Source organism: Pseudomonas sp. BN414 (assembly GCF_029871275.1).
In the GTDB taxonomy this organism is placed as follows: domain Bacteria; phylum Pseudomonadota; class Gammaproteobacteria; order Pseudomonadales; family Pseudomonadaceae; genus Metapseudomonas; species Metapseudomonas resinovorans_C.
Genome location: NZ_SSOL01000070.1, coordinates 1 through 113,651 on the forward strand (window position 1 = coordinate 1; position 113,651 = coordinate 113,651).

Sequence of the window (113,651 nt, forward strand, 5' to 3'; positions counted from 1 at the left end):
GTCACCACCTTCAAGGACGAAGCCGAAGCCCTGGCGATCGCCAACGACACCGAGTTCGGCCTGGGTGCCGGTCTGTGGACCCGCGACATCAACCGCGCCTACCGCATGGGCCGTGGCATCAAGGCCGGCCGCGTGTGGACCAACTGCTACCACCTGTACCCGGCGCACGCCGCGTTCGGGGGCTACAAGAAGTCCGGCGTCGGCCGCGAAACCCACAAGATGATGCTCGACCACTACCAGCAGACCAAGAACCTGCTGGTGAGCTACGACATCAACCCGCTGGGCTTCTTCTGATCCCCGCCACCTGAATAAAAAACGCGGCCTCGGCCGCGTTTTTTATTCCTGTAGCACGAACCTCTTCCCGTAGGTTGTGGCAGAGCGCAGCGAAGCCCAACGTGCCAGAGTCAACCCCCGATTGTTGGGCTTCGCTGCGCTCTGCCCAACCTACCCGCACATCCTCACCCCCGGGCGCTAAATCTGTAGGGGCGAATTCATTCGCCAAGCAGGCCGAAGGGCTGCCCTTCGAACTCCGAGCAGGTGCATTCACCCTCTCCCCCGGCCCCTCTCCCTGAAGTGGAGAGGGGTGACTCGCGCCTGCTCCACCCTGCCCCACAGAAAGTATCCAGACTTCAGCGCTCATCCCCGCGCCACTGCCGCGGGCTCACGCCAAACCAGCGGCGGAAGGCGCGGGAGAAGGCGCTGGTTTCGGAGTAGCCGAGCAAAGGCGCCAGCTCGGAGATGGGCCGCTGCCGTTGACGCAGGTAATGCAGCGCCAAATCTCGGCGGGTCTGCTCCACCAGTTGACTGAAGCTCAGGCCCTCTTCGCGCAAGCGGCGCTGCAGGGCCGCCGGGGTCAGCTCCAGTCGCTCGGCGATCTGCTCCAGGCAGGGCTCGCCCAACGCCAGGGCCAGGCGAATCTGCGTGCCGGCTTCCTCCAGCAGGTTCGGCCCCGCGCCCTGCTCGCCCAGCCTGCGAATCACATCCTGGAACAGGAACAGCAGATTGGGATCACGCTCGGGCATCAGTCTGCCCTGCACATCTCCTTTGGGCACCAGCAGGAAATTGCAGGGCCGGCCGAACTGCACCGGCGCACCGAATGCCTGGCTATGTTCCTGCCAGCCCTCGGGGCGCTCGTGTTCGAAGGCCACCGCGCGCGGCGCCCAGTCGCGGCCCAGCGCATGACGGACCAGGTTGAGCGCCATGCCCATGGTCAGCTCGGCATCCTGGCGGCGATCGAGGATCGCGCCATGGCGGACCTGGTAATCGAAGCGGTAGCACTCGCCGCAATCCACCAGGCGGATCAGGGTGCTGTGCTGGTGATAGGGGAAGGCCGCGGCGAAGTTCTTCAGCGCCTCTTCCAGGGTGTTCGAGAACAGCCCGACATAGCCCAGCAAGCCGAGGTCGCGGGGTTGGAATTGCTGGCCATAGCGCAAGCCGAAATTGTCGCAGCCGGATTGTCGCGCAGCCTCCTCCAGCACCTGGCAGTAGCTGGTCAGGGCCAGGCTCAGGGTCGGGTGTCGCAGTTGTTCCGGATCGATCCCGGCGCGGCCGAAGATGCGGTCCAGGTCACCGCCGTGGCCGGTGATGAAACGGTCGAGACCGCTGGCGGCAGCCGAGAGCACACCGACGTTGCTCGTGGCGGACGCCTGCAGGCTGGCGCTGGAAAACAGGGACGGATTCATCACGGTCCACCGATTCTTTTTTGAACGGACAAACAAGCAAAACCCATGCCCTCGCCCCGGTCTTCAGCCAGGGCCTCCACAGGCCTTCCAGGACGGCATCTGCGGGCCATTTGCGGGCATTTTCCAAAGATTCGCCCCACGTCGGAGCAGGGCTCGTGGGGCGATGGGTAACAAAGCGACACAACTTGACCGCACAGGCCGCACATGGCCTTCCACGGTCAAGTCCTGCGGAGGGTCGCTGGATAAGATCGAGCCTGGTCATCCACCAACGACGCCCCCAAGGGCGAGGAGTCCTGATGAGCACAACACAACTAAAACCAACGCTCGGCACCTTGCACCTCTGGGGCATCGCCGTCGGCCTGGTGATCTCCGGTGAATACTTCGGCTGGAGCTACGGCTGGGGCACGGCCGGCACCCTCGGCTTCCTGGTTACCGCCCTGCTGGTAGCCACCATGTACACCTGCTTCATCTTCAGCTTCACCGAACTGACCACCGCCATTCCCCACGCGGGCGGGCCCTTCGCCTACAGCCGTCGCGCCTTCGGTGAGAAAGGTGGGCTGATTGCCGGGATCGCCACCCTGATCGAGTTCGTCTTCGCCCCACCAGCCATCGCCATGGCCATCGGTGCCTACCTCAACGTGCAGTACCCGGGGCTGGATCCAAAGCATGCGGCCGTGGGTGCGTACGTCATCTTCATGACCCTGAACATCCTCGGCGTCAGCATCGCCGCCACCTTCGAGCTGGTAGTGACCGTGTTGGCCGTAGCCGAGTTGCTGGTGTTCATGGGCGTAGTGGCGCCGGGCTTCAGCTTCTCCAACTTCGTCCTCAATGGCTGGGCCGGCTCCAATGAATTCAGCGGAGAGGCCATCTCCGGCATCTTCGCCGCCATTCCCTTTGCCATCTGGTTCTTCCTCGCGATCGAGGGCGCAGCCATGGCGGCCGAAGAAGCCAAGGACCCGAAACGCACCATCCCGCGCGCCTACATCGCCGGCATCCTCACCCTGGTATTCCTCGCCATCGGCGTGATGATCATGGCCGGTGGCGTGGGCGACTGGCGCCAGCTGTCGAACATCAATGACCCGCTGCCCCAGGCCATGAAAGCCGTGGTCGGCAACGACTCCACCTGGATGCACATGCTGGTGTGGATCGGTCTGTTTGGCCTGGTGGCCAGCTTCCACGGCATCATCCTCGGCTACTCCCGCCAGTTCTTCGCCCTGGCCCGCGCCGGCTACCTGCCCCGTGGCCTGGCCAAGCTGTCGCGCTTCCAGACTCCGCACCGCGCCATCATCGCCGGCGGCGTGGTGGGCATCGCCGCCATCTACAGCGATGGCCTGGTGAACCTGCAGGGCATGACCCTGACTGCCGCGATGATCACCATGAGCGTGTTCGGCGCCATCGTGATGTACATCATCAGCATGCTCAGCCTGTTCAAGCTGCGCGCCACCGAGCCCAACCTGGAACGCACCTTCCGCGCGCCGGGCTATCCGGTGGTGCCCGCCATCGCCCTGGTACTGGCCGTGGTCTGCCTGCTGGCGATGGCCTGGTTCAACACCTTGATCGGATTCATCTTCCTTGGCTTCATGGCGGCGGGGTATATCTACTTCCAGTTCACCGCCCACCATCGCGCCAGCGCACCGGCCGATGCCCTGCTGAACCGCGCCTGACCCTCTCGCGCCCCAGTGCAAGACGGCTGGGGCGCCTTATCAAGGAGAGCTTCGAGTGAGCAGTTTTTCCCACAGCGTCGGCGGCGAAACCTGGCGCTTCGACAGCCTCAAGGAAGTCATGGCCAAGGCCAGCCCGGCGCGCTCCGGCGACTACCTCGCCGGTGTCGCCGCCACCAGCGATGGCGAGCGGGTTGCCGCGCAGATGGCCCTGGCCGACATTCCCCTGAAGCACTTCCTCGACGAGGCGCTGATTCCCTACGAGGAAGACGAGGTCACGCGGCTGATCATCGACAGCCACGACCGCGCCGCCTTCGACCCGGTCAGCCACCTCACCGTCGGCGGCTTCCGCGACTGGCTGCTCAGCGAGCATGCCGACGAAGCCAGCCTGCGCGCCCTGGCCAAGGGCCTGACGCCGGAGATGGCCGCCGCCGTATCGAAGATCATGCGCGTGCAGGACCTGGTGCTGGTGGCGCAGAAGATCCGCGTCATCACCCGCTTCCGCAACACCATGGGCCTGCGCGGCCGGCTCTCCACCCGCCTGCAGCCCAATCATCCGACCGACGAACCCGCCGGCATCGCAGCGAGCATTCTCGACGGCCTGCTCTATGGCAACGGCGACGCCATGCTCGGCATCAACCCGGCCACCGACAGCATCTCCTCCATCTGCGCGATGCTGGAAATGCTCGATGCGATCATCCAGCGCTACGAGATCCCCACCCAGGCCTGCGTGCTGACCCACGTCACCACCTCCATCGCCGCCATCGAGCGCGGCGTACCGCTGGACCTGGTGTTCCAGTCCATCGCCGGCACCGAGGCGGCCAACGCCAGCTTCGGCATCAGCCTGAAGATTCTCCAGGAAGGCTACGAAGCCGGTCTTTCGCAGAAGCGCGGCACCCTCGGCAACAACCTGATGTACTTCGAGACCGGCCAGGGCAGCGCGCTGTCGGCCAACGCCCACCACGGCGTCGACCAGCAGACCTGCGAGACCCGCGCCTATGCGGTTGCCCGGCACTTCAACCCGTTCCTGGTGAACACCGTGGTCGGCTTCATCGGCCCGGAATACCTCTACAACGGCAAGCAGATCATCCGCGCCGGCCTGGAAGACCACTTCTGCGCCAAGCTGCTCGGCGTGCCTATGGGCTGCGATATCTGCTACACCAACCACGCCGAAGCCGACCAGGACGACATGGACACCCTGCTGACGCTGCTTGGCGTGGCCGGCATCAACTTCATCATGGGCATCCCCGGTTCCGACGACGTGATGCTGAACTACCAGACCACCTCCTTCCATGACGCCCTCTACGCCCGGCAGAGCCTGGGCCTGAAGCCCGCCCCGGAGTTCGAGGCCTGGCTGGAACACATGGGAATCCTGGTGCAGAGCGATGGCCGGGTCATGCTCGGCGACCAGCTTCCGCCGGCCTTCCGTCAGGCCATCGCACGACTGGCATGACCCCGAGGAGAGATGTATGAAAACTCCACGCCCCACCTCCGGCCACACCGCCAACCCTTGGGAAGAGCTGCGCCGCCTCACCCCGGCGCGCATCGCCCTGGGTCGCGCCGGCATCAGCCTGCCCACCCACGCGCAGCTGAATTTCCAGTACGCCCACGCCCAGGCGCGGGACGCGGTACATCTGCCCTTCGACCACGCGGGCCTCAGCGCCTCACTGGCCGAACGCGGCCGTGACACCCTGCTGCTGCACAGCGCCGCAGCGGACCGAGACACCTACCTGCAACGCCCGGACCTCGGCCGGCGCCTGGATTCGGCCTCGCGGGAAAAACTACAGGAGCATGCCCGGGCCAACCCCAACGGTTACGACCTCGCGGTGGTGGTGGCCGACGGTCTTTCCGCCCTCGCCGTTCAACGCCACAGCCTGCCCTTCCTGGAGCGCATGGAAGAACAGGCCACGGCCGAAGGCTGGTCGCTCTCGCCCGTGGTGCTGGTGCAACAAGGGCGCGTGGCGGTGGCCGATGAAATTGGCGAACTGCTCGGCGCAAAGATGGTGGTGATCCTGATCGGCGAACGTCCTGGCCTCAGCTCGCCCGACAGCCTCGGCCTGTACTTCACCTGGGCGCCGAAAGTGGGGCTCACCGATGCCTATCGCAACTGCATTTCCAACGTGCGCCTGGAGGGTCTCAGCTATGGCATGGCCGCCCACCGCCTGCTCTACCTGATGCGTGAGGCCTGTCGCCGTCAGTTGTCCGGGGTCAACCTGAAAGACGAGGCCGAAGTACCCAGCCTGTCCGGGGAGCCGGATCGCGCCCTGGCCGGCAACTTCCTGCTGGCCAGCGACCACCATTGAACCCGCGGCGCAGATGCGCCGCCGGGACAGGTCCACGCCCGCTCAACCACCCTGGGTCGTGGCCTTCAAACCGGTCAGCACCAGCTTCTGGTACAGCTGCTCGCGCAGGCCAGTCGGCGTGAGCAGCCCCATTCGCTCAAGATGTCCGGCAAAGCTGTTCGGGTCGGGCAGGTCGAACAGCGCGGCCCTGCCAAGGTCGATGATCTCCCCGAGATTCAGCTTGCGCTTGAGCCAGCGCAGGGCACGCAGCAGATCCTGTTCCACCGGGGTGAAATCGCAGCCGAGGGGGTATTCGGGAAACAGCTGGGGGAACTCCGCGCGCAACGCCTCCAGCCGCTCGGGCGTGTTCTGCCGCCAGGCCGGTTCCAGAACGAAATCCTCGGGCAGCTTGCCGGCCAGTTGCGCTTCGGCGATCAGCCCGCCCTGGAATCGCGAGTCGGCGATGCGCACCAGGGCGGCAATCACCTCGGCGTCGTTCTTGCCGCTCAGATCGGCGATGCCGTACTCGGTAACCACCATGTCCCGCAGGTGCCGGGGAATCGTGGCGTGACCGTATTCCCAGACGATGTTGGAACTGACCGCGCCGCCCGACTCACGCCAGCTGCGCAGCATCAGGATGGAGCGGGCGCCTTCGAGTTCATGGGCCTGGGCAACGAAATCGTACTGGCCGCCGACGCCGCTGATCACCCGGCCATCTTCCAACTGGTCGGAGGCGCTGGCACCGAGCAGGGTGACGATGAAACAGCTGTTGATGAAGCGCGCATCGCGTCGTTGCAGGCGCTTGAGCGGCTCATCGCCGTAAAGTCGGTTGATCTGGCTGATGGGCCCCATGGAAATGCGCGCACGCCGAGCCTCGCCCAGTTCGCGAAGGCGCTGGTAGAAGACCTGGGGGCCCAGGAAGAAACCGCCGTGCACAAGAATCCCCCCGCTGGCCTTGCCCCAATAGGGCATCAGGTCGGGGTTGTGGATATCGCAGGCACTGCTGCGGCAATTCGGCAGGCGCAGCCGCCCTTCCTCGAAGCGGATGCCTTCGTCGAGCAGGCCATGCTGCTGCAGCCAGGCCAGTCCTTCGGCATCCAGCCCGCGCGGCAATCGCTCGGCCAGGGCGTCGAAATCGACGATCACACCGTTACTGTCCAGCACCCCGGCGTCAGCCAGGCGCTGCAGCTCAATATCTGCGTACACGGGGCGGCGCAGGATGCCTGCCTCCATCAGCACCAGCAGGCCGAACAGGAACATCTCGCTATTGGCGTAAAGACCCCGGGTGAAGGGCGCAAGCCCGCCTTCGCGCTTGATCAGCTCACCCCATCGACCCGGCACATCCATTGCCCCCAGCAGCGCCTGGTAGGCGGCATTGTCGGTATGGCGCGCGAGCAACGCGGCGGTCAGCGCGTCGGCCATCGCGCCGATCCCCGTCTGCAGGGTGCCGCCGTCGCGCACCAGGGCGCTGGCGTGCAGGCCAATGGCGTGGTCCTGGATGCTGACCGGCATGTTCGGCGTGGAGAACAGCCGGCTGCGCTCCACCCGGTCCAGCACCAGGTCGAAGCAGGCCGCGTCCACTTCCGCCGGCCCCGTCATGTAGGGCAGCTCCGCATGTTCCTGGGCGACCATGACGATGGCCTCGCCCCTGGCCCGGCGCTCGCGGAGGCCGGGAAGCAGGTCGAGCGTGACATCGGGATTGCAGCTGAGGCTGAAGCGGCCGGGGCTTTGCGTCCTGGAGGCCACCATCTGGGCGATCAGGTTGACGCCCTTGCGCTGCAGGTCGGCAACCACCTGGCTGTAATTGAGGCTGATGTAGTTCTGCTGGGCCTGCGGATTGTCCAGCTGGCTACCGGGATGCAGGTAGAACTCCTCGATCTGCACATTGGGCGCCAACTCGCCGCAACGGAGGTCGCTGAGGTAGTCGAGTTCGACGTAATCGTCGAAGACACGGCGCAGAAAGGGGCCGCTGAAGCGCTGGTCCAGTTCGCTGGCGGGCTGCGGCTTGGCCAGGGACAAGGCGGTGTAGATGGTCAGCTGCCGCTCCGGCAGCGCCTTGATCCGCTGGTAAAGCGCATTGACGAATCGGTTGGGCTTGCCGAGCCCGAGCGGCAGTCCCAACCGAATGGGGCCATCGATGCGTTCAAGTACCTGCTCAACGGCCTGATCCAGTTCACAACGGAGCATGGCGTCCTCCTTGGCATACAGCGATGAAGGTTGGACCCTGCCAGCGCCGGTATTGCTCACGCCAACCAACCATTCAAACGCTTGCTTGGATTGCGTTTTCCACAATTTCTGGTGCAGCATCAACGACGTTGGCTGGCACAGCATCTGCATCGCCAAAAATGCCCATTCACAGATACCGAGGCCCATCATGCGCATCGTCCAAGCCACCCTGGAGCACCTGGACCTGCTTACGCCGCTGTTCGTGAAGTACCGTGAGTTCTACGGTGAACTGCCATTCCCGGAGTCCTCGAAAAAGTTCCTGGAGAAACGCCTGAGCCGCAAGGAGTCGGTGATCTACCTGGCGTTTCCGGATGACGATGACACTCGTCTCATGGGCTTCTGTCAGCTCTATCCGAGCTTCTCCTCCCTCTCCCTGAAGCGCGTCTGGATTCTCAACGACATCTACGTCGCCGAGGATGCCCGCCGCCAACTCGTCGCCGACCGCCTGTTGCAGACCGCGAAGAAGATGGCGCGGGAAACCAACGCCGTGCGCATGCGCGTTTCCAGCAGCGTCGACAACGAAGTGGCGCACAAGGTGTACGAGTCCATCGGCTTCCGTGAAGACACCGAATTCAAGAACTACATCCTGCCAATCAACAGCGACTGAACCCGCTGCAGGGTCCGGCCAGTGCGCCGGGCCCTTCTCCCCCAGCCAAGCCCTCCAGCAAGAACGCCAGACCAGCCCGAACGCCGACACCCCAGCCTTGCACCAGGTTGGTGCGCGATCTACTCGCATGGGCGTGGACACATCCCGGCCCGGGAAAACAATGGAAACAGTTGCAGCATGCAGGCTGCTCACCATTCGGCAACGGACTCGCCGCTGTCACGGCTCTTGTCCCTATAATGCGCCCAATACCCCGCTCGCCGGCCTCGGTTATCCACAAGGCGCCTCATGGATTTCAACCCGATCGACCTCATCCTCCACCTGGACCAATACCTCAATCTGCTGGTCAGCAACTACGGCACCTGGATCTACGCCATTCTGTTCCTGGTCATCTTCTGCGAGACGGGCCTGGTGGTAACGCCCTTCCTGCCAGGCGACTCCCTGCTGTTCATCGCTGGCGCGGTCAGTGCCGGTGGCGCGATGGACCCGTGGCTGCTGGGCGGCCTGCTGATGGTCGCAGCCATCAGCGGTGACAGCCTCAACTACCTGGTCGGGCGCACGGCGGGCGAACGCCTTTTCAGCAATCCGAATTCGAAGATCTTCCGCCGCGACTACCTGCAGCGCACCCATGACTTCTACGACCGCCATGGCGGCAAGACCGTGACCCTGGCGCGCTTCCTGCCCATCGTACGGACCTTCGCCCCCTTCGTTGCCGGCGTAGGCCGCATGCCCTACCCGCGCTTCCTCGGCTTCAGCGTGCTGGGCACCATCCTCTGGGTCGGCGGTCTGGTGACCCTCGGCTACTTCTTCGGCAACGTGCCCTTCATCAAGCAGAACCTTTCGCTGATGATCGTCGTCATCATCGGCATCTCGCTGCTGCCGATGCTGATCGGCTTCGCCCGCAGCCACTTTCGCCCCGCCAGCAAAGGCGCCGAGCACTCGAGCTGACCGACGCGCCATGTGGTCCTATCGCCGCTGGAGCCGCCAGCGCATCCTCGCCCGCAATCCGGTCCCCCCGCAGCAGTGGGAGGGGGTGCGCCAGCGCCTGCCGATACTCGATGGCCTGGACGAAACCGAAGACCGGCGCCTGCGCGAACGCAGCGTGCTCTTCCTGCATGACAAGCGCATCACCGCCCTGCCCGGCGTCGAGCTCACCCCCGAGGGACGCCTGACGCTGGCCACCCTGGCGCAACTCCCCCTGCTGCACCTGCCGGACCTCGACTGGTACCGAGGCTTCCACGAGCTGGTGCTCTACCCCGACGACTTCGTCAGCCCCCAACGCCACCGCGATGCAGCGGGCGTGGAGCACGAATACGATGACGAGCGCAGCGGCGAGGCCTGGCAATACGGTCCCGTCATCCTCGCCTGGCCGGGCGTGAAATCGAGCGGTGGCTGGGACGGCTACAACCTGGTGATCCACGAACTGGCCCACAAGCTCGACATGCTCAACGGCGCAGCCAACGGCCTGCCCCCGCTGCACCGCGACATGCGCCAATCCGATTGGGCCCTGGCCATGCAGACCGCCTATGACGCGCTGAATGCCCAGCTCGACCGCGACCCCGACGCGGAAACGCCCATCGACCCGTACGCCGCCGAAGACCCGGCAGAATTCTTCGCGGTCGCCAGCGAATACTTCTTCACCGCGCCGGACCTGCTGGACCAGGCCTTCCCCGCCGTCTACCGCCAGCTCCAGGCCTTCTACCGCCAGGACCCGCTGGGGCGACTCAAGCGCCTCCAGGACATCCACCCGGACTATCGCCACGCGACCAATGGATGAGCACAACGGCGTGGCATCGGCCCTGGAATATGCCTATAATCGCGCCCACTTTTTTGGCCCACCCCCTGGGAGTTGACCATGAGCTACAGCAAGATCCCGGCTGGCAAAGACCTGCCGAACGACATCTACGTCGCCATCGAAATCCCGGCCAACCACGCGCCGATCAAATACGAAATCGACAAGGACAGCGACTGCCTGTTCGTCGACCGTTTCATGGCCACCCCGATGTTCTACCCGGCCAACTACGGCTACATCCCCAACACCCTGGCTGACGACGGCGATCCCCTGGACGTACTGGTCGTCACCCCTTACCCGGTCGCTCCGGGTTCCGTCATCCGCGCCCGTCCGGTCGGCGTTCTGCACATGACCGACGAAGCCGGTGGCGACGCCAAACTGCTGGCCGTTCCCCACGACAAACTGAGCGTCCTCTACAAGGACGTGAAGGAATACACCGACCTGCCAGCCCTGCTGCTGGAGCAGATCAAGCACTTCTTCGAGAACTACAAGGACCTCGAAAAAGGCAAGTGGGTGAAAGTAGAAGGCTGGGGCAACGCTGACGCTGCCCGTGCTGAAATCACTAAAGCGGTTGCGGCCTACCAAAAGTAAGCCCCGACCTCTCATGAAAAGCCGGCCACAAGCCGGCTTTTTTATTGCCTCTGGAAAAGCCCTGCGGGCATCCATGCTCCGTAGCCTGGAGTAGGGTGCGCCGTGCGCACCGGCAGCTTGAGCGAGCACCGAAGCTGATCCTGGAGTCGGTGCGCACAGCGCACCCTACCGGTGAGAAATCCGCTCGCGCCGATTTTGTTACCACTGGCGCCTCCGGGCCGTGAGCGCCGCCCCCGAAGTTCGCCCACCCACTACCCTTCTCAATAACGCGTCAGACCCTTTCCGGGTCAACGTGGGAAAGTCGTACAGCCAGGGTCGGCCCCCCATTCATACGAATGTCGGTGACCGACAATGAGCATGATCAAGGCCTGTCTGCTGCTAGGAGCCTTGTGTGCAGGATGCAACGGCGTAGTGAAACCGGAGTTCGCCAGCTCCACGACCAGCAACTACTTTCCCGTTTTCTCGGGTTTCCCCCTGCCCTACTTCTATATGGCGTCCGCAGTGCAGTGGAACGAGGATTACGCCGTCACCACGGCCCACACGCCCCTCATACCCTACGAGAAGTTTCGCTGTAGCACGGGCTGCGACCTGGTCTTCTTCCGCCACAAGGCCAAAACCCGAATCCCTTCCTGGCGGGCCGCACAACCAGGCGAAAGCATCACCAGCACCGGTGCCAGCCCCTACCTGGTCGCCGCCAGCGGGCAGGGCAAGGTTTACCCCGCCCCCTTCATCAACACCGACGAAGACAGCGGAGAGCTCTATGCCATCCACGATGCGCCCATCGCCAAGGGCATGTCGGGCGGTCCCGTGGTCGCCGGTGACGGCAGTGTGGTGGGTATCAACATGGGGATTTACTCGGTCACCCTGAACGATCTCAGCTACCACCCCGGCGTGAAAGACGCAGAGCGCATCAGCGTATTCATTCCCTACGCGGTAATCCTGCGGGAATGGACGTTGCTGCACGCGCGACTGAAGTCCTTGGACAGACGAAGCGCGTCTATCAACGAGTGACCCGGCAAGGGTCGGACGCCACTCACCGAGAACCCGCCTGCGCAGAAAGCGACCAAGTAGTATTGACCCGGCCCCACCTGCCCCCTACAGTGCACCCCCTTCTATCCCCCCTGGAAGTGCGCAACTTTCAGGGATGCCGTACCGGGACGCTGGAATGGAATCCACCTTCCGCCTTCACAGCACACCTGCGGCTCACTACCGATTTCGCAACCTGTGCTGATCCTATGTTCAAGAACATCCTGGTCGTTTGCGTAGGCAACATCTGCCGCAGTCCGACCGCCGAAGCCCTGCTCAAATCGAAACTCGCCCCACGCGGTATCAACGTCGGTTCCGCGGGCATCCATGCCCTGGCCGGCAAACCCATGGACAGCACCGCCCTCGAAGTGCTGCGCGAGCATGGTGGTGATCACCCCGACCACCAGGGGCGCCAGCTGAGCCGCGAAATGCTGCACCAGTACGACCTGGTGCTGACCATGGAGCAAGGGCATATCCAGCGCATCGTGCAGATGGCCCCCGAAGCCCGTGGCAAGACATTCCTCCTCGGCAAATGGCAGGGCAACCAGGATATTCCGGACCCCTATCGCCAGCAGAAACCGGCCTTCGAACATGTCTATCAGCTGATGGCGCAAGGCGTCGAAAGCTGGTCGCAAAAAATCTAAAGAACTTCTGAAGAAGCGCGCCCCATGACGACCCAGAACAACCTGCAGGTGCAGGACACCCGCGACGACGACGACGAAATCGACCTGCTCGGGCTGCTCGGCACCCTGCTGGACAGCAAGTGGATCATTGTCGGCATCACAGCCTTCTTCACCGTAATGGGTGTTGCCTATGCCGTACTGACGCCGCCGGTGTACCAGGCCAACGCACTGGTGCAAGTCGAGGAGAAAAAGGGTGGCATGGCCGCGATGACCGGCATGTCGGAAATGACCGAAATGTTTGGCGGCACTTCCGCTGCGGTCACCGAGATCGAACTGCTGAAATCCCGCGCAGTGCTGGGTCAGGCAGTGGAGAACCTCAAGCTCGACATCATCGTCGAGCCGCACTACTTCCCGCTGTTCGGCCAGTTCCTGGCGCGCCGCTTCCAACCCGCCAGCGAGCACGAAGTGGCAGAGCCCCTCTTCGGCCTCAGCAGCTTCGCCTGGGGTGGTGAGACGCTGGATGTGTTCCAGTTGGATGTACCGGATGCGTACCTAGGCAAGGGCCTAACCCTGCGCGCCGATGGCAATGGCGCCTTCACTCTGCTCAATGACGACGACGTGCTGCTCACCGGACATGTCGGCGAGAAATTGGAACAAGACGGCTTCAAGGTGCAGATCGCCCAGCTGGACGCCAACCCCGGCAGCCTGTTCAGTGTCGCTAAGCAGCGCCGCCTGACCACGATCCTGAACTATCAACAAACCATCGAAGCAAGTGAGCGGGGCAAAGAGTCCGGCATCATCGGCCTCTCGCTGGAAAGCGAGGACCCGGCACACGCCACCCAGGTGCTGGATGAAGTCAGCCGCCTGTATGTGCTGCAGAACGTACAGCGCAACTCCGCCGAAGCTGCCCAGAGTCTGGAGTTCCTCCAGGGCCAGTTGCCGGAAGTGCGCAAGCAACTGGAAAAGGCCGAAGCCCAACTCAACGCCTACCAGACCAGCGCCCGCTCGGTGGACATCACCATCGAGACCAAGGCAGTCCTGGACCAGATCGTCGCCCTGGAAACCCTGATTTCCGAGCAGAAGCTCAAGCGCGCCGAAATGGAACGCCGCTTTACCCGCCAACACCCCAGCTACCAGGCGCTGATTACCCAGATGGGCCAGCTGGAGCAGCAGAAGCGCGACCTGCAGAAAAAGGTTGAAAACCTGCCGGAAACCCAGCAAGAGCTACTACGCCTGACCCGCGATATGCAGGTCACCACCGAGATCTATACCCAGCTGCTGAACAAGTCCCAGGAACTGGACATTCTGCGTGCCGGCACTGTGGGTAACGTGCGCATCATCGACTCGGCCGATGCCAACATCGAAAAACCCGTCAAGCCGAAAAAGCAACTGATCGTACTGATCGCCACCCTGCTCGGCGGCCTGGTCGCCGTGAGCTATGTGCTGGTGCGCAAGGCCCTGAACCGCGGCGTGGAAGACCCGGACGTCATTGAGCAGATGGGCCTGCCGGTGTATGCCTCCATCCCGCACAGCAAGGAACAGGCCGCCCACGAGCTGAGCTTCAAGAGCAAGGGCAAAGGCACTGCCAGCGCCGGCTCCCTGCTGCTGGCGGTGACCAACCCGGCCGATCTCGCCGTGGAATCCCTGCGCAGCCTGCGTACCAGCCTGCACTTCGCCACCCTGGAGGCGAAGAACAACATCCTGATGATCTCCGGCCCCAGCCCCTCGGTAGGTAAATCCTTCGTCTCCAGCAACCTGGCCGCCATCATCGCGCAGGCTGGGCAGAAGGTCCTGCTGGTCGACGCCGACATGCGCAAGGGCTACATCCACAAGATGTTCCAGCAGGAAGCGGAAAACGGCCTGTCGGAGCTGCTGACCGCGCGGATCAACCTCGACCAGGCCGCCTATGCCTCGGAAGTGGAAAACCTGCACGTGATCACCCGTGGCCAGATCCCGCCGAACCCATCGGAACTGCTGATGCATGCCAACTTCACGCAGTTCCTGGAACAGGCGAGCAGCCGTTACGACCTGGTAATCATCGACACCCCTCCCATCCTCGCGGTAACCGATGCTGCCCTGGTGGGCCGCCAGGCCGGCACCAGCCTGATCGTGACCCGCTTCGGCATGAATGCCGCCAAGGAAATCCTGCTCACCAAGCGCCGCTTCGAGCAGAACGGCATCAGCCTCAAGGGCGCGATCTTCAACGCCGTGGAACGCAAGGCTTCGGCCTACGGCTATTACGGCAATTACGCCTACTATCAGTACGAGTACAAATCGGACAACACATAAGCCTCCCTGCACCGCCCTTTCCCACCCGTGGAAAGGGCTTGTAGAGAACGAGTCCGGTCGCCAGGCACAGACCGACAAATGAGGTGCCCCGCATGGCAGGTAAGCCTGCACCACCGCGCTGGTACCTTATCCAGTGCAAGCCAAAGCAGGACGCTAGGGCAGAAGAACACTTGGTACGCCAAGCCTTCCGGTGCTATCGCCCAACCCAATGCGTCACGCGCCTGCGTGGCGGCCAAAAGCGGGAGAGCGTCGAGTCGCTGTTCCCCGGCTACCTGTTCATCCAACTGGACCAGGTCAACGACAACTGGCACCCCATCCGCTCGACTCGTGGCGTCAGCCAACTGGTGTGCTTCGGTGACCAGCCGGTTGCCATCGCCGACGAGTTGATCGAGCAATTGCAGCAACGCCTGGCCTCCCCACAACCGCAAGAGCCATGCCTGAGCCCTGGCGACCGCATCCGCCTGAAAAGCGCCTGCCTGCAGGAGATGGAAGCCATCTTCCTGGCCAGGGATGGAACAGAGCGCGTACTCATCCTCCTGCAACTTCTGCAGCGCGAACACACACTCAGCGTCCCGCGAAACAGCGTCGATAAGCTTTAGTTCTTGCCGCCCGTCGAATTAGCCGCCACGAGCATTCCCCTCCTTCAGAATTTCCGTGCAATTTCCAGTATCTGAAGCATGGCCTCAGAAGCCGCAGCCCAGAGCAGGCTTGCTCCTACCGAGTCATCAGGCTGTTCGGACACATTTCGAAACGACAGGCAAGTCAGAATTCACTTTGCGACGAGCGGTCCAAGGTGATGAGCTTCACAATCCTGCGCGAATACGTAAAATGCGGCGTCGGAAAATATTCCGATTCAGGATAGGCAGGCTGCTAAGAAGCAGCTCAAGCCCTCAGGGACGACACCCTCCTGTAAAAAGCACAAGCCAGCACAGACTCGGCGCACGCGCTTACAACCAAGCCAGACTACTGCCGCTTCGGGCCCCGCCCGAGGCCAGCCATCGCTTACAGCGATCGTTCTCGGGGAATCAACGATTAACCCTGGGGCGGTAGCGTGCCAAAAGCACGATCGGGCAAAACCGACCCCCCGGTAAACAGGGCAGGGGCCACAAGCCCCGAGGAATCCAGACAGCCTCTGGATCATCAAGGAAGACACAGCGGAATCCGCAGGACAGTAGCCCACGGCCCGCCGCAGGAACGCAGGCGAGCTTCCCGACCGTAGCATTACCATCAGGACAGGTTTCAATCGTGCCCAATCACTTTGAGGCAGCCCCTGCAAAGGCCAAGGGCCATGCCACGCATCGCGCCAGCACAGGCGTATTCGAGCGTGCCGCCAAGGTTCACCGTGGCGCCAACAGCGCACGCACCAGCCATATCAACCTGATCGGCAAGCGTGAAAATCCCGTACCGGAAGGCCGTGGCCTGACGTTCTGGGGCCAATGGGCCGCCGCAATGGGCATGCTGACCTTGCTGCTCTGCGCGCTGGCCGTGGGTAAGACGGGGGAGTTCGAAACCCAATACCGCATCCTTGCCCTTTTCACCCTGCTGGGCTCCGTGCCGGCCTATTCGCTGCTGCGGGTGTACCACAAGCATCATGGCTATCTTGTGGGTGCAGGCAGGCTGCTGGCAGGCTGGCTGGTATTGCTTTCCGGCCTGACGGTCATGGCCTTCCTGACCAAGACCAGCGAACTGTTCTCGCGAGAGGTCATCATCATCTGGGCCAGCGCTGGCTACGTCATCCAGGCCTGCCTGTTCCTGCCGCTGCACGCCTTCTCCCGCCGCTATCACAACAAGCTCCAGTCCGCGCGCACAGCACTCATCATCGGCACCGGCGACCTCGCCCAGGAACTGGCCGATAAACTGGTGCGCAAGCGCAGTGAACCCCTGGTGGGCCTGGTGGCCGCCGACGATCACCCCCACCCGGACGATGGCCTGTACCCCCTCATCGGCAATCTCAGTCATCTGCGCGACCTGATTTGCGAACACCGGATCCGCCGGCTCTATATCGCCCTGCCCCTCTCCGCCGCCGAGCAGATCGAAGGCCTCTACATCGACCTGCTCGATGCCAACGTCGACGTGGTGTGGATCCCGGACCTGCAGAGCCTGAAGCTGCTCAATCACTCGGTGTCCGATATCGACGGCCTGGCGGCGATCAATCTCAATGAAAGCCCGCTCACCAGCTACCCCACGGCCGCGCTGACCAAAGCCGCGCTGGACCGGAGCGTCGCCCTGCTGGCCATCCTGCTGCTCAGCCCGCTGCTGCTAGGCACTGTGCTGGCGGTAAAGCTCTCTTCCCCGGGCCCTGCCCTGTTCAAGCAGAAGCGTCATGGCTGGAACGGCAAGGTGATCAAGGTGTGGAAGTTCCGCTCCATGCGCGTGCATGCCGATACCCAGGTCAAGCAAGCCACCCGTGAAGATCCGCGCATTACCCGCGTTGGCCGCTTTATTCGCCGCACCTCCATCGACGAACTGCCGCAGTTGTTCAACGTCCTGCAAGGCCGCATGTCCCTCGTCGGCCCGCGCCCCCATGCCGTCGCCCACAACGACTACTACACCGGCAAGATCGACGCCTACATGGCCCGTCACCGCATCAAGCCCGGCATCACCGGCCTGGCGCAAATCAGCGGCTGCCGTGGTGAGACCGAGACGCTGGACAAGATGGCAAGGCGCGTGGAACTGGACCTGGCCTACATCAACAACTGGTCGATCTGGCTGGATATCAAGATCCTGATCAAAACGCCATTCACCCTGCTCGGCAAAGACATCTACTAAATCAGGCCCGGCGCCCCCGCTCTGTTTTCGTAGGAGCGAGCTTGCTCGCGAAGCTCTTTCTATCGCGTCACGCAACGCCCAGCTCTTTGTAGGATCGAGCTCGCTCGCGAACTCACGAAGCTCTTTCCATGTGGCCGTACGCAACACCCGCTCCAGGACGGAGCGGCTAGCTCGACCTAAAGGACTAATGCCCCATGCGCTACCCAGACATCCATCATCACGGTGCCGTAACCGGCGTAACCGGCTCTTGCCACCAGCTGCTAATGGACGAACAACACAGCCTGCTAGTGGACTGCGGCCTGTTCCAGGGCGCCGAAACCTCTGCCGAAGGCCGGGCAAGCGCAAACAACCTCGACATCGATTTCGACATCAGCACCCTCAAGGCGCTGCTGCTCACCCACGTACACATGGACCATGTCGGTCGGCTGCCTTACCTGCTCGCCGCCGGCTACAAAGGCCCAATCATCTGCAGCCAGCCTTCCGCACAGCTGCTTCCGCTGGTACTGGAGGACGCCTTCCAGTTCACCTTCGGGCGCGACCGACAGCAACTGCAGAACTACCTCAAACTGATACAGCAACGCGTGATGCCGCTTCCCTTCCGCACCTGGCACAGCCTGATCGACACCCCCGACCTGCAAGCGCGTATCCGCCTGCAGCGGGCCGGTCATATCCTGGGTTCGGCCTACATCGAATGCGATGTGCGCTACCCCAAGCGTGGCGAACAGAAGCGCGTTGTATTCTCCGGCGACCTGGGCGCCACCCATACGCCCCTGCTGCCCGCGCCAAAATCACCCTGGAAGGCCGACATCCTGGTGCTTGAAAGCACCTACGGCGACCGCCTCCATGAAGACCGCCGCACACGCAAACAGCGCCTCAAAGCCATCGTCGAACAAGCCCTGGCCGACAACGGCACCGTACTGATCCCCGCCTTCAGCATCGGCCGCACCCAGGAACTGCTCTACGAACTCGAAGACATCATCCACCACGCAACTTTACTCCCCTCTCCCTCCGGGAGAGGGGCCGGGGGTGAGGGAAGCCAGCCTCGCACCGACATCCCGCTTGCGGGAGAGGGGCCGGGGGAGAGGGAAACCAACGCGCGCAGCAGCTCCACCGAGGAGGACGGAATAGGCCCGGCCACCACCCACTGGCCCACCCTCCCCATCATCCTCGACTCTCCACTGGCCACTCGCTTCACTCGCGCCTACCGCGACCTCCAGCATTTCTGGGACGCCGAAGCGCAAAAGCGCATCAAAGTCGGGCGCAAACCACTGGGCTTCGAACAACTGTTGACGGTGGAGAGCCACGACGCCCACCTGCGCATGGTGCGCCACCTCACCAGCACCGCCCGCCCCGCCATAGTGATTGCGGGTAACGGCATGTGCAGCGGAGGCCGCATCGTTAACTACCTGAAGGCCATGCTGGGCGACAAACGTCACAACGTGCTGTTCGTGGGTTACCAGGCAAACGGCACACCCGGCCAACTGATCCAGAAGTACGGGCCCAGAGGCGGATATGTCGACCTCGATGACGAACGCTTAGATATCAATGCCGGCATTCACACCGTCGGCGGCTATTCCGCCCATGCGGATCAGAAAGGGCTAGTGAACTTCGTGACTCGCATGCGGCACTGGCCGAGCGAGATTCGACTCGTGCATGGCGAACATGCAGCCAAGGCCGCCCTCAGAAAACAACTCACCACGCACTACCAGCAACGCAATACCGCTGCTGCTATACGCGCCCCCATTAGCACATCCGAAGAAGCACTCCCCAAGGACGTGCGGAGCAAGAAATGACGATCAAGACCCTTTGTGTTTTTGGCACACGCCCAGAGGCCATCAAAATGGCCCCCCTTGCACTGGCCCTGGCCGCTGATGAAAGCTTCGACGCCAAGGTGTGCGTGACTGGGCAGCATCGGGAGATGCTCGATCAAGTGCTGGGCTTGTTCGATATCAAACCGGACTTCGACCTCAATATCATGAAGCCCGGCCAGGACCTGACAGACGTCACCAGCGCGATCCTGCAAGGCATGAAAGGTGTCTTTGCCACCTTTAAGCCAGACGTGGTTCTCGTCCACGGCGACACGGCCACTACCTTCGCCGCCAGCCTAGCCGCGTACTACCAGCAGATTCCCGTAGCACATGTGGAGGCTGGTCTGCGTACCGGTAATATCTACTCGCCGTGGCCGGAAGAGGCGAATCGAAAGCTGACCGGCGCCTTGGCCACTATGCATTTCGCCCCTACTGTGACCTCCCAGAACAACCTGCTCCGCGAGGGCATTGATCCCAAGGCGGTCATTGTCACTGGCAATACCGTGATCGACGCATTGCTGGATGTGATCGCCCGGCTCGACAGGGATCCACAACTCCAGGCCCAAGCCGCCAAACCGCTCGAACTCCTGAACCTCAACCGCAAGATTGTACTGGTGACAGGCCACCGCAGAGAAAGCTTCGGTGGCGGCTTCGAGCGCATCTGCCAAGCATTGATGGAAGTTGCCCAACAGCATCCCGAGGTGGACATCGTCTATCCGGTCCACCTCAACCCGAATGTCCGGGAGCCAGTGAACCGTCTGCTGACCGGCATCCCCAATATTCACCTAATGGAACCGCTGGACTACCTGCCGTTCGTGTACCTGATGAGCCGCTCGCACATCATTCTTACAGACTCGGGCGGCATCCAGGAGGAAGCGCCGTCCCTGGGTAAGCCAGTGCTGGTTATGCGAGACACGACCGAGCGCCCCGAAGCCGTTGCTGCTGGCACCGTCAAACTTGTGGGCACCGACACGGCGAACATCGTCCGCGAACTCAACGCCTTGTTGAATGACTCCAACGCCTACCGCGCCATGAGCTACGCCCATAACCCCTACGGTGATGGCGAAGCCTGCAAGCGAATCCTGAACGCACTGCGCGCTACCCATTAAGCAGCCGCCCCAAGAACAGTGGGGCGAAGCATTTGCTTTGATCTTTGTTTTATTAAGGAAGAGAAATGCCTTTCCAGACCATCTCCGTAATTGGCCTCGGTTACATCGGCCTGCCAACCGCCGCCGTCTTTGCCTCGCGCAAGAAGAAGGTCATCGGTGTTGATGTGAACCAGCAAGCGGTCGACACCATCAACCGCGGAGAGATCCACATTGTCGAACCTGACCTGGATATGGTCGTCCATGCGGCAGTCGTTGAGGGCTATCTGCGGGCGACGACGGTTGCTGAACCTGCCGACGCCTTCCTGATCGCCGTACCGACGCCGTTCAAAGGTGATCACGAGCCAGACCTCAGCTACATCGAGTCAGCCAGCAAATCGATTGCGCCGGTTCTGAAGAAGGGCGACCTCGTCATTCTCGAATCCACTTCGCCAGTTGGCGCCACCGAGCAGATGGCAGCCTGGCTGGCCGAAGCCCGCCCCGACCTCACCTTCCCGCAGACCCATGGCGAGGCATCCGACATTCGCGTGGCCCACTGCCCCGAACGCGTACTCCCCGGCCATGTGCTCCGTGAACTGGTGCAGAACGATCGCGTAATCGGTGGCATGACGCCCAAGTGCTCCGAGGCAGCCGTGGCGCTTTACAAGGCCTTTGTGGAAGGCGACTGCGTTATCACCAATGCCCGCACCGCCGAGATGTGCAAGCTGACCGAAAACAGCTTCCGCGACGTCAACATCGCCTTTGCCAATGAGCTGTCCATCATCTGCGACAAGCTGGATATCAATGTGTGGGAGCTGATTCGCCTGGCCAACCGTCATCCGCGAGTGAACATCCTCCAGCCAGGTCCAGGCGTGGGTGGCCACTGCATTGCGGTCGACCCCTGGTTCATCGTAAGCAAGACTCCGGAGCAAGCCCAACTCATCCGTACAGCACGGGAGGTCAATGACAGGAAGCCAGAATGGGTATTGGAGAAAGTCAGAATCGCCGTTGGCGAAATACTCCAACAACACCCGGAAAAAACGGCAAGAGATGTCACCATCGCCTGCTTGGGATTGGCCTTTAAGCCAAACATCGACGATCTACGTGAAAGCCCGGCGGCTGGAATTACACTCGAGATTGCCAGTACGCATCCCGGACCTATACTCGCGGTCGAACCTCACATTGAAGAACTGCCCGCTGAGCTAGCAAAAAAAACAAATCTGGCATCTTTAGAGAATGCACTAGCGGAATCAGACCTTATTGTATTGCTTGTAGACCATTCCGAGTTCAAGAACACTCAAATCCATGGAATGACAAAAGCAAGAATTATCGACACCCGCGGAATTATTTCCAAATAACAGCAACCACTGACCTCCATCAAAACCGCGACACACACTGCTGGAACAGGTTGCCATGCATAAAATAAACGAGAAAACTGATGGCAACCCTTACCAAGAAAAACCCTCCCAAACCTTACCCCCAATAACCTAAAGCACATTGCTAGGCACAAGTACCCAACACTAAACAACATAGCCACCCCAAATGACCAGCAGTAGATCAATCATAAGCTTTGTGGCAATCGCATATATCCTGCTATCCTGCTTCATAACGTTTATTCTTGGAATAGATGCAGACAAGCAAATCGGCATATTGATAACCGGAATTTTCGGAGCATTCGTTTTATTCGAGCTTGCCTCCAGAAGATTTAAAAAGAAACTATCTCCCACGGACGTTCCGATCATAGTTGGAGTGGTCTCCATACTAGCCGCATATGCAATCCAATTTGTCGTATACGGAATAATTCAAAATACGGAAGCACTTACTCTTTTGTGCATCCTGGGGACTATATACTTATTGGACAAAATAAAAAAACACATAGACAAAAAGACAATACTTTTAACACTAAGCTTTGCCACCCTACTATTTTCAGCCGTCACAATTAACAACTCAGTAGGGTACACATTCACAACCGGTGCAGGCGGCATTCTATCTGCATTCGTTTTACTCATATCGTTCTTGGCAGCGGACCAAGCAAAATCAAGAATTTCGAACGCAGCCGCCATCGCAAGTGGAATATTAATAGTTGCAATTTCTATCCGAGGAACAATACTCTCGCTCTTGATCTACATGACATTGAAGTCGGGAGCGAGAAAAGCAGCAATCGCACTAGCCGCGGTCGGCTTGATCATTGGCGTATTGTTTCTGGCAATGCCAGAATCCAGAATATTTGGAATGCATACTAGTGGCCGATTAGTTCACTGGGAAATCATCCTATCAAACTTCGACAGCAGTAAAATACTGTATGGCATGGGAGCTCATAGCTCTACAAACATACTACTGGATATGGGGCTTGAAGAAAGCATGGCCGCCCCTCACAACGAATACATCCGCTACATATTTGACTTAGGCATCTTCGGAGCCATTGCGTTAGCTTGCATACTATTATCTCTATACAGAGCGTGCGCGCCTGACAAAAAATTTTTAGTACTCATACTTGCCCTTCAAATGTTCACCGACAACGTCTTCACGTACTACTTTAACTACTTAATATTTTTCATATTGATCTGCATGTGCTCATCAATGGACACCTCCAAAAAAATAAACCATGATTCTTTTAATTGGCGATAGTATCTGCGGCGGCTTTGGCCAGAGAGATAAAAAATCTTTTGTCCACTATGCTGCAGAACATCTGGGCATATCGATATGGGATGAGTCAGCCAGTGGCATGAGCACTGATGACTATCTGAAATATCTCCACACTGGCATACCAATTTGTCCTGAACAAGCTCCTCCTCTTGAAAATCTCGAGAAAGTAGACTTGGTTGTTCTATCTTTGGCAAATGTCGATGGAAAGATGAGCTTCAAACAACGGAACGCCTGGAGCATTCTTATTCCTCGTCGATACAGACTGGAAAAGATTGACCCACGCCCTTATTACTCTCGGCGGCGATGGAAACGTGTGCTCGAGAAGCTAGACAATTTCCTGAGGCATTACTCCCGCTTCGCTGCGTTTGCCACCGGGAATCTCGAGGTAAATGTTAGCCCTCAACAATCGAAACACAATATCGAGAAAATCCTTAACCGCTTCGCAAACAAAAAAGTAGTCCTGATTTCCACCTCTGTCACGAACGCGTTCTATTTCCCAGGAGCACAGAGTCACTACGATGCAACGGACAACTTCCTGAAAGGCCTGATCTCGAAACGCATCAGATTCTTTGACATGAAGACGAATATTGCCCCAGATGAGCTTCTCGACGACAGATTTCATCTGAACGAAAAAGGCCACAAAAGATTGTGCGCGGAATTTATTGACGCAATCAAAGAACACCTGCTGAAATGATTTTTTACAGCCTTTTCGAAGCAGCCAATAAAATATTGGGGATATTTATTTTTGCCCTTTACGCCCGGGTTTTGGGTGTAGAGTTATTTTCCGCCTTTTCATCAACCCTGATAATATTTGGCTACTTTTTTGAGCTTTCTTTTTTTTCCTACCAAAGTAAGCACCTGGTCGACCACGAGCGCGTTGGCGATAAATATCTGACCTCTGATGAGTTCTACTGCAGAACGAAGGTCATCCTGATCACATCGGCAATAGGGGCGACCCTGTTCCATCTGCTTCAGAACTCAGCAAGCCCACTTGATATAGCGCCACTTCTGGGGGTATTTGCCTGTATACCAGCGACATTCGACTTTGTAGCTTTCAACAAGAAGAAATCAAACTACATTGTGGTCGCTCGCTTTCTGTCCCAAGTCGTCGCCGTCCTGATTCTGTTGATCTTCTATACACAACCTATTCCTCGAACCGAAATTTTCACTGTGAATTTCGCACAAACACTAGTGCTCACAGGAATTGTCGGTGGACTATTGATAAGTTCAAGAGATATACGAATAAAAGATGTGTATCGGGGACTGCTCGCGAGCCGAACAAAGCCCTATGAAATATTTAAAGAACTAACTGAGCAGGCTCCAGTATTCCTATCAAAGTCGGCGACTCTTCTGGTTATTACTGTAGAGCTTCCTCTACTCATGTTCTACGAAAATGAGAGCCACAAGGTATTCTCAGTAGCGAACCGGTTAGCCCTTGTCATTCTTCCATTCGTACATTTCTACCTGAACAGGAATGTCAACAAGATCTATCAGGAAAACACTTTCAGATTTTTCTCGATAAACTCGTTAATCGCAATCCCTCTTATATTCGCCTCTCCAGCAATCAACCACTTCATCCTGGGAAGCGAATATACAAACCATACGTTTACATACAATTTTTTTCTTATAAATATTGGCATACAAGCTGTAACCTCATTTACCTTCATGCTCTCCGTGAAGAATGGAAACAGCAATAAATATCTCGCCGGACTGGCTCTTCCTATTGCATTCGCTATCACATCAATATCGATACTGAACCTTCTCGGAAAGCTCGACCTGGAAAGCTTGATAGCTGTCTTCTATATAAAGAATATCTTGATCATATTTTCGACTTCCGGAATGCGACTCTCACAAACAACCGCATCAGCTGCATTAATTCTGGCAGCACCTGTCTTGAATTACTTTCTATTTAAGATTGGATATTTCGGATGGTTTGACAACAATATACCGAAGCTCCAGTCCTTTTTCCTAGGCATCGCCCAAATGCCGCTCAACAAGTTCAATTAAGCAGCAAAATGAAAGTAAACATTCTTGCAAGACCGGATCATTCGGTAAACATGTATCGAGACCTGAGACGTCTCTCTCCATCTGACAAAATAAATCTGTTCACATTCTACGCAACTAGAAAGGGAAGCTTTCTCAATAAGATTCTTCCTTCTCGCAAAAGTGTACCTGAGTCCGTTCATACTTCGGACCTTCTGACTCTGCTGGCTTACACCAGCAATATGCTAGGCAGGAGACTTGGTTACAACTGGCGTGCAATGGAGACGAGACTTTCAGGATTGTTGCTTCCATCCGCGAAGATACTTGATTGTGATGTACTGCATTATTGGCCATTTTACGGCCTGGGCATGGCCAAGAAGGCAATCTCCGCAGGAAATATAATGACGGTAGCAGAGATATATGAAGCAGAGCCCAGCTTCGTTAACTCAATATATTCCACCGAGTACGATAAATTCGGGTTGCAGACCACAAAGAAGATCAATGAAATGATTGATCAGAATGAAGTCTTTGAGTTTGAAACGGATTTCATCGTCGCCTCTGAGTTCACTAAGTCCTCTTACTCCAGGCTATTCCCCCAGAAAAATTACCACGTGTGCAGCTACGGCCCGGCCGGGCATGACCTCGCACCGACGGCACTGCAGAAAATAGAGAAAAATAGTGCACATGGCACGAAAAGAATCATCTTTGTCGGCCAGGTGTGTGTGGAAAAAGGTGTTCATTACCTGATAGAGGCTGCTAGTCAACTGGATGTCACAGTCGACTTAGTCGGCCCAATTAGACCTGGTCAAGAGGAAGTATTCAGAAAGCTTTTAGCCTCCTCACGAAATACCAGAGCCCTTGGTTCAATGCGCCACCAAGAAGTTCTTGAAGCGATGAAAAACTACGATATCTTCGCGCTTCCTTCTCTCTCGGATAATTACTCGCTCGCTGTTTCAGAGGCACTAAGCAATGGACTGCCAGTCATTGTGACCGAGAACTGTGGAAACAAAGACGACGTACAACTCTATAATCTTGGAGAAGTCGTGAAAGCCGGAGACTCCCAAGCGCTGGCTGATGGAATCACCAAATTAGCAGAATGCTTCGACCACGAGAAATTCAGAGACGGTCTAGTTAATTTCTTTTCTCCGACCAATAAAGAAGAGTACGTGAGATCCGTCAGTAGGACGTACTCAAAATTAATGGACAAAAGATCGTGAGTATAGTCTTCGTTACAAACATCCCGGCACCCTACCGAGAAAAAATACACGAAATCGTCAGCCGTAACCTAGACAGACCTTACTCCGTAGTATTCTGCGCCCCAATAGAGCCAAACAGAAAGTGGAGATTCCCCTTCGGGGACTACAACCACATTTTCTTGACGTCCAAAGCAATTCAGATCAAGGGTCGCCAGATATATCTCTGGTCAAATATTCTTAACGTTTTGAAAATGGAAGACCCGTCCACAGTGGTTATTGGCGGATTTTCTATGCCTATGCTGATTGCGTATTGCTGGGCAAAATTTAAAGGTAGGAAAACAATCGCATTCTCAGATGCCCACCTTGAATTCGAAAAACCATTTAGCAAGTTGCACAAGGCCTTGCGAAAGCTCGCCTACCCCAGAATGGATGCCTATGTTGGCGCAAGTTTGAAGACCCTTGACCTCTTCAGACATTATGGTGCAGCGGACGACAAACTATTCCAATCACATCTTTGTGCTGACAATGAAGTCTATTCTCGAAACTACGTGCCCCCGTCACAACGTAACTACGACATAATTCTTTGCGGGCAATTCGTTAAGGGTAAATTATTTGACTTCTCTCTTCGAGTGATTGAGAGAATGATTGAGAAGAAGAAAGACCTTACCGTGAAGTTGGTCGGTGACGGTCCACTACGAAGCGAGATTCTAAGTAAGATCGAGAGCCTGGGTGTAAAGTATACATACCGTGGCTTCATCGAGCCTACAAAGTTATCCCCAGAGTACTCTTCTGCAAGGATACTGTTCTTTCCGACTGTACGAGATGCCTGGGGTGTTGTCGCAAATGAAGCATGCGCGGCAGGGACACCGGTATTAACCTGCGAACATGCAGGTGTTGCTCACGAGCTTATCAAAGACAATATCAATGGTTTTGTTCTGCCATTGGATGAAGACGTTTGGGCAAAAAACGCCTTGGAACTTTTAACATCTACTGATGCTCTCGATAAATTCTCGGATAACGCCTTAGATCAAGTAAAAGCGTACAACTATGATAACGCTGCGAGCGGGATAATTGCCGCGATCAATCGAAGCACCAGGGATTTAAATTGAAAAGCAAAGTACTATTTCTTGTCCAACTCCCCCCGCCGATTCACGGCGCCTCTGTTGTCAACAAAAGCATTCAAGACAGCGTAGCGATCAACAATTCCTTCTCAACGAAATTTGTCAACATTTCACCAGCGAACGATATTTCCGATATCGGCAAAATATCTCCCAGAAAAATATTGGCATTTCTGGCAATCCTATTCCGAGCCATCACAAGCTTTATCAGATTCAAGCCTGACTTGGTATATATAACACTAAGCCCTCACGGATTGGCTTTTTTCAAGGATGGCCTACTGGCAATTCTCCTGAAATTCTTCGGCGGACGTTTAGTCTTTCACCTGCACGGAAAAGGAATTCGAGAAGAGTCAAGGAAGTCCCGAATCAAGCACTTCTTCTATAAGCATGTATTCAAAAAAGCCGAAGTCATTCATCTAGCAGAAAGCCTACTCCCCGACATCGAACCCGTCCGTGACAGGACTATAGAACCAATGGTAGTTGCCAATGGCATTTGGCCTATTAGCGATAGCTACTTCCTCCCTAAGGAAGAGAAATTCACCTTCATCTATCTTTCCAATCTTATTCGGTCAAAAGGCGCTGACATTCTAATTCGCGCTGCCAGTCTAATTCCGGAAGAATTCCAAGATAGCTTCCAAGTAAAAATAATTGGCAAGAAGGGGGATGAGGCCTATTTCAAAGAGGTTATGAAGCTGATCAACCATAACCCCTACGGCAACATCAGTTTGTTAGGTGCGCTTTACGGAAAAGAAAAGTACGAAGCACTATCCGCTTCGCATGTTTTCGTATTGCCAACGCGCTTCAAAAATGAATGCTTCCCACTTTCCATACTGGAAGCGATGGCAGCTGGTCTTGCTGTGATCTCAACAAACGAAGGCGCGATACCTGAAATAATTACCAGCGGAGAAACTGGTGAGGTTCTTGTGGATTGCACACCTGAAGAGCTAGCTAAAGCGATGATCAAGCACATAAAAGATTCCAACTACTCAAATCGCTGCGCTCAAAATAGCTATAGAGAATTCACAGAAAAATACACAGTACAAAATTTTGAATCAAATCTGATCAAGGCCCTGGAGCAGGCTTCCCAGTAAGCCTTGGAGTTTTGAATCGTGAAAGAATATCTCAAAAAAGTAGCCGACAATATTCCATACCCAATAGGAAGGATGCTTGCTGCAACTCCTATGAGTCTCAGATTAGGCCCCCAGTACAGGAAATTCTCGTCTGAGGCTCAGCGCATTGACGACGAAGTCGTTAAACGCCACTTATGCAACATAAGCAAGATATCGAAATTTGCCTATGAAAACATAGAATTCTTTCGAAACTTCTATGACGAGCACAATTTCAAACCAGCTAATCTTCGCTCCCTCGAAGAGATAAGTGAAATACCAATAATAAAGAAATCAGACCTTCAAAAGTATTCATTGGATCGCCGAAGCGCCCCCCAAAACTCACTCAAAAAAAGCAACACCGGAGGCACAACCGGTCAACCATTGGACTTCTACCTGGAAAGATCAGCCTATGCACGAGAGTGGGCTCACATGCATAAGATCTGGTCACTACTCGGGTACCGACACACAGATGAAAAAATAACAATACGTGGAAAGAATATCGGAAGTGTATATTACAAATACAACTTCAATCAGAACGAGTTCTTAATCAACGCATACGCACCATTGCTTGAAAATATAAATTTTTGTCGCAAGCTAATCATTAATCGAAACATAAAGTGGATACATGGATACCCGAGTTCAGTATTCAGCTTTCTTCGTGAGCTTCAAAGCACAGACTCCGCGCTATTTGAAATTCTCATTGGAAAGGTGAAGGGCGTATTTCTAGGCTCCGAGTACCCTGCACCAATGTACCGGGACTTCATTGAAAAAGACTGTGGGCTGAGAACCATTTCCTGGTACGGCCACTCGGAAATGGCAGTATTAGCGCCAGAACTTGAACCGGGTTCAGGAGTCTATTATCCATTTCATAGTTATGGCTTTGCTGAAGCGATACCTGATGGAAACACCCACCGACTGGTCGCAACGTCAACACATAATTTCTCCTCACCGTTCATACGCTATGACACAGGCGATCTAATAGAGCCCACCATCAGGGATGGCCTACTCGAGTCATTCAGAATCAAGGAGGGGCGTAACAGCGACAGTGTAATTGACCTTAAGGGAAGAAGCATTTCCTTAACAGGCCTTATATTTGGCCGCCATCATCAAGCGTTCAACTCTAGCGAGCACATTCAGGTTCGCCAACCTTTGCCAGGAAAACTCGAAATCCTGATTACATCTAAAGAAGCATGCCCCAATTGGGAAAACCGCTTCGATTTTTCGAATAGTCATTTCGATATCTCTTTCAAGCAAATCAGCTCCCCCATTACCACGCCGCTTGGGAAAGTCCAATTGCTATTGAGATAGAAGAAACGGGTTAGAATTTTAGCGATCTACTTTTGTATGTTGAGTTTGTCCTCAGGATAAAACCAGCCCCCCCCAAAGTTACCCGTTGCAACTATCCAATGAAACCTCGACTTTCAGCTGTTGACTGCACGCCAAAACGATAGACACATAATGACTCTCAAATCTAAGCTCTAGCCGCCGCGCAATCTGATGAAAATAGCCGAAATCTTCTATCACAAATACAAGCATCTTGTTCCCGACAGGCTCCTTTATTGTTCGGATTATTTCAAGCTCGAGAAAATACTCAGAACGGGGGATGACAAGCTTGCTGAAGATGGCCGGAGAGAACGATTAAGACATGTTTTACTGGTAGCATCACAGCACGTTCCTGCATACCAGAATATTCGGCTCTCAAGCACAACAGTGCTAAATGAATGCCCTTACGAGCTCCTTTCTCTTTTCCCTTATACGGAAAAAGACGAAATTATGGACAGCCCTCGTAGCTATCTTCACCAGCATGCAAATCTTTTATTTGCCAAATATGCAACAAGTGGCGGAACAACAGGTAGAGGCGTTGGGATTTGGCGTCCCAAAAAATCTGCAGATATAGAACGGCTGTTCTTCAATGTAAGATGGGGTGTAACAGGGTACTCTGGCGCCAAGTCAAAGGTTCTACGTCTGGCAGCAGAAGGTATCAGGCGTCACAATGAGCATCCTGTGTCTAGACGAGGGAACACGACATTAATGTCCCCTTACCACATAAGTCGAAGACACATAGAATCAATTGCAAAGAGCCTTCAGCAAAGTTCTTTTGATTTTATACATGCATATTCTTCAGTCTTTTTCGAATTCACCTATCTTGCTCGAGAAATCATCCCAGAGAACAAATTTAAGATTTCCGGAATATTCTTGGGATCTGAGCCGACTAGCATAGAACAATTACGAATTATCTATGACTATTGGAAATGCCCTATAATCGTTCACTACGGCTTGAATGAGAGAACCAATCTAGGGTTTTATCGATTCTCCCCGCGCGACCAAAGCATAAGCTACACGCTCGAACCTTTATACTCAGTTTCAGAGCTTTACAACGATAGCTCTGAAATTGTCGGAACGGGTCTGTGGAACACTTTGATGCCCATAATCCGCTACCGCACCAAAGATCACGGAATCTTCCGAGACGGCAAAATTGAGCAACTGATAGGCCGAGAAGAGAATTATTTGATCGACATACACGGCGAAAGAATTTCCGGAATGTCAATTGTCATTGATGAAGTAACCTGGGGACAGGTTCGACAATACCAGATCCAGCAGCGAGTTCCTGGAAAAATAGAAATTTGCGTCGTACCACGATTCGAAAAAATTGAGAAAAACTTCTTATCCTACATATTGAAGCAGCAACTTAATCGCTGGGGCGGGTTCTTTGATATAAGCATCCGCGTCTGCAACGAAATACCACTGACTAAATCCGGCAAGATCAGGCACATCGACGTTCAGATTCCGCCCGAATTGCTGGAATCAAAAAATTCAAATTTTGTATACGACAAGCCAGTAGGAACCTTATGAAGCAAGTAACCCAAACGCTTCGCACAGGAGTTATCGAGATCAACGATGTTCCCGTACCAGCGCTAACCGATAAATTTGTGCTGGTTCGCAATAGCGCGTCCGTGATCAGTGCAGGAACCGAAAAGACCAAGATCGACATGGGCAAGAAGAACCTTCTGCAGAAGGCGAAGGCACGCCCAGATCTTGTGAAGCAAGTGCTGAACAAGATCAAGACCGAAGGGTTGAAGAAGACCCTGCAAACTGTCAACTCGCGCCTGGACTCTCCTTCCCCACTGGGCTACAGCTGCGCCGGTACTGTGGTTGCAGCCGGCGGACTTGTAGAAGGTATACAGCCAGGAGATCGTGTGGCCTGTGGCGGAGCGGACTATGCCAACCATGCTGAGTTTGTCGCAATCCCTCGCAATCTTGTCGTAAAGATTCCCGCGAATGTGTCCGATGAAGAGGCAGCCTTTACAACCGTAGGCTCCATTGCCCTCCAAGGCGTTCGTCTTGCAGAGCCCATGATCGGTGAAACCTTCCTTGTAGTCGGCCTTGGACTTCTTGGGCAAATCACCGTGCAATTGCTGAAGGCTAACGGCTGCAATGTGGTCGGTACAGACCTAGATCCGTCGTTGGTAGCCCGAGCAGAAGGCTATGGTGCGATTGGTGTGCCACCTGGTGCGGATGCTGTCGGAATTTGTAATGCCTTGACAGGCGGACACGGCGTCGACGGCGTGCTCGTTTGTGCCGGTAGCTCCAGCAATACCATTATTGAAATGTGCGGCGCAGTCACCCGCGAGAAAGGCCGAGTAGTCGTAGTTGGCGCCGTGAGGATGGACATTCCGCGCGAAGACTATTTCAAGAAAGAGATCAGCGTCGTCATCTCTCGCTCTTACGGGCCCGGGCGCTACGATCCGTTCTACGAAGAGAACGGCAACGACTACCCGTACGCCTATGTGCGCTTCACCGAGCAGCGCAACATGGAGACCTTCCTCAACCTTGTCTCACAAGGCAAGTTGGATATTAAGAGCCTGATTACTCACCGATTCTCGGTGGATGAAGCAGCCAAGGCTTATCAGCTCATTGAAGGGAGCAAAACTGAGCCCTATCTAGGGATTCTGCTGCAGTACAACCCACAACCGTACAGGGCCGACGATTCTTCGCGCATCAAGGTGACCCCCACCCAGGTTGCCAGAGAAAAAGTAAAGCTGTCCTTTTACGGTGCCGGCAACTACGCCACGGCCAGTCTGCTGCCACCTATGCAGGTCAGCAACAAGGTTACTTTCACTGGTCTGGTTACCGCCAGCGGTCGTTCTGCACAAGGCGTCGCCAAGCAGTTCGGCTTCGAATTCTGCGCCAGCAGTTTTGCTGAACTACTCCAAAGCGATACAGATGCCATTGTTGTTACCACGAGACATGACACCCACGGCGTCGCGGTGCGCGACGCGCTGAATGCCGGTAAGCATGTGTACGTGGAGAAACCTCTGGCCATGTCGGTGGCGGAGCTTTCGGAGATCCATCAAGCCTACGCTGGTTGCGGTAAAGCCCAAGTGATGGTTGGATTCAACCGTCGCTTTGCTCCCGCCACACGCCAGGTCATCGAGCACTTCTCCAGCGTGAAGAGCCCGTTGATTGTGAATATCCGCATCAATGCCGGATTCATCCCCGCCAATCATTGGATTCAGGACCCACAAGTAGGTGGTGGACGAATGATTGGTGAGGGTTGCCATTTCATCGACTTGGCCTCGGCTTTGGTGAGCAGCAATGTCAAAACCGTTTATGCCGTAGGTAGCAGCAAAGCAGAAAAATCTGCATTGCTTAACGACAACCTTTGCCTGGCACTGACATTCGAAAATGGCAGTGTGGCAAACATCACTTACACCGCCGACGGCTCCAAGGCCATGGCAAAAGAATACATCGAAGTATTTGGTGGAGGTCGCTCGGCGCAGATCCAGGATTTCAAGGAAGTCTTGCTGTACAGCGGGGACAGTAACGTTGCGCGTAACAAGCTTGGGGTACAGGACAAGGGGCAGAAGCACATGATTGCGGCCTGGCTGGCAGGCCTCCAAAGCGGCAAAGCATGTGTCGATTATGAGTGTCTGATGGCAACCAGCCTGGCCACGGTGATGGCTGTGGAATCTATGGGTATCGGCATGCCGCTGTCTGTAGATAGTGCCGTGCTGGCCGCTGAATAAGCAGGAGAGTCAGGGGGTAGCAATACCCCATTGTTCGCTATGGACAAGCTAATTTCGCTCAACTCAAAGTTACTGGACTCCATTCGCGCTGAGCAATTTGCCGGTTACGACCCTTTCGATTCGCTAAACAGTCGTTTGCTGCAAGCCACACCACTCTATCGCAGCGAGTGGGTGAGACTCGCGTGGCTGCAGTTGGGTAAACGGTCCCCGGTGAACCTTCGCCGCCTGCTATGCGTGCCCAAGAGACGAAATCCGAAGGGTGTCGGTCTGTTCATCTCCGGCTTGTTGCAGGACTACCAGCGTACCGGCGAGGAGCCCTTCCTGCAGGAAGCTCGCGACTTGGCCTCATGGCTACTGGCTCAGCGCAGTGGCTCCCAAGAGTGGAAACACAGTTGTTGGGGATATCACTTCGACTGGCAAGCGCGCGCATTTTATGTACCGGCAGGTAAGCCGAACATCATCACAACCTGCTATGCCGCACGGGCGCTCTTCGAACTTGGCAAGGTTGATGGCAATAACGCGTTGATTGAGACAGCGCTGGATGCCGCGCGCTTCATCACTACCCACCTTTACACCGAGGCTGATGGACGCTGCTTCTACGCCTACATCCCTGGGGAACGAGCATTCGTGCACAACGCCAGCCTCTGGGGTGCGGCCTGGTGTGCATTTGCTGGGAAGCAGTTGGGTGATTCGGCGTTGATTGAGCAAGCAATGCGTGTTGCCCGCCAATCAGTACAGGAACAAGCCGCAGACGGCTCGTGGGTGTATGGTGCCCGCCACCATCATCAGTTCATCGACGGTTTCCATACTGGCTACAACCTTGAGGCCCTCTGCCTCTTGCGTGATGCACTGGGCACGTCCGAGTTCGATGGTTGCATCGCCAAAGGATATCGCTACTACGTCGACACCTTCTTCACAGAGGATGGTACGGCGAAGTACTACAACAACGGCGTGTACCCTATCGACATGCATAGTTTTGCCCAGGCCATTTTCACATTGCTAAAAGTCGGGGGAGCACCCGCTGATATTGCGCTCTGCGACAAAGTGGTGAAGCAAGCGATCAACCTTCTTTACCTACCTCAAAAAGGGCAATTCATTTATCAGAAGACCCGATGGTTAACCAACCGCATCAACTACACCCGCTGGACTCAGGCCTGGGCTTACTACTCCCTGGCGTTCTACAACCGTTACCGCGCCGAGTTGGATCATGCGAAGAATTGAAGTAATGGGCTGCCCGATGGACGAGGCCAGCATGGCAGAGACCGTTCAGGCAATTCGTACCGCAGTCGTTGCCGGTCGCTTCACCCAACACGTTGTGGTCAACGTGGCCAAGTTGGTGAATATGCGCCGAGATGCACAGCTTAGTGAGTCGGTACGCTCCTGCGACATCATCAATATTGATGGTATGGGCGTGGTCGTTGGTGCTCGCTTCCTGGGCCACAAGGTGCGCGAAAGGGTCGCTGGAGTTGACCTTTTCCACGAGCTATTGGCCATGAGCGCACAGGAAGGTCTCTCTGTGTATCTACTAGGCGCGCGGGATGAAGTGGTCACCACAACTGCGTCCAAGGTACAAGCACTCTATCCGGGTCTGAAAATTGCGGGTTACCACAATGGCTATTTCTGGGATGACGAAGCGGCCATGGTGGAGAAGATTCGAGCCTCAGGAGCTCAGCTGCTGTTTGTGGCGATTACCTCTCCCAAGAAGGAGAACTTCATCAATCGGTGGCGTGATCAGTTGGGCGTCACCTTTGTGATGGGAGTAGGGGGTACCTTTGATGTTGTTGCCGGAAAGGTAAAGCGTGCTCCCTTATGGATGCAGAATTGGGGATTAGAGTGGCTGTACCGAGTTATTCAGGAGCCTGGGCGGATGTGGAAACGCTACCTGACAACCAACAGTCAGTTTGCCTGGTTGCTATTCAAAGCAAAGCTCGCCCAAGTAACAGGCAAGAACACAGGACGTTGATTTGTGACTAGTAAAATCCTGGTAACCGGAGGGGCAGGCTACATCGGCTCGCACACAACCCTTGCGCTACTTGCGGATGGCCACGAGGTAGTGGTGCTGGACAACCTTTGCAACAGCTCGGCCGAATCTCTACGGCGGATCAAAGGAATATGCGGCAGATCGCCTCATTTCATACAGGGAGATATCCGCGACCGAGGATTGCTAGATGAGCTATTTGCAAAGCATTGCATCTCTGCGGTAATGCACTTCGCCGGCCTCAAGGCGGTAGGTGAGAGCGTACGCGAACCGCTGGCGTACTACGAGAACAATGTCTCTGGCAGCGTGACACTGTGCCAGGCAATGGTACGCGCCGGGGTGTTCCAGTTGGTGTTCAGTTCGTCCGCCACTGTATACGGTGAGCCGACGCAGATGCCCATTTGCGAGGATTTCCCCACCGGCACGCCGACCAATCCCTACGGCCGCTCTAAGTTGATGGTCGAGGAGTTGCTTCGCGATCTTGCACATTCTGACCCCCGCTGGAGCATTGCCTTGCTCCGCTACTTCAATCCCGTAGGTGCCCATGAGAGCGGGCTGATCGGCGAAGATCCCAACGGCATTCCTAACAACCTGGTGCCCTATATCAGCCAAGTTGCAGTCGGAAAGCTTGAGCAGCTTTCTGTATTCGGCGGCGATTACCCCACGAAAGACGGCACGGGTGTGCGCGACTATATCCATGTAGTCGATCTGGCCGAAGGGCATCTGCGGTCCCTCGATGCAATCAAGACCAAATCTGGAATCAATGTCTGGAATCTTGGGACCGGCAGAGGCTATAGCGTGCTTGAGATGGTTCGCGCTTTTGAAGCAGCGAGTGGGCGCAAAGTTCCGTACAAGATCGTTGCCCGCCGGCCAGGAGATATAGCGGAAAACTGGGCGGACCCAACACGCGCAGAGTTGGAGCTCGACTGGAAGGCCAAGCTTGGGCTACCAGACATGATGGTCGATACCTGGCGTTGGCAGTCCTCGAACCCCAATGGATACAAGTCCGAGCCTGTCGCTGACTCGCAACCAACCTGACATCAGATACCAACTGGTCCGCTTCAACTGACCGATTAGTCAGAAGGGTGGACTTTGACAGCTGGGGTAGATGGTCCGACGCCACGCATGCCGCATCCCACAAGGTTTTCGGCTTGCATTGACAACGGTTTATCCATACCCTTCGACACCAACCGTTCCTTAGGGACATACACGCTCATAAAAGGAGCATGAACGTGAAAAAACTTCTGACTCTCGTTACTGCAGCCGCCTTCAGCACCTCGCTGATGGCCGCTGAGACCGCCTCTCCCGCCAGTGCTGGCAAACCTGCCGCTGGTACTCCTGGCGCCACTTCTGGTCTGACCCTGACCACCCCGATCGCGGGCGGCGTGACCCTGGGTACTGGCCTCGCTGTTGGCGCTGCTGCCATTGCAGCTGGCGTTGCTGCTTCCAACAGCAGCAGCGGCGGTGGTAACGACAGCACCCCGGGCGCTGGTGGCACCACCGGCACCACCGGCACCACTGGCACTACCGGTACCACCAACTAAGCAATACGCTTGGTTGCTGCACCTTGAAACCTCCCAGCATCGCTGGGAGGTTTCGCATTGGGCCCTGTAACTTCCGGCCCCGGTTGATCGTCACAGCTCCCGACTGTTTGCGCACTTGCATGCAGCCTGCCGACATGCCCATGTTGGCCCGGACATCAACGCCGTAACCCACATCCTGGATTCCGAGTCAGGCCCTGCCGCTTTGGCATCGCTTGGCCCCACGCACAAGATCACCCAACATGAATCGCGCACTCCCCCTGGCCATGCTGCTTGGCCTCACCCTGCAAGGCTGTATGTTCTCCCCTGGCCAGTACATGGATTCCGGCAATCTGGTGCGCGAGGGCTCTCCTGAAAGCAGCCGTATCGAGCTGGTGCCCATCACGCCGAAGTTGGTGGCCATCGAGTCCGCCATGAATGGCACCCAGGTAGCCCCTGAATTGCTGAGTTTTCAGCCCGGCGAGTACCGGATTGGCGCCGGCGACCTGATCTACATCACCGTATGGGACCATCCCGAGCTCACCGCGCCCTCTGGCTCTCAACAGCAAATCGAGGCCAACGGCCGTCTGGTGCGCCCTGATGGCACGCTGTTCTATCCCTATGTGGGCAATGTCGAGGCCGCAGGCAAGACCATTGAAGAGCTGCGCTCGATGATTGCCTCGCGCCTCACCAGCGTGGTGACCGAGCCGCAGGTGGACGTCAGCGTGCTGCGCTTTGCCAGCCAGAAGGTCATCCTCTCCGGCGCCTTTGGCAAAACAGGCTCCGTACCGATTACCAATACGCCCCTTAGCCTACTGGATGCAGTTGGCCAAGGCAGCGTGCAAGTCGGCACGGCCGATATTGCCGGCCTGGTGCTCAAGCGCGATGGCCGCGAGTACGTGATCGACCTCGATACGCTGAACCGCAAGGATTCGGTCCTGCACAACATCTACCTGCGGGACGGAGACCAACTCCATCTGCCTTACAACGACAACAAGAAGGTCTATCTGCTAGGCGAGGTACTCAGCGCCCGCCCCCTATTCTTCAAGGGCAGCAACATGAACCTGACGGATGCCCTTGGCAGCGCAGGCGGCCTGAGCCAGGAAACCTCCAGTGGCAAGGAGGTGTATGTGATTCGCGGTGTGGATGACCTGCAACGGGATGTAGCCAAGGTCTACCAGCTCAACCTCAAGTCCCCGTCGGCCTTTATCGTGGCCGAGCACTTCAAGCTGCAGCCGCAGGATGTGGTGTATGTAGGCCCGGCAGATGTCACCCGCTGGAACCGTTTCATCAGCCAGGTGTTCCCATCCGCCAACCTGCTGCGCACCGGCTTCGCCATTCAAGATGACATGAGCGACAACAGCAACTGAGTGGTCATGACGTGAAAATTGCACGCCTGGCCTTGTTGCCGCTTGCCGTAATGCTCCTGAGTGCCTGCAACCCGCTGATGCGGGCGAGCTGGGACACGCTCAAGGCCGCCACCCAGGGGCCGCAGCCCCTGGAGCTGACCCGTGAGCAGGTGGAGGCCGTTCCCTACTACCAGATCACCATTGCCGCCCCCACCGGGGAGGCCGTGATGGCCCTGGTGCGCCTGCAGGAGGGTGTGCAGTTCTGGCTGGCCTCTACCCAGCAGGTGCTGATGATGGAGGATGGCCTGGCCATCCGCTCCGTGGGGTTCAATGACAATCTCGACGGCACCCGTTTTGTCGGCGAATCGCCCTTCCGCACTGGCCTGCATCGCATTGCGGATGGGCTGCGTGCCGAGCGCCAGGTGGATTTCGCTGGGCGTTATCAGATGGGCACTCGGCTGATCAGCCATTTCGAGAAGAAAGGGCTGGAGACGGTGCGCATCCTCGACCGCGACCTGGAGTTGTTGCGCGTCGATGAGCACATCGAGCTGCCCGAACTGGGCTACTCGGCCCGCAATCAGTACTGGGTGGACCCCGCTGACGGTTTCATCCTGGCCAGTGTCCAGCATGTAACCCCCGAGCTGCCCTTGCGAATCCTGCAGGTACGCCCATTGCGGCCGGAACATGGGGCCGAGTGAGCGATGCTCGACCTCTAAATGCATAACCTTGGGCGGCCCGGTGCGGGCGGCGAAAGATCGTTCGCCAGCAAGCTGGCTCCTACAGAAGATTGAACCGATTTCACAATGAGCTTGCGCCCTTCCTGGCTGCTGCTGTGCAGCGCACTTTTCGCCTACGCCGCAAATGCCGCCCCGACTGTGACGGTCGAGGGTGATGCCGCCGCGCCCGGCCAATTTCCCGTGGAGGCCATGACTCGCCTGCACGATGTGCTGCTGCCCGCCCAGGTCAGCCCCAATGCCTATCTGTTGGGCGCGGCCTGGCTGCATCGCCCGCTTCGCCAGGAGCAGACGCGCCTGAAGTTGGGTGTCCTGTTCGACCTGGCCACCCTCGAGCGCAACGCACTGCTGGATAACCGCCCGGCCCTGGCTGAACTGGCCAGGGGTCTCACGTCCAAGGTCCAGGCGATGCCGGTAACCGGCCGCCGCGTGGCGGAGTTGGACCCGGTGAAGGTGGAACTCAACCACGAGTACAACCTTGAACTCAGCGCTGGCGATCGCCTGATCTACCCGACGCGCCCCGCTTATGTGCGAATTGAGGGCGCAGTCCTGGCCGAGTGCCAACTGCCCTTTGTGCCCATGCAAATGGCCAGGGATTACCTGGAAGCCTGCCCCCGGCATGCAGAAGCCGACCTGGATGAACTTTTTGTGGTTCAGCCCGATGGTCGCGTGCAGCGCCAGGGCATTGCGCTGTGGAACCGCACCGATGCACCACCGCCACCCGCGCCTGGCGCACGCATCTATGTACCCGTACGCGGTGCCGGCCTGGGTGACCCAACGCCAGACCTGAATGCCGAGTTCGCCACCTTCATTGGCACTCAGCCGCTGGAGGTGGCCCCGTGAAGCGCCATTTGCTCCCGTGCCTGCTGCTCGGCTGCGCGACCTGCACCCAGGCTGAACCTCGCTATACGCAGAGCGATTTTGGCGGCGTAGGCCTAATGCAAACCCCCACCGCACGCATGGCTGAGGCGGGCGAACTGTCGGTGAACGCCAACCGTACCGCCCCCTACAGCCGCTACAGCGTGTCCTTCCAACCTTTCGACTGGCTGGAGGGTAGCTTCCGCTATACGGCGATCAGTAACCGGAAATACGGTCCGGAAAGCCTCAGCGGTGATCAAAGCGCAAAAGACAAGGCAATCGACGCCAAGGTACGACTCCTCAAAGAGAGCCACTGGCTGCCAGAGTTGGCACTGGGCGGCCGCGACATCGGCGGTACTGGGCTCTTCTCCAGTGAGTACTTCGTGGGTAACAAGCGCTTGGGGGATTTTGACCTGAGCCTCGGTCTGGCGTGGGGCTATATTGGCAACCGAGGGGATATTGATAACCCGTTCGGTTTGCTGGATGACAAGTTCGACGACCGCCCAGGACCTGACGCAGACGTTTCCAATGCTGGTGAATTCAACGGCAATACCTACTTCCGAGGTAGTCCAGCCTTCTTCGGCGGAGTGAACTACCAGACGCCCTGGGAGCCGCTCTCGCTCAAGCTGGAATACGAAGGCAACGACTACCAGAAAGAACCTCTGAACAACAACCAGGTGCAGGACTCCCCCATCAACCTGGGCCTGGTGTTCAAGGCCAGTGACTGGGTAGACCTGCACGCTGCCTGGGAGCGCGGGAACACCGCGATGTTCGGCATTACCCTGCACACCAACTTCGCCACCCGCAAGGCGCCGACCAAGAGTTTCGACCCGCCGGCCGAGAAGGTCCAGGCCAGCATGCCCAAGGTAGCGCCGGAGGATGTGAAGTGGGCCGGCGTGGCCCAGCGCCTGCGCAACAACGCCGGCTACCGGGTCGAGCGTATTACCCAGCGAGACTCCGAGCTGATCGTCTACGGCGAGCAGACCCGTTACTTCCATGCTCCCAAGGCTGTGGGCCGTGCCGCGCGCATTCTCGACAACAGCGTGAACGACGAGATCGACTGGTTCACCGTGGTCGACAGCCGCAATGGCATGGCCGTGCAGGAGATCAGTCTGCCCCGCGAGACCTTCCGCGAAGTGGCGCAACAGGATCGACCGGTGGAAGACCTGCGCCGCGTCACCGAGCAAAACGCGCCCGTGCCCCACCAGGAGAAGGAGCTGTTTGCTCAGGAGCTTTCGCCCTTCACCTACGGCCTGGGCCTTGGCTACAAGCAGAACGTCGGCGGACCTGACGGTTTCGTGCTCTATCAGTTCACGGCCGATCTGAATGCCGAATACCGCTTCCAGCGCGACCTTTGGTGGAACGGCACGCTCAGCGCGAACTTGGTGAACAACTTCGACAAGTTCAAGTACACGGCGCCAAGTAATCTGCCGCGCGTGCGGACGTTCATCCGCGAGTACATGACGACCTCCGACGTGACCATGCCCACCTTCCAGCTGAACAAGGTGCGTCAGCTGGACGAAGACCTCTACGGCATGGCCTACGGTGGCTACCTGGAATCCATGTTCGCGGGTGTGGGCGGCGAGCTGCTCTATCGCCCGATGGGCGAGCGCTGGGCCATTGGCGGCAACTGGAACTGGGTGCAACAACGTGATTTCGAGCAGGATTTCGGCCTGCGTGACTACAACGTGATGACTGGCCATGTGACTGGCTACTACCGCTTGCCCTTCGAGGACATCCTCGCCGCCGTGAGCGTGGGCCGTTACCTGGCCCGTGACTACGGCGTGACCTTCGACCTGTCCCGCGAATTCCGCAACGGGGTGCGCTTCGGCGCCTGGGCAACCTTCACCAACGTCACCAAGGAAGAGTACGGCGAAGGTAGTTTCGGCAAAGGCATCTACTTCTCCATTCCCTTCGACGAGCTGATGACCAGCTCCACCATGCGCCGGGCCAACCTGGTGTGGTCGCCGCTGACCCGTGACGGTGGCGCTTCGCTGGGCCGCAGCTACTCGCTCTATACCCTGACAGAAGGACGCAACATCGACATGTTCCACAGCAACTTCGACAAGGTGGTGGAATGACGGACTCACGGATCACCTGGCTGGCGCGGATTGCCTTCGGCCTTGTGCTGCTGGTGGTCCTGGTGGCCGGGTTGAGCAGCGACCCGGTGCCCGAAGCCTTCGATAACCAGGACAAGCTGCACCACTGGGCGGGGTTTGCCTGCCTGACCCTGAGCGCCTGGCTCGCCTTTCCCCGCATCCGGCTGGTGTGGTTGTTCATTTGGCCCTTGCTGGTTTCAGTGGGCATCGAACTGGGGCAGGAGCTGTTGCCGTTGCGCACGGCCTCCTGGGCCGATATCGCCGCCAACGTGCTGGGCGTGCTGAGCGGGGTCCTGTGCGCACTGCTGCTGCGCAGGTTCAGGCCGATGGATCAGACGGACCACCCCGGCAAGCCTGAGTCTGATGCCTTGTAAGGACGCCCTCCTTGGCATTCGTAGGGTGGAAATCGCTTTTTATTTCCACCATTCGGAATCCCGATCTAGCTCGATGGTGCGCTTCCACAGTCAACCGGGTGAGCCTGGATTGGCATCGATGGTGGATGGAAGAGCGCCATCCACCCTGCAAGGCTTTGCCGAGAGCGCGTGACCCAATTGATCACGCGCTGAAGCTTACTCAGCCATCTTGGTAATCAGTTCCAGCACTTCACTGCGCTTCGTTGCAGGCATCCTGTGAAAGAGCTGCAGAAGCACCGCCATATCGTCATCAGCAGCGTAGAAGTAGGCCTCCGGCAAATCGAGGACCGCAGCAATCTGGCGCACGACGACGATGTTGGGCTCGTGCTTGCCCTTTTCGTACTGGTTCATCCGCGCGCTGGCGGACATGGGGTCAATCTCCGCCAAAATGCCCAAGCGTTCCTGGGACAGGCCTGCAGCCTTGCGCGCTTCTTTCAGCCTCCTGGCGAAAACGGACATTTCCTAGCCCTCAAAAGGCTAAGAGATTCTTAGATTGGGCTTGATCAAACACTAAGACATACTTAGTTTTTAGCTTTCATAGCGATTCAGGAAGCAAACGCGATGACCCACTTCAAGCCCCTCCCCCAACCCTGCAAGGACGTGCTCTTCTTCAACGCCTCCGCGCCAGCGGGTGATCTCTTCGACACCGCAGACCTGCGCATGAGCGCTGCGCTCAATCTATTGCGCCTGTTGGAGTTCAGCGACAGCCAGGACTTTACCCAGCACCAGGTTGCGCGGCTGTCCGCTTCCATGAGCGTGCTGCTTGATGACGCCCGCGTGCTCTACGAGGCGGCGCACCAGCGGTGGATGCGGGCAAGCCAGGGCGGTGAAGTCTGTGAATCGGTAAGAAATCCTGAACCATCGGTTCCCTGACTCTTGAACCCGGAATTCGGCTGGTCAGGCCGACCGCCCCGGCGAGCCTGCCCTTTAACGACTCCAGCTAACTGGTTCATCTAGATCTCGGCCCCTCGGCAGAAAGCCTGAACCAACCTCCCCTCGCGCATCCCTAATCCTTTGAACCCTGCTTTTCCACAAGGAATGGCCTGGCCATTCAAAGGAGAACATCATGCGTTCCGCCCTGCTCTGGCTTATCGGCATCCCCATCCCGATCATCATCCTGATCGCCCTGCTCTGGTAAGGAGCCTTGCACCTGCACCCGGGTGTCACGGCCCGGGTGTGCAGTCTCTTCTTCGTAACGTGAACTTCAACTTCATGCGCCGTCGATGGCCCGAAGCCTTGCGCTCTTCCCGTACGTCCATCACCGCCTCACATCCCTGCTGAACGCGACACACTGGCGAAGTGCCGCCCGCCTGGCCACGCAAACCTGACGGAATGCTCGGGGTAGAATGCCGCCCCCGCTCACTCCCGAACCGCCCCTGCCATGAACCTCGACGCTATCGCCACCCTCGAACAGCAACTGATCGCCGCCCTGGAGAACCTGCCGGACGAAATCCGCCGCATCTTCCATGGCCGTGGACGGCGTTGGGCGGGGTTGGAGCAGGTCACCGTCGACTGGTTGCAGGGCGTGGTGCTGGTGTCGCTGTTCCGCGAAGTCGACGAAGATGAGCTCGCTGCACTGCGAGCCACGCTGCTGCACCTCACCGAGTCACCGGCCTGGCAACGCAGCGGTGCTCGGACATTGCTGCTACAGCACCGCTATCTACTGGAGAGCACGGTCGAACTGCTGTGGGGCGACGCGGTGGATGAGTGCGTGGTCAGCGAGGCGGGCCTGCGCTTCAAGCTGGACCTGGGCAAGAAGCAGAACAACGGCCTGTTCCTCGATATGCGTTATGGCCGCGACTGGGTTCGCGCCAACGCGCAGGGCAAGCGGGTGCTCAATCTGTTCGCCTACACCTGCGGCTTTTCGGTAGCGGCCATCGAAGGTGGCGCGGAGCATGTGGTGAACCTGGATATGGCCAGCTCGGCGTTGAGCCGAGGGCGGGACAACCATCGGCTGAATGGCCATGACCTCAGCCGTGTGAGCTTTCTCGGCCATGAGCTGTTCAAGTCCTGGGGCAAGGTGAAGAAGACCGGGCCATACGACCTGGTGATCATCGATCCGCCCTCCTTCCAGAAAGGCAGCTTCGCCCTGACCCGCGATTACCAGAAGATCCTGCGTCGCCTGCCGGAGCTGCTGACCGAGCACGGTGTGGTGCTGGCATGCGTGAATGATCCTGCCATTGGGCCGGACTTCCTCGTTCAGGGGATGGCGGCGGAGGCTCCGGAATTGCGCTTTGTGGAGCGGCTGGAGAATCCGCCGGAGTTTGCGGATATCGATGAGGATGCGGGGTTGAAGGCGTTGGTGTTTCGGCGGGGCTGAACCGCGCGGGGCTCAACCTCCCTCTCCCCCGGCCCCTCTCCCTGAAGAGGAGAGGGGTGACTCGCGCCGGCGACATCGGAGTCCGCCGGTTGGTATCGCGTTGGGCTTCGCTTCGCTCTGCGCCAACCTACGATCTGGCATGGACGCGACCCAATACCGCGCCGGGGCTTCGCAACCCTCACCCCAACCCCGCTCTGCGCCCCAGCCTGATCGCTTCGCGCTCAGGCGTTCATCGGCACCGGAAGCAGTGCTTCCGAAAGCATGCCTCTTCACCCCAGAGGGAGAGGGGGCAGTTTGTGCCAGCCGGGCCGTCCTCCGCTTTTCCTGTAGGGGCGAATTCATTCGCCAAGCAGGCCGCAGGCCTGCCGTAGGTTGGTCCGAGGAACGAGGCCCAACAATTCAGATTTTCAAATCCCTGCAACCCCCTATCCCCCTCACCCCAACCCCGCTCTGCGCCCCAGCCTGATCGCTTCGCGCTCAGGCGTTCATCGGCACCGGAAGCAGTGCTTCCGAAAGCGTGCCTCTTCACCCCAGAGGGAGAGGGGGCTGTCCGTGCCAACGTACGTTCAACCTGTAGGGGCGAATTCATTCGCCAAGCAGGCCGCAGGCCTGCCCCGACCTAGAACGGCACGGTCAACTTCAGCCAGTAGGCATCGCCTTCCGCGCGGTTGCGCACCTGGGTTTCCTGTTCCCATTTGGCGGTGAGGAACCAGCCGTCCTTGTTGCTGTACATGATCGACGGGCCGATGGAGAAGGCGCGGCCCTTGTTGTCGTCGATGCGGTCGCCGTCCTGGCGGTCGTCGGTGGTCTGGCGGTAGTAGTAGCCGCCCACGCCCAGCACCCAGCCATTTCCGAGGCCCCAGCCGACGGCATAGTCGAAGTGGAATTCCTGGCCGGAGCGGTAGTCGGTGGCGGGGTTTTCCTGGTTGAAGTCGTACATCAGTTTCACGCTGGCGTTGAGGCCGGCGGGGTCGACATAGGAGATCGCCCACACCGGCTCCACGGTCCAGTAATTGCGCCCGATGTTGGCCAGATCGCCACGGTCGTATTCGCCCGAAGGTGCGATGAAGTCCAGGGCGAAGATGCTGTGCAGCTTGTCGCTGTGATGAAAGCCCAGGGCCGGGCCGAAGATGATGTCACCCAGGCCTTTCTTGCTCTGGGACTGGCCGTTCACTTCCACCTTCAGGTCGACGAAGGGAAACAGAGCCGCGAAGGCCAGGTTGCCGCCGAACAGCTGCTGCTCGCTCACCCAGATCAGGCGTGGAGCGATGACGTTGGCGCGCACGCGGAAGTCCACGGGTAGGCTGTCGCCATCGTTGCCGCGCAGGGTGTCGGCCTCGTAGTGAGTGGAGAACACCTGGCCATAGAACCCAGGTGGCGGCATGGCACCGGACATGTAGTTCTCGGCGCCCATCGGGTAGGTGGAACCGCCTCCTTCGGTGGCGTGAGCCACCTGGCCCAGGGCGGCGAGGATGCAGCAGGAAAGGACACGCAATTTGGCGCTCATCAGCAATACCTTCTTGTTTTTATGGGCGTGAGCCGCCGTCCGCGCACAAGGCGCGGAGCGGCGGATAAAGCTGGGTCAGATGCGTTTGAACAGGGCTGAGCGGGTGCTCTCGCCGGCACCATCGGCGGCGGTGAGGAAGCGCTCCATGAAGATGTCGCGCTCGAACAAGCGCCCCTGCATCAGTGCGGTGATCGCGGCGTCGATCATCGGCGGCGGCCCACAGAGATAGGCCTTGTTGCCCGTGAAGCGACCGTCGAAGTGCTTCTTCGCCGCGTCATGCACGTATCCGCGGAAGCCGGTCCACTCGGTATCCTCCGCGGCCTGGCTGAGGGACGGCACGTAGGTGAAGTTCTCGTGCTCTTCGGCCAGGCGCTCGAAGAGTTCGCGGTTGTAGAGTTCGGCACGGGTGCGGGCGCCCTGGAACAGGGTCATGCGTCGCGTGTCCCCCTGCTCCAGCAGGTCGAGGATCATCGACTGCGGGCTGGAAAGGCCCGAGCCTCCGGCGATGAAAATCAGGTCACCAGCCTGCGAGCCACGCACGAAGAACTGGCCATAGGGACCGGAGAGTTCGAGCGCATCGCCCACCTTCAACCCGCCATGGATGAAGCCGGTGGCTTGGCCGCCCTCGACCAGGCGCACGTGCAATTCCACTTCGTCCGCACGGCTCGGCGGGTTGGCCAGTGAGAAAGCGCGAGTACCGTCGATACCCGGAATCTGCAAGTTGATGTACTGCCCGGCCTGGAAATCCATGGGGCGATCCAGTTTCAGGCGCAGGCCCTTGATGGTGGGCGAGAGGTCGTCCAGCGCGATCACCGTTGCGCGGTGGTCCTGCACGGCGTGGCCGGCGAAATCCGGGTCGACATCGATGTCGGCCTCGATCACCAGGTCGCTCTGCGGGATGGCGCAGCACGCCAGAACCTTGCCTTCGTCGCGCTCCATGTCCATCAGGGCGAAGGGCGAGGCGGCGCCGATGTCCACCTCCCCTTCCAGTACCTGCAGCTTGCAGGTGGCGCAGGTGCCGTGGCCGCAGGCGAAAGGCAGCCAGACGCCCTGGCGCAGCGCGGCCTGGAGGATAGTCTGGCCTTCTTCGACTTCGATCTGCTCGCCAGTGGGTTCGATGGTGACCTGGTAACTCATGGCGACCTCCTCAGTTGAAGCTGCCGTTGAGGCCGTCCAGGCCAGGGGTGGAAAGACGCAGCAGGCTCTTGTGGCCGATGCCGTTGGCGGCCAGCCCGGCCTTCAGGTCAGGCTGGAAATCGGCGTCATCGAGGCGCCAGATCGCACGGGAGAAATCCACCTTCGCCGCGTCCGGGTGCGCCGCGATGGACGGCTTGACCACCTGTTCGATGAAGTCGCCAAAGGGCATGTCCGGCGGCAGCGGCAGGGTGAAGGGCGCGCAGAACATCAGGTGGCGTTCCCAGCAGAGGTACACCAGTTGCAGGCCGTTGAAGTTTTCCTGGCGGTCCAGGGATTGCGCCGCATAGGCGCCGATGGCAGTCACGGGCATGACGCTGTCCTTCTTGTAATGGGGGAGTTGGCGGGCGCGTGGCACCCGCCTCGGGGCTCAGCCGGCCTTGGGGAGGTCGGCGGGCTTGTCGCCCTGCCACTCGCGCCAGCGTTGGTGCTCGGGCGAGTCCTGGTAGTCGAAGTTGTCCTGGCCGAAGGCGATGTTGTAGTAGTCGCGCACCACCGCCTCGACATCGGCGCCGCCGCAGTTGCCCTGGAGAATCTGGTGCACCGGCAGCCAGGCCTGGACGTACTTCTCCGGCTCATGCTGGAAGATGTCGCAGCAGCCGTCGGAGCAGAAATGGAAGCGCTCGCCGCCGTGCACCACGCTGCGGTGGCTCAAGGTCGTATCCGCATCCGGCTCGGTGAAGGACAACGGGATCTGGCAGATCTGGCAGAGCATCGGCAGCGTGTTGTTGTAGAAGCGCTCGCCACGTGCCTGCATCTCGCGCCACTGCTCGTAGCGGGGGCGGTAGATGCGGTCGAAGGTGTCCGGGTACTTGGCCGAGAGCCAGTCCAGTTCCTCGTCCGTGGGAATCCAGGTGTGGAAGTTGGTGGCCTGGCTGTACTGGTAGAAAATCGACCAGGCCTGGTGGCTGATGTGTTCCTTGCCGATGGTGGTTTGCTCGACGTACTTCGGCGGGCGAATGCCGTAGCGCTCCAGGTCCTTGAACAGCGCGCCGCCGGCCTGCTCGTAGTACACCTCCCAGGCCTCGGCCCAGGACATGACTTTGTTCGGCAGCATGTAGTCCATCATCATCCCCACCAGCGTCAGCAGGCGGTATCCGCGCCAGAACCACTTGTCGATCCAGCGCTGGATGATCGGCACGTTGTCCTCGTGCTGCTCCAGCAGGAACTTGATCACTTCCAGCCCCAGCGTCATGTGCCGGGCCTCGTCGGACTGCGCCGAGAAGCCGAAGGTGACGGTGGCCATGTCGCCGTTGTAGGCGGCGCCGGACATGAAGGGCACGAACAGCAGGTTGGTCAGCACGTACTCGAACGAGAACGAGATGGCCGTGAGGAACTCGAACGGGCCCGCAGTGCGTGCGTCTTCGAAGAAGGACTTGGGCACGGAGAGGAACCACACCCGGTCGTGCATGTGGGCGAAGTCATGCAGGCCGTTGAAGTGCTTGTTGTAGTGGCTCATGGCGTGGATCTGGGTCTGCACATGGCGCAGTTCGTCGATTGCCTGCATCTGGCAGGCGACCCGCGCCCCGGCACCGCCAAAGTGCCGGCCGACACGGGCGAAGCCCTGGTAGGCCTGGTACTCCAGCGGCGTCACGCCGCAGAGGAACAGCTTCAGCGCGTTGACGTAGCGCGCGTCAGACAGATTGGTATGGCCGTTGTTCTGGGAGAAGGCGTCGAAGATGGCGTAGAGCTTCTTCTCCTTCTCAGCCTGGTATTTCCAGTAGGCATCCATGGTCAGGCGGAAGGGGTCCTCCCACTTGTCCCAATCGGTGATCTTGATGCCCTCGAAGCGCTCGTAGGGGTAGATGTCTTCCTTGGTCTGGTAGCTGGGCTCCCAGGCCAGGTCACGGGTCAGACAGCGGTACTTGTCTTTCTGGTTCAGGCGTTTGGCGGCCATGGTGGCTCTCCCGATTCTTGTCGTTATGCGCGGATTCAGTTCCAGTGCAGGGCGAAGCGGTCTTCGTCTTCCTCGACGTTGCCGCCGAGGGTGATGACGTCGATGAGCATTTCCTGCACGTCCCACTCGCGGCCGAGCTTCTCTTCCACCGTGGTGCGGTTGATCTCCAGGCGGCCTTCGGCCTGGATGCGGATCATGGCCGGCTGATGCTGGATCTCGGCGTGGGGGTTGTCCTGGACGATGGCGTCGACGATGTAGCGGGCGTTGTCGTTGTCCTGGAAGGCGATGTAGACGAGGGAAGTCATTGCGCGGCTCCTGCAAGGCCGAGTTTCTTCAGGCGGGCGGCGAACTCACCGGCCACGGTGTCCAGGGCCGCAGTGCCAAGGCCGACTTCGGCCAGCGGCGCCAGGGCTTCAAGCGCACGGGCCTGCCACTGGGCGATCCAGCCTTCGATCAGATCGCGGTTCTCGATGTTTTCGCTGGCGACGGTTTTCACCAGGGCATCGACCCAGCGCTGGGTCTCGGCGAACCAGAGGCGCATGAACTCGGTGAGCATTCCCACCTGACCGGCACCCTGGGCGCAGAGCTGCTCGTCGAACTTGTGGAACATGAGCGGGTAGAGCAGGCCGTCGCTGACCAGGTTCTGCGCCAGGGTCAGCTCGAACCAGTCACGCACCACCAGCGTGTCTTCCACGTAGCGACGCAGGCCCTGCCAGGCCGGGTCCTGCAGCCACTGCTGCTTGGCCTCGGCGAGCAGGTCGGTGCCGCCGTCGTCGAGCATCAGGCCGATGCGCGACAGGTACTGGGCGATGCCGAGACGGTCCATGGCGTGGAACATATGCAGCTGGGTCAGGCTGGTGCCGAAGCCGTCAGCGGCGATGCCGCTGTTGTTCATGTTGGCGCCGAGTTCGGCGTGGCGCAGGGGCAGCAGCAGACGGGCGATCTGCTCGCGGCTGGCGGCATCGAGGCCGGCAAGCAGGTTGCGCTTCTCGCAGAAGGCGTAATCGTGTTCGGCGTTTTCCTGCATCCTGGCGCGGGTCTGCACATAAGCGCCGTAGTAGAACTGGCGCGGGTCGCTGACGGCGTACCAGTCGGCCATGCGCACCGCGGTGCGGGTGGGGTCGTTGAGCAGCTTGTCTGGCTGCCAGAGCGGGCGGTAGTGGAAGTTGGTGGCCGCCTCGATGTCGAAGCTGGCCTCCTGGTAACGGCTGGCAGGCTTGTCGCCGAAGCGCCGGCGAGTGTGGCTGAAGGTCTGGCGGATCGGCTCGGCCGTTGCCGTCTTGATCTCGATGCTCATGCAGGGCGTCCTGTACTTGTTGTTGTGGGGAGTCGACGCGTCGTGGTCAGGCCATCAGTCGGCCTGATCGCGGCTCTCGCCGTAGCGCCACTTCTCCATGTCGGCGTCGATGGCTTCGGCCATCTCCGCATCCATGTGCTGAACCCGGTTCTGCTCGCAGAAGCTGGTGAAGGCGGCGCGCGGCAGAACCAGCTCGACGAAGAGGTCGGGATAGCCGATGGCGAAGTCGAACTCGACGAAGACGGCGTCGGGCTCGCTGCGCACCCGGACGTAACGCGGCAGTTGATCGAAGCGGGTCTGTTGCTGGCTCATGCAAGGCAACTCCATGGGCGGGTTGCCAGGGCTAGAGCAACGCCTGTGCCAGGGGCTGTAACTCTCCTGAAAAATAGACATAAGCCTTTGTTATTTAGTGTTTTTTGTGGAAAGCAACGAAGACAGCAAGCCTCGACAACACCGGAATCTGGCTGAAGGCTCTTCACCATTTGCTCAATCGCCGGAGTGCACTTGAGCAAATCACCAATCCGCCTTACCCCGCTCGCGACGGCGATTGACATTTCACTGGCTTTCAGGCCGCTTAGAAAAAGAGCGCGGCCCCTCCTTGCGTCCATCGGCCGCCCGGTCGAACCATCCAAACCGCCCGCCTGAGCGGTGGTTCGCCAACTCCCCGTACAAGAACAATCTGGGGTGCAACACGATGAAAGTTGATTACAAGGCGTCGGAGCACAGCCCAACGCTGAAAGACCTGACCGACCGGGTCCATTTCCTCGGCAACGAGGGCAAGATCTGGCTCGACGAGCAGCGCATGCTCCTGCTCCAGTCCGCCGCCATGGGCTCATTCCGCCGCGAGCTGGTGGACATGCTCGGCGAAGAACGCGCCAAGGGATTTTTCCTGCGCCTGGGTTACCAGTCCGGCCTGAAGGACGCCGAACTGGCGCGCAAGCTGCGCCCCGATGCCGACGCGGTGGAGATGTTCCTCACCGGCCCGCAGCTGCATTCGCTCAAGGGCATGGTCAAGGTCAATCCGCTGGAGATGAATATCGACATCGAGAACGGCCAGTTCTACGCCGACCTCGAATGGCAGAACTCCTACGAGGTGGAAAACTGCCGCGCCGAAGGCATGTCATCCGACCAGCCGGTGTGCTGGACCCTGCTCGGCTACGCCATCAGCTACTCGTCGTTCTTCCTCGGTCGCCAGGTGCTCTACAAGGAGGTCAGCTGCCGCGGCTGCGGCGACTCGCGCTGCCGCATCATCGGCAAGCCGGTGGAGGAATGGGAGGACGCCGAGGAGTTCATGCGCTACTTCCAGTGCGACCCCATCATCGAAGAACTCCAGGCCCTGCAGGTGCAGGTCGCCAATATGCGCCAGCGCCTGCAACAGGATGCCGGTCAGTACTACGGCATCGGCAAGGCGCCGCTCTATCGCAAGGCGTGCACGCTGATCGACAAGGCCGCGCCAGGCAAGGCTTCGGTCCTACTGCTGGGCGACACGGGCGTCGGCAAGGAAGTCATGGCGCGTTCGCTGCACCTGCGCAGCGAACGCGCCAGCGGCCCCTTCGTGGCCCTGAACTGCGCCGCCATCCCGCCGGACCTGATCGAGGCCGAGCTGTTCGGTGTCGAGCGCGGTGCCTACACCGGCGCCCAGCAGTCACGCATGGGCCGTTTCGAGCGCGCCAATGGCGGCACCCTGTTCCTCGACGAGGTGGTGGAACTCACGCCTCGCGCCCAGGCCAGCCTGTTGCGGGTATTGCAGGAGGAAGAGCTGGAACGGGTGGGCGACTCGCAGACGCGCAAAGTGGATGTGCGCGTGATCGCCGCCACCCATGAGGACCTGGCCAAAGCCGTGAAGGAAGGCCGTTTCCGCGCCGACCTCTACTACCGGTTGAACGTCTATCCGGTGTTCATTCCCTCGCTGCGCGAGCGCAAGGAAGACATCCCGCTGCTGGTGGAGCACTTCCTCTCACGCCTGCACACCGCGTACGGCAAGATGACCCTGGGGCTTTCCGACCGGGCCCTGGAAGCCTGCATGCGCTACGACTGGCCGGGCAATATCCGCGAACTGGAAAACCTCATCGAGCGTGGCGTGATCATCACCGACGCCAACCAGAGCATCAGCGCGGATGCGCTCTTCCCGCACCTCTCCCACGAGGCCCATAGCATTGGCCTCTCCAGTGACGGGGCGCTGGTGGAAGCGACGCCGAGTGTCGAGCCCGACTGGGTGGAGCGCCTGATCGACAGCGGTGTCAGCCTGGACACGGTCGAAGAGGCGCTGATGCAGGGGGCGATGAAGCGCACCCAGAACAATGTCTCGGAAGCCGCACGCCTGCTCGGCATGACCCGCCCGGCGCTGGCCTACCGTTTGAAGAAGCTGCCGACGGAGGATGCCGCGGGCCAGCGCTGAAGTCCGCACCGGGCTTTTCCATGGCAAAGCCGGAAGCATCCACTAGAGTTCCAGCATTGCTCGATGTTCGCTCCGCCCAAGGAGGGCTCCATGCGTCTGACCTGTGCCGCTGTTTCTCTGTTGCTGCTCGCCGGTTGCTCGTCCTACCGGGCCGAGCCGCAACACATCGCCCCGGTCCCGGCCGACCGTTTGCTGGCATTCCAGCAGCCGGTGGAGGGTGGTGGGCAAATCGTGGTGAACCGCGACATGGGCGGGTTGGGCAGCGGCTGCTACATCGCCGTGCATGTGGATCGCCAGTTGGCGGCGCGCATCGGCATAGGCGAGGTTGCCAGCTTCCAGGTGCCGCCGGGTGACCGCATCGTCGGCATCGGTATCGACGAAACCGACGACACGCTCTGCGCCAAGGGCCGGCTGCGTCGTGAGAAGGCCGCCCACGTGGAGGTCGGACAAAGCGAACATTTCCGTATCGTCAGCGACAACCGCGAAGGTTTCGCCCTGCTGGCGGATGACCCGAAGGCACAATGAAAGAGGCCGGAAGCGGGACGACTGAACCCGATTCCGGCCTGACGCTAACGCGTGGATCTCTGCCTTGTCACCTTCCGCAGTTACTGCCCGGGAAGGCTTGTGGAGTGGGCTTCCTTTCGCTTACCGCCCCCGCCCCATACGAGTTGTTGAAAGCATACTGCTACCGCGAACACGCGCGTCTCCATTTATCAGCGATTCGGCTCACTGGTCGGCGGCCAAACGGGCGGTCGACCGTTCGCCCGTCCTTTGCCACCGTTCACTCCCGGGGGTAACCTGCCGGCTTTTGCGCACGAACATGAGCCTCCACGATTTCTTCCTGCTATTGGTCGCCGGCTTCGCCGCCGGGGGCATGAATGCCCTTGCTGGCGGCGGTACGTTTTTCTCCTTCCCCGCCCTGCTCGCGGCCGGCCTGCCACCGGTCACGGCCAACGCTACCAACGCCGTGGCCCTGTGGCCTGCCAGCCTCGCTGCCAGTTGGGCAGCGCGCGAGCAACTGCGACCCCTGGGGCGTTACGTGGTGCCACTGGTGCTGGTGTCGCTCCTGGGTGGGCTGGGCGGCGGCCTCCTGTTGCTGGCCGGTGGCGATGAGACCTTTCGCCGGCTGATTCCCTGGCTGCTGCTGGCCGCCACCCTGCTGTTCGCTGCCAGCCCCTGGCTGAGCAGGCTGATCAACCGCCAACGCAGCGCGGGTGAGCTGCCGCCCCACGGACTCGCCAGCCACCTGTCCCATAGCCTTGTGGCCATCTACGGCGGCTACTTCGGCGCGGGCATGGGCATCCTGCAACTGGCGGCCTTTTCCATCGAAGGCCATCCGCTGCTGCGCGCCAATGCGTTGAAGAACCTGCTGTCCAGCACGATCTACAGCGTAGCGGTGGTGACCTTCGTGGTGGCTGGCAGGGTGAGCTGGAGCGAGCTGGCGGTACTGCTGGGCGCGGCCAGTTGCGGCGGCTACTGCGGCGGTGCGCTGGCGCGGAAACTACCGACCCGATGGTTGCGCTGGCTGGTGATTGCGGTGGGGACGGGGATGACGGTGTATTACTTCGCCATCACCTGATCCGGACTCCCTTGTAGGGTGGGCTACCTGTGGGGGCGAATTCATTCGCGATGGAACGCGCAGCGTTCCCCTGAGGCGGTCGGGCAACCCTGCGGGCTGCTTAGCGAATGAATTCGCCCCCACAATTGAATCCCGCCCCGGGGAGCAACCATCCGCCCCCTTCATTTGCCCGCAAGGTGCGCCTCTGCTAGTGTCGCGCCCGATTCGACCTCCGCGAGACAGCAACATGGCCCGCAAGAAAGCCGCCCCCGATTTCGAACAGTCCCTCGCCGAACTGCAGACCCTGGTGGAACGCCTGGAAAGCGGCGAGCTTTCGCTGGAGGACTCCCTCAGTGCCTTCGAGCAGGGCATCCGCCTGACACGCGAATGTCAGGCCTCCCTGAACCAGGCTGAGCAGAAGGTGCAGATCCTCCTGGAGCGTGATGGCCAGCTGGAAGAAGCGCCCTTCGACGCGGACGAGCAAGCATGATTTCCGGCTACCAGGCCCGCTGCCAGGAACGCGTGGACGCGGCCCTCGCCGAGCTGTTCATCGCTCCGCTCGCCCCGCTGGAACGTCTCTACCAGGCCATGCGCTACAGCGTGGTGAACGGCGGCAAACGTGTGCGCCCGTTGCTGGTCTACGCGGCCTGCGAAGCGCTAGGTGGCGATGTGGCGCGCGCTGATGCCGCCGCCTGCGCGGTGGAGTTGATCCACGCCTATTCCCTGGTGCATGACGACCTGCCGGCCATGGACGACGACGATCTGCGTCGTGGCCAGCCCACCACCCATATAGCCTTCGATGAAGCGACCGCCATCCTCGCCGGCGACGGCCTGCAGGCGCTGGCCTTCGAAGTGCTGGCCGACGCCCAACGCAATCCGCACGATGCCGAAACCCGCCTGGCGATGATCGCCAGCCTCGGTCAGGCCGCAGGTCCCGCCGGGATGGTGGGTGGCCAGGCGATCGACCTGGGTTCGGTAGGGCTGAAGCTCGATCAGGCTGCACTGGAAACCATGCACAGGCACAAGACCGGCGCGCTGATCGAAGCTAGCGTGCGCCTCGGTGCCCTGGCCAGCGGCCGTGCCGACCCTGCCTCCCTGGCGGCGCTGCGCATCTACGCCCGCGCCATCGGCCTGGCCTTCCAGGTGCAGGACGACATCCTCGACGTGGAGAGCGATACCGCCACCCTGGGCAAGACCCAGGGCAAGGACCAGGCCCACGACAAGCCCACCTACCCTTCCCTGCTCGGCCTCGATAACGCCAAGGCCTATGCGCTGGAACTGCGCGACCAGGCCCTGCGCGCCACCGCCAATCTGGGCGATGCCGCCGAGCCGTTGCGCGCGCTGGCGCGTTACATCGTCGAACGGCGCAGCTGACCGCCCTATCCGGCCTGTGCCGATTTCGTCACGGGCCGAAATGAAATCCCTCAAGCCGCCAAGGCTCCTGCGGCGCCACCCTTGCCAGGAAATTTCCACAGCAGGGGAAGGCGTCCATGAAGAGCATCCGCGTTATCGATTCGCACACCGGCGGTGAACCTACCCGCCTGGTAATCGACGGTTTCCCTGACCTTGGCCGGGGAAACATGGCTGAACGCCGGTGCGTTCTCGCCGAGCGATTCGATGCCTGGCGCGCCGCCGCTGTGCTCGAACCTCGTGGCAGCGACGTGCTGGTGGGTGCCCTGCTCTGCGAACCGCAGGACTCGAGCGCCTGTGCCGGAGTCATCTTTTTCAACAACACCGGCTACCTCGGCATGTGTGGCCACGGGACCATCGGCCTGGTCGCATCGCTGGCCCATCTGGGGCGCATCCAGCCTGGCATTCACCGCATAGAAACACCGGTCGGCACGGTGGAAGCCACGCTGCACGAGGATCGTTCGGTCAGCGTGCGCAACGTGCCGGCCTACCGTTACCGCAAGGACGTCCATCTGGAAGTGCCGGGCATCGGCCAGGTGGTCGGCGACATCGCCTGGGGCGGCAACTGGTTCTTCCTGATCGCCGAGCACGGCCAGCGGGTGGCCAGTGACAACCTCGAAGCCCTCACCGCCTATACCTGCGCCGTGAAGCAGGCCCTGGAGGACCAGGGTATTCGCGGCGAGGACGGTGGCGAAATCGACCACATCGAGCTGTTCGCGGAGGACGCCGATGCCGACAGCCGAAATTTCGTGCTCTGTCCGGGCAAGGCTTACGACCGCTCCCCGTGCGGCACCGGCACCAGCGCCAAGCTGGCTTGCCTCGCGGCCGACGGCAAACTGGCCGCAGGCGACCCCTGGCGCCAGGCGAGCGTCATCGGCAGCCAGTTCGAGGGGCGCTTCGAGTGGCTGGAAGGCGGTCGCATCGTGCCGACCATTCGCGGCCGCGCCCACATGAGTGCCGAAGCCACTCTCCTGCTGGAAGAAGACGATCCGTTTGCCTGGGGCATTCGCCTGTGACAGCCGACGTCATCGTCATCGGCGCCGGCATCGTCGGTAGTGCCTGCGCCTATGAGCTGGCCCAACGCGGCATGAAGGTGCTGGTCCTGGACAGCGGCCAGGGTGGCGCCACCGGCGCCGGAATGGGCCATCTGGTGGCCATGGACGACAGCCCGGCAGAGCTGGCGCTCTGCAGCTACTCGCTGGACCTCTGGAGGCAGTGGACCGCTCGGCTTGATGACACCTGCGCCTATCGCAACTGCGGCACCCTGTGGCTGGCGGCCAATGAGGCGGAGATGCACGAAGCGGAACGCAAGGCCGCCACCCTCGGCGAGCAAGGGATCGCCTGCGAGATGCTCGACGCGAACCGGCTCCAGGCCATGGAGCCCATGCTGCATCCGGGCCTCAAGGGCGCCCTCAGAGTCGGTGGCGACGGCATTCTCTACGCGCCGAACACCGCCCAGTGGCTGCTCCACCTGGGGGGCAACGCCATCACTCGCGAGCGTGCCCGGGTCAGCGCCATCCGAGGTTCTCGTGTGCGCCTGGACAATGGTCGCCAACTCGACGCCGGTGCGGTGATTCTGGCCAACGGCATCCAGGCGCCAGCGCTATGTCCGGGTCTGCCGATTGCGCCGAAGAAGGGTCATCTGCTGATTACCGACCGCTACCCCGGCCAGATCCATCACCAGTTGGTGGAGCTGGGCTATGCCAGCAGCGCCCATGCCAACAGCGGGACATCGGTGGCCTTCAACGCACAACCACGACCTACCGGGCAGATCCTGCTGGGCTCGTCGCGCCAGTTCGACACGCTCGATCCCCGGATCGAAGGTCCGGTCCTCGGCCGCATGCTGGCCAGGACGCTGGAGTACCTGCCGGGCCTTGGCAACCTCAACGCCATTCGCTGCTGGACCGGCTTTCGCGCCGCCACACCGGATGGCCTGCCCATCATCGGCCAGCACCCCGAACAGCCAGGTCTCTGGCTAGCCGTCGGACATGAGGGGCTGGGCGTGACCACGGCACCCGCTACCGCACGGCTGCTGGCGGCCGGGCTGCTCGACGAACGCCCTCCCCTTTCCAGTGCTGCCTACGGCCTGGAGCGTTTTTCCCGCGTGCTCGCGGCAGGAGCAGAAGGATGATCGAACTCAGCCTGGACGGCCGCAGCGTGCTCGTCACGGCGGGCACCACCGTGGCTGCCGCGCTCGCCCGATGCGGCGACGGCAGTTGCCGCACCTCGGTCAGCGGCCAGCGCCGAGCGCCCTTCTGCGGCATGGGCATCTGCCAGGAGTGCCGGGTGACCATCGACGGCCAGCGACGCCTGGCCTGCCAGACCCTGTGCCAGGCAGGCATGCGGGTGGAGACGCAAGCATGAAAGTCGACCTGCTGATCATCGGCGCCGGACCCGCTGGCATGGCGGCGGCCCTGGCTGCCGCCCCAAGTGGCGCGCGCATTGCCGTGATCGATGACAACCCGGCCCCCGGCGGCCAGATATGGCGGGACGGACCGCAGGCGCACCTGCCCGAAAAGGCCCGGACGCTGCGCCGGTCCCTGGCGGAAGCCGGCAACGTCCAGGTGTTCAGCGGCACCCGCGTGGTCGCCCTGGCCGGGACCAAGCGACTGCTGCTGGAAGACGCCGAACGCGGTTGGACGCTGGCCTACGACAAACTCATCCTCTGCACCGGTGCCCGCGAGCTGCTGCTGCCGTTTCCCGGCTGGACGCTGCCCGGCGTTACCGGTGCCGGTGGTCTGCAAGCGCTGGTCAAGGGCGGCCTCTCCGTGGAGGGAGAACGGATCATCATTGCTGGCAGCGGTCCGCTGCTGCTGGCCAGTGCAGCGACCGCCCGCAGTGTCGGCGCCTCGGTTCTGCGCGTGGCCGAGCAGGCCTCACTCACGGCCCTGGCCGGGTTTTCCGCCCGCCTGCTGCGTTGGCCGGGCAAGGCCATGCAAGCCGTGGGACTGCTGGATTTCGGTTACCGCCCGTCCAGTCATGTGCTCGCCGCCCTGGGACGCGAGCGCCTCGAAGCCGTGCGCCTGCAACAGGGCACCCAGGTGGTGGAAATCCCGTGCGATCGCCTTGCCTGCGGTTTCGGCCTGATTCCCAACACCCAGCTCGGCGAGTTGCTGGGGTGCCGCGTGGAGCAACGGGCCATCGCCGTGGACGAATGGCAGGCCTGCAGCCTGGAAGATCATTTCGCCGCCGGTGAATGCACAGGTTTCGGCGGCAGCGAATTGGCCCTCGTCGAGGGAGCCATCGCCGGTCATGCCGCCATCGGCAGGCGTGACCTGGCCCGTGCGCTCCGGCCGGAACGGCACCGTTGGCAGGGCTTCGCCGACGCGCTGGCGCGAGGTTTTGCGCTCGATCCAAAGCTCAAGGCGCTGGCGCAACCGGATACCCTGGTCTGCCGCTGCGAAGACGTGCCATTCGCCGAACTGGCCAACCGCGGCAACTGGACCGACGCCAAGCTGCACAGCCGTTGCGGCATGGGAGCTTGCCAGGGGCGGGTATGTGGCGCTGCCGGCCAGTTCCTGTTCGGCTGGACGCCCCCCGCGCCACGTCCGCCGCTATCGCCGGCGCGAATCGAAACACTGGCGTCTCTGGAATCGGAGGGCTGATCGCATACCGGTAAAGCATGATCCACGCATACCTTGGCGAATGAATTCGGCGGCACTTGTAGGTTGGGTCGGGCGGCGCTCCGCGAGGAACGAAACCCAACATTTCGCGGCTGATGCCGGGCCGATTGGGCCTCGCTGCGCTCGGACCAACCTACGGGGCCGCTGCGCGGCCCTTGGCGATTGAAATCGCCCCCACAGAAAAGCAGGCCCGAGGGGTGGATTGACCTTGTAGGATGACAACGTCGACAGAGGCACAGTGCGTCATGAAGCTCGAACACCTTCCCTCCGCCCGCAACCTCCCCACGCTGCTCGACAGCCTGGAGCAGATCGCACCGCTGCTGGATGCCATGCCCGACGTGGTGTTCTTCATCAAGGACCCGCAGGCGCGCTATGTGCTGGTCAACCAGACCCTGGCCCAACGCTGTGGCCTGAAGAACAAGGATGCCCTGCTCGGGCGCACGGCCGAGGAGGTGTTCCCCACGCGCTTCGGGCCGCATTACACCGAGCAGGACCGCCGCGTGCTGGATGGCGGCGAGCCACTCAGCGACCAGTTGGAGTTGCACCTCTATCCCGGCCGGCAGCCCGGCTGGTGCCTGACCCACAAGCTGGCACTGCGGGACATGCAGCAGCGGGTGATCGGCATGGCGGGTATTTCCTACGACCTGCAGGCCCCACAATCCAGCCACCCCGCCTATCAGCGGCTGGCAGCGGTGGACGCCTACATCCGTGAGCATTACGCCGAGCCCGTCAGCCTGGAGCAGTTGACCGCCATCGCGGGGCTCTCGGTCGCCCAGTTGGAGCGACTGTGCAAACGCATCTTCCTGATCACCCCACGGCAAATGATCCACAAGGCCCGTCTCGGCGCCGCCAGCCAGCTGCTTGCCGGCGACCTTCCCATCACCGAAATCGCGCTCAGTTGCGGCTACACCGACCACAGCGCCTTCAGTCGCCAGTTCAAGGCCCTCACCGGCCTGTCCCCCAGCCAATACCGCGACACCTGTCGCGGCTGATCCGCTCGGCTCTCCCGCTCTAGCCATCGGCATGGCCGCCTCGCGCGCCATGCCTGTTCGCGCTCGTCCGGCGAAAACGTCGCTGTGCTGATTTCGTCATGACCCCTACGGAAATCCATCAAGCCGCAACCGGTCCACAAGGGCGACGCTTGAGCCATCGATTCGACCTCAGGAGCCCAGCCGAAAAACGCCGTACCGGGAGAAAGCGACACCCTTTACAACCACCTGCAGTACCAACACACACGACTTACGAGGCCCACGATGAACAACAATAAAGCCCTTGTCCTGACGCTCAGTGCTGTACTTGGCTCGACCCTGGCGCTCACCGCCCAGGCCGACAAACTCGACGACATCATCGAATCCGGAAAGCTGCGCTGCGCGGTCACGCTGGACTTCCCGCCCATGGGTTTCCGTGACGGGGACAACGCCCCGGCAGGCTTCGATGTCGACTACTGCAAGGACCTCGCCAAGACCCTGGGCGTGGAGGCCGAAGTGGTCGAAACGCCGTTCCCCGACCGTATTCCCGCTCTGGTTTCCGGCCGCGCCGACATCATCGTCGCCTCGACGTCCGACACCCTGGAACGCGCAAAGACGGTCGGTCTGACCATCCCCTATTTCGCGTTCCAGATGGTGGTACTGACCCGAGATAACGCAGGTATCAAGGGCTACGACGACCTCAAGGGCCGCTCCGTTGGCGGCCCGGCGGGTACCTACGAAGCCATTGCCCTGGAAAAGGACGTCAAGCAATGGGGCGATAACAAGGGCGCCTTCCACGCCTACCAGTCGCTGGCCGACGCCGTGCTCGCCCTGAGCCAGGGGCAGATCGACGCCACCACCGTGACCTCCACCGTCGCCTCCTCGCTGATCAAGTCCGGCAAGTACCAGGGCCTGACCATCGCCGGCACCGCGCCCTACGACATCGACTACGTCTCCCTGGGCGCCAAGCGCAACGAGTACGGCCTGCTCAACTACCTCAACCTCTTCGTCAATCACCAGGTGCGCTCCGGCCGCTACCAGGAACTCTTCACCCAGTGGGTCGGCGGCGATGCTCCGGTGCTGACCGCCAACGGCGTTTACCGCTAAGCGCGAGGACCTGGCCGGTGGCGTCACCACCGGCCGGGCTCCACAGAGGAGTTTCGGATGTTCGATTACACCTTCCACTGGCGATCCGCCTTCCTGGCCTTGCCGGAAATGCTCGGAGGCGCACTGGTGACCCTCGAGATCGCCGTGCTCTCGATGCTGCTCGGCACGGCCATCGCCATCGGCCTCGCCCTTGGCCAGCAATCCGGTAGCCGCCCGGTCAAGGCGGTCGCCATGGCCTGGGTCTCCATTGCACGCAATACCCCGGCGCTGTTCCAGGTTTACATCCTGTACTTCGGGCTGGGCGCCTTCGGCTTGCACATGGGCTCCTGGGCCGCCTTGCTGGCCGGCATCACCTTCAACAACGCCGGCTACCTGGCGGAAACCTTCCGAGGCGGACTCAACGCCGTGCCCCATACGCAAATGCGCGCGGCCCGCTCATTGGGCATGGGCGCGTTCCAGACCTACCGGCTAGTGGTGATTCCGCAGCTGCTGCGGGTGGTGTTCTACCCGCTGACCAACCAGATGGTCTGGGCGCTGCTGATGACCTCGCTCGGCGTGGTGGTGGGCATGACCAGTGACCTCACCGGTGTCACCCAGGCGCTGAACGTGAAGACCTTCCGCACCTTCGAGTACTTCGCCCTGGCCGCCGTCCTCTACTTCGCCCTCGCCAAGCTGATCGTCCTCGGGGCACGGCTGATGGCCTGGCGTCTGTTCCGCTACTGAGGAGTCCGGCATGTATAGCTCGAGCTTTACCTGGAACGACATGCAGTTCCTGCTCCAGGGTGCCTGGACGACCCTCACACTGACCGCCTGGGCCATGCTGATCGGCACCTTGCTGGGCGTTATCTGTGGCCTGATCCGCGCCCTGCTGCCCCGCGCCAGCCTGCCGCTGGCCTGGGTGCTGGACGTGTTCCGCAGCGTGCCGCTGCTGATCCAGTTCGTCCTGCTCAACGCCTTCAAGACCATCATCGAACTGGACTGGTCGGCCTTCACCGTGGCCTGCGTGGTGCTCGGCACCTACGCCACGGCCTACTGTGCGGAGATCGTCCGTGGCGGCGTGCTGGCCGTGCCGCAGTCGACCCGTCGCGCAGCCCGTTCATTGGGCATGAGCCACACCCAGGACCTGCTGCACATCGTCCTGCCCATGGCCACGCGCGTCGCCTTCCCCGGCTGGATCAACCTGACCCTGGCGGTCATGAAGGACACCTCGCTGGTGCTGTGGATCGGCATCATCGAGTTGCTGCGCGCCTCGCAAACCATCGTCACCCGGCTGCAGGAGCCCCTGTTCGTGCTCGGCATCGCCGGCCTCATCTACTTCGTCATGAGCCTGGTTATCGCCCGCCTGGGCACCCAGCTGGAAAAAAGGTGGCAGGAAAATGATTGAGATCGACAACGTGCACAAATCCTTCGGCGCACTCGACGTGGTCAAGGGCGTCAGCCTGACGGTGAACAAGGGCGAGGTGGTTTCGATCATCGGCGGTTCCGGTTCCGGCAAGTCGACCCTCTTGATGTGCATCAACGGTCTGGAGCCGATCCAGGGTGGGCAGATCCGCGTCGACGGCACCGAGGTCCATGCCCCGGGTACCAACCTGAACAAGCTGCGGCAGAAGATCGGCATCGTCTTCCAGCAGTGGAATGCCTTCCCGCACCTGACCGTCCTGGAAAACGTGATGCTGGCTCCGCGCAAGGTGCTCGGAAAGAGCCGCGAAGAGGCCGAGGAAATCGCCGTGCGCCAGCTCACCCACGTGGGCCTGGGCGACAAGCTCAAGGTCTTCCCCAGCAAGCTCTCCGGCGGCCAGCAGCAACGCATGGCGATTGCCCGCGCACTCGCCATGTCGCCGGACTACATGCTGTTCGACGAAGCCACCTCGGCGCTGGACCCGCAGCTGGTGGGCGAGGTGCTGGACACCATGCGCATGCTCGCCGCCGAAGGCATGACCATGGTGCTGGTGACCCACGAGATCCGCTTTGCCCGCGATGTGTCGGACCGCGTGGCGTTCTTCCGCAACGGTCGCATCCATGAGATCGGCTCGCCGGAGCAAGTGATCGGCGCGCCGCAACTACCCGAAACCGCAGACTTCCTGAAATCGGTGAACTGACATGCGCAGCTCGAAAATCATCCACGTGGTCAGCTGTCACGCCGAAGGCGAAGTGGGCGACGTGATCGTTGGAGGTGTCGCCCCGCCACCCGGAGCGACCCTCTGGGAACAGTCGCGCTGGATCGCCCAGGATGAAGTCTTGCGCAACTTCGTCCTCAACGAACCGCGCGGCGGTGTGTTCCGCCACGTCAACCTGTTGGTGCCGGCCAAGGACCCACGGGCGCAGATGGCCTGGATCATCATGGAACCAGCAGACACCCCGCCCATGTCCGGCTCCAACTCGCTGTGCGTCTCCACCGTGTTGCTGGATAGCGGCATCCTGCCGATGACCGAGCCACAGACCCACCTGGTGCTGGAAGCGCCCGGCGGGCTGATCGAGGTCACCGCCGACTGCCGCGATGGCAAGGCCGAACGCGTGACCGTGCGCAACGTGCCCTCCTTCGCCGATAAGCTGGACGCCTGGATCGAAGTGGAAGGCATCGGCTCCCTGCAAGTGGATACCGCGTACGGCGGCGACAGTTTCGTCATCGCCGACGCCCGAAAGCTGGGCTTTGCCCTGACCGCCGACGAAGCCGCCGAGCTGGTGGCCACCGGCCTGAAGATCACCCACGCGGCGAATGAGCAGCTGGGGTTCGTCCACCCGCTCAACCCGGATTGGGACCACATCTCCTTCTGCCAGATCGCGGCGCCCGTCGAGCGTGAACAGGGCGTGGCCGGTGCGGCCAACGCCGTGGTGATCCGTCCGGGCAAGATCGACCGCTCCCCCTGCGGCACCGGCTGCTCGGCGCGCATGGCGGTGCTGCACGCGAAGGGTCAGCTGGGGCTGGGCGAAGCCTTTGTCGGCCGCTCCATCATCGGCTCGCAATTCCATTGCCGGATCGAGGCACTGACCGAGGTCGCCGGGCGCGCGGCAATCATCCCGAGCATCAGCGGCCGAGCCTGGATCACCGGCATTCACCAGCACCTGCTTGACCCCGGCGACCCCTGGCCGGACGGCTACCGGCTTTCCGACACCTGGCCGCGTGCTCGTGAGGGCATCAGTCCGAAGTAGCCGCTCAGAGCACTGCACAACAACACCCCTGATCCACCCCGGCGTCCGCCTCCGCAGGCGCGAACGGTTTCGGCTTGCCTGCGTTTCCCGTGAGCGAGCCGGCCCCATCCATTGAAATGGAGTTACCCATGAGCAAGCACGTCAACTGGAGCGGTGTCTTCCCCGCCGTCACCACCCAATTCAACAGCGATTTCTCGGTGAACCTGGAGGAGACCCACAAGGTCATTTCCAACCTGGTGCGCGACGGCGTATCCGGACTGGTGGTGTGTGGCAGCGTCGGCGAAAACACCTCGCTGACCATCGAAGAAAAAATGGCCGTCACCGAGGTCGCCAAGGATGCTTCCGGCGGCCGAGTGCCGGTCATTTGCGGCATCGCCGAATTCACCAGCGCTGGCGCCTGCAAGGTCGCCCAGGCGGTGGAGCGGGTCGGCGTTGACGGCATCATGGTGATGCCCGCGCTGGTGTACTCCTCCAAGCCCCATGAAACCGCCGAGCACTTCCGCACCGTGGCCAGGAGCACCGACCTGCCGGTGATGGTCTACAACAACCCGCCCATCTACAAGAACGACGTCACCCCGGACATCCTCATCTCCCTGGCCGATTGCGAGAACGTTGTCTGCTTCAAGGACAGCTCCGGCGACACCCGCCGCTTCATCGACGTGCGCAACGAAGTGGGCGATCGCTTCATCCTCTTCGCCGGCCTCGATGACGTGGTGCTGGAAAGCATCGCCGTCGGCGCCCAGGGCTGGATCTCCGGCATGTCCAACGTGTTCCCGAAGGAAGGCGAAACCATCTTCCGCCTGGCCACAGCGGGCCGCTTCGCCGAAGCCATGCCGATCTACGAATGGCTGATGCCGATCCTCCATCTCGACGCCCGCCCGGACCTGGTGCAGTGCATCAAACTCTGCGAGGAAATCGCCGGTCGCGGCAGCGCACTGACCCGCCCGCCGCGCCTGGCCCTGCAAGGCGCCGACCGCGAGCACGTGGAACGCATCATGGCCAAGGCCCTGGCCAACCGTCCGCAACTGCCGGACGTGGGCCTCTGAGGCAAGCGCCGGGCGACGAAAAGTCGCCCGGCCGCCAGTAGGTAGCCCCCCGACCTTGTGCCTGATGCTGTTCAGTCAGGCACCACCAATGGGGTGTAGCTGTTGTTGTAGGAGCGAGCTTGCTCGCGAAGCTTTCCGAGATATCGCCCAATTCGCCAGCAAGCTGGCTCCTACAGTGCTTCCCCGGTGCAGAAACCAGGAATGCCGCTTACCCGCTGAGGGATAAGCGGCGTTCTTATGTGGACAGCATTACGGCCATGCCGGGGCTTCTTTGTGGTCGGCGTCCTACTTCAGTTTCGCCCTCGCCCCACAGCGACACGAGCCAAGCAGGCGAAGTCTCGCTGCCCTTCAATTGCTAGCGTTGCATCCATTCCACCAGCGCCTTCCCCCAGGCCGCGACCGACCCGATCACCTGATATCTCTCTTTGCTATCATTCCAACGCCATGCAGAGCCGACATCGAAAAACGCTCCAGGCCATCTTCCGTAATCCCACCAGCGCCTCCCTGGTGTTCTCCGACATCGAAGCGCTGGTCCTCCACCTCGGCGGGCAAGTTCTGGAGCGTGAGGGTTCCCGTGTGCGGCTGGTGCTGGGCGATGTGCAATGGCGCTGCCATCGCCCGCATCCGGGGAAAGAGGCGAAGAGATACCAAGTGGAAGAAGCTCGCGAATTCCTGCAGCGAGCGGGAGTTGAACCATGAACAGCATGACCTACAGGGGTTACACCGCTCGCATCGATTTCGACGAGCGCGATGACCTGTTCGTCGGCCGCTTGCTGGGCGTCCGCGACATCATCAGCTTTCAGGGAGAGTCGGTTGCGGAACTGCGTACGCAGTTCCATCTGGCGGTGGACGATTATCTGGAGGACTGTGCGGAACGCGGTGTCAGCCCAGACAAACCGGCGTCCGGCAAAGTGATGTTGCGCATTCGCCCGGAAGTGCATGCCGCCGCCACCATCGCAGCCCAGGCAGCCGGCAAGAGTCTGAATCAATGGGCAGACGAGGTTTTCGAGCAGGCCGCCAGCCCCCGGATCAGCGAAACCTCGGCGGTACGCAACTGACCGGGGGGAGCGGCGGCGCCCTGCCTCATTCCAGTAACGCGCTGATCTCCTCGTAGAGCGCACGGGGAATCCTCACCCCCTCGCGCTCGCTGAGCACCCGCGCTTCAAAGCGGCGCTGCGACGGCAGGCGCGCGCCCTGCCCGGTGATGCCCTCGAACACCGCCTCGGCGCGTTGCAGGTGCTGCGCCGCTTCGGCACCCAGAATGCGCTGCGGATCGATGGCGATGATGAGTTCGCCGCCATAGGGCGACGACTTCGTGCCCTCATCGAAGGCCAGGGACTCGGCGCTGGTCAGGTCACCGATCATCGGCCCGGCGATCAGCTCCACCATGGCCGCCAGGGCCGAGCCCTTGTGGCCGCCGAAAGTGAGCATGGCGCCGTTCAGCGCGGTGAGCGGGTCGGTGGTGGGCTGGCCGTCCTGGTCGATGCCCCAGCCCAGTGGGATTGGCTTGCCGGCACGGCGGTGCAGATCGATATCGCCACGGGCGGCGGCGCTGGTGGCGAAGTCGAAGATGAAGGGTGGTTTGCCCGGGCGCGGCCAGCCGAAGGCCATGGGGTTGGTGCCGAACAGTGGGCGGGTGCCACCGGCCGGGGCCACCCAGGCATGGCTGGGGGTGAAGGCCAGGGCCACCAGGCCCTGCTCGGTGAGCGGTTCGACTTCCGGCCAGAGGGCCGAGAAGTGCACGCAGCGATTGATCGCCAGGATGGCAATGCCTTGAGTGCGGGCCTTCTCCACCAGCAAGGGCATTCCGGCGTGGAAGGCACACTGGGCGAAGGCGCCATGGGCATCCACCCGAACCACGGACGGCGCGCTGTCGAAGATCTCGGGTTCGGCATCGGGCGAAACCTTGCCCGCACGCAGGGTGCCGATGCAGCCGGGCAGGCGGTACACCCCGTGAGAGGTGCAGCCGTCGCGCTCGCCAGCCAGGATGGTCGCCGCCACCGCCTGCACATGGGGTTCGCTGAAGCCATGGCGGCGCAGCACTGTTTCCACCAGTTGGCGGACGTCTTCCAGGGTCATGTGGATCATGGGGCATCTCTCCTCTATAGCCAGCCGCTACAGTGGCCCGGATGCCCCGCTCCCGCTTGGCCCTATTCCCCTCCCCCGATGCCGAATTTGGCACAGCCCGCCGTCAGGCGGCCGACCCGGCGAGTGCTTCGACCTTTGGCTTGTCGACCGACTTCAAGAGGCCCAGGCGAACCAGAGCCCAGGGCATGGCCGCGGCCACGAACAGGCCCATCACCAATCCACGCAGCCCTTGCCACAGCTGCGGGTCGAGCGGCCAGGCCGCGCCAGCGAGCTTGAGCGCCTTCTGCAGCAGGATGAAGCTCACCGCACCAATGACGGCGGCGAGCAGGCGCCGCCAGGTCGCCACTTCGGCGGAGAACTCCATCTGGCGATAGCCGCACAGCACACCGACTATCAGCCCCGCCAGCAGCGGCACATAGCTGGGTGCGACACCCGGCCAGCTCAGCCAGGCGGAGAGGAATACCAGCAGGATCAGCGCCAGGTGCCAAAGCCCATGAGCCTCGCGCCACCAGTTCCAGTGCCGCACCTGGGCGAACAGCAGCAAGGTTCCGATGCCCAGCAGCGAGCCACCCAGCACGTCTTCCACATCGTGGGCGCCGAGGTAGAGGCGGCTGAAGATGATTCCCGTCACCACCACGCCACTGACCGCCCAAACCCAGGCGCGGCGCAGTTCGAAGGCCAACCAGAACCAGATCACCACGGCGATCTGTGCATGGCCGCTGGGCAGGCCGAAGCTGTCGCCCACCTCATGGTCCATGCGCAGGGCGATGTCCGGACGCGGGTCCTGCCAGTAGTCCTTGAGCCAGGCGTTGATCAGCGCAGTCACGGCCACCAGCACCAGCAGGCGCAGGAAGACCCCGCGGTTCCAGGCCCAGTAGCCCAGCGGCAGGAAGAACAGGATGAACTTCTCGTAGCCCAACAGGGTGAAGAAACGCATTACCGGCGTCAGCGTGTCGCTGCGCAGGGGCAGCACCCAGTCCAGGCTGTGCAGCAGCTCGTTCATGGACGGTCCTTGTGGATGAAATGGAGGCGCCACAGATACTGCAGGGCAACGTGCTGCCACAAGGGCCGATTCGGACATTCCATGTCACTGGATCATCATCCGCCATGAGTGGTGGGTATTCGTCGCGACACAGTTGGCTGCGGCGATTGGCCCACGCTGCCTAAGATCACTGGATTGCACGCCAAGGACCTCGCCGTGACCACAGCCATCCAGTCCCTGCTGATCGCCAACCGTGGCGAAATCGCCATCCGCATCGCCCGCGCCGCCGCCGAACTGGGCATCCGCAGCGTCGCGGTGTACGCCGAGGACGACAGCCAGTCCCTGCACCTGCGCAAGGCCGACCTCGCGGTACCGCTCGTGGGCCGGGGCGCGGCGGCCTATCTGGATGCCGCCCAACTGGTGGAGGTGGCGCTCAGGAATGGCTGCGACGCCGTGCATCCGGGCTACGGCTTCCTCAGCGAGAACGCCGATTTCGCCCGCCAGTGCGAAGCCGCCGGCATCCGCTTCATCGGACCTTCGGCTGAGGCCCTGGAGCTGTTCGGCGACAAGGCCCGCGCCCGCGAACTGGCCGCGCGTTGCGGTCTGCCGCTGGCGGTTGGGAGCAGTCGCGCCACGTCCCTGGAGGAAGCCGGCGCGCTGCTGGAAAGCGGCCCGATCATGCTCAAGGCCCTGGCCGGCGGCGGTGGGCGCGGCATGCGCGCGGTACGCGACAAAACGGAGCTGGAACACGCCTTCGAGCGCTGCCAGTCGGAGGCCCGCGCCGCCTTCGGCAATGGCGACCTGTACGTCGAACGGCTGATCGAGAACGCCCGGCACATCGAAGTCCAGGTACTGGGCGACGGCGAACAGGTCACTCACCTGTGGGAGCGCGATTGCAGCCTGCAGCGACGCCACCAGAAAGTGGTCGAGATCGCCCCCGCGCCCAACCTGGCTGCTGACCTGCGCCAGCGCATCCTCGATGCGGCGCTGACCCTGGCCGCCGCCGTGAGCTATCGCGGTATCGGCACGTTTGAGTTTCTGGTGGATATCCACCGTGGTGATTTCGTGTTCATGGAGGCCAACCCGCGCGTCCAGGTCGAGCACTGCATCACCGAGGCCATCACCAGCATTGACCTGGTCCAGGCGCAGCTCCGCCTCGCCGCCGGCGCCAGCCTGGCCGAACTGGACCTGCTGGAACCTGTCGCACCGCGAGGCTTCGCCGTACAGCTGCGGATCAACCTGGAAAGCATGCAGGCCGACGGCAGCGCCCGACCTGCCGGCGGCTTGATCAGCGCCTATGAACCACCCAGCGGCCCCGGTATCCGCGTCGATGGATATGGCTACGCCGGGTACGCCACCAGCCCCAGCTACGACTCGCTGCTAGCCAAGCTGATCGTTCAGGGCGATGACCTGCCCGCCGCCCTGCGCCGCGCTTATCGCGCCCTGTGTGAATTCCGCCTCGAAGGTGTGGCGAGCAATATCCATTTCCTGCAGAACCTGCTGCGTCACGGCGAACTGGCAAGTGGCGTCGACACCCGTTTCATCGAGCGGGAAATCAGCCAGCTCCTGGCCCCGCAACAGGCTGCCCATCCCCACCTCTTCGTCAGCGGCGCGAACACGACCCAGAGCCAGGCCGGCCAAGCCGACGCGCCTGCCGGCTGCGTGCCGCTGAACGCGCCCAGCCAGGGCGTGCTGGTGAGCCTCGACGTGCAGGTGGGCGATGCCGTCGCCGCCGGGCAGGCGGTGGCAGTGCTGGAGGCGATGAAGATGGAGTTCGTGGTCAAGGCGGCCCAGGGTGGCATCGTCCGGGCACTGGCCGTGGCACCCGGTGACAGCTTGTTCGAAGGTGCACCACTGCTGTTCCTGGAACCGGCGGAAGTGGCCGGTGATGCGGCGCAGAACGAGGAAAGCCTCGACCTAGCGCACATCCGCGCCGACCTTGCCGAAGTGCTGGAGCGCCACGTCATCACCACCGACGAGCGTCGCCCGCAGGCTGTGGCACGACGGCGCAAGACCGGTCAGCGCACCACCCGGGAGAACCTCGACGACCTGCTGGATGACGGCAGCTTCATCGAATACGGCGCACTGGCACTGGCGGCCCAGCGCCGGCGCCGGTCGCTGGAAGAGCTGATCGAACAGAGCCCCGCAGATGGACTGGTGGCCGGTATCGGCACGGTCAATGCCACGCAGTTTGGCAGCGAGGCCGCCCGCTGCATGACCATCGCCTACGACTACACCGTTTTCGCCGGCACCCAGGGCGTGATGAACCACAAGAAGACCGACCGCATGCTCGGCCTGGCGGAGCAATGGCGGTTGCCCCTGGTGCTGTTCGCCGAGGGCGGCGGCGGCCGGCCGGGAGATTCGGATTTCGTCGGTGTGGCCGGGCTGGACTGCCACACCTTTGTCGGCATGGCCCGACTGTCAGGCCTGGTGCCGCTGGTGGGCGTGGTTTCCGGCCGCTGCTTTGCCGGCAACGCGGCGCTACTCGGCTGCTGCGACGTGATCATCGCGACGAAGAACGCCAGCATCGGCATGGCCGGCCCGGCGATGATCGAAGGCGGCGGCCTGGGCAGCTTCGCACCGGAAGAAGTCGGCCCCAGTAGCGTCCAGGGCCCCAACGGGGTGATCGATGTGCTGGTGGAAGATGAAGCCGAGGCGGTGCGGGTGGCCCGGCAGTACCTGTCTTACTTCCAGGGCGACCTGGCCGACTGGCAATGCGCCGATCAGCGCTTGCTGCGCCAGGCCATCCCGGAAAACCGCCTGCGGGTCTACGACATCCGCGCACTGATCGAAACCCTGGCCGACCAGGGCTCGGTACTGGAACTGCGCCGGCAGTTCGCGCCGGGGCTGGTCACCGCCTTCATCCGCATCGAGGGCAAGGCGTTCGGCCTGCTGGCCAACAACCCGATGCACCTCGGGGGTGCCATCGACGCCCAGGCCGGCGACAAGGCCGCGCGCTTCATGCAGCTGTGCGATGCCTTCGACATCCCCATGCTTTCGCTCTGCGACACCCCCGGTTTCATGGTCGGACCAGAATCGGAGAAGCAGGCCACGGTGCGCCACGTTTCGCGCATGTTCGTCGCCGCTGCCGGTCTCTCGGTGCCCTTCTTCACCGTGGTCCTGCGCAAGGGCTACGGCCTGGGCGCCCAGGCCATGGCGGCGGGCAGCTTCCATTCGCCGCTGTTCACCATCGCCTGGCCCAGCGGCGAATTTGGCGCCATGGGTCTGGAAGGTGCGGTTCGCCTGGGCTATGCCAAGGAGCTGGCCGCAGTGGAGGACCCGGCCGAACGCCAGGCCCTGTTCGACAAGATGGTTGCCAAGGCCTACCAGAACGGCAAGGCCATCAACATGGCCAGCTTCCTGGAGATCGACGCCGTGATCGATCCGCAGGAAACCCGTTCCTGGCTGCTGCGCGGATTGAATGCCGCCCCCAGGCCGGCGCACCGTGCGGGCAAGAAACGCCCTTTCGTCGACACCTGGTAAGAATTGGAGCCCGTCATGCCGCCACTCGAACACCGCCTGCTGCCGGTCAATGGCATCACCCTGAGCCTCTACATGGCCGGCCCGGCCGAAGGGCGGCCGGTGTGGCTGCTGCATGGTTTTCCCGAGTGCTGGTATTCCTGGCGCCAGCAGATAGGCCCTCTGGTAGCGGCCGGCTATCGCGTGCTGATACCCGAGATGCGCGGGTATGGGGAGACCAGCGCCCCTGAAGCGATCGAAGACTATGCGCTGCTGACCCTCTGCGGAGACATCCAGGCCGCCATGGACAGCCTCGGCCAGACCGATGCCTGCGTGATTGGCCATGACTGGGGCGCACCAGTGGCCTGGCACCTGGCGCTGCTGGAGCCCCAACGCATCGCGGCGGTGGGCGCCATGTCGGTGCCTTTCGGCGGCCGCCCCAAGCGCCCGGCCACCGAGATCATGCGCGAGGCCAATGCCGGCCGCTTCAACTACATCCTCTACTTCCAGGAACCGGGTGTGGCCGAAGCCGAACTGGACGCTGACCTCGAACGCAGCCTGCGCCTGCTGCTGAGCGACCTGGGCGACGCGGTGCTGCGCGACAGGCCCGCCGATACCGGCCTGCTGGACGGCCTGAGCGAATCGCCCGCCCTCCCCGGCTGGTGCGATGCCGAGGAATTTGCCGTTTACCGGCGCACCCTGGCCCGGCAAGGCTTTCGTGGACCGCTCAACTGGTACCGCAACTTCACCCGCAACTGGGAACAGACCGAACCGCTGGCGGGCAAGCAGGTCGAGCAGCCTGCGCTGTTCCTGGTCGGCGACCTCGATCCGGTCGCGCATCTGGAGGCCTACACGCTCAAGCGCATGGCCAGCCTCGTGCCGCGCGTGGAGCAGACCCGACTGCCCGATTGCGGCCATTGGCTGCAGAACGAACGCCCTGACCGGGTGAATCCATTGCTGCTGGACTTCCTGGCGCGCCATTACCCGGCGTAGTCGATCACACAAGCCCGTACGAACGGACTGACAGCGCGTTTGGGCAGTTACGAGTGCATCAGGTAAACTTGCCCATCTTTTTTTGCCCATAACGATTAGCCTGATGCCCACGACGTTCCACGAGATTCCCCGCGAACGCCCCGTCACGCCCCTGCTCGATCGCGCGGCGACGCCGGATGAGCTGCGCCGGCTTGGCGAGGCCGAGCTGGAAACCCTGGCCGACGAACTGCGCCAGTACCTGCTCTATACCGTCGGCAAGACCGGCGGACACTTCGGTGCCGGCCTGGGTGTGGTGGAACTCACCATCGCCCTGCACTACGTCTACGACACGCCCGACGACCGGCTGGTCTGGGACGTGGGCCACCAGGCGTACCCGCACAAGATCCTCACCGGGCGCCGCGAGCAGATGGGCACCCTGCGCCAGAAGGACGGCGTCGCCGCATTCCCGCGCCGCGTGGAGAGCGAGTACGACACCTTCGGCGTCGGCCATTCCAGTACCTCCATCAGCGCAGCGCTGGGCATGGCCATCGCCGCCCGCATGCAAGACTCCAGTCGCAAGTCGATCGCAGTGATCGGTGATGGCGCCCTGACCGCCGGCATGGCCTTCGAGGCACTCAACCACGCATCGGACGTTCAGGCCGACATGCTGGTGATCCTCAACGACAACGACATGTCGATCTCGCGCAACGTTGGCGGCCTGTCCAACTACCTGGCGAAAATCCTCTCCAGCCGCACCTACGCGAGCATGCGCGAAGGTAGCAAGAAGGTGCTCTCGCGCCTGCCCGGCGCCTGGGAAATCGCCCGACGCACCGAGGAATACGCCAAGGGCATGCTGGTTCCCGGCACCCTGTTCGAAGAGCTGGGCTGGAATTACATCGGCCCCATCGACGGCCATGACCTGCCCACCCTGGTGGCCACCCTGCGCAACATGCGCGACCTCAAGGGCCCGCAGTTCCTGCATGTGGTGACCAAGAAGGGCAAGGGCTTCGCCCCGGCGGAAGTCGACCCCATCGGCTACCACGCCATTACCAAGCTGGAACCGATCGACGCCCCGGCCGCGCCGAAGAAACCTTCCGGCCCGAAGTACTCCAGCGTGTTCGGCCAGTGGCTGTGCGACATGGCCGGGCAGGACCCGCGCCTGGTCGGCATCACCCCGGCGATGAAGGAAGGCTCCGACCTGGTGGCGTTCAGCGAGCGCTTCCCGGACCGCTATTTCGACGTCGCCATTGCCGAGCAGCATGCCGTCACCCTGGCGGCTGGCATGGCCTGCGACGGCGCCAAGCCGGTGGTGGCGATCTACTCCACCTTCCTCCAGCGCGGCTACGACCAACTGATCCACGACGTGGCGGTACAGAATCTCGATGTGCTGTTCGCCATCGACCGTGCCGGCCTGGTGGGCGAAGACGGTCCGACCCACGCAGGCAGCTTCGACCTCTCCTACCTGCGCTGCATCCCCGGCATGCTGGTGATGACGCCGAGCGACGAGAACGAACTGCGCCTGCTGCTGACCACCGGCCACCATTTCGAAGGTCCGGCGGCAGTGCGCTACCCGCGCGGCAGCGGCCCCAACGCCGTCATCGAGCGTGAACTCAAACCCGTGGAAATCGGCAAGGGCGTGGTACGTCGCCAGGGCTCCAAAGTCGCCATGCTGGTGTTTGGCGTGCAACTGGCCGAGGCACTGCAGGTCGCCGAAAGCCTGGATGCCACCGTGGTCGACATGCGCTTCGTCAAACCCCTGGACGAAGCGCTGGTGCGCGAGCTGGCCGGCAGCCACGAGCTGCTGGTGACGATCGAGGAGAACAGCGTGATGGGCGGCGCCGGTGCAGCTGTCAGCGAGTTCCTTGCCCGCGAGAACCTGCTCAAGCCGGTGTTGCACCTGGGCCTGCCGGACTACTACGTCGAACACGCCAAGCCGGCGGAAATGCTCGCCGAGTGCGGGCTGAACGCGGCGGGTATCGAAGCATCGGTGCGCGCTCGCCTGGCATTGCTGGGGCTCTGACCTTCGCTCCCACAGCATGGGTTTCGCTACGCTCTACCCATCCTACAAAGGCATATCTGCCGCTTTCGTAGGATGGGTTGACGTACTTTGATGGGTTTCGCTTCGCTCTACGCCATCCTACGAGGCCCAGCGCCATCTCCGGGGCACAATCGTAGGATGGGTTGAGGTACGAAACCCATCGGCTTCACCTCGTTCAGCTACCTCGCCGCATCGAGCAGCCGGCACAGCTTTCCGGTCGCCTCCAGCATCTGGAAACTCGGGCGCTCCAGCCCTCGGTCCGGTACGGGCCAGACCTGCTTGTTCTTCACCGCCGCCAGTTGCGGCCAGGACGCCCACGCCCTGGCCTGGTCCGGCTCGCTCACCAGGATCACCGCCGGGTCACGCTGCAACACCGCCTCGATCCCGACTTGCGGCGCCGGCAACGACAGGTCGGCGAAGACGTTTTCCGCGCCACAGACCTTCAGCGCATCACTGACGATCTGACGCCCGCCCAGGGTGTACAGCGGCTTGTCCCACACCTGATAGAAGACTTTCAGCGGCGTAACGCGTTGATGACGCAGGCGCAGAGCTGCCAATTCCGACTCGAAACGCGCCGCCAGTTGGCGGCCCTGTTCGGCGCGGCCCACGCGCTCACCGATCTCGATGAAAGACTGCGCCAGTTGCGCCAGGTCTCGCGGCTCAACCACCAATTGGGGCACCGAGAGTTTCTTCAGCTGCTCACGGCCGGCAGCACCGACACTGTCCGGCCACAGCAGCACCAGGTCGGGCTTGAGACTGAGCAGGCTCTCTGCCTGGAGCTGGCCGTAACGTCCCACGGACGGCAGGCCGGCAAGGATGGCCGGGCGCTCGCCGCCATCGAGCACGCCCACCAGCAGATCGCCGGCGCCGAGGTCGAGCATGGTTTCGGTCAGGGAAGGTGCCAGGCTGACCACCCGCAATTGCGCCGTGGCAGGCAGCGCCAGGCACAGCAGCAGGCAGGCGAGCAGTCGGCGCATCAGCCGAGCTGGCGGGGGATTCGGTAGAGGTAGAGCATGACCAGGCTGCTCGTGGCCAGGAGGACCAAGGCCACGGCGTTGAGCCCGAAGGGCACTGCCAGCGCGGCGATCCAGGCCGGCAGGCCGGCAGCGACGAAGGCTTTGCGGCGTTGACGGGCCAACGCCTGCCAGGCACCCGGCTCTTCGGCGCGGCCGAGGGCGGCTTCGGTCGCCACCAGGGCGCGCTTGTAGCCGGCGAACAGCGGCAGGCTGAGGAACATGGACGCCAGCCCGACGATGAACAGCGGCATCTGCAGAGCCGGGAATGCCGGCTCGCCGTCACCGAACAGGTAACCCATGATGAACAACGGCACCAGGGTATAGCCCACCTGGAGCCACCAGGCTCGGGCCAGCCGGCGACGGACTTCCTTGCGGGTCACGACTCGGCTTCCGCCTGGTGCATATTGCCGAGCATGTGCCCGAGCTTGCCCGCCTTGGTCGCCAGGTACTTGCGATTGTGCTTGTTCAGGCCGGTCTGCAGCGGCACACGTTCAGCCACGTTGAGACCGTAACTTTCCAGCGCCTTGACCTTGCGGGGGTTGTTGGTCATCAGCTTGACGGCGGTGACGCCCAGGTGCTCCAGCATCGGCTGGCACATGGCGTAGTCGCGCTGGTCGGCGCCGAAGCCGAGACGCTCGTTGGCTTCCACGGTATCGGCACCGCCGTCCTGCAGCTCATAGGCGCGAATCTTGTTCAGAAGGCCAATGCCACGACCTTCCTGGCGCAGGTAGAGGAGTACGCCGCAACCGGCATCGGCAATGGCGCGCAGGGCCGCTTCCAGTTGGAAGCCGCAATCGCAGCGCAGGCTGAACAGGGCATCGCCGGTCAGGCACTCGGAGTGCAGACGGCCCAGGACAGGTCCGCCATTGGCCACATCGCCCAGTGTCAGGGCAACGTGTTCCTTGCCACTGGCCTCATCGAGGAAGCCGTGCATGGTGAACACGCCGAACGGAGTGGGCAGTTGGGAGGCGGCGACGAAAACGACAGACACCGTGTAACTCCTGGAAATTGGCAAGGCCGGCATTGTAGCAGCAGCGCTAACCGGCACGTCAGATTGAATAGTTGGGGATAAGTATCGAATGGCTCGAAGCACGCCGCCTCAGAACTTGGACTCCAGCATCAGCACGCCCTGCTCCTCACGCCAGCGCACGCGGTTGAGGAAGCTCATGCCCAGCAGCACCTCCACCGGCGCTTCGCCTTCGATGACCGCGCCTTCCACGCCCAGCACTTCGAGGCTACCGACCTTGATGCGATCGAACTTCACACGCCACGCGTTGACCGTGCCACCGGCGGTGCTGGCTTTCATCGGCAGCCCCTTCACCCGGTAGTCGATGCCCAGGCGACGGGCCTGGCCCTCGTTCATGGCGACGCTGGTGGCCCCGGTGTCGACCAGAAACTGCACCGGATGTCCCTCGATGGAGCCGGCCACCTGGTAGTGGCCGTTATTGCCGCGAGCAATGCTCAGCTGGGCTTTCTGGGGGGCCGGCGGGCTGCCGGAACCCACGGAGTCGGCGCTGGACGAACTGTAATCGCGCGAGAGGCCATAGCTGCGCTCAACCCCATCGACCCGCAATACCGCGCCCTTGCTGTCGGCGCTGATCACCTGGACGCCGCCCGGACCGGTCTGCCCGACTTTCACCAGCTTGCGCTGGCCATCGACGTTGAGCACTGCGGCGCCGGGAAACAGCCCGACCACCTGCACCTGGGTAGCGTCGGCAAGCAGCGGGGCGAGCGCCAGCACGACGGCGGCGATACACAACTCAGGGCGCGACATGGGGTTTCTCCAGTTCCTTGTCGAAGGCATAGGGTTGCTTCCAGCGCACGAACAGCGGGCGAAGCTCGCCACTGGCAACCAGTGCGTCCATACGGCGGTCGAACATGTCCGCCAGGCGGCGACCACGCGGCGTGTCGGCGAAGCCCAGGTAAAGCGGCAGGCGCATCAGCGGCGTGATGCGGTACTTGTCGGGCTCGGCGGAACCCTCCAGCACATCGTCGACTTCGGTGCGGGCATCGATGTAGAAATCCACGTGTCCGAGTTCGAGCATCGAGAGGATGCCGCTGCGCCGCTGGATTTCCTTGAAGTGCTTCAGGTTGGGCAGGTAGTCCTGGTAGTCGTAACCACGAATCCAGGCCAGGCGGTACTGGCCGAGGGTAGCGAGGGTGGGCACCGGGGTGGAACGCAGCGAGAGTGCAGTGACCTGGTCGGCATCGTAGTGCCAGCGCGGGTAATAGGCGCTCTGCACCTCATTGCGGTATGAACCCATCCAGGCGTCGGCCTCACCACGTTCCACCAGGCCAATGGAGCGGGTATAGGGTACGGAGTGAATCTTGAGCTGGATGCCCTCGGGCTCGTAGACCTTGCGCAGGATGTCCCACCCAAGCCCCTTGCCGTCCGCTTCGGTGTGCTCGGGCCAGACCTCGCTGGCGAGGTGGATTTCGTTGGACGGGAGCTCGTCGGCCGATGCTGCGGGGAGCAGCAGGCAACCGATCAGAAGCGCCAGGAACCAACTCCGCATGACTCGTCCTCTACCCGCTCATCGTGGCCACGGGTCCTTATAAGACTAGGCCACGCCCCAGACGATGAGTTGCATGGCCAGCCAGGCGAAGACGCCCGCCAGCACATCGTCGAGCATGATGCCCACGCCGCCGTGGACATGACGGTCGATCCAGCGGATAGGCCAGGGCTTGAGGATGTCCATCACGCGGAACACCAGGAAACCCAGCAAAAGCCAGTGCCAGCCTTCCGGCACCAGCCAGAGGGTGATCCACATGCCGACCATTTCGTCCCACACGATCCCTTCATGGTCGTGTACGCGCAGGTCATCGGCGACCTTGCCGCACAGCCAGAAGCCGAACAGCATGGTCAGCCCCAGCATCAGCCAGTAGCCCCAATCCGGCAGCATCTGCCAGAGCGGAATGAAAGGCAGCGCCACCAGCGAACCCCAGGTACCCGGCGCCTTGGGCAAGGTACCCGAGCCAAAACCGAAGGCGATGAAATGCCAGGGATTGCTCCACACCGAGTGGGGGATGGGTTGCGGCGTGGCCGATTCGCGATCAGTCACCTTGACTCCCGAAATGTTGATAGCCCAGGGCCGGCGGCTGCAATTCGATACCGGCGGCGTCCAGCAGGTGCACACCCTGCCCGACTTCCACGCGACCGATCACTGCCACTTCCGGCCAATCCGCCAGGATGGCGGCCAGCTCACTGGCGGGCAGGGTAAAGGCCAGCCGGTAGTCATCGCCACCGGACAGCGCACAATTGCGTGCAAATTCGCTGGAAAAGAGTCCTTCGAGGGCGGCAGACAGCGGCAGCTTGTCCGCATCCACCCACAGTGCAACGCCCGACGCGGCGGCGATATGGCCGCAGTCCGCGAGCAGGCCGTCGGAGATGTCCAGCGCGGCGGTGGCACGTCCGCGCAGCGCCTGGCCGAGGGCCAGTTGAGGTTGCGGCGCCCAGTAGCGTTGCAGCAGGTAATCCGCTTCCGGCCCGTTGTGCTTCAGCTCGCCCAGCACCAGCGGCAATGCGCCGCCGCCATCGCCCAGGCTGCCACCCACGCAAAGCAGGTCTCCCGGACGCGCACCGGCGCGGGTCAGTGCCTGGCCGACAGGCACACGACCGAAGACGGTGAGGGTCAGGCTCAGCGGCCCGCGAGTGGTATCGCCACCGACCAGGCCGATCCCGCAGCCGCTCGCCATGGCGCAGAGGCCACGGGCGAAGCCGTCGAGCCAGTCGGCGCGTGCGGCGGGCAGGGTCAGGGCAAGGGTGAAAGCGATGGGCTTGCCGCCCATGGCCGCCAGGTCGCTGGCGGAAACGGCCAAGGCACGATGGCCAAGGAGGAAGGGGTCGGCGTCATCCGGAAAATGCACGCCCGCCACCAGGGTGTCGGTGGAGACCGCCAGCTGCTCGCCAGCCGGCAGTTGCAGCAGGGCGCAGTCGTCGCCAATGCCAAGGGCAATGCCTTCGCCTCCGGCCGCACAGGCGGCGGAGGCGAAGAATCGGCGGATCAGCTCGAACTCACCCACGCGCTATCTGCAATCAGCGCTTGCCGCCGCGGACTTCCGCAGCACGCAGGCGCGGTGCCAGCTTGTCCAGCACGCCGTTGACGAACTTGTGCCCGTCGGTGGCGCCAAACACTTTGGCCAGCTCGATGCCTTCGTTGATGACCACACGGTACGGCACGTCCTGGCGGTTCATCAGTTCGAAGGTCGACAGGCGCAGGATCGCCAGCTCTACCGGGTCCACTTCTTCGAGGGCACGGTCCAGGCAAGGCAGGAAGGCCGCGTCGATCTCGGTCTTCTGGCGCGGCACGCCGTGGAGGATCTCGTGGAAGTAGGCGCCATCGACGCTGCTGAAATCGTTGTCGACGCGGAACTGCGCCTCGATTTCGTTGAGCGGCTGACCGGCGATGTGCCAGGAGTAGAGCGCCTGCATCGCCAGGCTGCGGGCCTGGCGACGGGCTGCGATCTTGCCTTTCGGTGCCTTGGGCGCCGAACCGTCTGCGTTGCTCACTTGGCCTCCAGGGCAGCCAGCAGGCTCACCATCTCCAGGGCGGACAGGGCAGCTTCGGCACCCTTGTTGCCGGCCTTGGTGCCGGAACGCTCGATGGCCTGCTCGATGGAATCGACGGTCAGCACGCCGAAGGCGACCGGAACGCCGAACTCCATGGAAACCTGGGCCAGGCCTTTGGTGCACTCGCCGGCAACGTATTCGAAGTGCGGGGTGCCGCCACGAATGACCGCGCCGAGGGCGATGATGGCGGAGTACTCGCCTTGCTGGGCGACCTTCTGGGCTACCAGCGGGATTTCAAACGCGCCAGGAGCGCGGATGAGGGTGATGTCGCTTTCGCTGACACCGTGGCGGACCAGGGCGTCTACGGCGCCGCTCACCAGGCTTTCCACGACGAAGCTGTTGAAACGGCCGACCACCAGGGCATAGCGGCCTTTGGGGGCGATGAAGGTACCTTCGATGGTCTTCAGGGACATGGGCGAGTTCTCGTCAATTAAAGAGCGAGGGCCCCGGCCTTGACGGCCAGAGCCCTGCGGGATCATTCAGCGGGCAGGTATTCTACAACTTCCAGGTCGAAACCGGATATCGCGTTGAACTTCATCGGCGAGCTCATCAGGCGCATCTTGCGCACTCCGAGGTCGCGAAGAATCTGCGATCCGGCACCGACGGTGCTGTAGGTCGTCGGGTTGGTGACACGGGTTTCCGTGCCCAGCTGGCGCTCCAGGTGGGCCAGCAGCTGCGGACCGGTCAACGGGTTGCCCAGCAGCAGCACCACCCCACTGCCGGCCTTGGCCACCGCGCTCATGGCGGCGCGCAGGCTCCAGCGGCCTTCCTGGTTGACCATGAACAGGTCGCGCAGCGGGTCCATGTTGTGCACCCGCACCAGGGTTGGCTCTTCCGGGCAGATCTTGCCGAGGGTCAGGGCCATGTGTACGTCGCCTTCCACGGAATCGCGGTAGGTCACCAGGTTGAAGTGGCCCAGTTCGCTGTCCAGCGGCTGCTCGGCGATGCGCTCGACGGTGCGCTCGTGAATCAGGCGGTAGTGGATGAGGTCGGCGATGGTGCCGATCTTGATGCCGTGCTCGGCGGCGAAGGCCTCAAGCTCGGGGCGACGGGACATGGTGCCGTCGTCGTTCATGATCTCGCAGATCACGCCGCTGGCCTCGAAGCCGGCCATGCGCGCCAGGTCGCAGGCCGCCTCGGTGTGGCCGGCACGAGCCAGCACGCCGCCCGGTTGGGCCATCAGCGGGAAGATATGGCCGGGGCTGACGATATCGTCGGCCTTGGCACCCTTGGCCGCAGCCACCTGCACGGTGCGCGCGCGGTCGGCAGCGGAAATGCCGGTGGTCACGCCTTCAGCCGCCTCGATGGAGACGGTGAATTTGGTGCCGAAGCCGGAACCGTTGCGCGGCGCCATCAGCGGCAGCTTCAGCAGTTCGCAGCGCTCGCGGGTCATCGGCATGCAGATCAGGCCGCGGGCGAAGCGGGCCATGAAGTTGATGTGCTCGGCCTGCACGCATTCGGAGGCCATGATCAGGTCGCCTTCGTTCTCGCGATCCTCGTCATCCATGAGGATGACCATCTTGCCCTGGCGGATGTCTTCGATCAGTTCGTCGATGTTGTTGAGAGCCATGGGCCCTCCTTCTGAATTCAGTGTTTGAGGTAGCCGTGTTCGGCGAGGAAGCTTTCGGTCAGGCCGGAGGACTGGGGCTCGGCCGCCTTGTCGCCCAGCAGCAGGCGCTCCAGGTAGCGGGCCAGCAGGTCGACCTCGAGGTTCACGCGGCGGCCCGGGCGGTAGTCGACCATGATGGTCTCGGCCAGGGTATGCGGGACGATGGTCAACTCGAACTCGGCACCATTCACCGAGTTCACCGTCAGGCTGGTGCCGTCGACGGTGATCGAGCCTTTCAAGGCAATGTATTTGGCCAGTTCACGCGGTGAGCGGATCCTGAATTGCACGGCGCGGGCATTGTCTTCCCGTGCGATGACTTCGCCGATGCCGTCGACATGGCCGCTGACCAGATGGCCGCCAAGGCGGCTGGTGGGCGTCAGGGCCTTTTCCAGGTTGACCGGGCTACCGGGCTTGAGGTCGTCGAAGGCGGTACGCGCAAGGGTTTCGCGGCTGACGTCGGCCCAGAAACCGTTGCCGGGCAGCTCCACGGCGGTGAGGCAGACGCCATTGACCGCAATGCTGTCGCCCAGTTTGACGTCACCGAGATCCAGCTTGCCGGTTTCCACCAGGACGCGAACGTCACCACCCTTGGGGGTGATCGCGCGGATGGTGCCGATGGCTTCGATTATGCCGGTGAACATGGGACCTCCAGAGCTCGCAGCGAACCGGCCGAAGCCGGCGAAAGACGCATTATAGGCGCCCGCCCCTCGCCCGCGCGCAGGCAAGCCGCCGGCGCCGGAAGGATGTGGGCTGTTGCATGTGACATCGATGTAACTCCTGTTTCGTGAAAAACAGGGCATATCGGATCGAATGGGATCTGGCAGGCGCAGGCACGGACGTACCCTGACCCAGGCAGGCAATCCCGTTCTCTCTTCATCCGGACTGTTACCGTCGGCCCCGGAATCTCACCAGGTCTGCTGACCCTGCCAGAGGCAGGCGCTCGCGGGCTATGCACAAGCAGTGCAATTACCGCCGGTGGGGACTTGCACCCCGCCCTGAGAACGTTCCAGCCAGCGTTGAGCTGGCTGGCAGGCGTTTTATCACAGTCGTGGCGAACTTGCATCGGCCTGTTCGGCCATGTTGGCAGCGGGAAAATCAGGCAGTAGAGCGAGGCACCGCGATGACGCGCCAGTCGTCGCCCACGGCGCGCATCTCCAGGATCTTCAATTCCTGCGCCTCTGCCATCCGTGCCAGCGGCCAGTCGAGCAGCGGGCGGGCACTGGAACCCAGGAACTTGGCGGCGATGAAAATCTGGTACTCATCCACCAGGCCGGCACGGGCAAAGGCCCCGGCGAGGCTCGGGCCGGCTTCCACCAGGACCTCGTTGACGCCACGACTGGCCAGCTCCTGCAACAGCTTGTGCAGGTCGACGCGACCATCCGCCCCCGGCAACGGCAGCAGCTCGTGACCCGGATAGGCATCCTGAGCAGCCGTGTTGGCGGTGGCCACCAGCGTCGGGCCCGCCTGGAAGAACGGTGCCGACAACGGCACTCGCAGGCGCCCGTCCACCAGTACCCGCAGCGGCGGGCGACTGACCGCCAGCGCAGTGAGTTCGGAATCGAGACCCAACTCGTCGGCACGTACGGTCAGGCGTGCGGCATCGACAAGCACGGTGTCAGCGCCGGTCAGCACAACGCTAGCGCGAGCACGCAGACGCTGCACCGCCGAGCGGGCCGCCGGGCCGGTGATCCATTGGCTTTCGCCACTGGCCATCGCCGTGCGGCCATCGAGGCTCATGGCCAGTTTGACCCGGACGAAGGGCAAGCCCTGTTCCATGCGTTTGATGAAGCCGGCATTCAGGGCACGCGCCTCGACCTCCAGAACGCCGCTCTCCACCGCGATGCCGGCATCTGCCAGGCGCTGCAGGCCACGGCCGGCGACCTGGGGATTGGGGTCCTGCATGGCCGCGACCACTCGGCCGACGCCTGCAGCCACCAGAGCATCCGCGCAGGGCGGCGTACGGCCATGGTGGCTGCAAGGTTCGAGGGTGACGTAGGCAGTGGCGCCGCGCGCCAGCTCTCCGGCCCGGCGCAGGGCATGGACTTCCGCATGGGGTTCGCCAGCGCGCACGTGCCAGCCTTCGCCGACGACCTGGCCATCACGCACGATGACGCAACCGACGCGGGGATTGGGATGGGTGGAGTAGATACCCTTGCGCGCCAGCTCCAGGGCGCGGGCCATGTAGGCCTGATCGCTGGCGGCCATCAGTCTTTCGACGGCTCGCGGGCCAGGCGTTCGATTTCCTCGCGGAATTCGTTGAGGTCCTGGAAGCGGCGATAGACCGAGGCGAAACGGATGTAGGCGACTTCGTCGAGCTTCTGCAGTTCGAGCATCACCAGTTCACCCAGCACCCGCGACTTCACCTCGCGCTCGCCGGTGGCGCGCAGCTTGTGCTTGATATGGGCAATGGCTGCTTCCAGACGCTCTACGCTTACTGGACGCTTCTCCAGTGCGCGCTGCATGCCGGCGCGCAACTTGTCCTCGTCGAAGGGCTGGCGACTGCCGTCCTGCTTGATCAGCCGGGGCATGACCAGTTCGGCGGTTTCGAAGGTGGTGAAGCGCTCTTCGCAGGCCAGGCATTCCCGGCGGCGGCGCACCTGGTCGCCCTCGGCGACCAGCCGCGAATCGATGACCTTGGTGTCGTGGGCGCCGCAGAATGGACAATGCATGGCGTTCGAGGGGCATCTGCAGAAAAGGGGGTCCATGGTAGCGCATCCCGGGGGCAAGACAAGCCGACGGCTTTGCGCTATAAGCCCCGCGCACCAGTATCAGGAAGCCCAGATGCGCCCACTCATCCCCCTGCTCCTCACCGCGCTGCTCGCGGCTTGCGCCAGCGAAGAACCCGCCCCGGAACTGCCGACCCCGGCACCGCAGGTCAAGGTGGAAACCACGCCCGCCCATATGCGCGAGCTGAGCGGCGTGCTGAATGCGCCACCTTCCGGCAGCGAGGTCGAACTGGCGCTGATGTCGATCGATTCCCGCGACCGCCCGCAGCGCCTGCTCGGCAGCCTGTTGCTGAACGGCAACGGCGGCCCACTGCCCTTCCGCCTGCTGTTCAACCCGGAATCGTTCCCCCGCGGCGAGCGCGTGGAGCTGCGTGGGCGCGCGAGCCAGTCGGGGCAGCTGATCCTCAAGCTGCAACCGCGCCTGATCCTGCAGCCTGAGAACCAGGTCCTCGGCCCGTTGCAGATGGTTCCGGCACCATGAGCGCACCGGCAGCACTGCAGCAGGCACTGGTCCAATTGCTGGGTGACGCCAGCCTCAGCGCGGAAACCCTGCCCGGCACCGATCTCAAGCTATGGCTGATCGATGCCAACAACATGGACCGCGCCTTCAGCCCCGAAGAGACCCGGCGCATCCTCGAAGAGCCGCCCTACTGGTGCTTCTGCTGGGCCAGTGGCCTGGCATTGGCTCGCTGGCTGGCCGAGAGGCCGGAGTGGGTCGCTGGCAAACGCGTGCTCGACTTCGGCGCGGGTTCAGGCGTTGCCGCCATTGCCGCAGCCAAGGCCGGTGCCGCCGAAGTGGTGGCCTGCGACCTCGATCCACTGGCACTGGAGGCCTGCCGCGCCAATGCCGAACTCAACGGCGTGGAGCTGAGCTATTCGGCGGACTTTTTCCAGGAAGAAGACCGCTTCGACCTGATCATCGTCGCCGATGTGCTCTACGACCGCGCCAACCTGCCGCTGCTCGACCACTTCCTCACGCGCGGCCGCCAGGCCCTGGTGGCCGACTCGCGGGTACGCGACTTCCAGCACGCGCTCTATACCCGCCTCGCCGTGCTGGACGCCTGCACCTGGCCGGACCTGGCAGAGCCGGCGGAGTTTCGTCATGTGAGCCTGTATCACGCGATTCGGTGATGGCCTGCTTCGCTGGTGGCGCAAAGCGATGTGGGGGCGAATTCATTCGCTAAGCAGGCCGAAGGTCTGCCCCTCGGATTTCAGGGTCTGCTTCGCAGCCCTTGGCGAATTAATTCGCCCCCACAGTTGAAGCAGGCCGTGCCATCTGCAAGCTCCGAGCTCGTGCAGGCATATTCATCCCCCTTCGCCAGCCGTATGATTCGCCCATCCCTTCGTGCCTTCGAGTGCCCAGATGAGCGACATTCCCTACATCTTCGATACCACCGGTGCCGACTTCGACCAGGTGGTGATCCAGAACTCCTTCCAGAAGCCCGTGCTGGTGGATTTCTGGGCTGACTGGTGCGCGCCCTGCAAAGCGTTGATGCCGCTGCTGGCGCAGATCACCGAGTCCTACCAGGGCGAACTGCTGCTGGCCAAGGTGAACTGCGATATCGAGCAGGACATCGTGATGCGCTTCGGCATCCGCAGCCTGCCCACCGTCGTGCTGTTCAAGGACGGCCAACCCGTGGACGGCTTTGCCGGCGCCCAGCCGGAGTCGGCTATCCGCGCCATGCTCGAGCCCCATGTACAGATGCCCGCCACGCCCCAGGGCAACCTGCTGGACGCTGCCCAGGCCGCCTTCAGCGAAGGCCGTATCAGCGAAGCCGAGAACCTGCTCAAGCAACTGCTCACCGAAGACAACACCAACGCTGCCGGCCTGATCCTCTATGCCCGCTGCCTGGCCGAACGCGGTGAACTGGGCGAAGCGGAAACGGTGCTCAATGCGGTCAAGAGCGACGAACACAAGCAAGCCCTGGCTGGCGCCCGTGCCCAGTTGACCTTCCTCCGCCAGGCCGCCAGCCTGCCGGAAGTGGCCGACCTGAAGTCCCGGCTCGCACAAGACGCCGGCGACGACGAAGCGGTTTATCAGCTGGCGATCCAGCAACTCTCCCGTCAGCAGTACGAGCCGGCGCTGGACAGCCTGCTCAAGCTGTTCGTACGCAACCGTGGCTATGAGAGCGGCCTGCCCCACAAGACCTTGCTGCAAGTGTTCGACTTGCTGGGCAACGACCATCCGCTGGTCGCCACCTACCGCCGCAAGCTGTACAACGCGATCTACTGATCCGGCCCTGCCCTGTGGGAGCGAATTCATTCGCGATTGAAATCGCTCCCACAGCGGCTCAGCCCCTCCAGATATAAAGGGGCGCATCCTCCCGCACTTCGACATGCACCTGCTCGCTGTGGCGCAGACGCACCAGCAGGCGCTTGCCCGCTGCAATGCCACCGGCCAGACCTTCCAGTTCCGCCAGCAGACGAGGACCTTCCATTTGCCCGGCCTCGCGCAACAACTGCTGGGCGGTCTCCCAAATCGTGTCACTGCGCGGCGCGCTCGGAGCCTTCGGCGCTGCCGGAGCCGGGGCCGCCATCTCGGGCGTCAGGCGACTGGCCAACTGGTCCCAGTCCTCGGCATCCATTTCAACCGTCAGGTCGACCGGCCAGTCGCCGATCTGTCCGCGAATTCGCAGCATGTCCCACTCCTCCAGAAACGAATGCGCAATGCTCCCATGGTGTTGGCGGGCTGCCTACATTTGTTATAACGTAACGCAAATTTAGCCATCTCCCGGAGCCCCGTCATGCGCCGCCTGCTGCTCGCCCTGCCCTTCGCCCTGCTGCCCCTGGCCGTCGCCCAGGCCCACGAGCACGACCATGATCACGAACACGGCAGTCTCGGTGTCCATGAACACGGAGTGGCGCAGCTGAATGGCGTACTGGACGGCAAGACCCTGGAACTGGAGTTGGAAAGCCCGAGCATGAACCTCGTGGGTTTCGAGCACGAGGCCAGGAGCGATGCCGACAAAGCCAAGGTGGCGGCCGTCCGTGCAGAACTGGAAAAGCCCCTGGCGCTCTTCGCCCTCCCCGGGACGGCGGACTGCAAGGTCGCATCCCAGGAGTTGGAGAGTCCGCTCTTCGGCGCTGACGAGCACCATGACGAACATGCCGAAGGTCATGACCACGATCACAGTGAAATCCACGCCCATTACCAATTCGAGTGCGCAAACCCCAGCGCCTTGAAAACCCTGGATCTTGCAGGGCTGTTCCAGCGTTTCCCCGCCACCTTGAAAATTCAGGTACAACTGATCGGCCCCAACGGCCAGCAAGGCGCGGAACTCAGCGCCAGCAACGCCAGCCTGAGCTTCTAACCTTTCGCAGACACAGCCGGGGCAACCCGGCTGGAATCCCATGAGCCAGACACTGATCGACCTCCAGGGGCTGGGCTTTGCCTGGCCCGGCCATCCGGAACTGCTGGATATCCCCGAATTCCGCCTGCAACGCGGTGAAAGCCTCTTCCTCAAAGGCCCCAGCGGCAGCGGCAAGACCACCTTGCTGGGCTTGCTCGGCGGCGTACAGAAGCCCGGCCGTGGCAGCATCCGACTGCTCGGCCAGGACCTCGCCTCGCTGTCGGCCAGCGCTCGCGACCACTTCCGCGTGGACCATACCGGCTACATCTTCCAGCAATTCAACCTGCTGCCTTTCCTGTCGGTACGGGAGAACGTCGAGCTTCCCTGCCGCTTCTCGCGCCTGCGTGCCGAACGTGCACGCCAGCGCCACGGCAGCGTCGATGCGGCGGCAGCGACCCTCCTGCGCCATCTCGGCCTGAAGGAAGAACTGCTGCAACGCCGCGCCGACGCACTGTCCATCGGCCAACAACAACGGGTAGCCGCCGCTCGCGCACTGATTGGCCAGCCTGAACTGGTGATCGCCGACGAACCGACCTCGGCCCTGGATGCCGACGCCCGCGAGGCCTTCCTGCAACTGCTGTTCGCCGAATGCCGTGAGGCCGGCTCCAGCCTGCTGTTCGTCAGCCATGACCAGAGCCTGGCCCCGCTGTTCGACCGCAGCCTGTCGCTGGCGGAACTGAATCGCGCCGCGCGCATCGAGGAGGATTGAGATGTATCTGCTGCGCCTGGCCCTGGCCAGCCTCGCCAACCGTCGTTTCACCGCGCTGCTAACGGTCTTTGCCATTGCCCTGTCAGTCTGCCTGCTGCTGGCGGTCGAGCGCGTTCGAACCGAAGCCCGCACCAGCTTCGCCAGCACCATCAGCAGCACCGACCTGATCGTCGGCGCCCGCTCCGGCTCCGTGAACCTGCTGCTCTATTCCGTATTCCGTATCGGCAACGCCACCAACAACATCCGCTGGGACAGCTTCGAAGCGATCAGCCAGGACAAGCGGGTGAAGTGGGCCATCCCGATTTCGCTCGGCGATTCCCATCGCGGCTACCGCGTGATGGGCACCAACGCTGCCTACTTCGAGCACTATCGCTACGGCCGCGGCCAACCCCTGCAATTGGCCGAGGGTAAGCCCTTCGCCGATATGTTCGAGGTAGTCCTCGGCGCCGAAGTGGCCGAAGCCCTGCACTACAAGCTGGGGGACAAGCTGGTGCTGGCCCATGGCGTCAGCACCGTCAGCCTGATGCAGCACGACGACAAGCCCTTCTCGGTGGTCGGCATCCTCGCCCGCACCGGCACCCCTGTGGACCGCACCCTGCACATATCCCTGGCCGGCATGGAGGCCTTGCACGTCGACTGGCAGAACGGTGTGCCCGCCCGCGGCGCGGGCAAGGTCAGCGCCGATCAGGCACGCGCCATGGACCTGCAGCCCAAGGCCATAACGGCCTTCCTCCTCGGCCTCAACAGCAAGATCGCCACCTTCGCCTTGCAACGGCAGATCAACGAGTACCGGGGCGAACCCTTGCTGGCGATTCTCCCGGGCGTTGCCCTGCAGGAACTCTGGAGCCTGATGGGTACGGCGGAGAAGGCGCTTTTCGTGGTGTCATTGTTCGTCGTGCTCACCGGGCTGATCGGCATGCTCACGGCCATCCTTACCAGCCTCAACGAGCGTCGCCGGGAGATGGCCATTCTCCGCTCGGTCGGCGCACGGCCCTGGCATATCGGCAGCCTGCTGGTGCTGGAAGCCTTCGCCCTGACCCTGGCAGGTGCTGTGCTGGGGCTGGGCCTTCTCTATCTGGGGATTGCGCTCAGCCAAGGCTACGTGCAAGCCAACTATGGCCTCTATCTGCCACTGGCCCTGCCCAGCCCCTATGAGTGGACGCTGCTCGGCGCTATTCTGGCCGCCGCCCTGCTGATGGGCGTAGTGCCAGCCTGGCGTGCCTATCGGCAGTCGCTGGCCGACGGTCTGTCCATTCGCCTGTGAGACTTCCATGACGCGCATCCTGCTGGCCCTGCTGTTGACGCTTTCCTCCCCGCTCTGGGCCAGCGAGGTACGCGAACTCACCTGGGCCGAAATGATTCCGGAAGGTGCGCCGCCACCTGCGCCGCCGGCCCCTATCCACGATCTGTCGCAGCTGTCGGACGCGCTCCAGGCGGAAGCCGGCCCGGCGGCCACACAACAGTCGCCGGCGGCTCCGGTGGTCCAGGCGCTGGATGGCCAGGACGTGAAGTTGCCGGGCTATATCGTGCCGCTGGACGTGACGGAAGAAGGCCGCGTGACCGAGTTCCTCCTGGTGCCCTACTTCGGCGCCTGCATCCATGTCCCACCACCGCCGTCGAACCAGATCGTCCACGTGAAGAGTGAACTCGGCGTACTGATGGATGCCCTCTACCAACCCTTCTGGATCGAAGGACCGCTACAGGTAAAGGCCAGCAGCAGTGACCTGGCCGAGGCGGGCTACCAGATGGATGCGAGCAAGATCTATCCCTACGAATCGCCTTCCAACTGAACCCTGAATACGCCAAGGCCCGGTTTTCACCGGGCCTTTTTTGTATGCGCGTTCAGCGACATTGCTCTGGATCAAGATACAAAGCTTCCTAATTACTGACACTGGCGCCAGCCCAACACATATAGAACTGACTGGAGCCTTTCATGCGCAAGCATCTTCTCACCGCCTCCCTTCTCGCCCTTGCCATCGCATCGCCCCTGGCCCAGGCCCACAAGGCCGGCGATGTGATCATTCGCGCCGGCGCCGCCACCGTCGACCCGAACGAAGACAGTTCCAACCTGTCGCTTGCCGGTACCAAGGCGGGCGGCACCAAGGCCACCCTGGATAGCGACACCCAGCTGGGCCTGACCGGCGTTTACATGCTGACCGACCACGTGGGCCTCGAACTGCTGGCCGCCACGCCCTTCCAGCACGAAGTCGGTGTGAAGGGCCTCGGTGGCGCACTGGACGGCAAGCTGGCTGATATCAAGCACCTGCCGCCGACCCTGAGCCTGCAGTACTACCCGATGGACCCGAACTCGGCCTTCCAGCCCTATGTCGGCGCCGGCCTGAACTACACCCTGTTCTTCGACGAGGATTTGACCAGCTCGCGCAAAGCCCAGGGCTTCAGCAACCTGGACCTGGACGACTCCTGGGGTCTGGCCGCACAGGTCGGCATGGACTACATGCTGACCGACCACATCCTTCTGAACGCCGCCGTCTGGTACATGGACATCGACACCAAGGCCACGACCGATCTGGCGGGCGTGGGCAAGGTCAAGGTCGATGTGGACGTAGATCCGTGGGTCTACATGGTGGGCGTCGGCTACAAGTTCTGAGCGGGATAATCCTGGGGGAACACTCCCGCCAAAAGGCGCCTTCGGGCGCCTTTTTTTGTGCCTGTAGCTTTGGGGGGGACAGGGTTCGACGGGGAGTCAAAGCCCGGATCAACCCCGCAGGTGTACATCAGGTGCCCTACGGGATTGGGTAAACAGGCGGTCGGGGCTCAGCGTCCCAACAGGCGTGCCACGCCCTGCTTGAGCGGGGTGTGCTTCGGGAAGTCGTAGCGCAGCAGCAGGCGGGCATTGCTGGCCCGGGAATGGCGGATATCCCCAGCTCGAGCTTCGGCATAGGTCACCGGAGGCAGATCGCCCAGCACTTCGCCGATGGCGGCGAGCAACTCCTTGAGACTGGTCGCCCGGTTCAGGCCCACGTTCACCGGGCCGACCTCGAGCCACTCAGCTTCCAGCGCCTGCACCAGCACCTGCACCAGGTCGCCGACATAGACGAAGTCACGGGTCTGCTCGCCGTCACCGAACACGGTGATCGGCAGGCCGGCCATGGCGCGCTCAATGAAGATGCTGATCACGCCCGAGTAGGGCGAAGACGGGTCCTGGCGAGGACCGAAGATGTTGAAGAAGCGAAACACCGCCGGCTCCAGACCATGCTGGCGGCGGTAGAAGTCCAGGTAATGCTCGCTAGCCAGCTTGTCTGCCGCATAAGGCGTCAGCGGTGCTTTCGGCGTGTCTTCATCGATGGCTGTGCCTTCGCCGTTCTGGCCATAGACCGCCGCACTGGACGCGAAGATCACCCGCTTCACACCCTCTGCCCGCATGGCTTCGCAGACATTCAGGGTGCCAATCAGATTGCTCTGGTGCGTCGCCACCGGGTCATCCACCGAGGCCTGGACGGAAGCGACCGCCGCCAAGTGGGCAACCGCCTTGCACCCGGCCATCGCCCGCATCACCAGCGCAGCGTCGGCCACATCACCTTCGATCAGCTCCAGACGCGGGTTGTCCAACGGCAGGTTGGCACGCTTGCCGGTGGACAGATTGTCCAGCACGCGCACGGCATGGCCACGGGCGAGCAGCACGTCTGTGAGATGGGAGCCGATGAAGCCGGCGCCGCCTGTGATGAGGATGGGAGAATCAGCCATGACGGTAGTAGCGATCCAGCAGAGTCGGCAGGGCAGCACGCCAGGCGCGCGGCTTGATGCCGAAGGTATGAAGGATTTTCTTGCAGGCCAGCACCGCGTTCTGCGGCTCATCCACTGCGTCCGGGCGAGCGGCGTGGGCCTGCGGAGTGATGTCCTGCACCTTCAACTGATGCAGGCTACGAGCCTCGCTGAGCAGTGCTTGTCCCAGCGCCAGCGGCGTGGTGGCCTCGTGACCGCCGTAGTGATAGGTGCCCCAGAGCGGCGCCTGGCAATCCAACTGTTTGATCACGGCCAGCAACACACGTGCGGCGTCGTCCACCGGCGTCGGGTTGCCGCGACGATCGTCAGCCAGGCAAATCTCGTCGGCTTGTTCAGCGCGACTGAGGAAGCGTCCCAGCGAGCCATCGCGGCTGTCGTCGAGCAACCAGCCAAAGCGCAGCAGCACATGCTTGGGACAGGCGGCACGGACGCTCTGCTCCATCCGCCAGATGGCCTGGCCACGTTCGCTGAGCGGAACGGTTTCGTCCTTTTCGCTGTAAGCAGTGGCACGGGAACCGTCGAACACCCGATAACTGGAGGGCTGCAGCAGAATGATCCCGTGATGCTGGCAGAGTTCGGCAAGCCGCTCCACGCCACGCTCCTGGGCTGCCAGGCGCACATCGCTGACTTCGTCGGCCTGGAACCAGTCGAAGTAGTAGGCGAGGTTGATCACGGCGTCGGGCCGGGTGTCATCGAGCAACTGGGTCAGGCTGGCGGCATCCCAGCCCTGTTCGGGCGGACGCGGAGCGAGAAAACCTACGTCTTCCTCGGCCCCCAGGCGAATCAGCGCCTGTCCGAGTGAATTGCCGCCACCCAACAGCATCAAGCGCATTCGCATAGAGAAAGAGGTCGCTTAAAGCCGGTTATAGGGAGTAGGCGGGCAGACCCGCCGCATAAGAGCCGCATTCTGCGGGTTTCACCGGCGTACGTCACTAGCCGCGTGGCGGTTGCGACTTGCCCGGCCGGTAGAGGTGGACGTGGTCTGCCCGGTACAGGGACGAATCGGCGAAGCCTTCGGCAGCCAGCACCTCCCCTACCAGGATCAACGCGGTACGACGGAAATCCCGCGCCGCCACCTTGGGCAGGATGTCTCCCAGGGTGCCGGTGACCTGCTCCTGATCCGGCCAACTGGCGCGATGGATCACTGCGATCGGGCAGTCGGCGCCATAGTGCGGCAGTAGCTCTTCGACGATCTTCGCCAACTGGCTCACGCCGAGATGGATGGCCATGGTCGCGCGATGCCGCGCCAGGTCGCCCAGTTCTTCACCCTCCGGCATCCGCGTCTTGCTCGCGTAGCGGGTGAGAATCAGCGTCTGGGAAACCTCCGGCAGGGTCAGCTCACACCCCAGCAGTGCGGCGCAGGCGGCAGTGGCGGTCACTCCCGGCACCACTTCGTAGGGAATGTTCCGTTCACGCAGGTGACGAATCTGCTCGCCAATGGCCCCGTACAACGAAGGATCGCCGGAATGCACACGCGCCACATCCTGGCCGTTGTCATGGGCTTGCGTCAGCAGGGCGACTATCTCATCCAGGTGCAGTTCGGCGGTGTTCACCACCAGCTCGGCGCTGTGCCCCGCCAGCACCGCTTCGGGTACCAGCGATCCCGCGTAGAGAATCACCGGACAGGTGCGGATCAGCCGCTGGCCCTTGACCGTGATGAGTTCCGGATCGCCGGGGCCGGCGCCGATGAAGTAGACGGTCATGACCGTTAGGCCTCCAGATGAACACAGGCCAGCGCGCAAGTGGCGCTGGCGCTGCGACGTTTGTCGATCAACAGGGTGGCGCGAGTACCGAAGAGGGCCTCTGCCTGGGCCAGCGCGGCGGCCTCGGCCACTCCTGCGCTGCCGACGGCCTCGCGAACCTGCTCGGATGGCTGGCTCAGGCGAGACTCAAAGGCGGCGAGAATATCCAACGGAACGCCGTGCAGCGGCAATTTCAGTTGCTCGGCCAGGGCGATCAGCCCCGGCTCCACGGTCTTCGCCTCGTTGCTGGCCAGGGCAACCAGCTCATCAAGCGAGACGTCGGCCTCGGCAAGGCATTGCAGCAACAGGGCCCGCAACTCATCCGCCGCGCAGCCACGTCGGCAACCCAGTCCGGCAACCAGTTTCATGGGACGCATCATCGTAGGAGCGAGCTTGCTCGCGAACCGGGAGTTCCTTCGCGAGCAAGCTCGCTCCTACAGGCAGTCATGCTTGGGAGTGACGCTGGTACAGCCAGGCTGCGGCCCAGCCGAGCACCATCCAGAACGCGGCATTGGTGATCAGCGAAGCCACGATGAACTCGTGCCCCAGCGCTTCCGGCGCCAGGCTGGAGTGCACTTCGGGTTGTGGCGCGCCAATTACATGCGGAATCACCAGAACGACGATGCCGACCACACGCAGCGCCCAGTGATGGCCAAAGGCGATCAGGGCGAGACCCGCGGCAGTGGAGGCAGCGGTGCCGATCCACCAGGTCTGGCGGTGCGCCAGGTCGGCGGCTGCGGTACCGGGCAGTTCCGGTGGCAGGCCGAGTGACGGTGCGAGGGCAAAGGTGGCGAAACCGCCCAGGCCCCAGAGCAGGCCCTGCCAGGAACGGCTCGGGCCGCGCAAGCTGAACAGCCCGGCGAGGATCAGAGCGAAGCCAACGGCCACCACCAGGTTGCTGCCACCGGTGGACAGGGTCCGCTGCCAGCCATCTTCCGGGGCCCAGGCCTCGTCACTGTGTTCATGGGTGTGCGCGACAGCCACGCCGCCATGCTCATGGTCGTGCTCCACCTGTGCGGCAGGTTCGGCGCTTTCGTAGGTTTCCGCCTGGAGAATCAGCGGGGTTACCCAAAGGCTCTGCAGCAGGGTCAGCACCAGGGCGGCGATCAGGCCGGCGAAACCGGCGGTCTGGGCGATGCGCTTGATCATCCGGAAATCACTCAATGGCAGGGGAAAGCGGCACTGTGGCGGGTGTCGTGCGCGGCGTTGTGCACGGCTTCGACATGCGAGAAACCGGCGAAATACACCAGGGACAGGCCGACCAGGATAGTGCCAATAGCCAATACGAGGCGCTGGGCCAGGGTCGAGGAGGAAGCGGCGGAATGGGACAGGGTGCGGCTGGACATGGAGGTTCCCTCTGCATTGATAACGATACCGGCAGAGGAACGCGCGCGAGGGAAGCGGGCGCAGGCGCACCCAGATTTCCGGCTTGCGCCCGCCCACCGCGGGTTGCCAAAACGTGATCAGGCCGGTCTCCGGGCTCGCGACGCCTGCCAGGGGCAGGATGGGCATGCCTTCCCATGCCGTGTCGGCACAGTGGCGTACTTAACCCTACGATCGCTTACCGTTGCGGGGGCAGCGTCGGACTAGTCCTAAAAAGGACGCACCGACTTCCCGTTTCACCTCGCGTACGGCGACGCGAGGCACCTGAAAAAACCGTGCTAGGACATCACGAGTCCGATCAAGCGTCAACTGTCACGATTGACCGCCTCCCGCCTGCTGCGTAGCCTTCGCCCTTTCGAGGTTCTCCGGTCGATGCGCCGGAGCTAAGAGGGAACGTGGTCAAGGCCACGGCTGCCCCCGCAACTGTGAACAGCTGATGTCTTATCCACAGCCACTGCCCCACCCGGGGCGGGAAGGCGGAAAGACGGCGCGCCGCGCCAGGCTGTGAGCCAGGAGACCTGCCTCGACGAAATTTCAGACAACCGGGCGGGGTGATCCGGTGGCGAATTCGTTGCGCGGGGCGAGTCCCGCTGCGTTCGTCATGCCCGCCGACCGACCACGCAGAGGCGCGCATGAAAACCCTGGCCAAGCTCCCCGTCACCATCGTTACCGGCTTTCTCGGCGCCGGTAAGACCACCCTCCTGCGCCACATGCTGGACAACGCGGAAGGTCGCCGTATCGCGGTGATCGTCAACGAGTTCGGCGAGCTGGGCATCGACGGCGAAATCCTCAAGCAGTGCTCAATCGGATGCACCGAGGAAGAGGCCGTGGGCCGCGTCTTCGAGTTGGCCAACGGCTGCCTCTGCTGCACCGTGCAGGAAGAATTCTTCCCGGTGATGCGTGAGCTGGTGGCCCGTCGTGGTGACCTCGACCAGATCCTCATCGAAACCTCCGGCCTGGCGCTGCCCAAGCCGCTGGTCCAGGCCTTCCAGTGGCCGGAAATCCGCAATGCCTGCACCGTCGACGCCGTGATCACCGTGGTCGACAGTCCAGCCGTGGCCGCCGGCACCTTCGCCGCGCACCCCGAGCAGGTAGACGAGCAGCGCAAGCAGGACCCGAACCTCGACCACGAATCCCCCCTGCATGAGCTGTTCGAAGACCAGCTCGCCAGCGCCGACCTGGTGGTGCTGAACAAGGCCGACCTGCTCAGCCCGGAAGCCCTCGCCGCAGTACGCGCCGAAGTGGCCGAGGAACTGCCGCCGGCAGTGAAGATCGTCGAAGCCAGCTCCGGCAAAATCCCGCTCGATGTCCTGTTGGGGCTGAACGCCGAGGCCGAATTGCACATCGACAGCCGCCCCACTCACCACGACCACGAAGGTCATGAAGACCACGACCACGACCACGACGAGTTCGACTCCTTCCATGTCGACCTTCCGGAAGTCGAAGAAGCCGCGCTGATCGCCGCCCTCGGCCAGCTTGTGGAGCGCCATGCCGTCCTGCGAATCAAAGGTTTCGCCGCCATCCCCGGCAAACCCATGCGCCTGCTGGTCCAGGGCGTCGGCAAGCGCTTCGACAAGCACTTCGACCGTAAATGGCTGACCGACGAACCCCGTGGCACCCGCCTGGTGGTGATCGGTCAGGAGCTGGACCAGGCGGTGATCGTCAACGAACTGCGTACGGAGCTGGCATGAAACGCGTTCAACTCCCCTCTCCCTCCGGGAGAGGGGCCGGGGGTGAGGGCAACCTCCGCGCGCTGGGACTTCCCCTCACCCCAACCCTCTCCCAAAGGGAGAGGGGGTAAGAGCCATGCACCTCCTCCGCACCCAGCCCGGCGGCTTCGTCCCCGACGACGGCATCGCCCACCTGGCCCAGACGCCCGCCGAACTAGTGATCCTCTGCAGCGGCGATTCGCATCTGGCGCTACTGGCCGAAGCCGCCCGCGAATTGCCCGAGGACTACCCGAGCCTGCGCCTGGCCAACCCCATGCAGCTGCAGAATCACGCCTCGGTGGACCTCTACGTCGACGAGGTGCTGCAGCACGCCAAGGTCATCCTCATCTCGGTGCATGGCGGTGTGGGTTATTGGCGCTACGGCATCGAGCAGCTGGTGGCACTGGCCGAGCGCGGCGCGAAGCTGATCCTGGTGCCCGGCGACGACCGTCCCGATCCGGAGCTGGCCAGCCTGTGCACGGTTTCGGCCGAAGATGCCGAACGTCTTTGGCAGTACCTGCGCCAAGGCGGACTGGACAATGCGCGCCAGCTGTTCGGTTGCGTGGCCAGCAGTTGGCTGGGGCGGGATTACCCCTGGACCGAACCAAGGGTCCTCCCGCGCGCTGCCCTCTACCACCCACGCATTCGCCCGGCGCAATTGGCGGATTGGCAGGCCGAATGGCAAGCCGACCGGCCGGTGGCCGCCCTGCTCTTCTACCGCACCCACCTGCAAGCGGCGAATACCGCCTTTATCGACGCTTTCTGCGAGCGCCTGGCCGCCCAGGGCCTGAATCCCCTGCCCATCGCTGTCGCCAGCCTCAAAGAGGCCGAGTGCCTGGAGGCCGTGGAAAACTGGCTGGACGTCGCAGGTGCCGGACTGATCATCAACACCACGGGGTTCGCCCAGTCCAACCCGGACGCCCCCAGCCTGCGCCCCTTCCGCCGTGACATTCCGGTGCTGCAGGCCATCTGCTCACTGGACAACGAACCGCTCTGGCGGGAAAACCCGCAAGGCCTCGGCCCGCGCGACCTGGCCATGCACATCGCCCTGCCGGAACTGGACGGCCGCATCATCACCCGGCCCATCAGCTTCAAGGGCATGGCCTGGCGCAGCGAGCGCAGCCAGAGCGACGTGGTCTGCTACCTGCCGCATACCGAGCGCATGGACTTCGTCGCCGAACTGGGTCGACGCTGGTGCGCGCTTTCGCACAAGGCCAATGCCGACAAGCGCGTGGCGCTGATCCTCGCCAACTATCCCACTCGCGATGGCCGCATCGGCAACGGCGTAGGTCTGGATACCCCCGCCGCTGCGCTCAACATCCTTCGCGCGCTGGAGGCCGAAGGCTATCCGCTCGCCGGACTGCCGGAGACCGGTACCGCGCTTATCCACAGCCTGCTTGGCGGCGTCAGCAACGATCTGGACAGCCTCGACCTGCGTCCCTGCGCCCAGAGCCTGGCCCTCTCCGACTACCTCGACTGCTTCGCCCGGTTGCCCGAAGCCAATCAGCGTGCCGTGCGCGAACGCTGGGGTGAGCCGCAGCAGGACCCAATGTTCCGCAGCGGCCGCATGATGGTCGCCGGTCTGCGCTTCGGCCTCGCCTTCGTCGGCATCCAGCCGGCGCGCGGTTACCAGCTCGATCCCGCGGCCATTTACCACGACGCCGACCTGGTACCACCCCACGGTTACCTCGCCTTCTACTTCTGGTTGCGCGAGGTGTTTGCCGCCGACGCACTGATCCACGTCGGCAAACACGGCAACCTGGAATGGCTGCCGGGCAAAGGTGTCGGCCTGTCCGCCGAATGCTGGCCGGATGCGGTAATGGGCCCGCTGCCGAACATCTACCCCTTCATCGTCAACGACCCCGGCGAAGGTGCGCAGGCCAAGCGCCGCGCGCAGGCGGTGATCATCGACCACCTGATGCCGCCGTTGACCCGCGCCGAGAACTACGGACCCCTGCGCGACCTGGAGCGCCTGGCCGACGAGTACTACGACGCCTCCCTGCTGGACCCGCGCCGCGCCGTGCAGCTGCGTGGGGACATCCTCGAATTGGTGAAGGCCACCGCCCTGGATCGCGAGCTGAACCTGGTCATCAACGACGACCCGGAAAGCTGGCTTCCGCAACTGGATGCCTACCTCTGCGACCTCAAGGAATCGCAGATTCGCGACGGCCTCCACGTGTTCGGTGAATCCCCGAGCGGACGCCTGCGCGACGACACCCTGCTGTCCCTGGTGCGGATTCCGCGCGGCGACGGCAAGGGCGCCAACGCCAGCCTGCTACGCGCCCTGGCCAGCGACCTGCAACTGGGCCGCGACCCGCTCGACCTCAACTTCGCGGAGCCCTGGGATGGCCCGCGTCCGGCGGTGCTTGAGGCCGTCAGCGACGAGCCTTGGCGCAGCAACGGCGACACCCGTGAACGCCTGGAAATGCTGGCGCTGGGCCTGATCGAAACCACGGACTTCGGCTCCATCGGCCCCGCCAGCGACGCGGTTATCCACAACCTGCGCGCAGTGATCGCCCCCAGCCTGGATGCCTGCGGCAGTGCCGAGATCGGCGGTGTGCTGTCTGCCCTGGAAGGCCGTTTCGTTCCGCCCGGCCCCAGCGGCGCACCCAGTCGCGGACGTCTCGACGTGCTGCCCACGGGACGTAACTTCTTCACCGTGGACGTACGCAACCTGCCCACACCCACGGCCTGGCGCCTGGGCTTCCAGTCCGCCAACCTGCTGCTGGAACGCCATCTGCAGGACCACGGCGACTACCTGCGCCAGCTCGGCATTTCCGTCTGGGGCACCGCCACCATGCGCACCGGCGGCGACGACATTGCCCAGGCCCTGGCATTGATGGGCGTGCGCCCGGTTTGGCAGGCCGGTAGCCAGCGCGTGGAAGACTTCGAAATCCTGCCGCTGTCCCTCCTCGACCGCCCACGGGTGGATGTGACGCTGCGTGTGTCCGGTTTTTTCCGCGATGCCTTCGCCAACCTCATTCGTCTGTTCGACGCCGCAGTGCAGGCGGTGGCTGAGCTGGACGAACCTGAGGACATGAACCCCCTCGCCGCCCGGGTGAAACAGGAAAGCGCGCGTCTCACGACCGAAGGCATCAGCCTCGAAAACGCTCGCCTGCAAGCCGGCTGGCGGGTGTTCGGTGCCCAGCCCGGCGCCTACGGCGCTGGGGTGCAAGGCGCCATCGAGGAACGCCAGTGGCAGGACCGCGCCGAACTGGCCGAGGTCTACCTCAACTGGGGCGCCTACGCCTACGGCGCCCAGGATGCCGGTACGCCAGCGCGGGAACGCTTCGCCCAACGACTGCAAGGCCTGCAAGCCGTGCTGCAGAACCAGGACAACCGCGAGCACGACATCCTCGATTCCAACGACTACTACCAGTTCCAGGGCGGCATGCTCGCCGCCGCCGAAACCCTGCGCGGCGAGAAGGTCGCCAGCTACCACGGCGACCACAGCCAGCCGGATCTGCCACGCATCCGCTCCCTCAAGGAAGAACTGGCCCGCGTGGTCCGCTCCCGCGCAGCCAACCCGAAGTGGATCGCGGGCATGAAGCGCCACGGCTACAAGGGCGCCTTCGAGCTGGCGGCGACGGTGGACTACCTCTTCGCCTTCGACGCCACCAGCGAACTGGTGGACGACCACCAGTACCAGCTACTGGCCGATGCCTACCTGCTGGACGACGACACCCGCGAGTTCATCCGCCAACACAACCCCGAAGCCCTGCGCGACATCGCCGAACGCCTGGTGGAAGCTCAGCAGCGCGGACTCTGGGAAAACCCTGGCGAATACCGTGAGGCCATTGAAAACCTGCTGATGGACAGCGAGGAAGGCTGAGGCCCGGAGCCCACGTGCAGACTGGCACTCCGCCTGTTGGGTTTCGTTCCTCTCCCCAACCTACTGGGGCGAGTGTTCCTCGTCCGGGCTGCGCTCCCCTGGCTCCTTGCCCTCTCGCGACAAGTGTTCGATCACCGCATTGAGCTCGGCGCCCAGCAACAGCACCGCCGACGAGATGTAGAGATAAAGCAGCAGGATGATGATCGCGCCGATGCTGCCGTACATGGCGTTGTAGGTGGCGTAGTTCTTCGCGTAGTAGCTGAAACCCAGCGATGCCAGCAGCCAGACCAGCACGGACAACACCGATCCCGGCGTGATGAATCGGAACTCTTGCTTCACATCCGGCAGCAGGTAATACAGCGCGGCCACCACCATCATCAGCAGCAGTACCGCAACGGGAATGCGCAGCCACTCCCAGAGGACGACCATCACCGCCTCGATGCCCAACTGCACGGACAGCCAGTTGATCACCTGTGGGCCCGTCACCATCAACGCCGCGGCCGTCAGGAGGAAAATCGCAACCCCGATGGTGTAAACCAGCGAGAGTGGAATGCGCTTCCATGCCGGACGCGATTCCTCCACGAAGTACGCGCGGTTCATCGCGTCCATGCTGAATCGGATGGCCGAGGAGGATGACCAGAGCGCCACCACCGCCCCCACGGAGAAGAGCCCCGGTTTCTGCGTCTGCAGCAGTTCGATGACGGGTTGCACCATAGCCATGGCATCTGCGGGCAGCACCAGCGACGCCTGAATTTGCAGCCACTCGAAGAACTCCGGCAAATGAAGGAAGCCGATCAGCGCGATGAGCAGCAGCAGGAAGGGGAACAACGAGAAGAATGCCTGGAACGCCAGCGCCGATGCATAGGTCGGGAGTTCGTCACTCATGAACTCTTTCAACGTGCGAACGACGATGGTGCGCCAACTCACGTTGTCCAGCCGCAGGAAACGGAACATGGGTGGCTCGCTCTTCCTCTCCCTTGTCAGCCAGTGGACGGGCGGGACCGCCGGGTAGTTCAAGTCGAAAGCTGGCGGGCCACTGCGGCCCCCAGCTTGAGTGAGATCGCCGAAGCGTCTGCGGTTATGACCGCAAACGGGCCGCAGCTTCGCGGAGGATGGCCTCGGTGCCCTTCCAGCCCAGGCAGCCATCGGTAATCGAAACCCCGTAGCGCAATTCGCAGGACAGCGACTGCGCACCATCGAACAGGTGGCTCTCGATCATCACCCCGCGAAGGGCGTTCTGTCCGGCCAGGCGCTGGACGATCACGTCTTCCAGTACCGCTGGCTGGCGCAGCGGGTCCTTGCCACTGTTGGCATGACTGCAATCGACCAGGATGCGCGGCGCGATACCGAGCTTCTCAAGTCCTTCGCGAGCCGCCTGCACGCTGGCCGCATCATGGTTCGGCCCCTTGTGGCCGCCACGCAGCACCAGGTGGGTATCTGCATTGCCAGCGGTCTGCACCAGCGCCGGACGGCCCTCGGCGTCGATGCCGAAATGCTGGTGGGCGTGGGCGGCTGAGCGCATGGCATCGGTGGCGATGCCGAGGCTGCCATCGGTTCCGTTCTTGAAGCCCACCGGCAGATCCAGGCCGCTGACCATCTCGCGGTGTATCTGTGACTCACTGGTGCGCGCGCCAATGGCAGCCCAGCTCAGCAGGTCATCCAGGTAGCTCGCCACCAGCGGTTGCAGCAGCTCGGTAGCAACCGGCAGGCCCAGCTCAGCCATTTCCAGCATCAGTCGACGGCTCAGTGCCAGGCCTTCCGCCATGTCGCCACTGCCATCCAGATGCGGATCGTAGACCAGGCCCTTCCAGCCCACGGTGGTACGCGGCTTCTCGACGTAGGCACGCATCACCAGCAGCAACTGGTCGCTGACTTCAGGCGCCAGGGCGGCGAGGCGCCGGGCGTAGTCGAGGGCGGATTCCGGATCGTGGATGGAACAGGGGCCGACCACCACCAACAGGCGCGAATCGTCGCCATCCAGCACGGCGCGCACGGCTTCACGCTGAGCGTTGATCTGACGGGCGATGGCTGGACTCAGCGGCAGGCGCTGGCGCAACTCGACGGGGGTGGGCAGCGGGCGGGTGCTGCGCGATGGAGAAAGGGCAGCTTCCAGCGCAATGGCATGGAGCGGCTGTACAGCGGTGGGCAGAACGGAAACGGAAGAGTTCATGACTGGCGTCCTCAGCCGGCGCGGATCGATCCGCGCGTGGCGCTATCTGGGTGTTCGATTCAACGGTGTCTGTGCGGAGCCTGCGCGGCTAAATCGCCAGTCGGAGTTGCGGTAATAGGTCTGATAGGTGCGATAGCTGATCATGGTGCGATCCTCGAATTTCATGTGTTTGGCCTTGTGGGCCGGAAAACAAAAACCCCCGGTCGGGTTGCCGACCGGGGGTTTCGTGGAGCTTCGGTGGCGACCCTGCTGGAGTGGGCCGCCTGATTGGGTATCAGGCTAGCCCGTGGCTAAACCAATACCCATAGAAATAGCTAACCGCAGCGGCCACACGCACACGCGCCTGGGCCTTGGCCGGGCGAGCGATGAGCGAAGTGGAAGCAAGGTGCGGCATGACAATCTCCAAAGCGAATGTTGGCTAACCTACTGCATCGCCGCGCAGCGTTCAATCACTGATTTCTATCGGCTGCCCCAGGCTTTCGCTACCATGCCCGCCAGGCACTGCAGGACACAGCCATGACCGATATTCCCCATTTCCCCCTGAGCGCAGTGGTCGGTTCCGACGAGCTGAAACTCGCGCTCTACCTTGCCGCCATCGACCCGGCCATCGGCGGCGTGTTGATCGAAGGCCCGCGCGGCATGGCCAAGTCCACTCTGGCCCGGGGCATCGCCGACCTGCTGCCGGACGCCCTCTTCGTCACCCTGCCCCTGGGCGCCAGCGAAGAACGCATCGTCGGCACCCTGGACCTGGACGCCGCCCTCGGCGAAGGCCGTGCGCGCTTCTCTCCCGGCGTGCTGGCGAAGGCCCACGGCGGCGTGCTCTATGTGGACGAAGTGAACCTGCTGCCCGACCACCTGGTGGACCTGCTGCTGGACGTGGCCGCCAGCGGCGTGAATCAGGTGGAGCGTGACGGCATCTCCCACCGCCATCCGGCGCGTTTCGTTCTGATCGGCACCATGAACCCCGAGGAAGGCGAACTGCGCCCGCAACTGCTCGACCGCTTCGGCCTCAAGGTGCTGCAGAACGGCCAGCCGCAGCCTGCCGAACGCGCCGAGATCGTTCGCCGCCGCCTCGCCTTCGATGCCGATCCGCACGCCTTCATCGCCCAGTGGAGTGGCGAGCAACAGGCCCTGGCCCAACGTTGCCAGGATGCCCGTACGCGCCTGCCCGGCATTCCACTGGACGACACAGCCCTGGACGAGATCGCCCGGCGCTGTTTCGCCGCCGGTGTCGACGGCCTGCGTGCCGATCTGGTCTGGCTGCGCGCCGCACGTGCGCATGCCGCCTGGCGCGGCGCCAGCCAGATCGAGGCCGAGGACATCGACGCCGTCGAACACTTCGCCCTGGCCCATCGTCGTACCCACACGCCGCCAGCCGCCGCGCAGCCGCCGCAGTCCCAGCCCACCGGCTCGCAGCCCGAGTCTTCCATCGGCGAAGGTCAGTGGGGCGAACTGCCTGCCCAGGCAGTGCCCATGGGAGAGCGGCGCGAACTGCCGCGCTGGCCAAAAAAGCCCTGAGCATCCGCCCGCGCACGGTCACAGGGGCGGGTGCCAGGCCCAGACCCGGCACTCTCGGCAACGGCCGCAGCGGCGCCCGCCGCACAGGATCGGACGGCATCATCCAGTGGCTGCCGACCCTGCTGCGTGGCCGCCCGCGCAAAGCCGCCGATCTGATCCGCGCTCCACGCAGCCAGCGCCCTGACCAGCTCTGGCTGGTGGTCGTGGATGCCTCAGCGTCAACCCGCCGCCACGGCGCCCTGGCCCAGGCCAAAGGACTGTTGGCCGGCGTCTTCGAAACGGCCTACCGCCAACGTGTGCGCCTCGCCGTGCTCCACGCCACCGGCCGCCAACCCCAGTGGCTCTGGCAGGGCCAGAAAGCCTCTCCCGCCCTGCATCACTGGCTCGCCGAACTCGGCGCCGGGGGCGGCACGCCCATCATCGAAGCGCTTCAGCAATCCGCCCATTGGCTGGCCCGGCGGCAGCGGCAAAAGCCGACCGAAGAACAGCGTCTGCTGGTGCTCACCGATGGGCGATTGAAGGACTGGTCGTCATTGCAGCCACCGGGTTGCCCGACGCTGCTGGTGGATATCGAAAGCGGACCGATTCGACTGGGGCGGGCGAAGAAGCTGGCGGAGGAATTGGGCGCAGAGTACCGGGGGATTTCCGAGCTGTGAGTCGATGGGTATCGTTTCACTCCACCCATCCTACGAAGTCGCCCGGTCACGCCTTCATCAACATCTCCGGCACTTGCCGCTCCTCCACGATCCGCTCCTGCACCCAACGCAGCACCTCTTCTTCATCCCGAATGCGGTACCACTCCCCTTCCGGATAGAGGCTGGCGGAGGGGCCCTCGTCGCAAGGGAACTGGCACTGGGTGCGGGTGATGTGCACGCCACCTTCGCATTCCAGCTTGCCGGCAGCCTTGAGGGTTTCGCGCAGCTTCTTCCACAAGGGCAAGGCGCCTCGACGGGTGCAGCGCGGGCCATTGCACAGCAGCAGGCGCCGGGCATGGGGCGGGATGCAGGACCAGGAATGACTCTCCGGTAGCGCCGGCACATTCACACAATCCAGATGCAGTTCACGGCGCTCGATCAGCGTACAGGCGGCGCGGGCGGGATCGCTGTCGAATTGGCCGAGCAGGCTGGCGACGAAGACCTGTTCGGGCCCCTCCAGAGCAGCCAGCTCACTGCGCAGCCAATCCAGGTGCTGGGCCGAGGATTGCGGTTCGAGATCGATCACCAGCAGCGGGCGCGGGCTTCCCTGCGCCACCTGCCACAGGGCGTCGTAACCGGAAGCGGTGTCGACGATATCGGCCAGTGCCGACTCACCACGCAGGGCCACTAGCTGGCGGCGAAAGAGCTCGGCAAAGGAACCTTCGACAAGGTCCGGCCCGGCGAACAGCACGCGGGCGTAGGGTGATGCGGTCATGGTGTTTCCAGGTAGGTGGCGAGGGCCTGCCAGAGCCCCTCAACGGAGTCGAACTCACGGGCCACGACAGGCAGGTCGGGGCGTTTGAGGATCAGTACCGGCAGCCCCAGCTCGCGGGCCACCTGCAACTTGGGTTCGGTGGACTGGCTGCCGCTGTTCTTGCTGATCAGCACATCGCTTTGCAGCCGCGCGAACAACTCGCGCTCGCCTTCGAGGCTGAATGGACCGCGCGCGCCTATCACCTCGTAACGAGGTCCTGCTGGCTGCCCTTGCAGGCAGCGCACGGTCCAGTGCTGCTGCGCGGGGATCTCGTGCATGTGTTCCAGCGGCTCGCGGCCGAGGGTGAAGAACGGGCGACGAAAATCCTTCAGGGCATCGATCAGCCCGGCCCAGTCGGCGATTTCGCGCCAGTCATCTTCAGGGCCTGCCTGCCAGCCTGGACGCCGCAGCGCCCAACAGGCAACACCCGCTATTTCGGCGGCAGCCGAGCCGTTCCGGCTGATCTGCGCGGCGTAGGGATGGGTGGCATCGACCAGCAGATCGATGCCCTCTTCCGCAATGTAGCGGGCCAGCCCATCCACGCCGCCATAACCGCCCACACGCACCTGGCAGGGGAGGTCATCCGGCACCTTGCCGAGGCCAGCGAGGCTGTAGACATGCTCGGGACCGAGGCGGCGCGCCACAGCGAGCGCTTCGGTGACGCCGCCCAGCAGGAGGATGCGTTTCATCGTTGCGCCACGTCGTCGCCAGGCTTCACCACTTCCAGCAACGTGATCGGCAGCGCCGAGCGCCAGGTATCGAAGCCGCCCAGCGGCTGGGCCTGGGCAATGGCGATGCGGGTGAGCTCGCCGCCGTGGTTTTCACGGAAGGCCACCAGTGTGGCTTCGCTCTGCAGGGTGACGGCGTTGGCGATCAGGCGGCCGCCCGGTTTGAGCTGGCTCCAGCAGGTGGCGAGCACGCCGGGTTCGGTGACGCCACCGCCGATGAAGATGGCATCCGGCTCCGGCAGGCCTTCCAGCGCCAGCGGGGCCTGGCCCGCCACCAGTTGCAAGCCGGGTACGCCGAGGGCGTCGCGGTTGTGACGGATATGCGCCTGGCGGCCTTCGTTGGCTTCGATGGCGATGGCGCGACAGCTCGGGTGCGCGCGCATCCACTCGATGCCGATGGAACCGCAACCGGCGCCCACATCCCAGAGCATTTCGCCGGGGCGCGGCGCCAGGCGCGCCAGGGTGATGGCGCGGACGTCACGCTTGGTGAGCTGCCCGTCGTGGCGATAGGCGTCGTCGGGTAGGCCGGTGGTCAACGGCAGCGAGCGTGTGCCTTCGCCGGAACGGATTTCGAGGGCGACCAGATTGAGCGCAGCAACCTCATCGAGGGACCAGTCGCTGGCGATGCCATCGAGGTGGCGCTCACGTTCACCACCAAGATGCTCCAGGACCACCAGGCGGCTGGGGCCATAGCCCACCTCGACCAACAGGCTGGCGATGGCTGCCGGGCTGCGGCCATCGTTGCTCAGCACCAGCAGGCGGGCACCCTCGTGCAGGTGGGCATTGAGCGCCGCCAGCGGACGGGCGACAACGGAAAGCAGGGTCACCTCCTGCAGCGGCCAGCCCAGCCGGGCGGCCGCCAGGGAGTAGGACGACGGCGCCGGAATCACCTGCATTTCTTCCACCGCGACCTGCCGCGCAAGGCTGGCGCCGACACCGAACAGCATGGGGTCGCCGCTGGCCAGCACGCAGATCGGCGTGCCGCGCTTTTCCAGGACGGGCGCCAGGGAGAAGGGGCTTGGCCAGGGACTGCGGCGGGCGCTGATGCAACGCGGCAGCAGGTCGAGTTGGCGCGGTCCGCCGACCACTTCAACGGCCCCCAGCAAGGCATGGCGCGCAGCCTTGCCCAGGCCTGCGTAGCCGTCTTCACCTATCCCCACCACTGTCAGCCAGGGCTGCATTCGCTGTCCTCGATTCCGAAAAACGCCACAGACATTCAGCTCCCGACAGGCAGCCTTTTCATAGGTCCGGGCAAAGCGGGCATAATAGCGCCCTTCATCGGTTGCCGGCGCGGCGCACAGTCGCTCCGGCTTAAAGGGAACACGGACAAACCGTGGCTGCCCCCGCAACTGTAAGCAGCGAGTCCATGCAATCGAGGTCACTGGGGAAACCCGGGAAGGCCGCAGTGGATGACGACCTGCCAGCCAGGAGACCTGCCGGTGAAACCAGTCGCGTGTGTACGCATCGAGCGGGGTGTATCGATGCAACGTTGTCCCTGAATCAGGGAACCGGGTCGCCGCGACGCCAACCATGGTGACCTGAGTGAAACACGCCCAGCCCACAGCGCCATCCGTCCGTCCCTCGGCATGCCCGGGGATGCTGCGTATCGTCCAGGCGAAGGACGGCGGCATCTGCCGGATCAAACTGCCCTGCGGCCGCCTGGATGCCGAGCAGGCCCGCGCGGTCGCGACAGCCGCAAGCCAGCATGCCGGCGGCGTGATCGAAGCCACCAATCGCGCCAACCTGCAGATTCGTGGTGTGAAAGCCGGCGCCGAGCAGGCGCTGATCGATGCCTTGCTCGCTGCACGCCTGGGTGCCGATTCCCCCGGCGCCGACGATGTGCGCAACCTGATGGTCAGTCCACTCGCCGGCCTCGACCCATCCGCCCTTGTGGATATCTCGCCCCTGGCCGAGCGGATTCTTGCGCTGCTGCAGGACAAGCAGCACTTCCATGCCCTGTCGCCGAAGTTCGCCCTGCTGCTGGATGGCGGCGAGTCGATGGCGATGCTTGAGCACCCCCACGATCTCTGGCTCTCGGCGATGGGTTCCGGCGAGCACGCGCCATTCGCCTTCGGTCTGGGGGGCTGTCCGCCGCAATCTAAGGATGACGTCGCTGCCCTGGCCGCCGTAGCGCGCGAACAGGTACCCGCTCTGGTGGAAGCCCTGCTGGACCTTTTCCTTGAACTGGCGACACCCGATCAGACGCGCATGCGCCACCTGCTCGCCGTGTACCCGGAAGGCGACTTGCTGCTGCGCTTGCAACAACGGCTGGACGTCCCCCTGCTGCCCGCGGGTGACTGGCACCGCCCCGCCCCGCAGCCCTTCGCCCATCTCGGCATTCGCTATGGTCGCCACGTGGGTGGCGCGCCCGTACTCGGCCGACTGGATGCCACGCAACTCAAGGCGCTGGCCGATCTCGCCGACAGCCTGGGCGACAGCAGCCTGCGCCTGACGCCTTGGCAATCGGTGCTGCTGCCCAATGTCCGCGATCCCGAAACGGTCCTGCAGGCCATGGGCGACCTCGGCCTGGTCACCGATGCGACTGCCCCGCTGGCGCGCCTGGTCGCTTGCACCGGTTCAGCCGGTTGCGCCAAGGGCCTGGCGGATACCAAGTCCGATGCACTGGCCCTGGCGCCCCTGCTGCCGGCTGATGCGGTGGTTCATCTCAGCGGTTGCCCGCGCTCCTGCGCCTCGGCTCATGTGGCGCCCTTCACACTGCTGGCCGTCGCCCCCGGCCGTTACGACCTTTTCGAGCGCGGCGGTGCCGGCTTCGGCCGCTTGCTGTCGCGTGACATCAGCATCCAAGAGGCCGGCGAACGCCTGGCCGCCTCTCCTGACACCTGGAGTTCCACCCCATGATCGAGTACATCCGCGATGGTCAGGAGATCTATCGCAATTCCTTCTCCATCATCCGCGCCGAGGCCAACCTCGCCGGCATTCCCGCCGACCTGGAGAAACTCGCGGTGCGCGCGATTCACGCCTGCGGCATGGTCGACGTGGTGGAAGACCTGCGCTTCTCCCCCGGAGCCGGAGCCGCCGGCCGCGCCGCCATCGCAGCCGGTGCGCCAATCCTCTGCGATGCGCGCATGGTGGCAGAGGGCATCACCCGCGCCCGCCTGCCGGCGGACAACAAGGTCATCTGCACCCTCAACGATCCCGGCGTGCCGGAGCTGGCCCGCGAGCTGGGCAACACCCGCTCGGCAGTCGCCCTGGAGCACTGGCGCGAACACCTGGAAGGCAGCGTCGTGGTGATCGGCAACGCCCCCACCGCACTTTTCTACCTGTTGGAAATGCTCGATGCCGGCGCACCGAAACCAGCGCTGATTCTCGGTTTCCCGGTGGGCTTCGTCGGTGCGGCGGAATCCAAGGACATGCTCGCCGCCGACAGTCGCGGCGTGCCCTATGTGATCGTGCGTGGCCGTCGCGGCGGTAGCGCCATGGCGGCAGCGGCGGTCAACGCACTGGCCACGGAGGTGGAGTGATGACCGGTAAAGGACGGCTGATCGGCCTTGGCGTAGGCCCCGGCGACCCGGAACTGATTACCCTCAAGGCGCTGCGCCTGCTGCAATCGGCGCCCGTCGTGGGCTACTTCGTGGCCAAGGCGAAGGCCAATCAGGGCCAGGGTGGCAACGCCTTCGGCATCATCGAGCAGCACCTTGCCGACACCCAGCAGCGCATGCCGCTGGTATACCCGGTGACCACCGAAAAGCTGGAGCCGCCGCTGTCCTACGAGACCGTGATCAGCGACTTCTACGACACCGCTGCCGAACAGGTCGCCCAGCACCTGGAAGCCGGTCGTGACGTCGCGGTGATCTGCGAAGGCGACCCCTTCTTCTACGGTTCCTACATGTACCTGCACGACCGCCTGGCCGAGCGCTACGAGGTGGAAGTGGTGCCCGGCGTCTGCTCCATGCTGGGCAGCGCGGCGGTGCTCGGCGTGCCGCTGGTGTACCGCAACCAGAGTCTTTCCGTGCTCTCCGGCGTGCTGCCGGAGGACGAACTCAAGGCACGGCTGGAGGACGCCGAAGCGGCCGTGGTGATGAAACTCGGGCGCAACTTCGACAAGGTGCGCCGGGTGCTGCAGGACCTCGGCATCGCCAGCCGCGCCCATTACGTGGAGCGCGCGACCATGGCCAACCAACGCATCGTGCCGCTGGATGAAGTCGACCCTATGGCCTCGCCCTACTTCTCGATGATCGTCATCCCTGGTCAGAAGTGGAGGGGGTGATGGAACAGTACAACGCCCCGGCCATCGTCCTCCTCGGCAATGGCGGCCTGCCCGTCGCGAGACGCATCCAGGCGCTTTATCCACAGGCACGCGTGCTCGGTCTCGCCGGGCGTGTCGAGGGTGCCGACGCGAGCTACGCCGAGTTCGGCGAAACCTTGCGCGAGCTCTATCGCACCGACACGCCGATCATTGCGCTGTGCGCCGCTGGCATTGTCATCCGCACCCTGGCACCGCTGCTGGCAAGCAAGAGCGCCGAGCCTCCGGTACTGGTGGTGGCTGAGGATGGCAGCGCCGTGGTTCCGCTGCTTGGCGGCCTTGGCGGGGTGAATCGCATGGCCCGGGAAATCGCCGTGACACTGGACGTGGCGCCGGCCATCACCACCAGCGGCGAACTGCGCTTCGGTACCTGCCTGCTGGACCCGCCAACGGGTTATGCGCTGGCCGATATCGAACAGGGCAAGCGCTTCGTTTCCGACCTGCTGGGCGGCGAAACGGTACGCGTGCAGGGTACGGTGCCCTGGCTGGACGAGGTTCGCCTGCCCCTCGCGGATGAGGCGCAACGGGTCATTCACGTCACCGCCGAGGCGCGCGCAGCCGAACGTCATGAATTGTTGATCCACCCTCGCACGGCAATCGCCCGCATCGACGGTACGGCAGACGCGGAGGCTGTTCGCCTGCTGCTCGCCGATGCCGGGTTGGCGGAGCTGTCACTGGTCTGCCTGGTGGCTGACCGCTCACGGATGATCGATGCCGACCTGGCTGCAACTGCTGCCGCCCTCCGCGTGCCCCTGCGCTTCGTCCGCGATGAAACCGGACTGCCGCCCTTGCACCGGCAAGCCCATGGCATTCGCCTCTACCTCGCGGCCGAGCCCGTGGACCCGGCGCTGATCGGCCAGCCTCGTGGCCGCCTCACGGTGGTCGGCCTCGGCCCCGGTGCCGCCGAGTTCATGGTGCCCGCCGTGCGCCAGGCACTGGACGAAGCCGAGGACCTGCTCGGCTACGAAACCTACATCCGCATGGCCGGCCCACTGCGCGCTGACCAGGTGGCGCACTGCACCGACAACCGCGAAGAGCTCCAGCGCGCCCGCCATGCCTTCGAGCTGGCAGCGAGCGGTCGCCGCGTGGTGGTGGTGTCGTCCGGCGATCCCGGCGTGTTCGCCATGGCCGCGGCCGTGCTGGAGGCGCTGGATGAATCCCGCGATCCCGAGTGGCTGCAAGTCGAGTTGCAGGTGTTCCCTGGTGTTTCTGCCGCACTGGCCACCGCCGCCAAGGCTGGCGCTCCGCTAGGCCATGACTTCTGCCTGATTTCCCTGTCGGACAACCTCAAGCCCTGGGAGGTGATCGAGGACCGCCTCGACCACGCCGCCGCCGCCGACCTGGCCATGGCCTTCTACAACCCCATTTCCCGCGCCCGTCCCTGGCAGCTCGGCCGCGCGCTGGAAATCGTCGCCCGCCATCGCCGCCCGGAAACGGTGGTGGTGCTGGGCCGTGATGTCGGGCGCCCGGCGGAGAAGCTCACCCTCACCAGCCTCGGCGAGCTGACGCCGGAGCAGGTGGACATGCGCACCCTGGTGATCATCGGCTCGTCGCTGACCCGCCGCGTGCCGAAGGGCAATGGCGAGGATTGGGTGTACACACCGCGCTGGTATCGCTAGCAAGATTCAGGCGGTAGGAGCGAGCTTGCTC

At 62.4% G+C, this 113,651-nt stretch carries 110 protein-coding genes and 4 riboswitches; of the genes, 73 read left to right on the forward strand and 37 right to left on the reverse strand.

Annotated features, from left to right (window positions below):
• Nucleotides 1-294, forward strand: a 294-nt coding sequence (locus E8E95_RS17270; RefSeq protein WP_280352171.1) for an aldehyde dehydrogenase family protein, incomplete at its 5' end; no start/stop codon positions are given.
• Nucleotides 295-629: 335 nt separating this feature from the next.
• Here E8E95_RS17270 and E8E95_RS17275 read toward each other — a convergent pair.
• A complete protein-coding gene (locus tag E8E95_RS17275; RefSeq protein ID WP_280352173.1) occupies nt 630-1,682 on the reverse strand; it encodes an AraC family transcriptional regulator in 1,053 nt (350 codons plus the stop codon).
• 293 nt (nt 1,683-1,975) lie between these two features.
• Between E8E95_RS17275 and eat the strand changes: the two genes are divergently transcribed.
• From eat to eutC, 3 genes are read left to right on the forward strand one after another with little or no spacing between them, the layout of a single operon-like run.
• A complete protein-coding gene (gene eat, locus E8E95_RS17280) occupies nt 1,976-3,346 on the forward strand; it encodes an ethanolamine permease (RefSeq protein WP_280352420.1) in 1,371 nt (456 codons plus the stop codon).
• A 55-nt stretch (nt 3,347-3,401) separates the two neighbouring features.
• Nucleotides 3,402-4,796, forward strand: coding sequence for an ethanolamine ammonia-lyase subunit EutB (locus tag E8E95_RS17285; protein WP_280352175.1), 1,395 nt, complete (start codon nt 3,402-3,404; stop codon nt 4,794-4,796).
• Nucleotides 4,797-4,812: 16 nt separating this feature from the next.
• Nucleotides 4,813-5,646, forward strand: coding sequence for an ethanolamine ammonia-lyase subunit EutC (gene eutC, locus E8E95_RS17290; protein WP_280352177.1), 834 nt, complete (start codon nt 4,813-4,815; stop codon nt 5,644-5,646).
• A 42-nt stretch (nt 5,647-5,688) separates the two neighbouring features.
• Here the strand turns inward: eutC and E8E95_RS17295 are convergent, their stop codons facing one another.
• Complete coding sequence (locus E8E95_RS17295; protein ID WP_280352179.1) at nt 5,689-7,812, reverse strand: acetyl-CoA hydrolase/transferase C-terminal domain-containing protein; 2,124 nt, start codon at nt 7,810-7,812, stop codon at nt 5,689-5,691.
• Between the two features lie 187 nt (nt 7,813-7,999).
• Between E8E95_RS17295 and E8E95_RS17300 the strand changes: the two genes are divergently transcribed.
• The 30 genes from E8E95_RS17300 to E8E95_RS17445 all read left to right on the forward strand — a co-directional run bounded on the left by E8E95_RS17300 (nt 8,000) and on the right by E8E95_RS17445 (nt 42,429).
• Nucleotides 8,000-8,458 (forward strand): GNAT family N-acetyltransferase, encoded by a 459-nt coding sequence (locus E8E95_RS17300; RefSeq protein ID WP_077522183.1) that lies wholly within the window; start codon nt 8,000-8,002, stop codon nt 8,456-8,458.
• A gap of 285 nt (nt 8,459-8,743) precedes the next feature.
• Nucleotides 8,744-9,403 carry a DedA family protein gene (locus E8E95_RS17305; protein WP_077522181.1) on the forward strand — a complete coding sequence of 220 codons (660 nt, stop codon included), beginning with the start codon at nt 8,744-8,746 and terminating at the stop codon, nt 9,401-9,403.
• A 10-nt stretch (nt 9,404-9,413) separates the two neighbouring features.
• Nucleotides 9,414-10,232 (forward strand): zinc-dependent peptidase, encoded by an 819-nt coding sequence (locus E8E95_RS17310; protein ID WP_280352184.1) that lies wholly within the window; start codon nt 9,414-9,416, stop codon nt 10,230-10,232.
• 78 nt (nt 10,233-10,310) lie between these two features.
• Nucleotides 10,311-10,838 (forward strand): inorganic diphosphatase, encoded by a 528-nt coding sequence (gene ppa / locus E8E95_RS17315; protein WP_016490694.1) that lies wholly within the window; start codon nt 10,311-10,313, stop codon nt 10,836-10,838.
• 351 nt (nt 10,839-11,189) lie between these two features.
• Nucleotides 11,190-11,849 carry a serine protease gene (locus tag E8E95_RS17320; RefSeq protein ID WP_280352187.1) on the forward strand — a complete coding sequence of 220 codons (660 nt, stop codon included), beginning with the start codon at nt 11,190-11,192 and terminating at the stop codon, nt 11,847-11,849.
• 224 nt (nt 11,850-12,073) lie between these two features.
• Nucleotides 12,074-12,508 (forward strand): low molecular weight protein-tyrosine-phosphatase, encoded by a 435-nt coding sequence (locus E8E95_RS17325; protein ID WP_077524305.1) that lies wholly within the window; start codon nt 12,074-12,076, stop codon nt 12,506-12,508.
• A gap of 24 nt (nt 12,509-12,532) precedes the next feature.
• On the forward strand, nt 12,533-14,776 hold the full coding sequence (locus E8E95_RS17330) for a polysaccharide biosynthesis tyrosine autokinase (protein ID WP_280352191.1): 2,244 nt from the start codon (nt 12,533-12,535) through the stop codon (nt 14,774-14,776).
• 92 nt (nt 14,777-14,868) lie between these two features.
• Nucleotides 14,869-15,375 carry a transcription/translation regulatory transformer protein RfaH gene (gene rfaH / locus E8E95_RS17335; RefSeq protein WP_280352192.1) on the forward strand — a complete coding sequence of 169 codons (507 nt, stop codon included), beginning with the start codon at nt 14,869-14,871 and terminating at the stop codon, nt 15,373-15,375.
• A 778-nt stretch (nt 15,376-16,153) separates the two neighbouring features.
• Nucleotides 16,154-17,545: an undecaprenyl-phosphate glucose phosphotransferase gene (locus E8E95_RS17340; protein ID WP_280352423.1), complete on the forward strand. Its 1,392-nt coding sequence runs from the start codon at nt 16,154-16,156 to the stop codon at nt 17,543-17,545.
• Between the two features lie 194 nt (nt 17,546-17,739).
• Complete coding sequence (locus tag E8E95_RS17345; protein WP_280352194.1) at nt 17,740-19,338, forward strand: MBL fold metallo-hydrolase; 1,599 nt, start codon at nt 17,740-17,742, stop codon at nt 19,336-19,338.
• Nucleotides 19,335-20,462: a UDP-N-acetylglucosamine 2-epimerase (non-hydrolyzing) gene (gene wecB, locus E8E95_RS17350; protein ID WP_280352196.1), complete on the forward strand. Its 1,128-nt coding sequence runs from the start codon at nt 19,335-19,337 to the stop codon at nt 20,460-20,462. The genes E8E95_RS17345 and wecB overlap by 4 nt, the downstream gene beginning before the upstream one ends.
• Nucleotides 20,463-20,527: 65 nt before the next feature.
• Nucleotides 20,528-21,796, forward strand: coding sequence for a UDP-N-acetyl-D-mannosamine dehydrogenase (gene wecC, locus E8E95_RS17355; RefSeq protein WP_280352198.1), 1,269 nt, complete (start codon nt 20,528-20,530; stop codon nt 21,794-21,796).
• Between the two features lie 184 nt (nt 21,797-21,980).
• Nucleotides 21,981-23,066 carry a hypothetical protein gene (locus E8E95_RS17360; RefSeq protein ID WP_280352200.1) on the forward strand — a complete coding sequence of 362 codons (1,086 nt, stop codon included), beginning with the start codon at nt 21,981-21,983 and terminating at the stop codon, nt 23,064-23,066.
• Nucleotides 23,044-23,778 carry a hypothetical protein gene (locus E8E95_RS17365; RefSeq protein WP_280352202.1) on the forward strand — a complete coding sequence of 245 codons (735 nt, stop codon included), beginning with the start codon at nt 23,044-23,046 and terminating at the stop codon, nt 23,776-23,778. The genes E8E95_RS17360 and E8E95_RS17365 overlap by 23 nt, the downstream gene beginning before the upstream one ends.
• The gene (locus E8E95_RS17370; protein WP_280352204.1) at nt 23,775-25,091 is read left to right on the forward strand and encodes a hypothetical protein; all 1,317 of its coding nucleotides are present in this window, start codon (nt 23,775-23,777) and stop codon (nt 25,089-25,091) included. Before E8E95_RS17365 ends, E8E95_RS17370 begins: the two co-directional genes overlap by 4 nt.
• Nucleotides 25,092-25,099: 8 nt before the next feature.
• Nucleotides 25,100-26,284: a glycosyltransferase family 4 protein gene (locus tag E8E95_RS17375; protein WP_280352207.1), complete on the forward strand. Its 1,185-nt coding sequence runs from the start codon at nt 25,100-25,102 to the stop codon at nt 26,282-26,284.
• Nucleotides 26,281-27,372: a glycosyltransferase family 4 protein gene (locus E8E95_RS17380; RefSeq protein ID WP_280352209.1), complete on the forward strand. Its 1,092-nt coding sequence runs from the start codon at nt 26,281-26,283 to the stop codon at nt 27,370-27,372. The genes E8E95_RS17375 and E8E95_RS17380 overlap by 4 nt, the downstream gene beginning before the upstream one ends.
• The gene (locus E8E95_RS17385; RefSeq protein ID WP_280352211.1) at nt 27,369-28,472 is read left to right on the forward strand and encodes a glycosyltransferase family 4 protein; all 1,104 of its coding nucleotides are present in this window, start codon (nt 27,369-27,371) and stop codon (nt 28,470-28,472) included. The genes E8E95_RS17380 and E8E95_RS17385 overlap by 4 nt, the downstream gene beginning before the upstream one ends.
• A gap of 18 nt (nt 28,473-28,490) precedes the next feature.
• Nucleotides 28,491-29,798: a hypothetical protein gene (locus tag E8E95_RS17390; protein ID WP_280352213.1), complete on the forward strand. Its 1,308-nt coding sequence runs from the start codon at nt 28,491-28,493 to the stop codon at nt 29,796-29,798.
• A 189-nt stretch (nt 29,799-29,987) separates the two neighbouring features.
• Entirely contained in the window at nt 29,988-31,343 is a 1,356-nt protein-coding gene (locus E8E95_RS17395) for a hypothetical protein (protein ID WP_280352215.1), read from the forward strand.
• Entirely contained in the window at nt 31,340-33,517 is a 2,178-nt protein-coding gene (locus E8E95_RS17400; RefSeq protein WP_280352217.1) for a bi-domain-containing oxidoreductase, read from the forward strand. The genes E8E95_RS17395 and E8E95_RS17400 overlap by 4 nt, the downstream gene beginning before the upstream one ends.
• A 39-nt stretch (nt 33,518-33,556) precedes the next feature.
• Nucleotides 33,557-34,738, forward strand: coding sequence for a hypothetical protein (locus tag E8E95_RS17405; RefSeq protein ID WP_280352219.1), 1,182 nt, complete (start codon nt 33,557-33,559; stop codon nt 34,736-34,738).
• 31 nt (nt 34,739-34,769) lie between these two features.
• Nucleotides 34,770-35,480, forward strand: coding sequence for a WecB/TagA/CpsF family glycosyltransferase (locus tag E8E95_RS17410; RefSeq protein ID WP_280352221.1), 711 nt, complete (start codon nt 34,770-34,772; stop codon nt 35,478-35,480).
• Between the two features lie 3 nt (nt 35,481-35,483).
• A complete protein-coding gene (gene galE, locus E8E95_RS17415; protein ID WP_280352223.1) occupies nt 35,484-36,533 on the forward strand; it encodes a UDP-glucose 4-epimerase GalE in 1,050 nt (349 codons plus the stop codon).
• Nucleotides 36,534-36,727: 194 nt separating this feature from the next.
• Nucleotides 36,728-37,039 (forward strand): hypothetical protein, encoded by a 312-nt coding sequence (locus tag E8E95_RS17420; protein WP_280352225.1) that lies wholly within the window; start codon nt 36,728-36,730, stop codon nt 37,037-37,039.
• Between the two features lie 239 nt (nt 37,040-37,278).
• Nucleotides 37,279-38,385, forward strand: a complete 1,107-nt coding sequence (locus E8E95_RS17425; RefSeq protein WP_280352227.1) for a polysaccharide biosynthesis/export family protein — start codon at nt 37,279-37,281, stop codon at nt 38,383-38,385.
• 11 nt (nt 38,386-38,396) lie between these two features.
• The gene (locus E8E95_RS17430) at nt 38,397-39,062 is read left to right on the forward strand and encodes a YjbF family lipoprotein (RefSeq protein WP_280352229.1); all 666 of its coding nucleotides are present in this window, start codon (nt 38,397-38,399) and stop codon (nt 39,060-39,062) included.
• Nucleotides 39,063-39,167: 105 nt separating this feature from the next.
• A complete protein-coding gene (locus E8E95_RS17435) occupies nt 39,168-39,941 on the forward strand; it encodes a capsule biosynthesis GfcC family protein (protein WP_280352231.1) in 774 nt (257 codons plus the stop codon).
• Nucleotides 39,938-42,037, forward strand: coding sequence for a YjbH domain-containing protein (locus tag E8E95_RS17440; RefSeq protein WP_280352233.1), 2,100 nt, complete (start codon nt 39,938-39,940; stop codon nt 42,035-42,037). Before E8E95_RS17435 ends, E8E95_RS17440 begins: the two co-directional genes overlap by 4 nt.
• Nucleotides 42,034-42,429 (forward strand): VanZ family protein, encoded by a 396-nt coding sequence (locus E8E95_RS17445; protein ID WP_280352235.1) that lies wholly within the window; start codon nt 42,034-42,036, stop codon nt 42,427-42,429. The genes E8E95_RS17440 and E8E95_RS17445 overlap by 4 nt, the downstream gene beginning before the upstream one ends.
• A gap of 195 nt (nt 42,430-42,624) precedes the next feature.
• Here the strand turns inward: E8E95_RS17445 and E8E95_RS17450 are convergent, their stop codons facing one another.
• Nucleotides 42,625-42,927, reverse strand: a complete 303-nt coding sequence (locus tag E8E95_RS17450) for a helix-turn-helix transcriptional regulator (RefSeq protein WP_280352237.1) — start codon at nt 42,925-42,927, stop codon at nt 42,625-42,627.
• A gap of 102 nt (nt 42,928-43,029) precedes the next feature.
• Between E8E95_RS17450 and E8E95_RS17455 the strand changes: the two genes are divergently transcribed.
• Both E8E95_RS17455 and E8E95_RS17460 read left to right on the forward strand, forming a co-directional pair.
• Complete coding sequence (locus E8E95_RS17455; protein WP_280352240.1) at nt 43,030-43,341, forward strand: hypothetical protein; 312 nt, start codon at nt 43,030-43,032, stop codon at nt 43,339-43,341.
• A 508-nt stretch (nt 43,342-43,849) separates the two neighbouring features.
• Nucleotides 43,850-44,788 carry a class I SAM-dependent methyltransferase gene (locus E8E95_RS17460; protein WP_280352242.1) on the forward strand — a complete coding sequence of 313 codons (939 nt, stop codon included), beginning with the start codon at nt 43,850-43,852 and terminating at the stop codon, nt 44,786-44,788.
• A gap of 619 nt (nt 44,789-45,407) precedes the next feature.
• On the opposite strand, the gene E8E95_RS17465 is transcribed toward E8E95_RS17460, so the two are convergent.
• From E8E95_RS17465 to E8E95_RS17495, 7 genes are all read right to left on the reverse strand, one after another.
• The gene (locus tag E8E95_RS17465; RefSeq protein ID WP_280352244.1) at nt 45,408-46,295 is read right to left on the reverse strand and encodes a transporter; all 888 of its coding nucleotides are present in this window, start codon (nt 46,293-46,295) and stop codon (nt 45,408-45,410) included.
• Nucleotides 46,296-46,370: 75 nt separating this feature from the next.
• Nucleotides 46,371-47,432 (reverse strand): phenol 2-monooxygenase domain-containing protein, encoded by a 1,062-nt coding sequence (locus E8E95_RS17470; protein ID WP_280352247.1) that lies wholly within the window; start codon nt 47,430-47,432, stop codon nt 46,371-46,373.
• Between the two features lie 10 nt (nt 47,433-47,442).
• The gene (locus tag E8E95_RS17475) at nt 47,443-47,802 is read right to left on the reverse strand and encodes a phenol hydroxylase subunit P4 (RefSeq protein WP_280352249.1); all 360 of its coding nucleotides are present in this window, start codon (nt 47,800-47,802) and stop codon (nt 47,443-47,445) included.
• A 57-nt stretch (nt 47,803-47,859) separates the two neighbouring features.
• A complete protein-coding gene (locus E8E95_RS17480; protein ID WP_280352251.1) occupies nt 47,860-49,386 on the reverse strand; it encodes an aromatic/alkene/methane monooxygenase hydroxylase/oxygenase subunit alpha in 1,527 nt (508 codons plus the stop codon).
• A 35-nt stretch (nt 49,387-49,421) separates the two neighbouring features.
• Nucleotides 49,422-49,691, reverse strand: a complete 270-nt coding sequence (locus tag E8E95_RS17485; RefSeq protein WP_280352253.1) for an MmoB/DmpM family protein — start codon at nt 49,689-49,691, stop codon at nt 49,422-49,424.
• Entirely contained in the window at nt 49,688-50,683 is a 996-nt protein-coding gene (locus E8E95_RS17490) for an aromatic/alkene monooxygenase hydroxylase subunit beta (protein WP_280352256.1), read from the reverse strand. Before E8E95_RS17490 ends, E8E95_RS17485 begins: the two co-directional genes overlap by 4 nt.
• Before the next feature lie 54 nt (nt 50,684-50,737).
• Nucleotides 50,738-50,995: a phenol hydroxylase subunit gene (locus E8E95_RS17495; protein ID WP_120653214.1), complete on the reverse strand. Its 258-nt coding sequence runs from the start codon at nt 50,993-50,995 to the stop codon at nt 50,738-50,740.
• Between the two features lie 382 nt (nt 50,996-51,377).
• Between E8E95_RS17495 and E8E95_RS17500 the strand changes: the two genes are divergently transcribed.
• The 18 genes from E8E95_RS17500 (at nt 51,378) to E8E95_RS17585 (ending at nt 67,001) form a co-directional block, all read left to right on the forward strand.
• Nucleotides 51,378-53,081, forward strand: coding sequence for a sigma-54-dependent Fis family transcriptional regulator (locus tag E8E95_RS17500; protein WP_280352259.1), 1,704 nt, complete (start codon nt 51,378-51,380; stop codon nt 53,079-53,081).
• Nucleotides 53,082-53,171: 90 nt separating this feature from the next.
• On the forward strand, nt 53,172-53,606 hold the full coding sequence (locus E8E95_RS17505; RefSeq protein WP_280352261.1) for a 3-isopropylmalate dehydratase: 435 nt from the start codon (nt 53,172-53,174) through the stop codon (nt 53,604-53,606).
• 295 nt (nt 53,607-53,901) lie between these two features.
• Nucleotides 53,902-54,660: a sulfite exporter TauE/SafE family protein gene (locus E8E95_RS17510; protein ID WP_280352263.1), complete on the forward strand. Its 759-nt coding sequence runs from the start codon at nt 53,902-53,904 to the stop codon at nt 54,658-54,660.
• A gap of 226 nt (nt 54,661-54,886) precedes the next feature.
• Nucleotides 54,887-55,129 carry an exodeoxyribonuclease VII small subunit gene (locus E8E95_RS17515; RefSeq protein WP_179061839.1) on the forward strand — a complete coding sequence of 81 codons (243 nt, stop codon included), beginning with the start codon at nt 54,887-54,889 and terminating at the stop codon, nt 55,127-55,129.
• A complete protein-coding gene (gene ispA / locus E8E95_RS17520; RefSeq protein ID WP_280352265.1) occupies nt 55,126-56,013 on the forward strand; it encodes a (2E,6E)-farnesyl diphosphate synthase in 888 nt (295 codons plus the stop codon). The genes E8E95_RS17515 and ispA overlap by 4 nt, the downstream gene beginning before the upstream one ends.
• Nucleotides 56,014-56,129: 116 nt before the next feature.
• Entirely contained in the window at nt 56,130-57,065 is a 936-nt protein-coding gene (locus tag E8E95_RS17525; protein ID WP_280352267.1) for a 4-hydroxyproline epimerase, read from the forward strand.
• On the forward strand, nt 57,062-58,180 hold the full coding sequence (locus E8E95_RS17530) for an FAD-dependent oxidoreductase (protein WP_280352269.1): 1,119 nt from the start codon (nt 57,062-57,064) through the stop codon (nt 58,178-58,180). Before E8E95_RS17525 ends, E8E95_RS17530 begins: the two co-directional genes overlap by 4 nt.
• A complete protein-coding gene (locus E8E95_RS17535; RefSeq protein ID WP_280352270.1) occupies nt 58,177-58,413 on the forward strand; it encodes a (2Fe-2S)-binding protein in 237 nt (78 codons plus the stop codon). Before E8E95_RS17530 ends, E8E95_RS17535 begins: the two co-directional genes overlap by 4 nt.
• Nucleotides 58,410-59,654, forward strand: coding sequence for an FAD/NAD(P)-binding oxidoreductase (locus E8E95_RS17540; protein WP_280352272.1), 1,245 nt, complete (start codon nt 58,410-58,412; stop codon nt 59,652-59,654). The genes E8E95_RS17535 and E8E95_RS17540 overlap by 4 nt, the downstream gene beginning before the upstream one ends.
• Before the next feature lie 263 nt (nt 59,655-59,917).
• The gene (locus tag E8E95_RS17545; protein ID WP_280352274.1) at nt 59,918-60,664 is read left to right on the forward strand and encodes an AraC family transcriptional regulator; all 747 of its coding nucleotides are present in this window, start codon (nt 59,918-59,920) and stop codon (nt 60,662-60,664) included.
• A gap of 261 nt (nt 60,665-60,925) precedes the next feature.
• On the forward strand, nt 60,926-61,747 hold the full coding sequence (locus E8E95_RS17550) for a transporter substrate-binding domain-containing protein (protein ID WP_280352276.1): 822 nt from the start codon (nt 60,926-60,928) through the stop codon (nt 61,745-61,747).
• A gap of 57 nt (nt 61,748-61,804) precedes the next feature.
• Nucleotides 61,805-62,470 (forward strand): amino acid ABC transporter permease, encoded by a 666-nt coding sequence (locus tag E8E95_RS17555; RefSeq protein ID WP_190826605.1) that lies wholly within the window; start codon nt 61,805-61,807, stop codon nt 62,468-62,470.
• 10 nt (nt 62,471-62,480) lie between these two features.
• On the forward strand, nt 62,481-63,131 hold the full coding sequence (locus E8E95_RS17560) for an amino acid ABC transporter permease (RefSeq protein ID WP_280352281.1): 651 nt from the start codon (nt 62,481-62,483) through the stop codon (nt 63,129-63,131).
• Complete coding sequence (locus E8E95_RS17565; RefSeq protein ID WP_190826601.1) at nt 63,124-63,846, forward strand: amino acid ABC transporter ATP-binding protein; 723 nt, start codon at nt 63,124-63,126, stop codon at nt 63,844-63,846. Before E8E95_RS17560 ends, E8E95_RS17565 begins: the two co-directional genes overlap by 8 nt.
• A 1-nt stretch (nt 63,847) precedes the next feature.
• Nucleotides 63,848-64,897 (forward strand): proline racemase family protein, encoded by a 1,050-nt coding sequence (locus E8E95_RS17570; RefSeq protein ID WP_280352284.1) that lies wholly within the window; start codon nt 63,848-63,850, stop codon nt 64,895-64,897.
• Nucleotides 64,898-65,025: 128 nt separating this feature from the next.
• Entirely contained in the window at nt 65,026-65,943 is a 918-nt protein-coding gene (locus tag E8E95_RS17575) for a dihydrodipicolinate synthase family protein (protein ID WP_280352286.1), read from the forward strand.
• 444 nt (nt 65,944-66,387) lie between these two features.
• The gene (locus E8E95_RS17580; RefSeq protein WP_280352288.1) at nt 66,388-66,642 is read left to right on the forward strand and encodes a type II toxin-antitoxin system HicA family toxin; all 255 of its coding nucleotides are present in this window, start codon (nt 66,388-66,390) and stop codon (nt 66,640-66,642) included.
• Nucleotides 66,639-67,001: a type II toxin-antitoxin system HicB family antitoxin gene (locus E8E95_RS17585; RefSeq protein ID WP_280352290.1), complete on the forward strand. Its 363-nt coding sequence runs from the start codon at nt 66,639-66,641 to the stop codon at nt 66,999-67,001. Before E8E95_RS17580 ends, E8E95_RS17585 begins: the two co-directional genes overlap by 4 nt.
• A gap of 25 nt (nt 67,002-67,026) precedes the next feature.
• Here E8E95_RS17585 and E8E95_RS17590 read toward each other — a convergent pair whose 3' ends face one another.
• Both E8E95_RS17590 and E8E95_RS17595 read right to left on the reverse strand, forming a co-directional pair.
• Nucleotides 67,027-68,031, reverse strand: a complete 1,005-nt coding sequence (locus E8E95_RS17590; protein WP_280352292.1) for an Ldh family oxidoreductase — start codon at nt 68,029-68,031, stop codon at nt 67,027-67,029.
• Nucleotides 68,032-68,134: 103 nt separating this feature from the next.
• Nucleotides 68,135-69,034: a phosphatase PAP2 family protein gene (locus tag E8E95_RS17595; RefSeq protein WP_280352295.1), complete on the reverse strand. Its 900-nt coding sequence runs from the start codon at nt 69,032-69,034 to the stop codon at nt 68,135-68,137.
• 195 nt (nt 69,035-69,229) lie between these two features.
• Between E8E95_RS17595 and E8E95_RS17600 the strand changes: the two genes are divergently transcribed.
• The 3 genes from E8E95_RS17600 (at nt 69,230) to dxs (ending at nt 75,464) form a co-directional block, all read left to right on the forward strand.
• Nucleotides 69,230-72,496, forward strand: a complete 3,267-nt coding sequence (locus E8E95_RS17600; protein WP_280352297.1) for a carboxyl transferase domain-containing protein — start codon at nt 69,230-69,232, stop codon at nt 72,494-72,496.
• Nucleotides 72,497-72,511: 15 nt separating this feature from the next.
• Nucleotides 72,512-73,465, forward strand: coding sequence for an alpha/beta hydrolase (locus tag E8E95_RS17605; protein ID WP_280352299.1), 954 nt, complete (start codon nt 72,512-72,514; stop codon nt 73,463-73,465).
• A 103-nt stretch (nt 73,466-73,568) separates the two neighbouring features.
• Complete coding sequence (gene dxs / locus E8E95_RS17610; RefSeq protein WP_280352301.1) at nt 73,569-75,464, forward strand: 1-deoxy-D-xylulose-5-phosphate synthase; 1,896 nt, start codon at nt 73,569-73,571, stop codon at nt 75,462-75,464.
• Nucleotides 75,465-75,661: 197 nt separating this feature from the next.
• On the opposite strand, the gene E8E95_RS17615 is transcribed toward dxs, so the two are convergent.
• The 13 genes from E8E95_RS17615 to nrdR all read right to left on the reverse strand — a co-directional run bounded on the left by E8E95_RS17615 (nt 75,662) and on the right by nrdR (nt 85,346).
• Nucleotides 75,662-76,459 carry a cobalamin-binding protein gene (locus tag E8E95_RS17615; protein WP_280352304.1) on the reverse strand — a complete coding sequence of 266 codons (798 nt, stop codon included), beginning with the start codon at nt 76,457-76,459 and terminating at the stop codon, nt 75,662-75,664.
• Complete coding sequence (locus E8E95_RS17620) at nt 76,459-76,878, reverse strand: MFS transporter (RefSeq protein ID WP_280352306.1); 420 nt, start codon at nt 76,876-76,878, stop codon at nt 76,459-76,461. Before E8E95_RS17620 ends, E8E95_RS17615 begins: the two co-directional genes overlap by 1 nt.
• The gene (ribA, locus tag E8E95_RS17625; protein WP_280352308.1) at nt 76,875-77,489 is read right to left on the reverse strand and encodes a GTP cyclohydrolase II; all 615 of its coding nucleotides are present in this window, start codon (nt 77,487-77,489) and stop codon (nt 76,875-76,877) included. The genes E8E95_RS17620 and ribA overlap by 4 nt, the downstream gene beginning before the upstream one ends.
• 108 nt (nt 77,490-77,597) lie before the next feature.
• Nucleotides 77,598-78,272 (reverse strand): TIGR02281 family clan AA aspartic protease, encoded by a 675-nt coding sequence (locus tag E8E95_RS17630; protein WP_280352309.1) that lies wholly within the window; start codon nt 78,270-78,272, stop codon nt 77,598-77,600.
• Nucleotides 78,259-79,014 (reverse strand): transporter substrate-binding domain-containing protein, encoded by a 756-nt coding sequence (locus E8E95_RS17635; protein WP_280352311.1) that lies wholly within the window; start codon nt 79,012-79,014, stop codon nt 78,259-78,261. Before E8E95_RS17635 ends, E8E95_RS17630 begins: the two co-directional genes overlap by 14 nt.
• 45 nt (nt 79,015-79,059) lie before the next feature.
• A complete protein-coding gene (locus E8E95_RS17640) occupies nt 79,060-79,560 on the reverse strand; it encodes a phosphatidylglycerophosphatase A (RefSeq protein ID WP_280352313.1) in 501 nt (166 codons plus the stop codon).
• A complete protein-coding gene (gene thiL / locus E8E95_RS17645; protein WP_280352315.1) occupies nt 79,553-80,521 on the reverse strand; it encodes a thiamine-phosphate kinase in 969 nt (322 codons plus the stop codon). The genes E8E95_RS17640 and thiL overlap by 8 nt, the downstream gene beginning before the upstream one ends.
• Nucleotides 80,522-80,534: 13 nt before the next feature.
• The gene (gene nusB, locus E8E95_RS17650; protein ID WP_077522163.1) at nt 80,535-81,008 is read right to left on the reverse strand and encodes a transcription antitermination factor NusB; all 474 of its coding nucleotides are present in this window, start codon (nt 81,006-81,008) and stop codon (nt 80,535-80,537) included.
• Nucleotides 81,005-81,481: a 6,7-dimethyl-8-ribityllumazine synthase gene (gene ribE, locus E8E95_RS17655; RefSeq protein ID WP_016490611.1), complete on the reverse strand. Its 477-nt coding sequence runs from the start codon at nt 81,479-81,481 to the stop codon at nt 81,005-81,007. Before ribE ends, nusB begins: the two co-directional genes overlap by 4 nt.
• Before the next feature lie 62 nt (nt 81,482-81,543).
• Nucleotides 81,544-82,638: a bifunctional 3,4-dihydroxy-2-butanone-4-phosphate synthase/GTP cyclohydrolase II gene (ribBA, locus tag E8E95_RS17660; protein WP_280352318.1), complete on the reverse strand. Its 1,095-nt coding sequence runs from the start codon at nt 82,636-82,638 to the stop codon at nt 81,544-81,546.
• A gap of 17 nt (nt 82,639-82,655) precedes the next feature.
• Complete coding sequence (locus E8E95_RS17665; protein WP_179061853.1) at nt 82,656-83,318, reverse strand: riboflavin synthase; 663 nt, start codon at nt 83,316-83,318, stop codon at nt 82,656-82,658.
• A gap of 219 nt (nt 83,319-83,537) precedes the next feature.
• Nucleotides 83,538-83,684, reverse strand: a riboswitch (FMN riboswitch).
• An 88-nt stretch (nt 83,685-83,772) separates the two neighbouring features.
• On the reverse strand, nt 83,773-84,882 hold the full coding sequence (gene ribD / locus E8E95_RS17670) for a bifunctional diaminohydroxyphosphoribosylaminopyrimidine deaminase/5-amino-6-(5-phosphoribosylamino)uracil reductase RibD (RefSeq protein WP_280352320.1): 1,110 nt from the start codon (nt 84,880-84,882) through the stop codon (nt 83,773-83,775).
• Entirely contained in the window at nt 84,882-85,346 is a 465-nt protein-coding gene (gene nrdR / locus E8E95_RS17675) for a transcriptional regulator NrdR (RefSeq protein WP_069082018.1), read from the reverse strand. The genes ribD and nrdR overlap by 1 nt, the downstream gene beginning before the upstream one ends.
• 112 nt (nt 85,347-85,458) lie before the next feature.
• Between nrdR and E8E95_RS17680 the strand changes: the two genes are divergently transcribed.
• The 3 genes from E8E95_RS17680 to trxA all read left to right on the forward strand — a co-directional run bounded on the left by E8E95_RS17680 (nt 85,459) and on the right by trxA (nt 87,636).
• Nucleotides 85,459-85,884: a YbaY family lipoprotein gene (locus tag E8E95_RS17680; protein WP_280352324.1), complete on the forward strand. Its 426-nt coding sequence runs from the start codon at nt 85,459-85,461 to the stop codon at nt 85,882-85,884.
• Nucleotides 85,881-86,534, forward strand: a complete 654-nt coding sequence (locus E8E95_RS17685; RefSeq protein WP_179061856.1) for a 50S ribosomal protein L11 methyltransferase — start codon at nt 85,881-85,883, stop codon at nt 86,532-86,534. The genes E8E95_RS17680 and E8E95_RS17685 overlap by 4 nt, the downstream gene beginning before the upstream one ends.
• 232 nt (nt 86,535-86,766) lie before the next feature.
• Nucleotides 86,767-87,636 (forward strand): thioredoxin, encoded by an 870-nt coding sequence (gene trxA / locus E8E95_RS17690; RefSeq protein ID WP_280352327.1) that lies wholly within the window; start codon nt 86,767-86,769, stop codon nt 87,634-87,636.
• 58 nt (nt 87,637-87,694) lie between these two features.
• On the opposite strand, the gene E8E95_RS17695 is transcribed toward trxA, so the two are convergent.
• On the reverse strand, nt 87,695-88,042 hold the full coding sequence (locus E8E95_RS17695) for a hypothetical protein (protein WP_280352329.1): 348 nt from the start codon (nt 88,040-88,042) through the stop codon (nt 87,695-87,697).
• A gap of 105 nt (nt 88,043-88,147) precedes the next feature.
• Here E8E95_RS17695 and E8E95_RS17700 point away from each other — a divergent pair, with 105 nt between their 5' ends.
• The 5 genes from E8E95_RS17700 (at nt 88,148) to E8E95_RS17720 (ending at nt 92,070) form a co-directional block, all read left to right on the forward strand.
• A complete protein-coding gene (locus E8E95_RS17700) occupies nt 88,148-88,714 on the forward strand; it encodes a DUF2796 domain-containing protein (RefSeq protein WP_280352331.1) in 567 nt (188 codons plus the stop codon).
• A gap of 40 nt (nt 88,715-88,754) precedes the next feature.
• On the forward strand, nt 88,755-89,462 hold the full coding sequence (locus tag E8E95_RS17705) for an ABC transporter ATP-binding protein (protein WP_280352333.1): 708 nt from the start codon (nt 88,755-88,757) through the stop codon (nt 89,460-89,462).
• Nucleotide 89,463: 1 nt separating this feature from the next.
• Nucleotides 89,464-90,726 (forward strand): ABC transporter permease, encoded by a 1,263-nt coding sequence (locus E8E95_RS17710; RefSeq protein WP_280352335.1) that lies wholly within the window; start codon nt 89,464-89,466, stop codon nt 90,724-90,726.
• A 7-nt stretch (nt 90,727-90,733) separates the two neighbouring features.
• Complete coding sequence (locus tag E8E95_RS17715) at nt 90,734-91,252, forward strand: DUF3299 domain-containing protein (RefSeq protein WP_280352337.1); 519 nt, start codon at nt 90,734-90,736, stop codon at nt 91,250-91,252.
• A gap of 143 nt (nt 91,253-91,395) precedes the next feature.
• Nucleotides 91,396-92,070, forward strand: coding sequence for an OmpW family outer membrane protein (locus tag E8E95_RS17720; RefSeq protein WP_179061863.1), 675 nt, complete (start codon nt 91,396-91,398; stop codon nt 92,068-92,070).
• A gap of 167 nt (nt 92,071-92,237) precedes the next feature.
• Here the strand turns inward: E8E95_RS17720 and E8E95_RS17725 are convergent, their stop codons facing one another.
• The 6 genes from E8E95_RS17725 to E8E95_RS17750 form a co-directional block, all read right to left on the reverse strand.
• Nucleotides 92,238-93,167, reverse strand: a complete 930-nt coding sequence (locus E8E95_RS17725; RefSeq protein WP_280352339.1) for an NAD-dependent epimerase/dehydratase family protein — start codon at nt 93,165-93,167, stop codon at nt 92,238-92,240.
• Nucleotides 93,160-94,044 carry a sugar nucleotide-binding protein gene (locus E8E95_RS17730; RefSeq protein WP_280352341.1) on the reverse strand — a complete coding sequence of 295 codons (885 nt, stop codon included), beginning with the start codon at nt 94,042-94,044 and terminating at the stop codon, nt 93,160-93,162. Before E8E95_RS17730 ends, E8E95_RS17725 begins: the two co-directional genes overlap by 8 nt.
• A gap of 94 nt (nt 94,045-94,138) precedes the next feature.
• Nucleotides 94,139-94,909, reverse strand: coding sequence for a precorrin-4 C(11)-methyltransferase (gene cobM / locus E8E95_RS17735; protein WP_280352343.1), 771 nt, complete (start codon nt 94,907-94,909; stop codon nt 94,139-94,141).
• Between the two features lie 5 nt (nt 94,910-94,914).
• Nucleotides 94,915-95,316 (reverse strand): cobalamin biosynthesis protein, encoded by a 402-nt coding sequence (locus E8E95_RS17740; RefSeq protein WP_280352344.1) that lies wholly within the window; start codon nt 95,314-95,316, stop codon nt 94,915-94,917.
• A 76-nt stretch (nt 95,317-95,392) separates the two neighbouring features.
• Nucleotides 95,393-96,097, reverse strand: coding sequence for a CbtA family protein (locus E8E95_RS17745; RefSeq protein WP_280352346.1), 705 nt, complete (start codon nt 96,095-96,097; stop codon nt 95,393-95,395).
• Nucleotides 96,098-96,108: 11 nt separating this feature from the next.
• A complete protein-coding gene (locus E8E95_RS17750) occupies nt 96,109-96,294 on the reverse strand; it encodes a CbtB-domain containing protein (RefSeq protein ID WP_280352348.1) in 186 nt (61 codons plus the stop codon).
• Between the two features lie 102 nt (nt 96,295-96,396).
• A riboswitch (cobalamin riboswitch) is annotated at nt 96,397-96,614 on the reverse strand.
• Between the two features lie 58 nt (nt 96,615-96,672).
• Nucleotides 96,673-96,872: riboswitch (cobalamin riboswitch) on the forward strand.
• Between the two features lie 91 nt (nt 96,873-96,963).
• Here E8E95_RS17750 and cobW point away from each other — a divergent pair.
• Both cobW and cobN read left to right on the forward strand, forming a co-directional pair.
• Nucleotides 96,964-98,022: a cobalamin biosynthesis protein CobW gene (gene cobW / locus E8E95_RS17755; protein ID WP_280352350.1), complete on the forward strand. Its 1,059-nt coding sequence runs from the start codon at nt 96,964-96,966 to the stop codon at nt 98,020-98,022.
• A gap of 115 nt (nt 98,023-98,137) precedes the next feature.
• A complete protein-coding gene (cobN, locus tag E8E95_RS17760; protein ID WP_280352352.1) occupies nt 98,138-101,872 on the forward strand; it encodes a cobaltochelatase subunit CobN in 3,735 nt (1,244 codons plus the stop codon).
• A 60-nt stretch (nt 101,873-101,932) separates the two neighbouring features.
• Here cobN and E8E95_RS17765 read toward each other — a convergent pair whose 3' ends face one another.
• Both E8E95_RS17765 and E8E95_RS17770 read right to left on the reverse strand, forming a co-directional pair.
• A complete protein-coding gene (locus E8E95_RS17765; protein ID WP_280352354.1) occupies nt 101,933-102,826 on the reverse strand; it encodes a YihY/virulence factor BrkB family protein in 894 nt (297 codons plus the stop codon).
• Nucleotides 102,827-102,950: 124 nt separating this feature from the next.
• A complete protein-coding gene (locus E8E95_RS17770; protein ID WP_280352356.1) occupies nt 102,951-104,042 on the reverse strand; it encodes a 3-deoxy-7-phosphoheptulonate synthase in 1,092 nt (363 codons plus the stop codon).
• 516 nt (nt 104,043-104,558) lie between these two features.
• Between E8E95_RS17770 and E8E95_RS17775 the strand changes: the two genes are divergently transcribed.
• Together E8E95_RS17775 and E8E95_RS17780 are read left to right on the forward strand one after the other, a co-directional pair.
• Nucleotides 104,559-105,560: an AAA family ATPase gene (locus E8E95_RS17775; protein ID WP_280352358.1), complete on the forward strand. Its 1,002-nt coding sequence runs from the start codon at nt 104,559-104,561 to the stop codon at nt 105,558-105,560.
• Complete coding sequence (locus tag E8E95_RS17780) at nt 105,542-106,216, forward strand: VWA domain-containing protein (RefSeq protein ID WP_280352425.1); 675 nt, start codon at nt 105,542-105,544, stop codon at nt 106,214-106,216. The genes E8E95_RS17775 and E8E95_RS17780 overlap by 19 nt, the downstream gene beginning before the upstream one ends.
• Before the next feature lie 46 nt (nt 106,217-106,262).
• Here E8E95_RS17780 and E8E95_RS17785 read toward each other — a convergent pair whose 3' ends face one another.
• The 3 genes from E8E95_RS17785 to cbiE are packed head-to-tail and all read right to left on the reverse strand — an operon-like array spanning nt 106,263 to nt 108,918.
• Nucleotides 106,263-106,970, reverse strand: a complete 708-nt coding sequence (locus tag E8E95_RS17785) for a (2Fe-2S) ferredoxin domain-containing protein (RefSeq protein WP_280352360.1) — start codon at nt 106,968-106,970, stop codon at nt 106,263-106,265.
• The gene (locus E8E95_RS17790; protein WP_280352362.1) at nt 106,967-107,698 is read right to left on the reverse strand and encodes a cobalt-precorrin-6A reductase; all 732 of its coding nucleotides are present in this window, start codon (nt 107,696-107,698) and stop codon (nt 106,967-106,969) included. Before E8E95_RS17790 ends, E8E95_RS17785 begins: the two co-directional genes overlap by 4 nt.
• A complete protein-coding gene (cbiE, locus tag E8E95_RS17795; RefSeq protein WP_280352364.1) occupies nt 107,695-108,918 on the reverse strand; it encodes a precorrin-6y C5,15-methyltransferase (decarboxylating) subunit CbiE in 1,224 nt (407 codons plus the stop codon). Before cbiE ends, E8E95_RS17790 begins: the two co-directional genes overlap by 4 nt.
• An 81-nt stretch (nt 108,919-108,999) precedes the next feature.
• Nucleotides 109,000-109,193: riboswitch (cobalamin riboswitch) on the forward strand.
• An 86-nt stretch (nt 109,194-109,279) separates the two neighbouring features.
• On the opposite strand from cbiE, the gene cobG reads away from it, so the two are divergent.
• Genes cobG through cobJ form a run of 4 tightly spaced genes read left to right on the forward strand, consistent with a single transcriptional unit; the run spans nt 109,280 to nt 113,620 of the window.
• Nucleotides 109,280-110,596, forward strand: a complete 1,317-nt coding sequence (cobG, locus tag E8E95_RS17800) for a precorrin-3B synthase (protein ID WP_280352367.1) — start codon at nt 109,280-109,282, stop codon at nt 110,594-110,596.
• Nucleotides 110,593-111,219, forward strand: coding sequence for a precorrin-8X methylmutase (locus E8E95_RS17805; protein ID WP_280352370.1), 627 nt, complete (start codon nt 110,593-110,595; stop codon nt 111,217-111,219). The genes cobG and E8E95_RS17805 overlap by 4 nt, the downstream gene beginning before the upstream one ends.
• Nucleotides 111,219-111,965: a precorrin-2 C(20)-methyltransferase gene (locus E8E95_RS17810; protein WP_280352371.1), complete on the forward strand. Its 747-nt coding sequence runs from the start codon at nt 111,219-111,221 to the stop codon at nt 111,963-111,965. Before E8E95_RS17805 ends, E8E95_RS17810 begins: the two co-directional genes overlap by 1 nt.
• On the forward strand, nt 111,965-113,620 hold the full coding sequence (cobJ, locus tag E8E95_RS17815; RefSeq protein ID WP_280352373.1) for a precorrin-3B C(17)-methyltransferase: 1,656 nt from the start codon (nt 111,965-111,967) through the stop codon (nt 113,618-113,620). The genes E8E95_RS17810 and cobJ overlap by 1 nt, the downstream gene beginning before the upstream one ends.
• Nucleotides 113,621-113,651 lie beyond the last annotated feature (31 nt).

Excerpts from the sequence above, each read along its gene's own strand:
- E8E95_RS17275 (WP_280352173.1), bottom strand. The coding sequence starts at position 1,682 with ATGAATCCGTCCCTGTTTTCCAGCGCCAGCCTGCAGGCGTCCGCCACG.
- eutC (WP_280352177.1), top strand. The coding sequence starts at position 4,813 with ATGAAAACTCCACGCCCCACCTCCGGCCACACCGCCAACCCTTGGGAA.
- E8E95_RS17295 (WP_280352179.1), bottom strand. The coding sequence starts at position 7,812 with ATGCTCCGTTGTGAACTGGATCAGGCCGTTGAGCAGGTACTTGAACGC.
- E8E95_RS17300 (WP_077522183.1), top strand. The coding sequence starts at position 8,000 with ATGCGCATCGTCCAAGCCACCCTGGAGCACCTGGACCTGCTTACGCCG.
- E8E95_RS17305 (WP_077522181.1), top strand. The coding sequence starts at position 8,744 with ATGGATTTCAACCCGATCGACCTCATCCTCCACCTGGACCAATACCTC.
- E8E95_RS17310 (WP_280352184.1), top strand. The coding sequence starts at position 9,414 with ATGTGGTCCTATCGCCGCTGGAGCCGCCAGCGCATCCTCGCCCGCAAT.
- ppa (WP_016490694.1), top strand. The coding sequence starts at position 10,311 with ATGAGCTACAGCAAGATCCCGGCTGGCAAAGACCTGCCGAACGACATC.
- E8E95_RS17320 (WP_280352187.1), top strand. The coding sequence starts at position 11,190 with ATGAGCATGATCAAGGCCTGTCTGCTGCTAGGAGCCTTGTGTGCAGGA.
- E8E95_RS17325 (WP_077524305.1), top strand. The coding sequence starts at position 12,074 with ATGTTCAAGAACATCCTGGTCGTTTGCGTAGGCAACATCTGCCGCAGT.
- E8E95_RS17330 (WP_280352191.1), top strand. The coding sequence starts at position 12,533 with ATGACGACCCAGAACAACCTGCAGGTGCAGGACACCCGCGACGACGAC.
- rfaH (WP_280352192.1), top strand. The coding sequence starts at position 14,869 with ATGGCAGGTAAGCCTGCACCACCGCGCTGGTACCTTATCCAGTGCAAG.
- E8E95_RS17345 (WP_280352194.1), top strand. The coding sequence starts at position 17,740 with ATGCGCTACCCAGACATCCATCATCACGGTGCCGTAACCGGCGTAACC.
- wecB (WP_280352196.1), top strand. The coding sequence starts at position 19,335 with ATGACGATCAAGACCCTTTGTGTTTTTGGCACACGCCCAGAGGCCATC.
- wecC (WP_280352198.1), top strand. The coding sequence starts at position 20,528 with ATGCCTTTCCAGACCATCTCCGTAATTGGCCTCGGTTACATCGGCCTG.
- E8E95_RS17360 (WP_280352200.1), top strand. The coding sequence starts at position 21,981 with ATGACCAGCAGTAGATCAATCATAAGCTTTGTGGCAATCGCATATATC.
- E8E95_RS17365 (WP_280352202.1), top strand. The coding sequence starts at position 23,044 with ATGATTCTTTTAATTGGCGATAGTATCTGCGGCGGCTTTGGCCAGAGA.
- E8E95_RS17370 (WP_280352204.1), top strand. The coding sequence starts at position 23,775 with ATGATTTTTTACAGCCTTTTCGAAGCAGCCAATAAAATATTGGGGATA.
- E8E95_RS17375 (WP_280352207.1), top strand. The coding sequence starts at position 25,100 with ATGAAAGTAAACATTCTTGCAAGACCGGATCATTCGGTAAACATGTAT.
- E8E95_RS17395 (WP_280352215.1), top strand. The coding sequence starts at position 29,988 with ATGAAAATAGCCGAAATCTTCTATCACAAATACAAGCATCTTGTTCCC.
- E8E95_RS17400 (WP_280352217.1), top strand. The coding sequence starts at position 31,340 with ATGAAGCAAGTAACCCAAACGCTTCGCACAGGAGTTATCGAGATCAAC.
- E8E95_RS17405 (WP_280352219.1), top strand. The coding sequence starts at position 33,557 with ATGGACAAGCTAATTTCGCTCAACTCAAAGTTACTGGACTCCATTCGC.
- E8E95_RS17410 (WP_280352221.1), top strand. The coding sequence starts at position 34,770 with ATGGCAGAGACCGTTCAGGCAATTCGTACCGCAGTCGTTGCCGGTCGC.
- E8E95_RS17425 (WP_280352227.1), top strand. The coding sequence starts at position 37,279 with ATGAATCGCGCACTCCCCCTGGCCATGCTGCTTGGCCTCACCCTGCAA.
- E8E95_RS17435 (WP_280352231.1), top strand. The coding sequence starts at position 39,168 with ATGAGCTTGCGCCCTTCCTGGCTGCTGCTGTGCAGCGCACTTTTCGCC.
- E8E95_RS17445 (WP_280352235.1), top strand. The coding sequence starts at position 42,034 with ATGACGGACTCACGGATCACCTGGCTGGCGCGGATTGCCTTCGGCCTT.
- E8E95_RS17450 (WP_280352237.1), bottom strand. The coding sequence starts at position 42,927 with ATGTCCGTTTTCGCCAGGAGGCTGAAAGAAGCGCGCAAGGCTGCAGGC.
- E8E95_RS17455 (WP_280352240.1), top strand. The coding sequence starts at position 43,030 with ATGACCCACTTCAAGCCCCTCCCCCAACCCTGCAAGGACGTGCTCTTC.
- E8E95_RS17460 (WP_280352242.1), top strand. The coding sequence starts at position 43,850 with ATGAACCTCGACGCTATCGCCACCCTCGAACAGCAACTGATCGCCGCC.
- E8E95_RS17465 (WP_280352244.1), bottom strand. The coding sequence starts at position 46,295 with ATGAGCGCCAAATTGCGTGTCCTTTCCTGCTGCATCCTCGCCGCCCTG.
- E8E95_RS17470 (WP_280352247.1), bottom strand. The coding sequence starts at position 47,432 with ATGAGTTACCAGGTCACCATCGAACCCACTGGCGAGCAGATCGAAGTC.
- E8E95_RS17475 (WP_280352249.1), bottom strand. The coding sequence starts at position 47,802 with ATGCCCGTGACTGCCATCGGCGCCTATGCGGCGCAATCCCTGGACCGC.
- E8E95_RS17480 (WP_280352251.1), bottom strand. The coding sequence starts at position 49,386 with ATGGCCGCCAAACGCCTGAACCAGAAAGACAAGTACCGCTGTCTGACC.
- E8E95_RS17485 (WP_280352253.1), bottom strand. The coding sequence starts at position 49,691 with ATGACTTCCCTCGTCTACATCGCCTTCCAGGACAACGACAACGCCCGC.
- E8E95_RS17490 (WP_280352256.1), bottom strand. The coding sequence starts at position 50,683 with ATGAGCATCGAGATCAAGACGGCAACGGCCGAGCCGATCCGCCAGACC.
- E8E95_RS17495 (WP_120653214.1), bottom strand. The coding sequence starts at position 50,995 with ATGAGCCAGCAACAGACCCGCTTCGATCAACTGCCGCGTTACGTCCGG.
- E8E95_RS17500 (WP_280352259.1), top strand. The coding sequence starts at position 51,378 with ATGAAAGTTGATTACAAGGCGTCGGAGCACAGCCCAACGCTGAAAGAC.
- E8E95_RS17505 (WP_280352261.1), top strand. The coding sequence starts at position 53,172 with ATGCGTCTGACCTGTGCCGCTGTTTCTCTGTTGCTGCTCGCCGGTTGC.
- E8E95_RS17510 (WP_280352263.1), top strand. The coding sequence starts at position 53,902 with ATGAGCCTCCACGATTTCTTCCTGCTATTGGTCGCCGGCTTCGCCGCC.
- E8E95_RS17515 (WP_179061839.1), top strand. The coding sequence starts at position 54,887 with ATGGCCCGCAAGAAAGCCGCCCCCGATTTCGAACAGTCCCTCGCCGAA.
- ispA (WP_280352265.1), top strand. The coding sequence starts at position 55,126 with ATGATTTCCGGCTACCAGGCCCGCTGCCAGGAACGCGTGGACGCGGCC.
- E8E95_RS17525 (WP_280352267.1), top strand. The coding sequence starts at position 56,130 with ATGAAGAGCATCCGCGTTATCGATTCGCACACCGGCGGTGAACCTACC.
- E8E95_RS17535 (WP_280352270.1), top strand. The coding sequence starts at position 58,177 with ATGATCGAACTCAGCCTGGACGGCCGCAGCGTGCTCGTCACGGCGGGC.
- E8E95_RS17540 (WP_280352272.1), top strand. The coding sequence starts at position 58,410 with ATGAAAGTCGACCTGCTGATCATCGGCGCCGGACCCGCTGGCATGGCG.
- E8E95_RS17545 (WP_280352274.1), top strand. The coding sequence starts at position 59,918 with ATGAAGCTCGAACACCTTCCCTCCGCCCGCAACCTCCCCACGCTGCTC.
- E8E95_RS17550 (WP_280352276.1), top strand. The coding sequence starts at position 60,926 with ATGAACAACAATAAAGCCCTTGTCCTGACGCTCAGTGCTGTACTTGGC.
- E8E95_RS17555 (WP_190826605.1), top strand. The coding sequence starts at position 61,805 with ATGTTCGATTACACCTTCCACTGGCGATCCGCCTTCCTGGCCTTGCCG.
- E8E95_RS17560 (WP_280352281.1), top strand. The coding sequence starts at position 62,481 with ATGTATAGCTCGAGCTTTACCTGGAACGACATGCAGTTCCTGCTCCAG.
- E8E95_RS17565 (WP_190826601.1), top strand. The coding sequence starts at position 63,124 with ATGATTGAGATCGACAACGTGCACAAATCCTTCGGCGCACTCGACGTG.
- E8E95_RS17570 (WP_280352284.1), top strand. The coding sequence starts at position 63,848 with ATGCGCAGCTCGAAAATCATCCACGTGGTCAGCTGTCACGCCGAAGGC.
- E8E95_RS17575 (WP_280352286.1), top strand. The coding sequence starts at position 65,026 with ATGAGCAAGCACGTCAACTGGAGCGGTGTCTTCCCCGCCGTCACCACC.
- E8E95_RS17580 (WP_280352288.1), top strand. The coding sequence starts at position 66,388 with ATGCAGAGCCGACATCGAAAAACGCTCCAGGCCATCTTCCGTAATCCC.
- E8E95_RS17585 (WP_280352290.1), top strand. The coding sequence starts at position 66,639 with ATGAACAGCATGACCTACAGGGGTTACACCGCTCGCATCGATTTCGAC.
- E8E95_RS17590 (WP_280352292.1), bottom strand. The coding sequence starts at position 68,031 with ATGATCCACATGACCCTGGAAGACGTCCGCCAACTGGTGGAAACAGTG.
- E8E95_RS17595 (WP_280352295.1), bottom strand. The coding sequence starts at position 69,034 with ATGAACGAGCTGCTGCACAGCCTGGACTGGGTGCTGCCCCTGCGCAGC.
- E8E95_RS17605 (WP_280352299.1), top strand. The coding sequence starts at position 72,512 with ATGCCGCCACTCGAACACCGCCTGCTGCCGGTCAATGGCATCACCCTG.
- dxs (WP_280352301.1), top strand. The coding sequence starts at position 73,569 with ATGCCCACGACGTTCCACGAGATTCCCCGCGAACGCCCCGTCACGCCC.
- E8E95_RS17615 (WP_280352304.1), bottom strand. The coding sequence starts at position 76,459 with ATGCGCCGACTGCTCGCCTGCCTGCTGCTGTGCCTGGCGCTGCCTGCC.
- E8E95_RS17630 (WP_280352309.1), bottom strand. The coding sequence starts at position 78,272 with ATGTCGCGCCCTGAGTTGTGTATCGCCGCCGTCGTGCTGGCGCTCGCC.
- E8E95_RS17635 (WP_280352311.1), bottom strand. The coding sequence starts at position 79,014 with ATGCGGAGTTGGTTCCTGGCGCTTCTGATCGGTTGCCTGCTGCTCCCC.
- ribE (WP_016490611.1), bottom strand. The coding sequence starts at position 81,481 with ATGTCCCTGAAGACCATCGAAGGTACCTTCATCGCCCCCAAAGGCCGC.
- ribBA (WP_280352318.1), bottom strand. The coding sequence starts at position 82,638 with ATGGCTCTCAACAACATCGACGAACTGATCGAAGACATCCGCCAGGGC.
- E8E95_RS17665 (WP_179061853.1), bottom strand. The coding sequence starts at position 83,318 with ATGTTCACCGGCATAATCGAAGCCATCGGCACCATCCGCGCGATCACC.
- ribD (WP_280352320.1), bottom strand. The coding sequence starts at position 84,882 with ATGGCCGCCAGCGATCAGGCCTACATGGCCCGCGCCCTGGAGCTGGCG.
- nrdR (WP_069082018.1), bottom strand. The coding sequence starts at position 85,346 with ATGCATTGTCCATTCTGCGGCGCCCACGACACCAAGGTCATCGATTCG.
- E8E95_RS17680 (WP_280352324.1), top strand. The coding sequence starts at position 85,459 with ATGCGCCCACTCATCCCCCTGCTCCTCACCGCGCTGCTCGCGGCTTGC.
- E8E95_RS17685 (WP_179061856.1), top strand. The coding sequence starts at position 85,881 with ATGAGCGCACCGGCAGCACTGCAGCAGGCACTGGTCCAATTGCTGGGT.
- trxA (WP_280352327.1), top strand. The coding sequence starts at position 86,767 with ATGAGCGACATTCCCTACATCTTCGATACCACCGGTGCCGACTTCGAC.
- E8E95_RS17695 (WP_280352329.1), bottom strand. The coding sequence starts at position 88,042 with ATGCTGCGAATTCGCGGACAGATCGGCGACTGGCCGGTCGACCTGACG.
- E8E95_RS17700 (WP_280352331.1), top strand. The coding sequence starts at position 88,148 with ATGCGCCGCCTGCTGCTCGCCCTGCCCTTCGCCCTGCTGCCCCTGGCC.
- E8E95_RS17705 (WP_280352333.1), top strand. The coding sequence starts at position 88,755 with ATGAGCCAGACACTGATCGACCTCCAGGGGCTGGGCTTTGCCTGGCCC.
- E8E95_RS17710 (WP_280352335.1), top strand. The coding sequence starts at position 89,464 with ATGTATCTGCTGCGCCTGGCCCTGGCCAGCCTCGCCAACCGTCGTTTC.
- E8E95_RS17715 (WP_280352337.1), top strand. The coding sequence starts at position 90,734 with ATGACGCGCATCCTGCTGGCCCTGCTGTTGACGCTTTCCTCCCCGCTC.
- E8E95_RS17720 (WP_179061863.1), top strand. The coding sequence starts at position 91,396 with ATGCGCAAGCATCTTCTCACCGCCTCCCTTCTCGCCCTTGCCATCGCA.
- E8E95_RS17725 (WP_280352339.1), bottom strand. The coding sequence starts at position 93,167 with ATGGCTGATTCTCCCATCCTCATCACAGGCGGCGCCGGCTTCATCGGC.
- E8E95_RS17730 (WP_280352341.1), bottom strand. The coding sequence starts at position 94,044 with ATGCGAATGCGCTTGATGCTGTTGGGTGGCGGCAATTCACTCGGACAG.
- cobM (WP_280352343.1), bottom strand. The coding sequence starts at position 94,909 with ATGACCGTCTACTTCATCGGCGCCGGCCCCGGCGATCCGGAACTCATC.
- E8E95_RS17740 (WP_280352344.1), bottom strand. The coding sequence starts at position 95,316 with ATGAAACTGGTTGCCGGACTGGGTTGCCGACGTGGCTGCGCGGCGGAT.
- E8E95_RS17745 (WP_280352346.1), bottom strand. The coding sequence starts at position 96,097 with ATGATCAAGCGCATCGCCCAGACCGCCGGTTTCGCCGGCCTGATCGCC.
- E8E95_RS17750 (WP_280352348.1), bottom strand. The coding sequence starts at position 96,294 with ATGTCCAGCCGCACCCTGTCCCATTCCGCCGCTTCCTCCTCGACCCTG.
- cobW (WP_280352350.1), top strand. The coding sequence starts at position 96,964 with ATGAAAACCCTGGCCAAGCTCCCCGTCACCATCGTTACCGGCTTTCTC.
- cobN (WP_280352352.1), top strand. The coding sequence starts at position 98,138 with ATGCACCTCCTCCGCACCCAGCCCGGCGGCTTCGTCCCCGACGACGGC.
- E8E95_RS17765 (WP_280352354.1), bottom strand. The coding sequence starts at position 102,826 with ATGTTCCGTTTCCTGCGGCTGGACAACGTGAGTTGGCGCACCATCGTC.
- E8E95_RS17770 (WP_280352356.1), bottom strand. The coding sequence starts at position 104,042 with ATGAACTCTTCCGTTTCCGTTCTGCCCACCGCTGTACAGCCGCTCCAT.
- E8E95_RS17775 (WP_280352358.1), top strand. The coding sequence starts at position 104,559 with ATGACCGATATTCCCCATTTCCCCCTGAGCGCAGTGGTCGGTTCCGAC.
- E8E95_RS17785 (WP_280352360.1), bottom strand. The coding sequence starts at position 106,970 with ATGACCGCATCACCCTACGCCCGCGTGCTGTTCGCCGGGCCGGACCTT.
- E8E95_RS17790 (WP_280352362.1), bottom strand. The coding sequence starts at position 107,698 with ATGAAACGCATCCTCCTGCTGGGCGGCGTCACCGAAGCGCTCGCTGTG.
- cbiE (WP_280352364.1), bottom strand. The coding sequence starts at position 108,918 with ATGCAGCCCTGGCTGACAGTGGTGGGGATAGGTGAAGACGGCTACGCA.
- E8E95_RS17805 (WP_280352370.1), top strand. The coding sequence starts at position 110,593 with ATGATCGAGTACATCCGCGATGGTCAGGAGATCTATCGCAATTCCTTC.
- E8E95_RS17810 (WP_280352371.1), top strand. The coding sequence starts at position 111,219 with ATGACCGGTAAAGGACGGCTGATCGGCCTTGGCGTAGGCCCCGGCGAC.
- cobJ (WP_280352373.1), top strand. The coding sequence starts at position 111,965 with ATGGAACAGTACAACGCCCCGGCCATCGTCCTCCTCGGCAATGGCGGC.